Source organism: Telluria antibiotica (assembly GCF_011682055.1).
Lineage (GTDB): Bacteria > Pseudomonadota > Gammaproteobacteria > Burkholderiales > Burkholderiaceae_D > Telluria > Telluria antibiotica.
This window is the reverse complement of sequence record NZ_JAAQOM010000008.1, coordinates 113,285-228,627: the sequence shown is the minus strand read 5'-3', so window position 1 is coordinate 228,627 and position 115,343 is coordinate 113,285. Positions and strand designations below refer to the sequence as shown.

Genomic DNA, 115,343 nt, shown 5'->3' with positions numbered 1-115,343 from the left:
CGTCGTCAGCGGCCCCTTGATCGACACGACGTACTCGCGCACGACGTCCAGCGTTTCCGGCGGCAGCCATACGTCCGGGCCGTAGACCTGGGTCGACTTCTCGCCCGCGAACACTTCCATCCACGCGATCTTGCGCTGGCCACCGTAGGCCTTCGCCACGGCCGCGTCGACCACCTTGCGCATCACAGGGGTGATGTCGACGCCCGTGCCGTCACCCTCGATGAACGGGATGACGGGCTGGTCGGGGACGTTCAGGCTGAAGTCCGCGTTGACGGTAATCTTTTGACCACCGGTAGGTACTTGGATATGTTGAACCATCATGTTCTCCGAAATGGGCGCATGGCGGGACGCCAGGTCTGCGGGCTCCATTAGATTAGAATAGTGATCGGGTCGTCGGTCTTGTCTAAGACGCAACACTGGCACGACATTATGCACCAAAAACTATTCCCCATGTCTCTGATCCTGTTCAACAAACCCTACCAGGTCCTGTGCCAGTTCTCGCGCGAGGGCGAGCGCCCCACCCTCGCCGACTACCTCGACATCCCGAACATCTACCCCGCCGGCCGCCTCGATGCCGACAGCGAAGGCTTGATGCTGCTCACGGACGACGGCCGCCTGCAGCACCAGATCGCCCATCCGGACCACAAGGAAGCAAAAACTTATCTCGTGCAGCTGGAGGGCGTCGCCGACCGCGCCAGCCTCGCGCGCCTGCAGGCGCCCATCGACCTCGGCGACTTCACGACGAAGCCGTGCCGCGCTGCGCTGATCGCGGAACCGGAGTGGCTGTGGCCCCGCAATCCCCCGATCCGAACGCGCCAGGGCAAACCGACCAGCTGGATCGCGATCACGCTCGAGGAAGGCAAGAACCGCCAGGTGCGCCGGATGACGGCGGCCGTCGGGCTGCCCACGTTGCGCCTGGTGCGTTCCAGCATCGGACCGTATTCGCTGGCGACGCATCCGTTGATGCCGGGAGAATGGATGGAAGTGGACGCTGCGGACGTCGGCGCCAATCGTGCCGGAATTTAACCTGCATCAACCTTTCGAAAAGTTAATGTAGGCGCGAAGAAAACCTGTCAACCGGCAATTCTTGGCCACCGTTAAGGGAACAGATTCACCGTTGTGGATCACCATCTTCTTTAAAGGAACCCGAAATGTCCAAACTGATCGCTGGCCTGGTTGCTTCCCTGTTCGCCGTTTCCGCTTTCGCCGCCACCCAGGCCGCGGCACCGGCAGCTGCCGCTCCGGCTGCATCGACCACGGCCGAGCAGCCTGCCGCTCCCGCGAAGAAAATGAAGAAGCACCACAAGAAGGCCAAGAAGGCCGCCGCCGCCGAAGCCGCTTCGGCCGAACCGGCAGCAGCGAAGTAAGCGCTTCGCCGCACGACCAGGCAGCCTGCGGGCTGCCTTTTTTACGCCTGTCGGGTTTCATGCCGAATTCGGGGTCAGCGAATTCGGGGTCAGAGCACGTTAAATATCGAATTCGGGGTCAGAGCACTTTTGTGCGCAATGTACTAAAAGATAAAATCACTTCAGCGTCGACACGCACGACACTCAACGGCTTCACTAGGACGCGCGGCAGGATAGCCGCCGCCGCCGATGATACCCATGCGACATGTCGCGCCAATGTGCTCTGACCCCGAACTCGTGCTCTGACCCCGAATTTGACGCCGGCTCCAGGCAACAAAAAACCCGCCGGACATGCGTCGAGCGGGTTCTTCATCCACGCCGGGCGCGCGACCTCGGTCGCGCGGGCGTTGCCGTCGGATTATTAAGCCGACAGGGCCTTGATGGCGGCCGCCAGGCGGCTCTTGTGGCGAGCGGCCTTGTTCTTGTGGATGATTTTCTTGTCAGCGATGCTGTCGATGGTCGACACGGACTGCTGGAAGATTTGCGAGGCAGCGGCCTTGTCGCCAGCCTGGATGGCCTTGCGGACGGCCTTGATTGCGGTACGCAGGGTCGAGCGCTGGGCCGAGTTGTGCGCGTTTTGCTTAACTGCCTGACGAGCGCGCTTGCGCGCCTGTGCGGTATTTGCCATGGAATTTCCTAATCGGGGTCAAGTTGCGTTTGCAAACATTCAAACCGGCCCATTCCAGTGCCTGCCAAACGAGTGTCTGCCAACAGAATTCAATACAGCCCTCGATTATAGCGAAGGTTTCATCGTTGGGCAAATCCTGGTTCGTTTTTGTGCAATAGCCCAGCTATAATCGCGGGCTATGAACCTACTCAAGACCCTGGCAGCCATCTCGAGCATGACGATGCTGTCCCGTATCACCGGCCTGTTGCGCGATTCCCTGTTTGCCCGTGCCTTCGGCGCCAGCGACTATACCGACGCCTTCAACATCGCCTTCCGCCTGCCCAACCTGCTGCGCCGCCTGTTCGGCGAGGGTGCGTTCTCGCAAGCGTTCGTGCCGATCCTAGCCGAATACAAGAGCCAGAAAGGCGACGCCGCCACCCGCACCCTCGTCGACCACGTCGCGAACACCCTCGTGTGGGCCACATTGGCGACCAGCATCCTCGGAATCATCGGGGCCCCCATCGTCCTGTACGTGATCGCGAGCGGTCTCAAGGGCGCCGCATTCGACGCCGGCGTCGTCATGACCCGCCTGATGTTCCCGTACATCCTGTGCATGTCGTTCGTCGTGCTGGCGGGCGCGGTACTCAACACCTGGCGCGAATTCAAGATTCCGGCGTTCACACCCGTGCTGTGGAACCTGTCGTCGATCTTCTTTTCGCTGTTCATGGTGAAGTATTTCGACGTGCCGATCTATTCGATGGCCGTCGCGGTGATGGTCGGCGGCGTGCTGCAGGTCGGCGTCCAGATCCCGGCACTGCAGCGCATCGGCATGCTGCCCCGGCTGTCGTTCAACCCCCTCGCGGGCCTGTCCGACCCCGGCGTGCGCCGCATCCTCAAGAAGATGGGCCCCGCCGTGTTCGCCGTGTCGGCCGCCCAGATCAGCCTACTCATCAACACGAACATTGCGTCGCGCCTCGGCGCCGGCAGCGTCTCCGTGCTGCAGTACGCCGACCGGCTGATGGAATTCCCGACCGGCATGCTGGGCGTGGCGCTGGGCACCGTGCTGCTGCCCAGCCTGTCGAAGGCGAACGCGGACGGCGACCCCGTCGAATACTCCGCCCTGCTCGACTGGGGCCTGCGCCTGACGTTCCTGCTCGCGCTCCCGGCCGCCGTCGGCCTCGCCGCATTGGCCGAGCCGCTGATCGCCACCCTCTTCAACTACGGCGCCTTCAACGCGCACGCCGTGACGGCCGCCACCGCGCCGCTGATGGCGTATGCGGCAGGCCTGCTCGGCATCATCCTCGTCAAGATCCTCGCGCCCGCGTTCTATGCGCGCCAGGACATCCGCACGCCCGTGAAAATCGCCATCGGCGTGCTGATCGCCACGCAGTTGATGAACCTCGTGTTCGTGCCCGTGCTGGGCGTGGCGGGCCTTGCGCTGTCGATCGGCCTCGGCGCCTGCATCAACGCGAGTTTCCTGTTCACGGGACTGCGCCGCCGCGCGATCTACGTGCCGCATGCCGGCTGGCTGCCGTTCTTCCTGAAGGTCGTCGCGGCCGTCGCGCTGATGGGCGCCGTGGCGTGGTTCAGCCAGGCGCAGCTCGACTGGGCCGCGCTGCGCGCCCATCCGCTGCTGCGCGCCGGTGCGCTGTTCCTCATCATCGGCGCGAGCGCGGTCGTCTATTTCGCCGCGCTGCTGGCGCTGGGCTTCCGTCCGCGCCACTTCATGCGCCGCGCCAAGTGACGGGACGGGTCTAGCGGCCGGCGTCCTCGGATGGCGGCGGCGCGGGCTCGCCGGGCACGGGCGACGGCATGGCCTCGGGAGGCCTGGCCGGCGGCGGCATGGCCTCAGGCAACAAAATGGGCGCGGGCGGCTGTCCGCCGCCCGGGCGCGCCGGATCGAATGGCGTGCCGCCGGGCGCGGGAAACAGCGACGGTTGTCCCGTCGGCACACCATTCGGCAGCGCCTGCCCCGGGGTCTCCCGCGCGAACGTCGGCCCCTGCACCACAGTCATTCCCGTCGACGCGAACTTCCAGTCCGAGATGTGCTCCTTGTTCTCGAACCCGGGGAAGCGCGCGTCAAAATTTCCGATCTTCAGCGGCTTCGCCGTCGACAGGCTGTACACGGCGACGACGCCCCTGCGTTCGCCCGGGTTCGTCCACACGATGCCCCATTCGGCCTTGCCCGTCATGGGGTCGACGAAGATCTTGCGCAGGTGCCGCCGCACGCCGGGAAAGCGCGGGTCCTTCAGCAATTCCTTCAGCGTCGGCGGCTGCGCCGGCTGGCCCTTCGGCGTCGCCTCCGCATACGTGCGCAGCGCTTCGCCGAACGCGGCGCCGATGTCCAGCAGCTCCTCCTCGGCCGCGGCCCGGCGCAGCAGCGCGTCGATCTTCAGCGTGGCCGCGCCGACGAGGCCGATCACCGTCACGAGGATCACGAGGCCGAGATAGGTGAAGCCCCTGTCGCGGCGCGCCCGCATGGCGTCACCACTCGGCATACGGCTTGCCGTTGCGGCCGTTGCCCGGTGCGCCGCTGTGGATGTCGTACACGCCACCCTTGTCGTCGCCCTCGGGCGGGACGATGACCCAGGTCGCGTCGCTTTCGGCGATCGGGTCGTACGGCAGCGTCGCCAGGTAGCGCTTGTCGACGAGTTGCTGCAGCGAGTCCGGATAGCGCCCCGTGTCGCCGTGGAACTGGTCGATCACGGCGCGCGTATTGCGCAGGTTCTCGGCGAGGATCGTCTCCTTCGTGCTGTCGATCTTCGGGAAGAAGCGCGGCACCGCGAGCGTCAGCAGCAGCGCCACGATGCCCAGCACCACCAGCAGTTCGATCAGGGTGAAGCCCCGCTTGCGGGTCATGGTCGGTGTCGAAGTCATGCGCTCACCAGCGGCTGTAGGGGATGTCGTTCAGCCCGACCTTGCTTGAAGTCGAGTAGACGTCGTACACGTCGTCCCCTTCCTTCGGTTCGTCCGGCTCGCTCGCGTAGCTGCGCTTGCCCCACGTCTCGGCGTCCTTCAGGTCGGCGTTGCCGTTGAACGGGTCGCGCGGCAGGCGACGCAGAAAATAGATCTTCGCCTTCTTCGGGCTGCGCTGGTCCGGCACGCCATCGACGAGCACCTCCAGCTTCGGCGGATACCCGCTGGCGCCGGCCGCGCGCGCGACGCGGCCCTCGTCGCCGGCCTTCTTGTACGCGTCGATGGCGGCGCGGATCTCGCGCAGCGCCGTGCGCAGCTCCTGTTCGTGGCGGCGCTGCAGCGCGACCTGGGCCACCGGCACCACCAAGGTCCCGACCAGGGCCAGGATCGCGAGGGTGACGAGCAGCTCGATCAGGGTGAAGCCGCGCGGGCGCCGTGCGTTCATTGCTGGTTCGGAAAGGCCGCGCGGCCCGCGGGCACGGGAGCTTGTGTCGGCGCAGGCTGGGGCATCGGCGTCACGTCCGGCGGCGGCAGCGGCGTGATCTGGACCGGCGGCGCCACCGGCAGGTCGGACGGCGGCACGGACGGGGGCGCGGACGGCAGGGTGGCGGTGCCGCCGACGCTGGTGGCCGGCACCATCCCGCCCGGCGCGGGCGCCGGCGCAGGCGTGACCGGCAGCGGCGCGAGCGTGTTCGGTACGGGCGCGGCACTCGGCCGCACGCCCTGCCCCGGCATCTGCACCGTCCCGCGCCCACCCGAGTCGGGGCGGCGGCGGAAGCTGGCTTCCGTGCCGGCGCTGAATTCGGACGTGGACGCCGGCGGGCGCTGCACGTTGCGGATCAGGTGCGGTGTGATCGACAGCACGACCTCCGTCTTGTTGCGCGTGTCCTGCTGGCTGCCGAACAGGCGGCCGAGGATGGGGAAGTCGCCGATGCCGGGCAGCTTGGTGCTGCTCGACCGGTCCTCGTTCTTGATCAGGCCCGCCAGCACCTGGTTCTCGCCGTCCTTCAGCTGCAGCATCGTCGACGCGGAACGCGTGCCGATGCGGTACGCCGTCGTGCCGCCCTTCGTCGTGACTGTGTCCACGAGGTTGCTCACTTCGAGCGAGATGCGGATGCCGACTTCGTTGTTCAGGTAGACGGTGGGCTCGACGTCCAGCTTCAGGCCCACGTCGACGTAGTTGACGGACTCCGACGCGAAGCCGCCCACGCCCGACGAGATGGTCGTCGTGATCGTCGGCAGCTTGTCGCCGATGACGACCTTGGCCTTTTCCTTGTTGCGCACGCGGATGCGGGGCGCGGCCAGCGTGTCGGAATCGCCGTCCGTCTTGCTCGCGGTGACGGAACCGGCGACGCCCGTCACGCCGATCGTCTTGCCGTTCAGGTGGCGCAGCTGGTCCACGGTGATCGCGGCGCCGGTCGCCGTTGCCAGCGGCGTGAACGACAGGCTCGTGGGCCAGTCGATGCCCAGGTCGAGCAGCCGGTTGCGCTGCACCTCGAGCACCTCGACGTCCAGCATCACCTCGGCCTCCGGCACGTCCTGCAGCGCGACCAGCTGCGACGCCACCTTCACGGCTTCCGGCGTGTCGCGCAGGATCACGAGATTCAGCTTCTCGTCCACCACCACGTCGCGCGACTTCAGGATCGTCTTCAACGTGTTGGCGATGTTCTTGGCTTCCGCGTTGGCCAGGTAGAAGGTCTTCACCGTCATCTCCTGGTATTCCTTCTGCTTGGCCGCGATGTTCGGGTAGATCAGGATCGTGTTGCCATCCATGACCTGGCGTTCCAGCTGGTTCGTCATCAAGAGGTAATAGACGGCCGCTTCCACCGTGCTGTTCTTCAGGAAGACCGACGCGCGCTGGTCCGTCTTGACGTCCTTGTCGAACAGGAAGTTGAGGCCCGAGTGGCGCGCGATCACTTCGAAGATCTGCTTCAGCGGGGCGTCGCGGAATTCCAGGCTGATCGGCGAGCGGAACGCGGCCGTCAGCGCGGCCTCCGGCGACGCGGCCTCGATCTTTTCGTTCACGACCGCGAGCAGGTCGCGCGCCGGATCGTACGTGGGGCGCTCCGTCAGGATCGCGGACAGCTTCGCCTTCGCCGCCTCGTAGTCCTTGCGTTCGATGGCGGCGCGCGCCTCCGTCATCAAGACCCCGTGGCGGCGGTCGGCGTCGACCTGGCGCAGGCCGGCGCGCGCGCGCTCGTTCAAGGGGTCGATCGCCAGCACGCGCCGGTAGTCCTGCACGGCCAGGTCGGCCTTGCCGCCGGCCAGTTCACGGTCGGCCTGCGGCAGCAGGCGGTTCGTCGCGGTGTCGCGCGCGCGCAGGAACGCGGTCTTGTAGGCGACGTTGGCCGGGTCAACGGCCAGCGCTTCCTGGTATTTCACGAGCCCGGCCTCGACCTTGTCCTGCGCGACGAGCTCGTTCCCTTCGCGATACGCCATCTGCGCGGCGCAGCCGGACAGCAGCAAGGCCAGCGCGGCCGGGAGCAGCCGGCGGGCCAGCATGGTGGGCAGTGAAGACCGGGGCATCCGGCCTGCCGTTGGGCGAGCGATCAATCGAATACTCCAATATTGAGCTGCTGAATCTGGTTCAGCGGCAGGTAGGTCAGCGTGAGGACCGGGGGCGCGATGGACTCGACGCGGTACGTGCCGTCGATGACGGCGCCCTTCTCGCGCACGACGTACGTGCGGTCGCCCCGCGCCAGATAGACTTCCCACGCGCCGTTGCCGACGGACTTGCCGAGGAACGTGAACGGCAGCGGCGGCGCCGTGGGCGGCGGTGGCGGCGGCGCGGGTTGGGGCGGCGGCGGTGGCGGAGGCGGCGGAGTCCAGTCCTGGTGCGCGAACGGGCCGGCGCCGCCCTGGCCGAACGCGGCGTCGCCGTCGCCGATCAAGACGTCGCGCGGCACCAGGACTAGCACCGGTTGGGCGGGGGCCGCGTCGGCCGTCTTCGCGGGCGCCACCGGTGCGGCCGCCGCTGGCGCGGACGCAGGCGCGGACGCGGGCGGACGCGCGAGCACCGCGCGCGCGGCCGGCCGCTCGGCAGGTTCCGCGATGTCGCCGGCCGGCGTGCGATCGCCGAACGCGGCGAGCAAGCCCGCGCCGACGAGGGCCAGGACGAGGATCGCGTGACGCGGCTTGACGGGCTTCATGGCTGCGGCGCGCCGTCGCGCAGGTACAGGGTCAGGCGCAGGCGCGCTTCCACGGTCGCGTCGCCGATCGCGTCGCGGTGGAAGGTGATCTCGTCCAGCGACGCGAACGGAATCGCGCGCAGCGCGGCCATCGCGAATTGCCAGATCGCCTGGTACGTTCCCTTCACGGGAAGATTGACCTGGTACGTGTAGACGCGGGCATTGCGGTCGAAGCCGGCCTTGTACTCGCCCTGGCGCAGCACGAGGCCGGACTTCGACGCGAGGTCGAACAGGATGCGCACCTGCTGCTCGGCGCCGCGGCGCTCGCCCAGTGCGCCGTAGAACGCGGCGAGATTGTCGGGCGCCTGCACGGGCACGGGTTCCTGAGCCGGCGCCGGCGTCGCGGCGGCCTGCGGTTTCCGCTTCGCCTGCGCGGCGTACGCTTCCTGCGCGCGCTCCATCGCCCACACGGTGTGCAAGGTCCACGCGAGGGCCCCGGCCATGACGAGCGGTACGACGATGGCCGCCGCCATGATCGGATTCGCACGCAGCAGCATGATCCGCAGGCGCAGCATGGGCGAGGCGAACGTCGTCTTCATTGCGCTGGCCTCCACTGCGCGTCGATCTGGAAGCGGATCGGATGGTTCGGGTCCTGCTCGTTGATCTCGTGGCGCGCCAGCAGCACGGTCGTGAACCACTCGATGTGCTGCAGCGCTTCGACGTAGGCGATCATGTCGTCGCTGTTCTTCGCCTCCGCCGTGATGCGCACGCTGCTCTTCTTCGCGTCCGGCTCCAGCGCCAGCAGCGCGATGGTCGCGGGTGTCGCCGCCTGGACGGCGTCGTGCAGGCCGCGCCACGGCAGGTTCAGCTGCTGCACTGCCGTGTTGACGGCGCCTGCCTGCGCGGGCGGCACCGCGCGCGCGGGCGCCGCGACGGGCGCGCGCGCGGCCGCGCGGGCCTGCGTGCGCGCGACCTGTGCCTGGCGCTCCGCGGCCGCGCGCTGCAGGCCGCGGTATTGCACGACGGTGCTGGCGAGCGGCCCCGCCAGCCCGAGCGCGACGACCAGCAGGCTCCACGTCCCGCGCGGCGTGCGATACCACGCGCGGCGCAGGCTCGGCGGCGCGAAATCGATGTGCACTTTTCTCAAGGCGCCCTCCCCGTCAGCGCGAGCCGCGCGCAATCGGGCCACAGCGGGTCCGTCTCGTCCTCGAACAAGGTGCAGGCGAATTTCAATCGTCCGGCACTGCTCCCCCATCCCTTCGGCGCGGGGCCGCAGATCTGCAGGCGCTCCGGCCGCGACAGCCCGACGCGCAGCGCTTCGCGCGCCACATGGCCCTCGAGCCAGTCGCGGTCCGCGCCGGGCGGGATCGGCGCCGTGCGCACGGCCGCGAGCAGGTCGCCGTCGAACGCGGCGACGGACAGCACGCCACCATGCACGACGCCGAACCACGCACCGGCGCGGCGCACGCGGCGGTGCTGGTTCATCGCCGCGACGAATTGCGGCACGATCTCGACGAGCTTGAAGCGCTGGCTCGATGCCGCCGCAGTCAACTGCTCGAGCAGCGCGAGCGGCAGCGCGGCCGCGAGAAACGGGTGCGCCGCATCCCAGTCGGCGCTCAGGGTCCAGCCAGCGAGGCTGCCGCCGAACAGCGCGTGGTAGCGCAGCGCGGCCGCGCCTTCCAGGTCGGCGAGGCGCGTGGCGCCTTGCGGCGGCGTCACCTGCCACAGGCGCACGAGGTCGTCGGACAGCACCACGGTCGCCGGCAGGCCGGCCACGTCGTGCTCGCCGAGCAGCATGCCGAGCGCGGCGCCCAGCGACACGGCGTCGCCGCCCGTCGCCGCTACCTGGCCCAGCAGGCGTGCGCGCTCGTGCGGCCAGATGCTCGTGCGCACGAGCGCGAGGGCGTCCGGCGCGATACCGATGCGCAGCTGCTGGCCGAAGCCGGACGTGAACGAACTAAGCATGCAGCGTGACCCTCCGGATTTCCTCGATTGTCGTCGCGCCACGCTGCACGAGGTCCAGTGCCGCCAGGCGCAGGCTGCGCGTGCCGTTCGCCGCGGCGGCGGCCTTGATGCGGCGGATCGGCTGCTTGTCGACGATCAGTTCGCGGATCTCGTCGTTCAACGTGAGGATCTCGGCGATCGAGCGGCGGCCCTTGTAGCCGGTGCCGCGGCAATCGCCGCAACCGAGGCCGCGCATGAACCGGTAGTCGTGCACGTCGGCGCGCGTCAGGTGCGCGGACGCCAGTTCGGCATCGTCCGGCGTGTACTGGACGGCGCAGCGCGCGCAGTTCATGCGAATCAGGCGCTGCGCCCAGATGCCGTTCAGCGCCGACACGAACGCGTACGGGTCGATGCCCATGTGGGTGAAGCGGCCGAACACGTCGAACACGTTGTTGGCGTGGACCGTCGTCAGCACGAGGTGGCCCGTCAGCGCCGACTGCACCGCGATCTCCGCCGTCTCGCGGTCGCGGATCTCGCCCACCATGATCTTGTCCGGGTCGTGCCGCAGGATCGAGCGCAGGCCCTTCGCGAACGACAGGCCCTTCTTTTCGTTGACGGGAATTTGCAGGATGCCCGGCAGCTGGTATTCGACGGGATCCTCGATCGTGATGATCTTTTCGCGGCCGTTGTGGATTTCCGTCAGCGCCGCATACAACGTGGTCGTCTTGCCCGAACCGGTCGGCCCCGTCACGAGCAGCATGCCGTAGGCTTCCTGCGCGAGCATCCTAAGCGTCGCGAGCGACGGCGCGTCGAACCCGAGCGCTTCCAGGGTGAGCGAGCCATAGGCCTCGATCATCGCGCGCTTGTCGAGGATACGGATGACGGCGTCCTCGCCGTGGATGCTGGGCATGATCGACACGCGCAGGTCGATGTCGCGCCCCGCCGACTCGACGCGGAAACTGCCGTCCTGCGGGATGCGGCGCTCCGCGATGTCCAGTTCCGCCAGCACTTTCAGGCGCGAGATGATGTGCTCCGCCAGCTCGATGCCGCCGACCGACGCCGCGTGATCGAGCACGCCGTCCACGCGATACTTGACGGAGAGGCCGCCCGCCGTGCTCTCCAGGTGGATGTCGGAGGCGCCCGCTTTCAACGCGTCGTACAACGTGGAGTTCACGAGCTTGACGGCGGGGCTCGCGGCTTCCGACACGCTCGCGAACGACAGCACCGTCGCGCTCTTGCCGTCGCGCCGGCCTTCGCCACTGTCACCGACGAGCGTGTCGACGGCGCGCGCGGATTCCTCGTGCTTGCCGAGGTAGGCCTGGATGTCCGATTGCAGCGCCAGCCGCACATGCAGCGGAGCCGCCGCCGTCGCGCCGGCCTGCGTCTGCAGCCACGTCTGCAGGTCGAGGTCGAACGGGTCGGCAATGACGCCCGTGAGGTGCTTGTCGCCGTCGCGCAGCAGCACGCAGTGGCGCGCCAGCGCCTGCGCCAGCGGCAGCAGGTCGAACGCGGGCTGCTGGCCGAACATCTCGGGCGTTTCCATCACGGACAGGCCGAACGGCTCCGCCAGCAGGCCCACGATCTCGCGCGGCTCCAGTCCGCACAAGCCTTGCAGCTCTTCGACGAGCGAGCGGCGCGTCTGGCGGCTCTGCGCGCGGGCGCGGGCGAGCAGCGCGGCGTCGAGGCTGGCGAGGGGCGCGTTCACGACATGTCTCCCGCGAGGTCGAAGATGGGCATGTACAGCAGCACGACGATGGCGCCGACGACGAGGCCGATCGCGGCCATCAACAGGGGCTCGAACGTGCGCGTGAAGCGGTCTATCCAGCGTCCGATCTCGCCGTCGTAGAACGCGGCCGAACGCGTGAGCATCGTGCCCATCGCGCCCGTGCGCTCGCCCACGCGCAGCATGCGCAGCGAGATCGGCGTCGTCAGGCCGTTGGCTTCGAACGCGTCGGACAGCGGGCGTCCCGCCTCGATCGCCGCGCGCGCCGCCTTCAGGCCGCCCGCGAGGCCCGGCGACACCATGCCCTGCACGGTGTCGATGGCGTTCACCAAGGTGATGCCGCCTTCGTTCAGCATGCCCAGCGTGAGGTACAGGCGCGAGAGTTCGTAGATGCGGGCGCGTTCGCCGATGCCGGGCAGCTTCGCCAGCAGGCGCGCGGCGCCGCCCCGTTTCAACGCGCGCCGGATGGCCCACGCGGCAATCGTCACCGTGGCGACGAAGCCGACCAGCAGGCCGCCCGCGTGGCGTCCGGCGAACTGGCCCCACTCGAGCATCACGCGCGACATCCACGGCAGGTTGCGGCCCGCGCCCTGGTACACCTCGGCGAAGCGCGGCACGACGTACGACATCAGGAAGATCGACACGCCGCCGCCCACGAGCAGCAGGATCGCCGGGTAGATCGACGCGCTGACGACTTTCGCGCGCACGGTGTCGATGCGCTGCTGGTATTCGATGTAGCGTTCGAGCGCGCGCGGCAGGTCGCTCGTGCCTTCGGCCGCGCGCACGATCCCGACGTACAGCGGCGGGAACAGCGCGGGCTGCGCGGCCATCACGGCGGACAGGCGCTTGCCCTCGCGCAGGCCGGCCAGCAGCCGTTCCAGCACGCCGCGCGTGGCGGGGCTGGCCTCTTTTTCCAGCAGCGCTTCCAGCCCCTCGACGATGCCGAGGCCCGCCGTCAACAGCGCGAGCAACTCCTGGCTGAACAGCACCAGCGACAGCTTGCCGCCGCGCTGGCGGCGCAGCAGCGGCGCGTGCACGGGCTCGATGGCGCTGACGAACAGCCCGCGCGCCTCGACCTGGCGGCGCGCGTCCGCCTCGTCCTGCGCGTCGACGAGCACGCTGGCGATGCGCATGTCGGGCGCGAGGGTGCGGACCGCGAACTGCATGGGAGGCGTATCGGCTTATTGCGAGGTGATGTCGGCGTTCTCGCGTTCGCCGCCCGGCTGGCCGTCCTTGCCGAGCGAAAGGATTTCATACTCGCTCTTGGTGCCGGGCGCACGGTATTGGTACGGGTGACCCCACGGATCGAGCGGGACGCCCTTCTTCAGGTACGGGCCGTTCCACTTGGCGGTCACCGCGGGCGGGGCCGTCAGCAGCGCGTTCAAGCCTTCTTCCGTCGTCGGATAGCGGCCCACGTCGAGGCGGTAGGTGTCCAGCGATTTCTCGAAGGCCTCGATCTGCGCCTTCGCGACCGTCACCTCCGACTTGCCCAGCTGGGAGAAATACTTCGGGCCGACGTACGCCGCCAGCAAACCGATGATAACGATAACCACCAACAGCTCAAGCAGGGTGAAACCTGCCTGGCGGACCCGCGCGGCGGTGCCCTGGTTCTGCATACGATACATCCAACCGACTCCTCTATTGCTCTAGTGTAAAGCCTTGCGTGAAGGCTACCATGGCCCTGTCATGGCGACAATGCATTTATGCCACGCTCGTCGGTTGCAGCACCGCAAACGAATTTCTTCTCCGAAAATTTTAACTCGGTTGTGCCCGATTTAACAACAGCCTCGTGCCCGGCCGCTCAGTCCTCCAGCAGCCGCAAATCTATGCAGCGCGCCAGCGCGTGCGCGCGGTTGCTGACGCCCAGGGTGCGGTAGATGCGCTGCAGGTGATTCTTGACGGTGAGCGCGCTGATCCCCAGCAGCTTCCCCATCTCGTCGTTGCTCTTCCCCGCGCGCAGCCAGCCGACGATTTCCGTCTCGCGCGCGCTGAGCGGCCGCGCCGGCAGCCCGTCGCCCGCGTCGCGCGCCGCGGGCAGCCGGCACAGCGCGAGGTGCAGATGCGGCAGCAGGAGTTCGGCGAAATAACCGAGGCGCACCTCCGGCCGTGGCGGCAGGCCGAACAGCACGAACATGCTGCCGCCCGCGCTCGTCGGCCCGGTGCCGTGCACGAGCACGTTGTCGAAACCGGCCTGCGCCACCTCGGCGCGGAAGCCGGCCAGCGACTCGGCAGCGACCGCGCCGAAGTCCGCCAGCACCGGCAACCGTCCCGACCGCATGCAGTGGCGGGCGATGCGCAGCGCCAGGCCATCGTCCGCATCCGTCAGCACACGCTGCGCGGCCGTGTCGAGCACGGTACCGTGCAGGCATTCGAGGCGCGTCACGCCGCCGCCGGGGCCGAACTGCAGGCAGACGAGCACGTGGTGCGGCAGCAGCGCCTGCACCTGGCCCTGGGTCCACAGGAAGAACTGGCGCAGGCTCGCCACGCGCAAGCCCGGCTCGATGGCGCGCAGCAGGTATTCCTGCTCCTGGCGGCTGAGGATGACGACGGGTTCCACGTGGGCGTTCAGCGCTGGACGGCGCCGCCCCAGGCGGCCGCGCGCGCGCGCCAGGCGACGAAGCGGTAGCCGGTGCCGCGCACCGTCTCGATGTGTTCCTGGTGGCCGCTCGGCTGCAGCGCGTGGCGCAACCGCCCCACGTGCGCGTCCACCGTGCGCTCGTCGAGTACGGCGTGGCGCCCCCACACCTGGTCCAGCAGTTGCGAGCGCGTGTGCACGCGTTCCGGGTGGTGCATCAGGAAGTTCAGCAGGCGGAATTCGACGGGCCCCAGCGCCACGGCGCGCGTCCCGGCCACGACGCGCTGCGTGTGCGGATCGAGGCGCAGGCCCGCCATCTGCACGGCGTCGACGGACACGTGCGGCGCGCGCCGGCGCAGCACGGCCTGCATGCGCGCCAGCAGCTCGCGCGGATTGAACGGCTTCGTCAGATAGTCGTCGGCGCCCGATTCCAGCGCGAGGATCTTGTCGTGCTCCCCGGCCCGCTGCGACACCATGATGATCGTCAGGTCGCGCGTGCGGGGCTGCGCGTGCAGGCGCCGGATCAGCGCCTCGCCCGATTCGCCGGGCAAGTCCCATTCGAGCAGCAGCATGTCGGGCAGGCCGCCGTCCAGCGCGGCGAGCGCGGACTCGGCATCCGGGCACAGGTCCACGCGGTGGCCCGCGCGGGTCAGGTTCAGTTCCAGCAGCTGGCGGACGGCGGGGTCGGGATCGACCACGAGGACGTGTGCACTCATCGCGATATCCTGGGCATGTTTGTCTCGGTGACAACAGGCTCGAATATGCACGAAGCAAAGTCAGCTGAACAATATCATTTCGATTGGGAATTGATATGTTTAGCGAATAAATTGCCGCACAGCAGGATGCCCACGTGTCCGGGCGGACGCGTGGGCATCGAGGATCAGCGCAGGCGGCGGCGCTGCGTCCAGGCCAGCAGCACGAGTCCGGCCGCGACGAGCATCCAGTCGGCCGGTTCCGGCACCGGATTCACGGTGGCGAACGCGGCATCGGTCGCGACGGCGGGCGGCAGGCCGGCCACGAGGCTGATCGACGCGGCCGGGTACGCCAGATAGTCGCCGGCGGCGTTCAGCAGGTCGACGGTCAGGCTCGTGCTGCCGCCGTCGAGCGGCGTGCCGCCGAACGTCACGTCGAAGCCGAACTGGCCGCCGAGCACGATAGACTGGAAGAATTCCGAGAACGCATCGCTCTTGAACGTGTACGCGCCGCCGGACTGCACGACGTTCACGAGATCCGGCGTGCCGGTGAACGCGCCGTCGAGGCCGCTGATCGTCGCCGTCAGCACGTCGCTCGTGAGGAAGGGCAGGAAGTCGATCTGCAGGTAGCCGTCGCCGCTTGCGGCGGACGTGTCGACGGCCACGTGGTAGATCGGATTCGCTTGCGCGGCCGTCGCGCCGGCCAGCAGGGCCAGCGCCAGCAGCGCGCGGGACAACAGGTTGTTCAGGTTGGTCATGGTGTTCTCTCAGTCAATCCTCAAAAGGTGCCGGAATACAGTTTCGACGTGTACGTGATGGTCGTCTTCGACGGGTTGGTGAACGTCAGGCCCACGCTCACGGTCGCGCCCGGCGCCAGCGACGCGCCCGGCACCGTGACGTACGGCGCGCCGTTGAAGTCGCCGCTCTTGTTGTCGAGCGTGACGCCGGCCGGCAAGCCTTGCAGCACGTATTGCAGCGGACCTGCCAGCGCCGTACTGCCCGTGTTCGTGACCGCCACGCTTCCGGTGAACTTCCCGGTGACGCGGTTATAGCCCAGCACGCCCGGAGCGATCTTCACGCTGGCCGTGACGTCGGTGAACACCGGTGCCAGGTTCAAGCTGACGACGACGGGGTCGTGGTCGGAAGCGCGGAACGGATTGTTCACGTACGGATCGTCGGCCGTGTCGCCCAGGTTGTAGTCGATCGCGTCCGGCTCGTCGGCATTGTTGTGCCACTCCGCCGCACCGGCCACTTGCGGGTTCAGCGTGCTGCTGGCCAGCGCGTGATCGAGGTAGCCGCTCTGGCCGGCGAACACGAAGGAATACGGCATGCCGTTCGGGCGCACGAAGCGTTCCAGTTCGTTGACCATGCCGTTGTCCGTCAGGAAGGCGATCGGATCTTCGTGGCCGTACGAGTTGAAGTCGCCGATTGCCAGCACGTCCGGATCATTGGCGGCCGCCACGACGGTCGGGATGAAATAGTTGAACAGGCGCTTCGCCTGCTGGATGCGCGTCGCGTTCCAGCAGCCCTGGCCGTCGCCGCTGTCCGTGTCGCCCGCGCCCGCACCGCCGCAACCGCCCTTCGATTTCAGGTGGTTGACGACCAGCGAGAACCTGGCGCCGTTCGCATTCAGCTTGAACGTCTGGGCCATCGGCGCGCGGTTGTTGACGGCGTCGCCGTCCGACAGCGCACCGCCCACCGGCGTCAGTACGGCCGGCTTGTAGATCATCGCGACGCGGATCGCGTCCGTGCCCGTCGCGGCGGGCTTCGCCACGTACGCATACGTGGGCGTCGGCGCGCCGATCGCCTGGTTCAGCGCGTCGACGAGATAGCCCACCGTGAGGTCGCCGTTGTTCTGGATTTCCATCAGGCCGACGGCGTCCGCATTCATCGCCTTCAGTTCGTCGACGATCTTGTCGCGCTGGCGCACGAATTCCGTCATGTTGTCGGCGCCGCGGCAATTGCTCTTCGACGTCGTGTTGCCGATGGTGCAGCCCTGCCCCGTGCGGCCCCACGCGTCCGTGCCGTCCGTGAACGTCGTGAAGAAGTTCAGCACGTTGGCGCTGGCGACGCGCACGTTGCCGGCGACGACGACGGGCGCGTCCTCGCGCGGGTTCGTGCGGCTGATCACGGGCGCCTGCGTCGGCTGCAGCTTGTACCAGCCGCCGCCACCGCCGATCGCGCCGAAGTCCAGCACGCCGACGAGGTCCGTCACCGTGTCGCCGGCGCGCACCGTCTTGTCGGCGGCGAGGTATGGAATGTGCGCGGGCACCGTGAAGATGCCGTCGTCCAGGATCACCATGTTCTGCGCGTTCGCGGCGATCAGCGCGTTTGCTTCCGCCGTGCCGGCGCGATAGCGGTTCGTCGGGCTCTCGCGGCGGCCGCTGGCCAGCACGAGTTCACCGCGGTCGCCGAGGTAGCTGTTGCCGTTGACCGTGAGCGGGTTCGCGAAGCGCACGAGCATGCCTTCGTAGTGACTCAGTTCCGTCGGCAGGTCGATGTTGACGGGCGTGATCGCATAGCCGCTGCCCAGCACGCTGACGGCGCTGACGTCCTTCAATTCCGTGAACGAGCGCGTGGCACTGTTCGGCGTGTATTCCGTCACGGTACCCGTCACGCGCACGAGGTCGCCTTCATTCGCGGCGCCCGGCGAGCCGAACACGAAGAGCGCGTCCGACGTGTTCGGGTCACCATCGCCCTGCGGGTCCTGGATGTAGAACCCGCTGCCCAGTTTCTTCGTGATGACGCCGGACGTCGTCTGCACCGTGTTCGCGTACGGGCTCGTGAGGCCGCTGCCCTGGATCTGCGGGATGGTCAGCGAGCCGGTGACGGCCACGTTGACCGTGCAGCTGGCGCTCTGGCTCGCGTCGTTGGCGAACGTGATCTCGACGGGGTACGTGCCGGCCGGGAGATTCGAGGCGATGACGAGGTTCGCGGTCGCCGTCCGGTTGTCGGCGGTCGCCGACACGAAGCCGGTCAGGCTGATGCCGGCCACGGCGCCCTTGCTGATGACGGCGCTGTTGACGATGCTGTCGGCGTCGCTCGCCCGCAGCGGCGCCGTCGTGCCCGTGCCGACGTCGATGCCCACGCTGCCGGGGCATGCCAGCACGATCGGCTGCGGCAGCGCCACGCCGCTGCACGACACGCGGTCGCTGGCCGTGGTGCGCGGCGCGGCGGCGCCCGTCACGAAGTCGCTGCTGTTGTCGTTGCTGTCCAGGCAGCCGCTGTTCTTGCGCAGCACGGCCAGGGTGTTCGACGGCCCGGCTGTCGGGCCGGAACCCTCGTAATAGCTGGCGGTGGAACCGAAGCCGACCAAGTCGACGACGTTGTCGACGGGCTTGGCGCCGGCCAGCGCCGTCGTCGAATTCACCAGCGCGACCTTGCCCGCCGTCGCGCTCATGGCGATCGTGCCGGCCGTGTCCGGCACCAGCGCATCGGTGCCGCCGCTGCCCGCCGCTTCGTGCACGAGGTAGTACTGGCCGGCCGCCAGGGTGACGCTGGCCGGGAGCTTCGTCACCTGCCACGTGATGCCCGCGCTCGACGCGTACTGCACGCTCCAGCCATTCAAGGTGACGGCCGTGTCTCCCGTGTTCAGCAGTTCGACGAAGTCGTTCTTGTAGGTGGCGCCGGAGTTGCCGCCGCCGCCGTAGACCTGGCTGATGACGACGCCGCCGGGTGCGGCGAACACGGGTGCCGACAGGCCGGCCAGCAGGGCCGCGAGCACGGTCATGCGGCCGGGCGAGTGAAGAGCTGAGCGTTGCTTCATGGGATGTCCTAGGGTGTGATCAGTGTAATTTTGTCGATGAAACACTTAACAAATGAATATTAAATGCGTAACACGACAACATCATGACCACGGATTAGTCCGAACGAACCAATCGCTGCCGTTCGATGTGCGGCAACCACGGGACAAAGGGGGACGCGTCCGCGCTCGGGGCGCGGACGCGGAAGGCGGACGTGAGAAGCGGCGCTTACGCGCGCTTGTAGATGTCCTCGAAGCGGACGATGTCGTCCTCGCCGAGGTAGCTGCCGGATTGCACTTCGATGAGGTGCAGCGGCAGCTTGCCCGGATTTTCCAGGCGGTGGGTCATGCCGATGGGGATGTATGTGGATTCGTTCTCGGACAGCAGCATGATGTTGTCGCCGCACGTGACGCGCGCCGTGCCCGACACGACGATCCAGTGCTCGGCGCGGTGGTGGTGCATCTGCAGCGACAGCTTTTCGCCCGGCTTCACGCAGATGCGCTTGACCTGGAAGCGGTCGCCCGCGTCGATGCCCTCGTAGTAGCCCCACGGACGGTACACCTTCGTGTGGTACAGGTGTTCCGTGCGCTCGTGGCCCTTCAGGTGGTCGACGACGTTTTTCACGCGCTGGACCTGGTCCTTGTGGGCGACGAGCACGGCGTCGGGCGTTTCCACGACGACGAGGTCCTTCACGCCGACGACGGCGACGATGCGGCTCTCGGCGCGCACGAGCGAATTGCTCGTGCTGTCGAGGTAGACGTCGCCGCGCACGGCGTTGCCGCTCGCATCCTTGTCCTGCACGTCGGCCAGCGCGGACCACGAGCCGACGTCGCTCCAGCCGATGTCGGCCGCGACGACGACGCCGTCGCGGGTGTGTTCCATGACGGCATAGTCGATCGAATCGGACGGGCTCGCGCTGAACGCGGCTTCGTCCAGGCGGCAGAAGTCGAGGTCACGGTACGCGGACTGCACGGCGCTGGCGGCCGCTTGCGCGATTGCCGGCGCGTGCTGTTCGATCTCGGCCAGGAAGCGGTCGGCGCGGAACATGAACATGCCGCTGTTCCAGTAATAGCTGCCGTCGGCGACGAAGCTCGCGGCCGTGTCGCGGTCGGGCTTTTCGACGAAGCGCTCGATCTTGTAGCAGTCGTCGCAGCCCGGCAGCGGTTCGCCGCGGCGGATGTAGCCATAGCCCGTTTCCGGGGCGCTGGGCACGATGCCGAACGTGGCCAGCCCGCCTTGCGCGACCTGGGCCGCGGCGCGCTCGACGGCGAGGCGGAACGCTTCGTTCTTCTCGATCACGTGGTCGGCCGGCAGCACGAGCATCACCGCGTCCGGGTCCTGCGCGTGCAGGAAGCGCGCGGCCGCGGCCACGGCCGGGGCCGTGTTGCGGCCTGTGGGCTCGAGCAGGATGCCGTGCGGCGTGATGCCCACGTCGCGCATCTGCTCGGCGACGAGGAAGCGGTGCTCGTTGCCGCACACCACCAGGGGCGCCATCAACCCCGGCCAGCCGCGCACGCGCAGCGCGGTTTCCTGCAGCATGGTCTTCTCCGTCACGAGTGGCAGCAGCTGCTTGGGCATGACGGCCCGCGACAGCGGCCACAGGCGGGTACCGGCACCGCCGGAGAGGATGACTGGGTAAATTTTCATGCGTTGACTTTCTCGATTGCCTTGTCTGTGTCTTCGGCCTGTTCTTTGCGGCGGCTGCGGCGGCGATCGCGCGCGTTCAGCCACTCCGACGACCCGTATTCGGACGAGTGCTTCATCTCGCCCGCGCGATCGATGCTGTAGTCCTTGAACACGATCATTTCATGCAGGGCCACGTCATTCAGCACGCGAGTGTACTCGAAAAGCACGCTGCGGACGATCTCGGCTCCCTCGCAGATATGGCTGCCGTGGCCGATCCACGTTGGCCCGATGATCGTGGCGCCCGCTTCGATCTTGACGCCGGAACCGATGTAGACGGGGCCCTTGATGGTCGTGCCCCGCCAATCGATGCTCGTGTTCAAGCCCGTCCACAGGCCGGGCTCGATCTGGATGCCCGGCACGTCCATATGATTGACCTCACCCGTCAGCACGTTCTGCAGCACTTCCCAGTAATCGCTCACGCTGCCGATGTCGAGCCAGTTGAACGGGCGGCCCTGGGCATAGAACGGCATGCCCTTTTCCGCCAGCAGCGGGAACAGCTGCGAACCGATGTCGAATTCCACGCCCGACGGGATCAGGTCGATCACTTCCGGCTCGAACAGATAGATGCCCGTGCTGATGAAATTCGACAGCGCGTCTTCCTGCTTCGGCTTTTCCTGGAATTGCGTGATGCGGCCGTTCTGGTCGGTCACGACGACGCCATAACTCGACACCTTGTCCCACGGGACTTCCTTCGTGATGACGGATGCCATGGCACCCTTGCGGCGGTGCTCCGCCAGGGCTGCCTTGAGGTCGAGGTCGATCAGCGCGTCGCCGCACAGGACGATGGTCGTGTCGTCGAAGAAGCCGCCGAATTCCTGGATCTTCTTCATGCCGCCGGCCGAGCCGATCGGCACCGCGACGACTTCGCCGTCTTCCTTCGTGTAGCCCTCGAACGAATAGCCGATCTGGACGCCGTATTGCTCGCCCTCGCCGAAGTATTCCTCGATCTTTTCGTGCAGGTGGCTGACGTTCACCATGATCTCCGTCACGCCGTGCTTGCGCAGGTGCTCGATCAGGTAGGCCATCACGGGCTTGCCCAGCACGGGGATCATCGGTTTCGGCAGGTCGTAGGTGAGCGGACGTACGCGCGTACCTTTGCCTGCTGCAAGAATCATCGCTTTCATGGTTCGGTCCTCATACATTTATTTTGGGGTAGTCTGGTAGCGCCAGGAATCGGCGCACATCTGGGCGATGTCACGCTGGGCAGTCCAACCGAGTTCCTCGCGGGCTTTCGTCGGGTCGGCGTAGCACTTGGCAATGTCGCCTGGGCGACGGTCCACGATCTGGTACGGAATCGGCTTGCCGCACGCCTTCTCGAACGCGTGCACCATTTCCAGCACGCTGTTGCCGTTGCCGGTGCCGAGGTTGTACGTGCGCAGGGCCGGGCCTTGCGCCAGCTTGTCCAGTGTCTTCACGTGGCCGACGGCCAGGTCGACGACGTGGATGTAATCGCGCATGCCGGTGCCGTCCGGGGTCGGATAGTCGCCGCCGTAGACGGACAGCTTCTCGCGCTGGCCGTTGGCGACCTGGGCGATGTACGGCACGAGGTTGTTCGGGATGCCGTTCGGCTCTTCGCCGATCAGGCCGCTTTCATGGGCGCCGACCGGGTTGAAATAGCGCAGCAGCGCGATGCGCCAATCGGGCTCGGCCTTGAAGACGTCGCGCAGGATGTCTTCGATCATCAGCTTGCTGCGGCCATAGGGATTGGTAGCCGACAGCGGGAAATCCTCCTTGATCGGCACCGAGGCCGGATCGCCGTAGACGGTCGCCGACGACGAGAACACGAGCGTCTTGCAGCCGAACTTCGCCATCGTCTCGAACAGCGCGACGCTGCCGTAGACGTTGTTGTCGTAGTAGCGCAGCGGCTGCGCCACCGATTCGCCGACCGCCTTCAGGCCGGCGAAGTGGATCACGGCGTCGATCTTGTGCGCGCCGAACACGGCCTCCATGGCCGCGCGGTCGCGGATGTCGCCCTCGACGAAGACGAACGGCTTGCCGGTGATTTTTTGTACGCGGTCTTGCACGGAGCGCACCGCGTTGTACAGGTTGTCGTACACCACCACGTCATGGCCGGCGTTCTGCAGTTCCACGACCGTGTGCGATCCGATGTAACCCATGCCGCCAGTAACCAGAATCTTCATGAATGCTCTTCTTTCTCAAAAAATGTTGCTGCCGCCGTGACCCGGGTCCGGCGTGCCTCGTTTTTTAGCGGCGCAGGCATCGAGCCCGCGCCATCCCTGTCGGTGTTTTGGTGTACTGCTGCCTCGCGGACGCTATCGTGCGCCCTACGCTTTTTTGTCAATCTTGTCAGCCGCGGAGTTCCTTGGTGAGGATGTCCACGATACGTTCCGCCGCACGGCCGTCCCACAGATGCGGCCGGCGGCCCTGCTTGCCTTCGCCGCGCAGGATCTTGCGTGCCTCGGCGACGATCACGGCCGGGTCGGTGCCGGCCAATACGTTCGAACCTTCGTCCACGGTCACGGGGCGTTCCGTGTTCTCGCGGATGGTTACGCACGGCACGCCCAGCGCCGTCGTTTCTTCCTGCAGGCCGCCGCTGTCCGTCAGCACGACGGCCGCGTCCTTCCACAAATTCAGGAACGCCATGTAGGCCTGCGGGCCCGCCAGCGTGACGTTCGGGCCCAGGTCGATGCCGAATTTCTCCAGGTTCGCGCGCGTGCGCGGGTGCACGGGGAAGATCAGCGGCAGGTCCGCCGCGATGTCCTTCAGCGCGCCGGCGATGCGCGTGAACATGGCCGCGTCGTCCACGTTGCTGGGGCGGTGCAGGGTGACGACGCCGTAGCGCTGGCCGGCCTGCTGGCGCGCGGCCTTCCAGGCGCTCGTCTCGAAGCCGGACGTGTCGGTGCGCGTCAGCTTGTCGGCCTGGTACAGCACGTTGTCGACCATCACGTGGCCCACGTAGTGGATCGCCTCTTCCTTCTTGCCCTCGCGGCGCAGGTGCTCGACGGCCGCCGGTTCCGTCACGAAGAACCAGTCGGAGATGCTGTCCGTGACGAGGCGGTTGATTTCTTCCGGCATCGCCATGTCGAAGCTGCGCAGGCCCGCCTCGACGTGGGCAACGGGAATGTTGAGTTTCTTGGCGACGATCGAGCAGGCGAGCGTCGAATTCACGTCGCCGACGACGAGCACGGCATCCGGGCGCTCGCCCTGGCACAGTTCCTCGAAGCCGATCATGATCTTGGCCGTCTGCTGGGCGTGGCTGCCGCCGCCGGCGGCCATGAACACGTCCGGCTGCGGGATGCCGAGCTCCTCGAAGAACACGTCGTTCATCTCGCGGTCATAGTGCTGGCCCGTGTGGATGATCTTGAACGCCGGCGCATCCGGCCGTGCCTGCAGGGCGCGCACGATCGGCGCGATCTTCATGAAGTTGGGGCGGGCGCCGGCGACCAGATAGATGAGCATTTGAAACAATCCCTTGTTTAGTTATGGAAAAACACTGTTAGAAAAACGCTATTGTAAACTTGCACTCGACCGGGACGGCGGACGATACGGCGCTGATCTTCAGCACGTCGCACGGCTGCATGGTTTCCGCGCTCCCGGCATACCAGCCGAGCGGCGGATTTTCGTGGCCGCGCACCAGTTCCAGCTTGAGGTCCGCGCCGTGCGCCTGCATCTGCAAGGTGAAGCGTTTGCCCCGCACGTGCAGCCCGGAACTGTTCAGCCGCACGTCCAGGCCGGGCGCGAAATGCCAGAACAGTTCGAACTGGTGGTGCTTCTTTGCGGCGATCTCGTCGCGCACGGTCAACGTGGCGCTGGCCGCGTCGAAGCGGACGCTGCGCATGTGCCGTACGGGGTCCGCGAGGCGCTCGTAGCCGTCGTGCGCGCCGCGGAAATCGAATTCGTGCGGCGATTGCGGCATGCGCTCGATCGACGCGCGCGCCTTTTTCAGCCACATGGCGCGCCCACCGGACACCGACTGGTCGAGCCCGTCGATGCGCACCGTGTTGTGTGCCGACGTGCCGCGGAAATACTCGCGCCACTTCGGCTCCTGCCACGACGCATACGCGCCGGGATCGACGAGGCATTCCTCGCCGCCGACGGACAGGGTCAGCGCCAGCGCGTCCGCGTGGCCGTGCGCGGCGAAGCCGAGATAGCCGAGCGGGCCGCAATCGACCATGCCCTTGATCTCGTTCGCCTCGCCGAAGTGCGAGCCGAACAGCAGGTAGCCGCCGTCCGGGAAGGCCCAGCCCGTCTCGGACTCGTGCGGGTCCGCCTCCGGCCGCTTGCCGGGCACCGTGTGCAGCAGCCAGCGCACGCCTGGATGCGTGGGCGCGAGACGGCGCAGCACGGCGTCGCCCAGCGCCAGCAATTGCTCGATGCGGTTGGCGCCGGGCGCATCGAGGCGGAACGCGAGGCCGGCGTCGGTGTCGCCCACGCGCGGCACGTTGCCGCCCACGTCGCGCACGGAACGGAGAAAGCGCTGCGCGCGCTGCAAGGCGGTCCAGTAGGCGCGCGAGAACGGGTGATCGCACGCCTGGCCGACGAGGCCCGCGACGAACAGGCACTCCAGCGCGAACACGTGGTAGGCGAACGCCTGCTCGCGGTTCACGCCGTCGCGCGAGAACTGGACCTGGGCCTCGTGCTCCAGCTCGCGGCGCGCCTGGTCCTGCCACGCGCCCGACGCATCCCAGCACGGCCACACGGACGCCCCCACGTACAGCCCGGCCAGCTCGCCGACCAGGTGGTTGTCGGCGGACGAATGGCGCGACAGGTTGCGCGCGATGGCGCTGCAATGGGCGTGGATCGAATCGAGCCAGTCGGCGCGCAGGCGCTCGCCCTCCTCGCCCGCGAACAGGCGGCTCCCCTCGCCGCCGACCAGTTGCCACACGAGGCCCCAGTTGACGAGGCGGATCCCGAGTTCCAGCGGACTCGTCCAATTGGGCCCGACGAGCGGCGGACACTGGTCGAGCCAGCTGCGCAGCTGCGTGTGCAGCGCGTGCAGCCAGGCCGGGTCATGCAACAGCGCCCACGCCTGCGCGAGGCGCACGAGGTGCAGGTGCCGGTTCAGTTCCCACACGTGCTGGATGTCGCCGACCTGCTCGCGGTTCCCCGTCGCGATGTCGCCGCCGTAGATGCTCGGGCCGACGACGCCGCTGTCCGGATCGCGGTTCCACACGGGCGGCATGCCGACGTCGAAGCGCCGGTTGCCGAACAGGACGACGTGGCCGGCGCAGATGCTGTCGGCGTCCGCCAGCAGCGCCTCGCGCTCCGCCTGCGGCAGCGCGGGGCTGCCCTGGACGTTGAACGTGCGGGCACGGGGCAGCGGCGGCGCGGCGCGGGCGCGCACGCGCTTGGCCACGCGCGTGACGGCGGCCTGCCGGATCCGGTAGCCGACTTCGGCCACGGACATGCAGCGCAAACGGTTGACCAGCCAGACCATCCCTGTCGCTTCACTCATCATTGTGTCCCCGCCTGTTGATGGTGGAACGCGGACGGCCGCCCGCACGCCACCTCGGTTGAGTATTGTTCTTCGATGGTTGCGCGCGCACGTGCCGCCAGCCGGTCGCGCAGGGCGGAGCCGCCCGGGAGTGATGCAAGCGCGCTGGCGGGCGCCTGTTCGCGGTGCGCCCCGGCCGGACGGCCGTCGCGCAGGATGAAGGGCAAGCGATGGGCGTCCGGGCGGCGGGTGACTTTCACGCGCGCGCCTCTGGGGTCATCGTCTTGCGTCGTTGTGACAAGGTATGTGCCCTTATAAATCCAACAATATTTCGATATTACATCATGCTTTTCCGGCAGTGCGCACGGTACGGCGCGTCCGGCGTGTCTGTTAATTTCTGCAACATTGTTACGCAGAATATCACAGGTCCGCCGGGCATTACATGACGTACGGTACCTCCCGTCGCGCGCACCCGGGAACGTCGAGGGCCGGATTTAACAATTCTGCGTCAGGCGCGATAACAATCCAGGATCCGGGGAATGGCCTCGAACACGTCCAGCGGACAGGTGTCCGTCAGCGGCATCTTCACCGGAGGGCGGCCGAGGATGTCGGCCAGGCGCTGCACGAGCCGGGGCATGGTCTCCGCCAGTTGCAACTGGCCGTCGTAGTACTGGTACGCGGCCAGCTCGGGCGTGCCGCCGCGCGCGAGGGCCACGCACGGCTTGCCCAGCGCCAGGGCCTCCATCACCGTGGCGGGACACGCTTCCTCGAGCAGCGACGGCATGACCACCACGTGGCTGCGCGCAGCCATGCGGATCACGTCGTCGTGGGGCCGCCGGCCGAGGAAGCGCACCTGCGGACCGGCGTGCTGGCCTTCGAGCCCCTGGCGCAGCGGTCCATCGCCGACGATGGTCACCGTCGCGTGGCGCGGCAGCCAGCCGTGCACCTGCGCGAGGAATTCGCCGATGCCTTTGCCCGCATCGATGCGGCCGGCGATCAGGACGTCGCCCGGCGTCACGTCACCGGAGGCGGCCGCGCGCTCGCGCAAGCGCGCATACGGGACGAAGTCGTGGATCACACGCGCATGCGACAGGTCGGCATCGGGCACGGCGCGCAGGAACGCGCGGCGCAGGAAATCGGAGACGAAGATGGTCTTGTGCCGCGCGAACGCCTCCGCGGCGCCCGAGCGGTAGCGCCCGACGGCGAGGCCGGACACGGTGCGGCGCAGCGAATTCGGCGTCGGGTGCAGGCAGGCGGCGCAATCGCGCACGTCGCGCGTGTCGCACACGTGCTCGTCCTTGAAGCGCAGCCGCGTCACGCATTCGCTGCCCTGGTCATGGCGGGTCTGGACGAAGTTCACGGCGACGGGCACGTAGCGGCCCACCGTCGGCAGATGGCCGTGGTAATGCACGACGTCGTACTGGTCCGCCACGCGCATCAGCGCCTGCGCGACGCGGCGCGCGAACCAGGGCCGCTTGGCCGGATTGAACAGGCCCAGCTGGGCCTCGTTCCAGCCGGGATGCGCGAACCCGAAACCGGGCAGCACGCGCCCGCGAAAGCCCATGTCGGCGGCGGCGCCGGCGTGCATGCGCTCGCTGCGCCCCATGATGTCGACGGCATGCCCCTGGTCGAGCAGCGCGTTCGACAGCGTGACCACGTGCGCGCCGAGTCCGCTCGTCACGGCGCCCGGCAGGTCTTCCGATACCATCAGGATCTTCACACCGTATTCCTCATCGACAACAAACGGCGGGCGTGCCGACGTCCAGCCCGCCGCATTACATATACGATGAGCGGGCCAAACGGGGCGCGCGCCTGCGCGGCAGTTCGTGGATGCCGGTATCCGGGCTATTCGCCTTTTGCGCGCGCGTCGAGGCGTTCCCAGCGCTCGAGCGCGTCCAGCAGCAATTCCTCGATTTCCGCGTAACGGGCATTGATGCGGCGCGCGTCGGCCGGATTCGTCTTGTAGAAGTCGGGCGCGTTCAGCTGCGCCGTGATCGCGGACTGCTCGTCTTCCAAGGTGGCGATCAGCTGCGGTAACTCTTCCAGCTCGCGCTGTTCCTTGTAGCTCAGCTTGACCTTCTTGACCGCCGCAGCCTGCGCGGCCTGCGCGGCCTCGGCCGCCTTCGCGGGCGCCGCCTTCGGCGCGGGTGCCGGTGCCGGTGCCGGTGCCGGGGCGCTCTTCACGCGCTCCCAATCGCTGTAGCCGCCGACGAATTCGCGCCACGTGCCCTGCCCTTCGGACACGATGACTTGCGTGACGACGTTGTCGAGGAACGTGCGGTCGTGGCTGACGAGGAACACGGTGCCCGTGTAATCCGTCAGCAGCTCTTCCAGCAATTCCAGCGTGTCGATGTCGAGGTCGTTGGTCGGTTCGTCGAGCACGAGGCAGTTCGCGGGCTTGGCGAACAGGCGCGCCAGCAGCAGGCGGTTGCGCTCGCCGCCGGACAGCGATTTCACGGGCGAACGGGCGCGCTCGGGCGCGAACAGGAAGTCGCCCAGATAGCTCATCACGTGCTTGCGCTGGCCGTTGATCTCGACCCAGTCGCTGCCGGGCGCGATCGTGTCGGCGAGGGTCGCTTCTTCGTTCAGCTGCGCGCGCATCTGGTCGAAGTAGGCGACGTTCAGCCGGGTGCCGAGCTTGACGGTGCCGCTGTCCACGGTCTCTTCGCCGAGGATGATCTTCAACAGCGTCGTCTTGCCCGCACCGTTCGGGCCGATCAGGCCGACCTTGTCGCCCCGCATGATCGTGCCGGTGAAGTTCTTGACGATCGTCTTCTCGCCATACGACTTCGAGATGTTTTCCAGTTCCGCGACGATCTTGCCGGAGCGCTCGCCGGTCGCCACGTCGATGCGCACCTGGCCCTGCTGGTCGCGCCGCGCGGCGCGCTGCAGGCGCAAGTCTTCCAGGCGGCGCACGCGGCCTTCGTTGCGGGTGCGGCGCGCTTCCACGCCCTTGCGGATCCACACTTCTTCCTGCGCGAGCACCTTGTCGAACTTGGCGTTCTCGACTTCCTCGATCGCGAGCAGTTCGCGCTTGCGTTCCTGGTACTTGCTGAAATTGCCGGGGAACGACAGCAGGCGGCCGCGGTCGAGTTCGACGATGCGCGTGGCGACGTTGTCGAGGAAGCGGCGGTCGTGGGTGATGAACAGCACGGAGCCGCGGAATTCGCGCAGCAGGCCTTCCAGCCACTGGATCGACGTGAAGTCCAGGTGGTTCGTGGGCTCGTCCAGCAGCAGCACGTCCGGGCCGGACACGAGCGCGACGGCGAGCGCCACGCGCTTCTGCATGCCGCCCGACAAGGTGCCCATCGTCGCGTCGCCCGCGAGGCCCAGGCGGTCCAGCGTGGTCTCCACGCGGTTGCCGAGGTTCCACGCGTCCGTCGCGTCGAGCTTCACTTGCAGGTCGTGCATGCGCTCCATGACGGCATCGTCATTGCCTTGGCCGAACTGGCCCGTCAGCGCCTCGTACTCGGCCAACATCGCCTTCTGGTCGCCCATGCCGGCGGCAACGGCGTCGAACACGGTCATCGCGGGATCGAACACGGGCTCCTGCTCGACGTAGGCGATCTTGACGTTCTGCTGCATGACGAGGAGGCCGTCGTCCAGTTTCGAGCGGCCGGAGATGATCTTCAGCAGCGAGGACTTGCCCGTGCCGTTGCGGCCGATGAGACCGACGCGCTCGCCGGCTTCCAGCGAGAAATCGGCATGATCGAGCAGCGCCACGTGGCCGAATGCCAGTTGCGCGGAAGTGAGGGAGATGACAGCCATGGTATGAGCGGAATGAGAAAGCAGGCATTGTACCGAAGGGCACGCGCCTGATGCGGCTGGGGAAGCGGTGAAGGTGGTGTCGCCAGCAGGAATCGAACCTGCATCTAAGTCTTAGGAGGACCTTGTACTATCCATTGTACTATGGCGACACTCTGCATATTGCAGCCCGCTATTCTACCTGACTGACGTCCCTCCCACAATCGCCCGGCCGCGCTGGCGGCGCCCGCGCGGCTTGTCACGCCTTCATGCCGGACTTATCGGAAGCCCAATCCGACGTTATTCTCAGCAATAAAAATAACCGGAATAAAACCGCTTTTATGCAAATCTATTTATTGGGAAGAATTGTAACGTTTTATTGCGCTTGCTGGACCGATATGCAAAATGCGTGTTATATTTTTCGCCCATCGTTTTAACAATCTGTTTTCTGGGAATGCATCAAATCGGTGCATTGCACCGTTTTGATTCATCCAATCAAACGGTAATGAATCCGGATTCACCGGCCACGCGCCGGTGCCGAATCGATTTCGCCATGCGTCCACGCTGATTCGCCATTCGCGAAGAGCGGGCCGCATTCTGACTGACAACCATCGTTCTTCCGCGAGATTCCCATGACTACGAATACCCTCAAGTACGATTTGCCGGCCGGCATAGTAGTGTTTCTTGTCGCCTTGCCCCTGTGTCTCGGTATTGCCCTCGCATCGGGCGCCCCTCTGTTTTCCGGGATTATTTCCGGCATTATCGGCGGCATCGTCGTCGGACTCGCAAGCGGCTCGCACACGAGCGTAAGCGGCCCCGCCGCCGGGCTGGCGGCCGTCGTGCTGGCGTCGATCACGAAACTCGGCGCATTCGAGATCCTGCTCGCGGCAATCGTCATTGCCGGCGCCCTGCAATTGATCATGGGCGTCGCCCGCGCCGGCGTCATCGCGAATTACATTCCATCGAACGTCATCAAGGGATTGCTCGCGGCGATCGGGATTCTATTGATCCTGAAACAGCTGCCGCATGCGATCGGCTATGACGCCAATCGCGCCGACGAATCGTCATTCATCCAGGCCAACGGCGAAAACACGTTTTCCGCGATCCTGCACGCATTCGCGGCCATTACGCCGGGCGCGCTGATCATCGCCCTGCTGTCGATGCTGGCACTCGTGTATTGGGACAAGACGCCGCTGAAAAACGTCAAATTGCTGCCCGCCCCCTTGTTCGTCGTCGTATTGGGCGTTGCGCTGCAGTTAATGTTCGCGCGGTTTTTCCCGGCACTCGCCATCGCGCCGGCGCACCTCGTCGATATTCCGCCCGTCGATACGAATAATCTGGGCGCCTACCTGCAATTGCCCGACCTCGCCCATTTCACGAATCGCGACGTCTGGATCGTCGGCGTGACGATCGCGATCGTCGCATCGCTGGAAACGCTGCTGAACGTCGAGGCCGTCGACAAGCTCGACCCGCACAAGCGCGAGACGCCGCCGAACCGCGAGCTCGTCGCGCAGGGCCTCGGCAATATCTGCGCCGGGCTGCTGGGCGGCCTGCCCGTCACGTCCGTCATCGTGCGCAGCTCCGTCAACGTGCAGAACGACAACCGGACGAAGGCGTCGAGCGTCATCCACGGGCTGCTGCTGCTCGCCAGCGTGCTGGTGCTGGCCCCGATGCTGAACCTGATCCCGCTGGCCGCGCTGGCCGCCATCCTCATCGTGACGGGCTACAAGCTGGCCAAGGTCTCGCTGTTCCGCGACATGTACAAGAAGGGCTGGTCGCAGTTCGTGCCGTTCGTCGTCACCGTCGCCGCCATCGTCCTGACGGACTTGCTGACCGGTGTGCTGATCGGCTTGGCCGCCAGCCTGTTCTACCTGATGCGCAGCCATTTCCGCAACCCGTTCTCGATCGAGCAATATCGCCTGCACATCGGCGACGTCATCAAGATGGAGCTGCCGAACCAGGTGTCGTTCCTGAACAAGGCGACGATCAAGAGCGCGCTGTGGGACATCCCGGCCAACGCGAACGTGCTGATCGACGCGTCCGGCACGGACTACATCGACAACGACGTGCTGGAGATCATCGACGACTACCGCGTCGTGGCAGGCGAACGCAACGTGCGCCTGAACGTCATCGGCCTGCGCGACGAATACCGCATGCAGGATCCGATCCAGTTCGTCCCCGCGCTCGACCGCGACACGCAGAAGAAGCTGCGCCCCGACGACGTATTGCACCTGCTGCGCGACGGCAACGAGCGCTTCCGCACGGGCCGCACGACCAACAAGTACTACCTGCACCAGGCCGAAGCGACGGCGTCCGGCCAGCATCCGATGGCCGTCGTCGTCAACTGCATCGATTCGCGCACGTCGCCGGAAATCATCTTCGACGCGGGTCTCGGCGACTTGCTGACGGTGCGCATCGCCGGCAACGTGATCAGCCGCGAAATCATCGGCAGCCTGGAAATCGCCCACAAGCTGGGCGCCAAGCTGATCGTCGTGAAGGGCCACTCGAGCTGCGGCGCCATCGGCCTCGCGCTGCAGAACGAAAAAGGGCACAGCGTGGGCGCCATCACCGGCAAGATCCGCAAGGCGATCGACGATTGCCAGTGCGGCGCGCAGCATCCGCCTTCAGGGCAGGCCATGCTGGAGCAGGTCACGCGACGCAACATCGAGAACTCGCTGGACGAGATCATCGCGGGCAGCGCCTTCCTGCGCGAGCGCATCGCGCGCGGCGAGATGGGCCTCGTCGGCGCCTACCACGACATCGCCACGCGCACGGTGCATTTCGGCGAGCTCGTCACGCCGGACCGCATCGACGGCCCGCTGGCCGCCTGACGCCGGAGGCGCGGGGCCGCTCAGGCGGCTTCGGCGCCGGTCTCCGCCCCCGCTTCCGTGTCCGCGCCCTGGCCCTGGCACAGCAGGGCGCCGACCTTGTCCACCAGCGCGTTCATCGCGAACGGCTTGGTCAGGATTTCCATCTGCGCGGGCAGCGTCTCGTTCTTCATGACGGTGCTTTCCGCATAGCCCGTCACCATCAGCACGGGAAGCTGCGGCCATTGGGTGCGCACGTGGTCGGCCAGCTGGCGGCCGTTCATGCCGTTGGGCAGACCGACGTCCGTCACGAGCATGTCGGGCCGCGCCTCCTGCAACAGGCGCAGCGCCTGCGGGGCATCGCACGCGGCCAGCACCGTATAGCCCTGCAGTTCCAGGACTTCGCTCATCAGGGCGCGGATGTCGTCCTCGTCGTCGACGACCATCACGACGCCCTTGCGCGTGCCCGCGGCCAGCGGCGGCTCGGCATCGTGGCCGGCCGCCGGCACCGTCTCGACGAGGTGGCGCGGCAGCAGCAGCCGCACTTCCGTGCCCTGCCCCGGCAACGATTCGATGCGCACGTTGCCGCCGGACTGGTGCGCGAAGCCGTACACCATCGACAGGCCCAGGCCCGTGCCCTGCCCCATCGGCTTCGTCGTGAAGAACGGGTCGAACGCACGCGCCACGACGTCGGGCGCCATGCCGGCGCCGTTGTCGCGCACGCTCACCTGCACGTATTCGCCGGGCCGCAGGTCGCCGTGGCGGCGCGCCTGGGCGGGCGTCAGGGTGACGTTTTCCGTCTCGATGACGAGCAGGCCGCCTTCCGGCATCGCGTCGCGCGCATTGTTCGCGAGATTCAGCAGTGCGCTTTCCAACTGGTTCGGGTCGCACAACGTTGTCCACAACGCGGTGGCCGGCCGGGTGCGCACGGCGATGGCGGGGCCGGCCGCCCGCTCGATCAGGTCCGTCATCGACATCACGAGCGCATTGACGCTGGTCGGCTTCGGGTCGAGCGCCTGGCGGCGCGAGAACGCCAGCAGCCGGTGCGTGAGCGCCGCCGCGCGCTGCGTCACGCCGAGGGCGGCGTCGATGCGCGTGGGCAGGTCGCCGGTCTGGCCCATGCGCAGCCGCAGCTTCATCAGTTCCAGGTGGCCCGTGACGCCGGCCAGCATGTTGTTGAAATCGTGCGCGAGGCCGCCCGTCAGCTGGCCCACGGCTTCCATCTTCTGCGCCTGGCGCAGCGCTTCCTCGGCCTGGCGCAGCGCGTCGGCCCGGTGCTTTTCCGCCGTGATGTCGCGCGCGACGCCGTACAGCAGCTCGCCTTCCGGAGAGATGGTCCAGGAGACCCAGCGATACGACCCGTCCTTGTGCTGCACCCGCACTTCGTAGCCGACGAGCGGCGTGCCGGCGGCCAGCAAGTGCATCTTGTCCAATACGTCGTCGCGGTCTTCCGGGTACACGAGTTCCAGGAACGGGCGCGTCGTCGCCTCGTCCGCCGTCCAGCCGAACGATGCCGTGAACGCCGGGTTCACGGTGAGGAAGCGGCCCGTCGCCAGCGACGCCGCGCACATCACGTCCGGCGAGATGCGCCACAGCCGTTCGCGGTCGCTCGCGTGCGCGGCGACCTGGTGCGTCAAGGCCCCGTTCAGGCGGCGCAGCGTCTCTTCCTTCTGGCGCAGTGCCGCCAGCGCGCGCACCTTGCCCGTCGTCTCCGTCACCGTGCACAGGATGCCGCCGACGGTGCCGTCGTCGTCGCGCACGGGGCTGCACGAGAACGTGAACCAGGCCTGCTCCGGATGGCCGTGGCGCTCGATCAGCACGGGCATGTCCTCGTAATAGCTGGCCTCGCCCGCATACGCTTTCGCGGCGATGGGCCCGACCGTGTCCCATACGTCCGGCCACACCGTGTGGAATGGCAACCCCAGCGCGGCCTTGTCGCCGAGCAGCGGCGAGTACGCGTCGTTATGGAAACTGATCAGGTCCGGCCCCCACGCGAGCAGCGAGGGGAAGCGGGAATTCAACGTGAGGCCCAGCGCCGTGCGCAGCGCGGCGGGCCAGTCTTCGATGGGGCCGAGCGGCGTCGCGCGCCAGTCGCGTCCGGCAATGCGCGCAGCCATCTGGCCGCCGCCCGTGAGGAAGGTCAGGCTGGGAGTTACCGTGGTCTTCATAGTCCTCGCTCATGCAATCCCTGGTCAATGGCCGCTCCCGGCAGTCTGCGCCGCCGTGAAAAGTCGACTATTTTAATGACAAGCAGATGACGGACGGCGCGCGCTTGGCGCGGTCCGCACGGGGCAAAAAAGACGCCCGCAAGTTGCCGTTCTGCCTGGGAATGGATGCACGCCGGCCACGGCAAAGGATCAGTATGCCGTATTCCGACAACGTGTGAAGGGTAGTTTTACAACAATCTTATGACAATTTTTCGTATTTTCCGGCAGGAATTTAATTGAACGGGCGCAACCTGATGGTTGCTCCGATGGCAACAAGCTTATACACTGAGCCGTTCCGTCCACCTGCTATCGGCCAGAAGCGGACACTGCAAATCGTTAAGCTACGACTTTTCAACTACATTGGAATATTTCTACGATGAATCCGTTTAGTATGGCGATCCCTTTTGGACTCATTGGTCCAGCGCTTGCGGTAGGGGTTTTCGCATATTTGTGGCGCGGCGCCCTCCAGCATTTTTGGTGGTTCATTGGGATTGGAGGAGTAGCGTCATACGTGTTGATGGCGACGTGCCTTACGTGGGCACTTTCCGACGTTGGCATCACCGGTAATCTATCTGTAACGCCGAAGCCGGGACTTGATCCACTCGCCATTCGCTATCTCTCGTTCATGCTGGCATGGCTGGTAGGTAGTGCCATCATCCTATTTTCACGCGGCATCTTTTAGCAAAGATATAGGCTGGGAATGCTGGGAATGTATGACTGCTATGGGTCGGGAGCCGCCTGTCGTGACAGTCGGCGACTTTTCGAGCTTGACAAGCTGCTATGCTGAGGTCAATGGCTGGGTTCGGCCAGGAGCGGACGATGGTGATCGTCGCCAGCATCGGGAATAAAGGAATACAGCAAACGATGAGAATGCTCATCAAGCTGTTAATAGCGCTAGTCGCTGCTGGGAGCGGCGCTTTGTTAGGCGCGTTTATCGCATGGGCTTTTGTCAACGCTACATACTCTTGCGCACCACAACCCAGCGACCCTTGCGACGCTGGCGCTATGGCGGGATTTGGTCTGATGCTGATTCTCAGTCCTACCATGGGCTTGATTTGTGGTGGCCTTGCTTTCTGGGCATGGGGACGTCGTCGAACCACAGCATAAGTTCGCGGAGAGCCATTTAGGTAGGGCCGCTTCGGGTCGACTGTTGACTGTCGTGATAGTTAGCGACTTTTTCGTCTTGGCAACATGCTATGCTGGTCGACAGGTCGGGTTCAGCCAAAAGCGGACGTTTCGTAAGTCCGAGGCGCGGCCACACCCAAGAAAGGATTTAAATGGCTGGCGACGTAGCTTTCGTTGAAGGGCCGCTCAAGTTCCAGCTTGAGTTTGTAGATGTAGATCCGATGGCTCTAGGTGTCCAGGCCCGGCTTGAAGTCGAGTATTCAGGTCGAAGCCAGAATCTAAAATGGACGGCCGCGCACCTTTGGTTCGAGTATGACGCCCTTGTTCGATTTGAAACTGAACTCCGTGACGGCTGCGACGCTCGACTGCTTGACACGAGCGAGTACGAAGTCCTCCACTTCGAGCGGCAGTCATCTCAGGAGTATCTAACCATCAATCCTCCTTCGCAAAGGCAGTCACAAGATGGCGACTGCATAGCAATTCGTCTAACGATCAATGCAGGGTCAATGCGCGCGCTGTATGCAGCGTTCAACCAGTTCGGCAAATGGTGGTGACGCGATCACGTCTGCTTTGGTTCGGTCGCGGTCACTCAGCAAAAGCCGCTGCAGCCCACCGAGCGCCGCTGGCCCTCCTGCCCGCTCCGGATCGAACGTCGTCGCTTGCTTGCCCGCTCATCGGTTGGACGCATGTAAAACGGCTCCGTCAGGCGCGCTTCACATTGCGAATCAACCCGGGCGCGCACAACGCCGTCACATCGCAAGCTGGCGCGTGGCATCCGTCTGGCGCATGACGGCCTGGTGCGCGGCCGCCAGTTCGCGTGCGAGGCCCGCGTCATCGGGTGCAGTGCGCAGGGCGTCGAAGCCGGCCGCGGCGCCGTGCAGGCCCAGCGTGCGGCACCCTTCGCACAGGCGCGCGAGATGGGCGCGCGCGGCATCGAGCTGGCGCGCGGCCAGCAGCTGCGCGAGGTCGGTCCCGGCGCTGACCAGCTGGCGCTGCAGGCCGCCGAGGTACAGCAGCAGGCGCGTGGCGTCGATGCCGAGGCGGCGCAAAGTGGCCGCCGGTTGCTCGTCGGCCGCGCGCATCAGCGGGGCCAGGTGGGTCTCGACGCGCGCGGCGTCGAACGGCTTGACGATGTAGCCGTCGGCCCCGAGCGACAGCGCGTGCTCCATCGTCTCGGCGTCGCCGGCCGACGACACGAGGACGAACGGCAGGCCAGCCAGCCGGGCATCGGCCTTCACCCGGGCCAGCAATTCCATGCCGGACAGCCGGGGCATGCGCAGGTCGCAGAACACGATCGCCGGAGCGAGCCCGCCGTCCAGCTGGCGCCAGGCGTCTTCGCCATCCTCCGCTTCGTGCACGTCGAACACGCCGCTCGCGGTGGTGTCGATCATGTGCATCAGCATCATGCGCGACACCACGTCATCGTCGACTATCAAAACCTTCATCCCTGCCCCATGCGTCCCAATTGTTAAATGGCAATTATACAGATAAGTGACAAGCGCACGATTCAGACTGGTTGCGCTTCGAAGCGGGACAATAATGCCAGCAGGCGCGGCAGGCCGGCGCGCACGGCGTCCAGCTCGCCGGCGTCGGCCAGCGCCTCGAGTTCCGAGCACAGCGCGTGCAGCGGCGCCTCGCCCAGGTAGCCGGCACTGCCCTTGATACCATGCAGGACACGGCCGGCCGTGTCGCCGTCGCCCTCGGCCAGCGCCGTGTCCAGCTCGGCGCGCCGGCGCGGCAGGTCGGCCAGGAAGGCCTCGCGCAGCCGCTCCTTCAAATCCCCCGCACGGCGGTTGGCGTTCAGCGCCGCCACCGTGGGCGCGGCCGGGTCGCTGGGCACGTCGAACATCGCGTCCAGCTCCGCCGTCGACGGCGTGCGCGGGGACGGCGCCGGCATCGGCGCGAGGTCGATGCCGCGCTGCAGCTGGCGCTCGATGGCGCGCGTCAGGTAGAAATGCAGCTGGGCGTCGTCGATCGGCTTCGTGATGAAGGCGTCCATGCCGCACGCCAGATAGCGCGTGCGGTCTTCCTCGCTGACGTTCGCCGTGAGCGCAACGATCATCAGGTGCTGGTCGAGCACCGGGGCGTCCAGGGGGCCGCCGGCGCGGATCAGGCGGGTGGCCGTCGCGCCGTCCATCTCGGGCATGCGGCCGTCCATCAGGATCAGGTCGTAGCGCGTGCGCGCGCACGCGGCCACGGCCAGCAGGCCGTTCTCGACGACGTCGACCTGGTGGCCCAGCTCTTCCAGCATCATGCGCACGATGATCTGGTTGGTCGGATAGTCTTCCGCGCACAGCACGCGCAGGCGGTGCGTGTGCGGCTCGCGCGGCTGGTCGGCGACGACCGGCGGCTGCACGCCATCCGCCAGCGGCAGCACGAACGTGAACGTGGAGCCCACGCCGGGCGTGCTCGCGACGCCGATCGTGCCGCCCATCAGCTCGACGAGCTGGCGGCAGATCGCGAGGCCCAGGCCCGTGCCGCCGTAGCGCCGCGTCGTCGTCGCGTCGGCTTGTTCGAATTTCTGGAACAGGCGCGGCAACGCTTCCGGCGCGATGCCGATGCCCGTGTCCTCGACCGAGAAACGGATCATGTTGCGGCCCGCGCGGTCGTGCTGGTCGGCGGGACGGCGCTCGACGCGCACGGCCACCGTGCCGCTTTCCGTGAACTTGAATGCGTTGCCGACGAGGTTCACGAGCACCTGGCGCAGCCGCGTCGGATCGCCCACGACGAAGCGCGGCAGGTCCGGGTCGAGGTGCACGGCGAAGCCCACGCTGTGCGCGCCCGCCTGTTCCTCGAACAGGGTGACGACGTGCGCGATGTTCTCGTCGAGGACGAAGTCGATGTTCTCGATGGTGAGCTTGCCCGCCTCGATCTTGGAAAAGTCGAGCAGGTCGTTGATGATCGCCAGCAGCGACTGCGCGTTGGCCTGGCCGCGCATGATCTGGTCGCGCGTCGCTTCGCGCAGTGCGCCGTCGCGCAGCGCGAAGCCGAGCATGCCGATGACGCCCGCGAGCGGCGTGCGCATCTCGTGGCTCATGTTGGCGAGGAACTCGGACTTCTGGCGCGTGGCATCCTCCGCGCGCTGCTTGGCCTGGTACAGCCGCTCCTCGTTTTCCTGCAGCGCGTCGTTGGCGAGCGCCAGCTCGTTCGTGCGCCGGCGCACCTGGCGTTCCTGCTCGCGCAATTCCTCGGTCTGGCGTTCCAGCAGACGGTTCTGCTGCTCGATGCGTTCCGTACGCGCGCTGACTTGCTGTTCCAGCATGGCCTTCTGGCGCCGCAGCACGTCCACGCGGATGCGGTAGATGCCGTAGCCGCAGCCGATCACGATGAGCGCGCACAAGGTACGGAACCACCACGTCTTCCAGTACGGCGGCAGCACCGTGACTTCCAGCGTGGCGGCGGCGTCGCTCCATACGCCGTCCTTGTTCGCGGCGCGCACCTGGAACGTGTAGCTGCCCGGATCGAGGTTCGTGTAGGTGGCGAAGCGCTTGCCCGCGTCGACGCCGATCCAGTCCTGGTCGAAGCCCGCGAGGCGGTAGGCGAAGCGGTTGCGGCCCGGCGCCGCGAAGTGCAGCGCCGAGAACTCCAGCGAGAACACGGAATCCTGCGGCGTGAGCGTGATGCCGGACAGGCGCTCGATGGGCCCAGGCAGCATGCCGGGCCGCACGTCCTGCCACGGCTGCCCGAATATCTGCAGGCCCGTGATGACGGCGCGCGGCGCGATCAGGTTGTCGTGCAGCGCGCGCGGATTGAACGCCGTGATGCCGTTGTTGCCGCCGAAGTAAAGGGTACCGTCGGCCACGCGCAGCGCCGACGCGTCGAAGTACGCGCCTTCGATCGTGCCGTCCGTCGAGTTGTAGTTGCGCCAGGCGCCGCTGGCCGGATCGAGCCGGTGCAGGCCGCTCGAGCTCGAGACCCAGATGAAGCCGTCGAGATCTTCCTGCATGGCGGCCACGACGTCGTCCGCCATGCCGTCGCGCACCGTGTAGCGCTGGAAGCGCGGCGTGCCGTCGGTGCCGATCACCATGCGGTTCAAGCCCACGGCCGTGCCCACCCACAGGTCGCCCTTGCGGTCTTCCAGCAGGTAGTGCACCTCGTCGTGCGACAGGCTCGTGGGGTCTTCCGGGTCGTGGCGGAAGTGGCGGAACTTGCCCGTCGTGCGGTCGAGCAGGTCGAGGCCGTCGAACGTGCCGATCCAGAAGCGGCCGTGACGGTCTTCCAGCATCGGGCGCACGATGTTGTCGGCCAGGCTCGCGCCCACGGCCGGATCGTGCTGGTAGGTCGTCAGCCGGCCGTCCGGGTCGATGCGGTGCAGGCCGCCGCGCGACGCGGCCCAGACGGTGCCGTCGCGCGTGACGCTCACGTTGCGCACGAAGTTGGCGTCGACGTCGTCGGTGGACAGCTGGCGCCGCGTCAGCCGTCCCGTCTTCGGGTCGAGGCGTGCCAGGCCGTTACGCGTGCCGACCCACACGGCGCCGTCGCGGCCGAGCGCCACCGACGTGGCCATCGCGTCGCCCGAGGTCCCCGCCTCGACGGGCGCGAGGCGCCACGGCCGGTCCGCGCCGGTCGCCGGATCGAACAGGTGCAGGCCGCCGTTCGTCGCGAGCCACAGCTTGCCGGCACCATCGCCGACGATGCCGCGCACCTTGTTGTCTTCCAGCGAGATCGGGGTGTCGTCGCCGCGCACGATGCGCGCGAAGCCGCCGCTGCCCATGTCCGCGCGCGACACGCCGCCGTACCAGGTGCCGACCCAGAACGTGCCCACGCGGTCGCCGTACAGCGCCGTGACCTGGTTGTCGCCCAGGCTGTAGCTGTCGGTGATGCGGTGCGGATGGCGTTCGAACTTGTCCTGCGCGGGCAGCCAGCGGTACAGGCCGCGGTCGTGCGAGCCGACCCAGATCTGGCGCTCGGCATCCTCGTACAGCACGCTGATCTCGCCGGCCGGGATGCCGTCGTCCGCGCCGAACGTGCGCGGCGCGCCCTTCTGGCCAAGCGGCAGACGTTCCAGCCCGCCCAGGCTGCCGACCCACAGGCCCTGGCCCGCGTCGACCATCAGCGCCTGCACGAAGTCGTACTTGCCGCCGCGCGGGGACGGGTGATGGCGGAAATGCATGCGCTCCGGATCGAGGCTGTCGAGGCCCGACGCGGTGCCGATCCACAGGCGGCCGTCACGCGCGCGCGCGAGCGCCGTCAGCTTGTCCGACGCGAGGCTGTCCGGCACGCCCGGCACGTGGTGCCACGTGTCGAAGCGGCCGCTGGCGATGTCGAAATGCTGCAGGCCGTCCGCCGTCGCCAGCCACAGGCCGTCCTTGCCGTCGTCCAGGATCGCGCGGATGTGGCGGTTGCCGTTGCCCCGCTTGACCGGCTCGTCGGGCAGGAAGTGGCTGAACGTGCCGGTGGCCGGCTCGTAGCGATCGAGGCCGCCGTCGGTGCCGATCCACAGCCTGCCCTTGCGGTCGACGTACAGCACGCGCACCCAGTTGTTGGCGAGCGTCTTCGGGTCGCCGACGACGTTGCGGAAATTCGTGAAGCGGTAGCCGTCGTAGCGCGACAGGCCGGACTGGGTGCCGAACCACATGAAGCCGTCCGGGTCCTGCACGATGGACAGCACGGATTCCTGCGCGAGGCCGTCGTCGACGGACAGGTGCTCGAAGCGCAAGGTGGGCGTCGGCGCGGCGTGGGCGCAACCGAGCCACAGCGACATCCAGGAAAGCGCCAGCAAGGCGAGCAGCCATCGTCTCATGCTTCGAAAAACTCCAGTACGTCGCGGTGGCGCGCATAGGTGTCGCGCTGGCCCAGCGCCATCAGCTCGCGCGTGTAGCCCCGTTCGAACAGCAGGTACGACGCGAGCGCCGCGCCGCGTGCCTCGGTGGCGCCGATGCCGCCCAACAGCGTGCGCACGGGCCCGGGCAGGTCGCCCGCGTGGCGCGCCGCGATGTCGTCCAGGCGTTCCGACGGCACGATCGCGAGCAGCTCGACGCGGCGCAGCGGCGTCTTCGCCAGCAGGTCGTCGGGCAGCATGGCGAGGGTCTGGTTGACGCGCTGCAGGCGCTCGATGTCCATCGCGAGGCCGTCCAGGAAGATCGACGACAGCGCGTGACCGGCAATCTGCGCCAGGGTCGGATAGGATACACGTGCCGGCAAGTGGCGCACGGTCTCGTTCATGCGGCCCGCCCCCACGACGAGCACGCGGCGCGCGCCCAGGTGGATCGCAGGCGCGATCGGCGCCAGCTGGCGCATCGAACCGTCGCCGCAGTATTCGATGTGGCCGTCCAGGTACAGCGGCACGGCCGGGAAGATGAACGGCAGCGCGCTCGACGCGAGCAGGTGGTCGACTCCGATCTGACTCGCGAGGGCGACGCGCTGGTGCCGCTTCCACGGCACGACTTCCCGATCGGTCTGATAAAACGTCACGTGCTGGCCGCCGGTGTACGACGACGCCGTGACGGCGAGCGCATCGAGGCAGCCGCTGGCCAGCGCCTTGTCCAGGCGCGGCAGGTCGAGCATGCGGTGCAGCAGGCCGACGAGCGGCGTGTTGTCGAGCAGCGACGTGGGCGGGGCCGCACGCCACTGGCGCAGCATCCAGCCGAACGACAGCAGCGACAGCCAGCGCGCGCCCGAGCGCAGCACGCCGAGCGAATCGGCGCGGTAGACCTGCGACACGCCGATGCCCTGCCACACATCCGCCAGATGCCCGATGGCGTCGCCGAAGTCGTCGGCGCGGCAGGCCAGCGCGGCGGCATTCAGCGCGCCGGCCGACGTGCCGCAGATGATCGAAAACGGATTGCGCGCGGCCGGCCAGCCCGCATCCCCCAGGATGCGGGAGATCGCCTGCAAGACCCCAGCTTGATAGGCCGCGCGCGCGCCGCCGCCGCTGAGGATTAACCCCGTTTTACGTTCAATGTCCACAGGGCAAGGTTAGCAAAATCCGTCCAACTTGCGTTGAATAAATATCTTATTAACAAATACTTCGTTGTTTATGGGCCTCGACAAATGGTCAAACACTTCCGCGACCGTAGTGTGGGGCGTTTCAAGCCGGGGGCTTGAAATGCGTGCCCACGCGTAACGCTCGCGTCATGCCAGCTTTCGCGTGGGCGGAGGGCCGCCCACCCTACGCGCTTTAGATACGCAACGGCTCCGATGTCTGACCGTAGACCGTAGGGTGGGCACCCAGTGCCCACGCGTAACGCGCGCGTCGTGCCAGCTTTCGCGTGGGCGGAGGGCCGCCCACCCTACTCGCCTTTTGCTACGCCCTCTCGGCGCGGGTCGGCACCGCCGAACCACAGCGGCACGCCGTGGATGGTCATGCGCGCGATGCCCTGCAGGCCGGACGTCTGCTCGAACACGCGCACCGCGTGGCCGCGCGCCTTGAGCGCGTCGATTTCCGCCGCCGGGAAGCGGCCCTGCTCGAGCTCCGTCGGGCCGTTGCGGCTGCCGAAATTGGGCAGCGCGATCGCCTGCTGCATGTCGAGGCCCCAGTCGAGCGTGCCGACGAGGACCTTGGCCACGTAGTTGATGATGAGCGGCCCGCCCGGCGAACCGACGGCTTCCACGAAGCGTCCCGTCTTCTTGTCGAACACGATCGTCGGGCTCATCGCGCTGCGTGGGCGCTTGCCCGGCTCGACGCGGTTGGCGACGGGGCCGTTCGCATCGCGCGAATCGAACGAGAAGTCGGTCAGCTGGTTGTTGAGGATGAAGCCGTCGACCATCTGGCGCGAGCCGAACGCGTCCTCGACGCTCGTCGTCATCGACAGGCCGGCGCCGTACGGGTCGACGGCGACGATGTGTGACGTCGAATGCGCCTCGATCGAATTGTCCAGGCCCCAGTTCCATGCAGCCTCGACGCCGGGCGGATGCCCCGCTTCGGCCTTGCCCATCGAACGCGGCCCGATCAGGCGGGCGCGCTGCGTCAGGTAGCCCTTGTCCAGCAGCGCGGGGACGCCGCGGCCGGGCAGCGGGACGAAGTCGGTGTCCGCGGCGTAGCGGTCGCGGTCGGCGTACGCGAGGCGGCCCACTTCCGAGAACAGGTGCACGGCGTCCGTGCCCGGGATGCCGTTGGCCGGCGCCAGCGCGGCCATGTCGCGCGTCTCGAACATGCCGAGCATCTGCGCGACGGCGATCCCGCCCGACGACGGCGGCGGCATGCCGCAGACGGTGTACGCGCGGTAGTCGTTGCAGACGGGCTCGCGCAGCTTCGGCCGGTACGCGGCGATGTCGGCAGCCGTGAGCAGGCCCGGATTGGTCGGGTGGCTCTTCACTTTCGCCTCGATGTCGCGCGCGATCCGGCCCGTGTAGAACACCTCGGCGCCGCCGTCCGCCAGCTCGTGCAAGGTGCGCGCGAGCGCGGGATTCTTGAGGATGTGGCCGACGGGCCATGGGTTGCCGTCCGGGCCGTAGAAATAGGCGCGCGCCGTCGGGTCCTGGCGGATGTAGCCGTCCTCGGCAAGCAGGCTGTGCAGGCGCGGGCTGACGGCAAAGCCTTGCTCGGACAAGCGGATCGCGGGCTGGAACAGCGCCTTCCACGGCAGCTTGCCATGCTGGCGGTGCGCCAGCGCGAGCATGCGCAACACGCCGGGCGCGCCCGTCGAGCGGCCGCCGACGATGCCTTCCCGGCGCGACATCGGCGTGCCGTCCTGGTGCTGGAACAGGTGTTCGTCCGCCTTCGACGGCGCCGTCTCGCGGCCGTCGTACGCCTGCACCTTCTTGCCGTCGTAATACATGAGGAAGGCGCCGCCGCCGATGCCGGACGATTGCGGCTCGACGAGCGTGAGGACGAGTTGCGTGGCGATCGCCGCATCGATCGCGGTGCCGCCCTGCTTGAGCATCGCATAGCCCGCGTCGACGGCGAGCGGATTGGCCGCCGCCACCATGTAGTTGCGCGCCGTCCAGCCCGGCTTCTCCGTGTAGCCGCTGGCGGCTTCCGGTACCTGCTGCTGGGCGCTCGCGTCCTGGGCAAGCGCGATCGACGGATTCAGGGCGGCGGCAAGCGCGCCACCCAAGGCAAGGGCGAGCAACTTCGACTTCATGCGATTCTCCAAAAAAAGCAACGCGCGGCTCGCGCCACGCGTTCGATACCATGGAGCATCGTACCCGAAATTGCCGGACAGCTCACGCCGGCAAGTGTCGCGTCACTTCGGCTGCATGCGGATCGCGCCGTCCAGGCGGATCGTCTCGCCGTTCAGCATGACGTTTTCGATGATCGTCTTCGCCAGGTGCGCGTACTCGCGCGGCATGCCGAGGCGCGGCGGGAATGGCACCATCTTGCCCAGCGAATCGCGCACTTCCTGCGGCATGCCCATCAGCATCGGCGTCTCGAAGATGCCCGGTGCGATCGTCATCACGCGGATGCCGCTGCGCGACAGGTCGCGCGCCATCGGCAACGTCATGCCGGCGACGCCCGCCTTCGACGCGCCGTACGCGGCCTGCCCGATCTGGCCGTCGAACGCGGCGACGGACGCCGTGTTGATGATGACGCCGCGCTCGCCGTGCTCCAGCGCGTCTTCCTTGCCCATCTGGTCCGCGGCGAGGCGGCACATGTTGAACGTGCCGACGAGGTTGATGTTGATGGCGCGCTGGAACGCGTCCAGCGGATGCGGACCGTCCTTGCCCACCGTCTTGATCGCAGGCGCGACGCCGGCGCAGTTGACGAGGCCGCGCAGGCTGCCCAGCTCGCGCGCGGCCGCGACGACGGCGAGGCCATCCGCTTCGGACGTCACGTCGCACTTCACGAACCGTGCCGGGGCGCCCAGCTCGGCGGCCAGCGCCGCGCCCGCTTCCTGCTGCACGTCGGCCAGCACGACCTTGCCGCCCGCCTCCACGATGGTGCGCGCGGTGGCCGCGCCCAGGCCCGAGGCGCCGCCCGTCACGATGAACACGTTATTCTGGATTTGCATCTGTCTCCCCCTTTATTGGTGTGCTGGATATTGCTTCCGTTTACGTAAACGTCAACCAGCGGATTTTATCGGGAAATCGCAAGAAACACCATGCGGAGACGTCAAAAACACTGCACGGTGGCGCCCGTGCGCGTGCACGTGCGCCCGCCGCTGCCGACACCGGCATTGCCGCTGCCGTTGAACGCGTTGCCGGCCGCGTCCGTGCAGACGATGCCCTGGCACGCCCGGACGGCGCTGGAACTGGGCACGACGGGCTGCGGTGGCGTGAACGGCGGCGGGATGGGCACGGCGTCCGTCGTGGCGGGCGACTCCCCGGCACGCAGCGGACGCGGCGCCATCGGGCCCGTCGGCTGCCACGCCGGGTGCCGGCGGGCGGCGCGGCGGCGTTGCTCGTCGGTCGGCTTGGCGGCCTGGTCACCGCGCTGGCTGGCGGCCGTGTCGCCGTGCTTGCCATCGGCCTTGCCGCCGGCGCGATCCGCGTGCTGCCCGGCCCGCGCGGCCCCCTGCAGACCGCCGCGTCGATCACTTCGCTCGTTGTCGGTTAGTTGCGTATCTTGCGGATGTGCGCCCTGCCGCGCCAGCGTGTCCGCCTCGTCATGCACTTCGGCCGAGTCTTTGCGGACCGCGTCGGCGCCTTGCTGCCCGCGCGGCGTCAGCACGGGACCGTAGCTGAGCGTGGCCGGCGACGTGTGCGCGCCCGCGGCCGGCGCGCGCGCAGACTGCGGCTTGCTGGCTTCGTCCGCGACGGTCGCCTCGCGGTTCGCCTGCTCCGTCCGTTCCGACTGGCGCTGCGTAGCCACGTCCTGCGCCGGTACCGCGCGCGCGACGGCGAGCAGGACGCCCAGCGCGGCCAGCGGGGCGGCAGATCGATATCGTGTCTGTCCCATGGTTCACCTCGTCGCTTGTCGGCCCATTATCGGCCGCGCGCCGGCGCGCCGGCGCGCGTCAGGTGCCCGTCAGTTTCCTCCGCCACGCTGGTAATCTGCCACGGCGCACGAAGTTCAAACAAACTTCAAACAAAAACGATACAGGAGACCACCATGCAGACGATGCAGGAGATGTACCGCGCCCGGCGCGGCAGCGCCTTCGATGCCCTCGACCACGTGCGCGACGGCGACATGATCATCGTCCCGACGGGCGTCGGCGAACCGCCCGCCTTGCTGCACGCGCTATCGGACGAATGCCGCAGCTTCACGGATGTCCAGGTCGCGCAAATCCTCGCCATGCGCAAGTTCGGCTATTTCGCACCCGAATGCCGTCCGCACGTGCGCCATGCCGCGCTGTTCTTCGGCGGCGCGTCGCGCAGCGGCGGCCAGGGCGGCTGGTGCGATTTCATCCCGAATTATTTCTCCGAGATCCCCACCTTGATCGAACGGGGCCTGATGCCGTCCGACGTGCTGTTTTCGTTGGCCTCGCCGATGTGCGCGTCCGGCCATTTCGCGCTGAGCCTCGGCACCGACTACACGATGGCGGCCGTGGCGAAGGCGCGCGCCGTCGTGCTCGAAGTGAATCCGCACGTCCCGTTCACGCATGGCCAGTGCCATGTGCACATCTCGCAGGTGACGGCGCTCGTCGAAAGCGAAGACCCGATCATGGAGGTGGGCCTGCCCCGCATCGGGCCCGTGCAGGAAGCGATCGGCCGCCTCGTGGCCGAGCACATCGAGGACGGGTCCACCCTGCAGATCGGCTACGGCGGCATCCCGGACGCCGTCGTCATGCAACTGACGGACAAGCGCGACCTCGGCATCCACACGGAGATGATCGGCGACGGCATCCTGACGCTCGTGGAGTCGGGCGCCGTCACGAACCGCCGCAAGACGCTGATGCCGGGGAAGATGGTGGCGACGTTCGCGCTCGGCTCGCGCCGCCTGTACGACTTCATGCACCACAACCCGATGCTGGAGATGCATCCGTCGAACTTCACGAACGACCCGTACATCGCGGGACAGAACGACAAGCTCGTGTCGATCAACGCGAGCCTGCAAGTCGACCTGCTCGGCCAGTGCGGCAGCGAAAGCATCGGCCACCTGCCGTATTCCGGTACGGGCGGCCAGGTCGATTTCGTGCGCGCCGCGAACCGTTCGCGCGGCGGCAAGTCGTTCATCGTGTTGCCGTCGACGGCGAAGGACGGCACGGTCTCGCGCATCGTGCCGACGTTGTCTCCCGGTACGCACGCGACGACGAGCAAGAACGACGTCAACTACGTCGTCACGGAATGGGGCGTCGCCCAGTTGCGCGGCAAGTCGGCCAAGCAGCGCGCGCGGGAATTGATCGCCATCGCGCATCCGGACTTCCGGCCGTGGCTGCGAGAAGAAGCCGACCGCATGTGCGTCTTTTGAATGAAAAACGGGACCCGCAGGTCCCGTTCGTGTCGTTGACGCGATGCCGTCAGCCGCGCGGTTCGGTCACGGCGCTGCGTGCCTGCTCGGCGCCGAGTGCGCCGGCCATGCCGTACACCAGCAGGGCGCGCTGCAGTTCGGCGCGTTCGGCGCCGTCGGCCTGCTGCATACTGTCCTGGCGCGGGGCGTCGGTCGGGTCGAGGACTGGGGCGTCGGCAACGCCTTGTCTTCCGAGATTGCTCGTCATGGTTTTCTCCATTTGGTTAGTAAGCTGGCGCGTTCCGTTTCCAATCATTTCAGAAACAAATCGCTGATGGCGCTACTGTACCCTAACGGAGCCGATCGCGTCGCTAACTGTTTTGTTTTTACACCTATCTTCTTGCCGGGTGAAAATTTACTACATGATTCCACGCGCCGTGCGATCATCGCGCCCATGACCGACGAGGAGGGATCAATGCAAAGAGTTGACGAAATCGGCAACGACGAGCACGTGCGCGGCCCGGCGGACGCCGCGCTGACGGTGATCGAATACGCGGACTTCCAGTGCCCGTACAGCGCCCGTGCCCACGCCGTCCTGCGTGGCCTGGACGCGCGCTTCGGCGGCATCCGCCTGGTCTACCGCCACCTGCCCCTGGCGCACCTGCACCCGCTGGCCGAGCTGGCGTCGGAAGCGGCCGAGGCCGCCGCTGGCCAGGACCGGTTCTGGCAGATGCACGATTTGCTGTACGACCGGCAGCGCCAGATCGCGAACGAACAGGACCTGGCCCTGCTCGCGGAAAGCCTGGACCTCGACATCGACCGCTTCCGCGCCGACGTGAGCGAACGCCGCCACCACGCGCGCGTACAGGCGGACGCGGAACGTGCGCACCACGACGGCGCCAGCGGCACGCCGACCTTTTACATCAACGGCGTGCGCTACCGGGGCGACTCGGACCGCACGTCGCTCGAGCGCGCGTTCAGCGAGGCGCTCGGACGCTGACGCGCGCAGGCCGGGACGCACCGTCCCAGCCCTCAAGCCGTCAGCGCCGCACGGGCGCCTGCACGGGCACCGGTATCTTCACTTCCGCGTGCGCCGTGGCCGCCGGCTTCGCGTACAACGCTTCCGGCGCCGACACGGCGAGCCAGCCTCCGGCCGGCAGCAGCGGCACGAGCAGCAGTGCGACGATGTTGATGATCTTGATGAGCGGATTCACGGCCGGCCCCGCCGTGTCCTTGTACGGGTCGCCCACCGTGTCGCCCGTGACGGCGGCCTTGTGCGCGTCGGAACCCTTGCCACCGTAGTGATTGTCTTCGATATATTTCTTGGCGTTGTCCCAGGCGCCGCCCCCGGTGGTCATCGAGATCGCGACGAACAGCCCGGTGACGATCGTCCCCATCAGCATGCCGCCCAGCGCCGCCGGCCCCAGCAGCATGCCGACGAGGATGGGCACGATCACGGGGAGCAGCGACGGCAGCACCATCTCGCGGATGGCGGATGCGGTGAGCATGTCGACGGCCTTGTCGTATTCCGGCTTGCCGGTACCCGCCATGATGCCGACGATGTCGCGGAACTGGCGCCGGACCTCGATCACGACGGCGCCCGCGGCGCGCCCCACTGCTTCCATCGCCAGCGCCCCGAACAGATAGGGCACGAGGCCGCCGATGAACAGGCCCACGATCACCATCGGGTTCGACAGGTCGAACGCGAGGCGCGTGCCATGCGCTTCCAGCGCGTGCGTGTAGTCGGCGAACAGCACGAGGGCGGCCAGGCCCGCCGAACCGATCGCATAGCCTTTCGTGACGGCCTTCGTCGTGTTGCCGACGGCGTCCAGCGGGTCGGTGACGGCGCGCACCTGGTCGGGCATGCCGCTCATCTCGGCGATGCCGCCCGCGTTGTCGGTGATGGGGCCGTAGGCGTCGAGCGCGACGATGATGCCGGCCATCGACAGCATCGACGTCGCCGCGATGGCGATGCCGTACAGGCCGCCCAGCTGGAACGCGATGAGGATCGCGGCGCACACGACGAGCACCGGGTATGCGGTCGACTTCATCGACACGCCCAGGCCCGCGATGATGTTCGTGCCGTGCCCCGTCGTCGACGCTTCGGCGATGTGGCGCACGGGGCTGAATTCCGTCGCCGTGTAGTACTCCGTGATGTAGACCATCAGGCCCGTCAGCGCGATGCCGACCGTGGCGCAGCCCAGCATGCGCCAGCGCATGGCGGGGTCGGGCCACACGAGCCACGTGACGACGGCAAAGCCGATCAGCGACAGCGCCGCCGACCACCACAGGCCCGTGTACAGCGCGTACATGATCTTGTGGCCCGGATGGTTCTTCACGAGGGAGCAGCCGACGATGGACGCGATGATCGACACGCCCCCCAGCAGCAGCGGATACGCCGTGCCCGTGCCGCCCATCCCGGGCAGCATCAGCGCGCCCAGCAGCATCGTGGCAACGAGCGTGACGACATAGGTCTCGAACAGGTCGGCCGCCATGCCGGCGCAGTCGCCCACGTTGTCGCCCACGTTGTCGGCGATGACGGCGGGATTGCGCGGATCGTCCTCGGGAATGCCGGCCTCCACCTTGCCGACGAGGTCGGCGCCGACGTCCGCGCCTTTCGTGAAGATGCCGCCGCCCAGGCGCGCGAAGATCGAGATCAGCGACGCGCCGAACGCGAGGCCCACGAGGGGCTGGATCACGTCATGCATGGACAGCGCCGGGTCGGCGCGCAGGATGAGGAACCAGTAGAACAGTGCGACGCCCAAGAGGCCAAGGCCCACGACGAGCATGCCCGTGATGGCCCCGCCGCGGAAGGCGACGTTCAGCGCGGCGTCGAGGCTCGTCGCGGCCGCCTGCGCCGTGCGCACGTTCGCGCGCACGGAGACGTTCATGCCGATGAAGCCGCAGGCGCCGGACAGCAGCGCGCCGGCGAGGAAGCCGCACGCGGTGGCCGCGCCGAGCAGGAAGAAGATGGCGACGAGCAGCACGAGGCCGACGATGCCGATGGTGCGGTACTGGCGCGCCAGGTAGGCCGACGCCCCCTGCTGGATGGCCAGCGAGATTTCCTGCATGCGGCCGTTGCCGGGATCCTGGCTCAGGACCCAACTGCGTGACCACAAGCCGTAACATACCGCGATAACGCCGCACGCGACGGCGAAGATGAGCTGCCCGGATGCCATGTCGTCCCCCTCGTTCCTCGATCAACATCACAGAGTCGAAAAGCCGCGTGCGATACGCTGCGAACGGCCTGCCTTGCTGCATTCGCCGCACCCAATGTGCGACAAAACCTTGATCTAAAAACCTGGACGGATGGCGCTGGTCATCCGGAGCCAAAAAAAGGACGGCGCTGCCGTCCTCGAATGCTCAGCCTGCGAGCGCCGCGAACGCGGCGTCGCGTACCTGCTCGACCGGGCCGACGCCCGAGATCTTGCGGTACTTCGGCGCACCCGGCAGGCCCGATTCGGCCCACTTGTTGTAGTAGCCGAGGAGGACCTCGGTCTGGTTGTGGTACACGGCCAGGCGCTTCTTGACCGTTTCTTCCGTGTCGTCGTCGCGCTGGATGAGCGGTTCGCCCGTCACGTCGTCCTTGCCTTCGACTTTCGGCGGGTTGAACTTGACGTGGTACACGCGGCCCGAGGCCGGGTGGCTGCGGCGGCCGCTCATGCGCTCGACGATCAGTTCGTCGGGCACGTCGATTTCCAGCACGTAGTCGATCTTGACACCGCTGTCCTTCATGGCGTCGGCCTGCGCGATCGTGCGCGGGAAGCCGTCGAACAGGTAGCCGTTGGCGCAGTCAGCATCCTTCAGGCGCTCCTTCACGAGGCCGATGATGATGTCGTCCGACACCAGCTGGCCAGCATCCATCACCTTTTTCGCAGCCAGGCCCAGCTCGGTGCCGGCCTTGATGGCGGCACGCAGCATATCGCCGGTGGAGATCTGGGGGATGTTGTACTTTTCTTTGATGAAGTTTGCCTGGGTGCCTTTACCGGCGCCAGGGGCTCCTAACAGAATGAGACGCATGAAGGATTCCTAAAGGTATCTAATAATTTTTTTACGGCAGTTATTGCTGGGCACAAACAACTGCATGATGCATATCTAGCTACTCATACGAAACTTACCACAAAAGCAGCATCAAACGCCACTCGCGGCCGGCGATCTCTCAGCCGTTTGACATGGCGCAAGCAGCCTGAAGCGTAGTTTCCAACGAGATCAAGATGTATAGAAAAGTCTCACGCGCTCGAGGTCGGCTGGCGTATCGACCCCGGCGTGCGGCGCCTCCGCCGTCACGTGCACGGCGATCGGCACGCCGTGCCACAACACGCGCAATTGTTCCAGCGCTTCGATCGACTCCAGCGGCGATGCTTCCAGTTGCGGATACCGTTGCAGGAATGCGTTGCTGTATGCGTACAGGCCGATGTGGCGCAACGGGACATAGCCTGCAGGCAGTTGCCCGCGATCGGCAGCGAAGCCGTCGCGGTGCCACGGGATCGTCGCGCGCGAAAAGTACAGGGCGCGTCCAAGCTTGTCCAGCACGACCTTCACCACGTTCGGGTTGAAGGCATCGTCCACGCTCAAGAGCGGATGGGCGCACGTGGCCATCGGCACGCCGGCCGAAATGCGCGCGGCGCAAGCGGCCAGAAGCGCGGGGTCGATCAGCGGCTCGTCGCCCTGCAGGTTGACGACGACGGCATCCGGCGCCAGGCCCAGCGTGTGCGCCACTTCGGCGATGCGATCGGTGCCGGACGGGTGGTCGGCGCGCGTCATGCACGCTTCCACGCCATGCGCGGCACAGGCGGCGGCGATGTCGGCGTGGTCGGTGGCGACGATGATCCGCGCCGCGCCCGACAGCTGCGCACGCTCGGCCACCCGCACGACCATCGGCTTGCCGCCCAGGTCCGCGAGCGGCTTGTTCGGCAGCCTTGTCGACGCGAGACGCGCCGGGATGATGACGACGAAGCTCATCGGATCAGATCGTCGGCTCGACCTTGCGCGCCTCTTCGGCCCACATGATCGGGATGCCGTCGCGGATCGGATACGCGAGGCGGTCCGGGCGGCAAATCAGTTCCTGCGCTTTCTTGTCATAGTCGAGCGGTCCTTTGCACAGAGGGCAGACCAGGATATCAAGCAGTCGGGCGTCCACGACATTTCTCCACGATTTGGGCGGCCAGCGCGGCATCGATCTGCGCGCCGACGGGCACGACCCACAGCCGCGGGTCGTTGTTGATGTGTTCAAGTTGCCGACATTTTACTGCATCCTTCTCCGTAACCAGGATGACGTCGGCATCCACGGCGCGGAACGGGTCGTCGCGGAAGTCGTGGTGGTCGGGCAGCGGCAGCTCCGCGACCTCGAGGCCGGCCCCGCGCAGCATGGCGAAGAAGCGTCCAGGATTGCCGATGCCGGCCGCCGCCAGCACGCGTTTGCCGCGCAGCGCAGACAAGGGTACGCGTTCGCCCGCATCCATCAGGCGCTCCGCACAGTCGCCCGCGAGACGCATCTGCCATGGCGCCCCGCCCACGGCGGCGGCGAGCGCGGGGCCGATCCCGGGCGCGTTGACGACGGTGAAATCGCGCCGGCGCGACGGCGCCTCGCGCAGCGGGCCGGCCGGCAAGGTCCAGCCATTGCCCGTGCCGCGGCCGTCGAACAGGACGATCTCGACGTCGCGCGCGAGCGCGTAGTGCTGCAGGCCGTCGTCCGTGATCAGGACGTCGACGTCCGGATGCAGCTCGAGCAGGCGGCGCCCGGCCGCGGCGCGCTTGCGGCCGACGACGACGGGACAGCCGGCACGCGAGGCGATCAGCAGGGGCTCGTCGCCGACGTCCTGCGCGCGCGACGTCGGCACCACTTCGCGCGGCGCGTCTCCGGCGCCACCGTGGCCGCGCGAGATCACGCCGGGCCGCATGCCGGCCGCCCGCAACTGCTGCGCGAGCCAGATCGTCAGCGGCGTCTTGCCGGTGCCGCCGATGAAGATATTGCCGACGACGACGACGGGCACGGGCAGCCGTTCCGCCTTCAGGATGCCGGCGCGGTACAGCGCGACGCGCAGCGCCGCGAGCAGGCGGAACAAGAGGGACAGCGGCCACAGGGCCACGGCCAGCGGCCCGCGCTCGAGCCAGGCGCGGGTGAGGGTCGATTCGAGGGAAGATGCCACGGTCTGGGTCGGGAACGCCGTCCGCGCGCGGGCGCGGACGGCGGATGGTTACTTCTGGCCGCCCGTCTGCGCGGCGAAGGTCAGCTTGTCGTAGCCGGCCATGCGCGCCGCTTCCAGCACGTTGATCACCATCTGGTGCATCGCGAACTGGTCGGCGTTGACGATGATCACGGGTTCCTTCACGGGCGTCGCCAGCGGCTGGCCGTCCGGCCCCGTGCTGGCCGCGCGCTTGAGGTCGTCGGCAAGGCTCGCCACGCCGTGGAATGCGACGGGCACGTTGTTCACCGTGTAGTTACCCTTGGCGTCGACGGTGACGTTGATCTCGAACGGCTTCTCGACGGCCTTCTCGGCATCCGCGGTCGGCAGGGTGATCTGCAGTTCCGTGAACTTGCTGTACGTCGTCGTCACCATGAGGAAGATCAGCACGACCAGCAGCACGTCGATGAACGGGATCAGGTTGATTTCCGGATCCTCGCGTTTGCGGCCGCGGCGGAAGTCGATCATTTGCGGGCACCGTGGACGACGTCGACGAATTTCACGGCCTGCAGCTCCATGTCGATGATGAAGCTGTCGACGAGCGCGCGGAAGTGGCGGTAGAACACGAGGGCCGGCATGGCGATCGCGAGGCCGAAACCGGTGTTGTACAGCGCCACGGAAATGCCGTGCGCCAGTTGCGCGGGGTTCGTGCCGGTCGCGTTCTGCGCGCCGAAGATCTCGATCATGCCGACGACGGTGCCGAACAGGCCCATCAGCGGCGCCAGCGACGCGATCGTGCCCAAGGTCGTCAGGAAGCGCTCCAGCACGTGGGCGACACCCCTGCCCGCTTCCTCGATCGATTCCTTCATCACGTCGCGCGGCGCGTCGACGTTGCGCAGCGCGGCGGCCAGCACGGCGCCGAGCGGGGAATTCGTCTGCAGCTTGTCGATGATGTCCGGTGTGACCTTGCCGCTACGATAGACCTGGATCACTTCATCGAGCAGCTGGCGCGGGAGGATCTTTTCGCGGCGCAGGTAGATCAGGCGTTCGATGATCAGGGCCAGGGCAATGATCGAGGCGATCAGCAACAGCCAGATGGGCCAGCCGGCGGCTTGGAGAATGGCGAGCAAATGGGACTCCTGGATGGATAAGAAACGATGCACAAGTCAGTTGCGCAATGTAACGTGTTGCCCGGATTGCGGCAAGTAGAGTTCTGCACACTTTCTGTGGATAAAAGTGTGCGCAAGACGGCCTTTGGCACGTAAGTGTATTGATTCTTAAAGGATATTTTTCCGTGCGTAAAAACGCGGCACATAGGCTATCGATTTCCGGGAGGCAATTTCTTCCATCAATGACCGAAAACCGGCCGTGTAGTTGCCCACAATTTCTGTGGATAAATTTGTGCGAAATCAGGTTTCCCGTCGGTAAGTCGTTGATTTTTCTCATGGAAATTTTCAAGGTCAAAAAATAGGCAGCCTGGAGTGCGACTACAGCCGAGTTCCCGCACGTGCGTTCTGCACAATTTTTGTGGACAAAATTGTGCGCAAGCGCACGAACCGATACCTAAACAGTTGATTTATAAGATAAACATGTCACCGCCCTATTTTTAAGCAGGCGCGACTTATCCACGCGTGCGCCGGCGCCCCACGCTGATCACCGACTTTTCACACAAACTGTGGAAAACGGTGTGAGCAAGCGCACCATTTCGAGCCCAACCCGTTGATTTGACTCATGATTTGTATTCAAGCCCATTTTTTAGGCAAACAGGGCTTGTGCACAAGGTGCCGCCCGAAACGGCCGCGTGGCGCGGCGTCGGCGGGGGCTGCGGTATAGTCGCGTCTTCGGCGACGCAGCCGCTGTCTCGCAAGTGGCCTGCCAGGGCCGTATCGCCGGCCTTGGACCGATGTCGGTATTCTTCACATATTTTGTGGAAAAGATTGTGAGCAAGGGCCTTGATCGCACCCAAACCATTTGAATTTAAACGAGATTTTTTCCGTGCGGAATTTTTAGGCGGCGCGCCCGCCGGCGTGGGCGGCGAGCTGGAGGCGCCGCCGGGCCGCACCTGTTCACATAAACTGTGGAAAACAATGTGAGCAAGGCCCGAGACTCCAACGTAAGTCTTTGATTGCTTTAGAAAAACATATGCACGCTGAATTTGGAGGCAGCGGACCTTGACCACTTCCACACACATTCTGTGGATAAGATTGTGGCCAAGTAGGCGGAGATGCAGCCAAGCCATTGATCCGTAAGGAAATTAGGTTGCTGCATCGAAATCAAGCAGCAGCGTTTTACTATAAAAATCAGGTGTTTACAAAAACTACCTGTTGTTTTACAGCAGATGTGTCTTACACTGCGCGCAACCATGTTTTTGTGGACAGTTCCACCGAGCCCAACCCTATGTTCCCCACCGAAGACGCCGATCCGGCCTACGCCGCCCCGCCCGTACTGACCGTCACCGCGCTGAACCAGCAGGTCGCACGCCTGCTGGAGCGCACGTTCCCCCTCGTCTGGATCGGCGGCGAGATCTCGAATTTCACGCGCGCGGCAAGCGGCCACTGGTATTTCACGTTGAAGGACGATGCGGCCCAGGTGCGCGCGGTCATGTTCCGCGGCCGCGCCCAGTACGCGGGCTTCACCCCGCGCGAAGGCGACAAGGTCGAGGTGCGCGCCCTCGTCACCTTGTACGGCGCGCGGGGCGACTACCAGATCAACGTGGAAGCGATCCGCCGGGCCGGCGTGGGGGCGCTGTACGAGGCGTTCATGCGCCTCAAGGAAAAGCTCGGCGCCGAAGGCCTGTTCGACGAAGCCCGCAAACGTGCCCTGCCGCTGTTCGCGCGCACGGTGGGCATCGTCACGAGCCCGCAGGCGGCGGCGCTGCGCGACGTGCTCACGGCGCTGAAGCGGCGCGCGCCGCACGTGCGCATCGTGCTGTATCCGGCGCCCGTGCAGGGGCAGCTCGCGGCGCAGAAGATCGCGGAAGCCATCGCCATCGCATCGCACCGGCGCGAGGTCGACGTGCTGATCGTGTGCCGCGGCGGCGGGTCGATCGAGGACTTGTGGAGCTTCAACGAGGAAGCCGTCGCGCGCGCGCTCGCCGCGTGCTCGATGCCCGTGATCTCGGGCGTGGGCCACGAGACGGACTTCACGATCGCCGACTTCGCCGCCGACCTGCGCGCCGCCACGCCGACGGCCGCGGCCGAACTCGCCGTCACGGCGCGCGCCGACTGGCTCGGGTCGCTGCAGGCCGACGCCGGCGATCTGCGCCGGGCGATGGGGCGCGTGCTGTCCGATGCGAGCCAGGGCCTCGACAACCTGTCGCGCCGCCTGTTGAGCCCATCGAGCCAGATCGCGCACCAGCGCCTGAAACTTCTGGGCATGGCCAGCACTCTCACGCATGCCGTGCGCGCCCCCGTGAACCGCCACGGGGTGTTGCTGGCGCAGTTGCAGCAGCGCTGGGCCCGCCATCGTCCGGACTGGAGCGGCCTGCGCACACGGCTGGAATCGGACCGGCGCCACCTGACGGCCAGCGTCGCCAACGGATTGCGCGCGCGGCGCGAGGCGCTGAACGCGCTGGCGGCGCAGCTCGAACTGCTGAACCCGCAGCGCACGCTGGAGCGCGGCTATGCGATCGTCAGCAATGCGAAAGGCAAGGTGCTGCATGCGCCGGGCCAGATCAAGCCGCGCGACGTGCTGCGCATCCGCCTGGCGGAAGGCAGCGCCGAAGTCAGCGTCGCGGGCGTGCAGGACGTATTGGAATGACAAGATAGTGGTTTCGCAAAGTCATACCTGCAACGATCGGCTAACCAGTTTAGAATAAGCGCCCGAATTGCTGTACCGCAGAGACTTCGAGAAAGTCTCCCGTCAACTCACTAAGGAACAAGACATGGAACATACCCTGCCGCCACTGCCGTACGCTAAGGACGCCCTGCAGCCGCACATCTCGGCCGAGACGCTGGAATACCACTACGGCAAGCACCACCAGGCCTACGTCACGAACCTGAACAACCTGATCAAGGGCACCGAGTTCGAAAACCTGTCGCTGGAAGAGATCATCAAGAAATCGCAGGGCGGCGTGTTCAACAACTCGGCCCAGGTGTGGAACCACACGTTCTTCTGGAACTGCATGACCCCGAACGGCGGCGGCGCGCCGACCGGCCCGGTCGCCGACGCGATCAACGCCAAGTGGGGCTCGTTCGACAAGTTCAAGGAAGAGTTCCAGAAATCGGCCGTCGGCAACTTCGGTTCGGGCTGGACCTGGCTGGTCAAGAAGCCGGACGGCACCGTCGACATCGTCAACACGTCGAACGCCGCCACCCCGCTGACGACCGAGAACAAGCCGCTGCTGACCTGCGACGTCTGGGAACACGCCTACTACATCGACTACCGCAATGCCCGTCCGAAGTTCGTCGAGGCATGGTGGAACGTCGTCAACTGGGGCTTCGTGAACCAGAACTTCGCCTGAGTCCAGGCATAGGCGGAGCCCGCTCCGCCTCCCGAAAAATCCGCCGCGGCGGATTTTTTTACGTCCGTCGCCCGCGACTTTGTCGCGAAACTGTACGATTTTGTCATGCTTACCCCCCAAACATGCGCCACCGTTGCCCCGTCTTATACAATGCGGAGTCGAAGGAGATCTCATGTATCGCGTACTGTTGGTGGAAGACGATCCGCGCCTCGCGGAACTGGTGACGGAATACCTGTCCGGCTATGAATTCTCGGTCGACCTCGTCACCCGGGGCGATGCCGCGCTCGAGCACTTCAAGACGGCCGCCCCGGACATCGTCGTGCTCGACCTGATGCTGCCGGGCCTGGACGGCATGGTCGTGTGCCGCCAGATCCGCGACGTGTCCGACGTGCCGATCCTGATCCTCACGGCGCGCGAGGATACGTACGACGAAGTGTCGGGCCTCGAGCAAGGCGCGGACGACTTCGTCAACAAGCCCGTGCAGCCGCGCGTGCTGCTCGCGCGCCTGCGCGCCCTGCTGCGCCGCACGCAAACGAAGACCACGACGGATACCCGCGTGCTCGAGTTCGGCGCGTTGCGCATCATGACGAGCGACCGCAGCGTCACCTGGCGCGGCCAGCCGTGCGTGCTCAGCAATACGGAATACAAGCTGCTGCTCGTGCTGGCCGAGGCCTCGGGCCGCGTGCTCTCGCGCGACGAGCTGCTCAAGAAGATGCGCGGCATCGAGTTCGACGGCCTCGACCGCAGCATCGACAACTGCATCTCCAAGCTGCGCCGCAAGTTCGACGACGCGATGTCGGAGAAGATCAAGACCGTGTGGGGCGAGGGCTACCTGTTTTCCCCGTCCGCCTGGAACTGACCTTTACCGTCCGCCGGACACGTCGATGAACGTGCCCGTCGCATACGACGCCTCCGCCGACAGCAGCCACAGCACGGCCGCCGCCACTTCGCCCGCCGTCCCGCCGCGCGCCATCGGCACGGACGACTGCAGGCGCGCGATGCGCCCCGGTTCGCCGCCGCTCGCGTGCATCTCCGTGTCGATCAGGCCCGGCCGCACGCCGTTCACGCGGATGCCTTCCTGCGCCACTTCCTTCGCGAGGCCGATCGTCAGCGCGTCCACGGCCGCCTTCGATGCGGCATAGTCCACGTATTCGTTCGCCGAGCCGAGCACGGCCGCGCGCGACGACACATTCACGATCGCCCCGCCGGTACCGCCATGCCGGGTCGACATGCGCCGCACGGCTTCGCGCGCACATAAAAAGCTGCCCGTGACGTTGGTCGCGAGGATGCGCTGGATGCGCGCCGCATCCATCTGCTCCACGCGCGCCTGGCGCGCGAGGATGCCGGCGTTGTTGACGAGGGCGTCGAGCCGGCCGCAGCGCGCGTCGATGGCGGCGAACAGGCGCTCGACGGCCGCCTCGTCCGCCACGTCGGCCGCGACGGCGAACGCCTGGCCGCCGGCCACCTCGATGGCGCGCACGACGTCGGCCGCTGCCGCCGCGTTGTCGCGGTAGTTCACGCATACCGTGTAGCCGCGGCGCGCGGCCAGCAGCGCGCAGGCGGCGCCGATGCCGCGGCTCGCGCCCGTGACGAGGATCGTCTTGTTCATCATTGTCCTTGGTGTCCGCCCGTGCGCATGCTTATTCGAAGATGGGGACGATGGCGAGCGGTGCGTTGTAGGTGATGACCTGGGCCCGCTCGGCGGACGTGCCGAAGCGCCAGGTCACGATGGGAAAACCTTCGTCGGGGTCGCCCGAGAAGGCGGCGCCGGCCGTCACCGGCAGCGCCTGCTCGGCGCCGTCCGCGTGGCGCAGCCGGGCGCCGGCCGATTCCTTTTTCGGGAACACGAAGCGCACGCCGGCGCACTGGCGCGCGCGCTGCGACGCGTCGACGTAGCGCACGAAGCCCAGCGCCTGGGCGCAGGCCGTGCGCAGGTCGGCGGCGTCGTACTGGCCGTCGGCGCGCGGCGCGATCGTCACCTGCGGACGCAGCACGAACGGCATGCCCTTGCGGTTCAGGACCAGGGCCGCGTTCTCGTCGTATGCCGCCTTCTGCAGCGGGAACACGGTACGGCCGAGGGCGTCGAGCGGCAGGTTCAGCTGCGTCGTTTTGCCCGTCAGCGTGAGCTGGGCGCCCTCGCCCAGCCCGGCGTGGTCGCGCGACTGCACTTGCAGCTGGCTTTGCAGCAGGTTCTTCGGTCCGCCGTATTTCTCGAACTGGACCATGGCGCGGTACGCATCCCGGTAGCTCACCCATTCGCCGGCCGGCGCCTCGGCATGCACGACGGCCGGAGCGACCGCAGGCAACCAGGCGAAGGCAGCGACGAGTTGGCGGGATGCGCGCATCATCAGAACCGGTAGGCAATGGCGGTCGAGACCGTCAGGTTGGTGGACCGCTCGGCGAGCGGGCTCTTGTCGGCGCTGCCCAGCAGGCGCTTGGCCTGCACGTTCGACGTCAGCATCCACGACGGCGACCACGCCCAGTTCCAGCGCACGCCGACGTGCGCATCCTGCAGGCCGCCGCCCGCGTCGTACCGGGTAAAGCGGCTGCGCGCGGCCTCCGCTGCCGTCACGCCGAAATAGGTCTGGTTGTAGTTGCGGTTCGCGACCGCCACGCCAGCCGACAGCGACACGTGGTGCTGCCCGCCGAGGTCGACGGCCAGACGCTGCACGCCGAGGTCCAGCCGGGCGCCGTCGTGGTCGTTGCCGGCGCCGTACAACAGGCTGCTCGTCAAGCGCCATTGCGGCGTGACGTAGTAATTCGCGAAGACACCGCCCGTGAGGCGCGTGCCGATCTTGTCCATGCCGTCCAGGCGGGTTGGGCGCGCGTCGAACTTGGCGAGCGGCTCCGGCACGGGACCGATCAGCGAGGGGCCGTAGGTGCCGACGCCGTCGGCCGACCGCCCCGTCCCCGACGCGTCGCGGCCCGGCTGCACGGCGAGCAGCGGGCCGTATTCGATGACGGGGTCCGTCGACAGATGCATGCCGGCGCTCATGCCCGAAATAAAAAGGCCGTTGCTCCATTGGACTTGAAGCACCGGCAACGCTGATACCTTGCGACTTCCCGTTCCATCCCAACGCGGCGCCGATTGCACGCCGAGGCCGACGTACATATCGCGGCTGCCGTCCGGCATCGGGTTCGTCGCCGGCGTCTGCGCGCACGTCGTACCGCTGGCGGCGCAGAGTGCGATGAAGAGAAGCTTGTTCATGTTCAGGGACTGGGAGATTCAGGAAGACAACATTCTACGTCCAGTCTCGTCCCTCCCATAGCGAATAAAAAAGGCCCACCGTCTTCGCGCATCGGGCGGGCCAAACGGAAAACCCAACGAAAGGCATCGTACCGGGTGGCCGCAACAAGTTCATCCGCGGACTGTCGGCCTTTTGTCCTCAATTTGTAAATAATAGTTTTTTTGACCATTGCTCCTATACAATCCCGCCCATGCGTCACAGACTCTTTGCCACAGACAGTTGCCACGACCGGAGGATGGCGGCGTGAATCGCCTGTTCTTCCGCTTCTTCGTGCTCGTCATGCTGGCGATTACGGGTGCGACGTTCGTCATCTATTTCGTCTTCGCGCGGCTGTTCGGCGACCCGCTGGACGACATCGCGCGGCGCCAGGCCTCGGCACAAATCTTCCTGCTCGAACAATATGTCGACCGCGCGCCGGCCGACGAGTGGCTCGGACGCCTGAACAAGGTGCGCGAAGTCTCGGAAGCCCATTTCGACCTGATCCCGCTGGACCAGGCCAGGGCCGCCCTGCCCGCCCGCCAGCACGCGGCGCTGGAGCGGGGCCAGGTCGTGCTGGACCCGCAGCACAAGGCGTTCTTCCGCCGCGTCGACCTCAAGGGCGAGCGCTACATCGGCAGCAATGAGGAAGCGATCCGCGCGTACAACCTCCCCATCGACCTCGGCCAGGCGCTCGCGATGGAAGTGGTGCGCTACGTCGTCGTCGCGCTCGCGCTGCTCGTGCCGATCGCGCTGTGGTCGCGCGCGCACTGGCGGGCGCTGCAGACACTGTCGCGCGTGGCCGACGAGTTCGGCGCCGGCCAGTTGTCGGCACGCGCGCGGCTGCGGCCGGCCGACGCCGTCTATCCGCTGGCCGAACGCATCAATGCGATGGCCGAGCGCATCCAGGGTTTGATGGACGCGCAGAAGAATCTGCTGCATTCCGTGTCGCATGAACTGCGCACCCCGATCGCGCGCCTGGAGTTCGCGCTGGAACTGCTCAATGCGCGGGCGGCCGATCCTGCGCTGGCCAAGCGTATCGCCGCAATGGAGGGCGACCTGGCCGAGTTGAACGCGCTCGTCAACGAGCTGCTGTCGATGAGCAAGCTGGACAACGCGCAAGGCCCGACGCGCGCGCTGTTCGAGCTGGAGCCGCTGCTGCGCGAATGCGCGGACGGCCTGCATCCCCGTCCGCAGCGCCTGCACGTGGACCTCGGCGAACGCCTGGGCAGCCTGGACGCCGACCGCCGCCTGCTCGGCCGCGCGATCGGCAACCTGCTCAGGAACGCGCAGAAATATGCGGCGCACGAAGTGGCGCTGCGCGCGCGCCGCGATGACGGCACGCTCGAGATCGCCGTCGAGGACGACGGCCCCGGCATTCCGGACGAGGAACGGGACCGCATCTTCGAGCCGTTCTACCGCCTCGACCGCAGCCGCGACCGCGCCACCGGCGGCTTCGGCCTCGGGCTGTCGATCGCGCACAAGGCGATCGCGCTGCACGGCGGCAGCCTGCAAGTCGAGCAGTCGGCGCTGGGCGGCGCGCGCTTCGTCATTCGCGTGCCGGATGGGGTGCTGGCCGGGTGATGTGGGCCAGCGAACCGGGCGCAAGCGCTTACCACGGTCAAACACCTTCGAGCGTCGCCACCTGATCGAGAATGAACGCGACTCGCTCGTCGACCGACACCCGAGGGAGCGCACATGTTCGATAGCCAATGTCGACATAGGATGCGACCGTCGCGTCGAATGAACGCGCGGCGCGCTGGAATGATGCGCGGCGCCACTGGTCGCGGACATAAATTTCGGGCCAGGGTTCCGCTACGAACACGGTGTCGGCGTATCGACACATTGCCGACGCGGCTTCATAGGCGCCGTCCACGTCCAGGCCAAGGAGCCGCATATGCCCCAGGCATTCGGGAAGTCCCCGATCGAAAAATACCGGTGGAGGTAGCGATCTGGCGGTCTCGTAGGCGCGAATATTGCGCTCTACCACCTCGTTCATAAAGGCCTGCAAATGAATCGAAGTGCCGAGCGTTCCCCCGTCTGATTCCTTTTCGCGCAGTACGGCCAGTGCGGCTTCTTCTATCACCGACAGGCCTTTGTCGCCGAGTGCTCGCAGAAGGGTTGATTTACCTGCGCCGGACGCCCCGGTAATGACATAGAAGTGCTTGCAGACCATCATGTCAGTCCGACGCAGCACATTGCCCAACTTATCTTTGCCATACCAGGTCAAGATCGCCGTCCACGAACCCTACCGCGATGCCTTCCCGCGCCCGGAGAATTGCGCCAATGGTCTTGTCATCCAAGGCCCTCAGTACCAGCGTCTTGACGTTCGCCAGGCACGTTTGCCATGAGTTCGCGGAGAACGTTGCAGGAATCGGGAGCCAGCAAGGCGTCGCTTCCCGGACCTCTTCAAAACTCATCGTTTTTCCTCATCATTCTCGGCAGAACCCGATGGCTTCTTACTTGCCCTGCGCGACCTTGTCGACGAGCTTGGCGGCGACGTTCAAGGTCGCCTTGAACACCATGTCGCGATCGGCCCCCTGCATCTGGGCGGACTCCAGTGCCGGCGTCGTCAGGTAGCGGCCGTCCACGATGAGCGTCGGTGCGGACTCGACCTGGTACTGCGCCGCGATCCGGCCCAGTTGGCGCAAGCGCGTCGTCACGCCGAACGAATTCCACGCGTCGAGGAATTGCGCGCGGTCGATGCCGTTCTTCGTGGCCCAGTCGATGATGGCGTCGTCCTTGTTCAGGCGGATATGGTCCACGTGCACGGCCTTGAACACTTTCTCGTGCATGTCGCCGAGCCTGCCCAGCGTCTCGAGCGTCAGGTACAAATGCGCTTCCGGATCGGCCTGCCCGGTCAACGGGTAGTGAATGCGGCGCACCGTGATGCGGTCGCCCTGCTGGCGGATCCAGTCTTCGAGCAAGGGCTCCAGCGCATTGCACACCGGGCAGTGGTACATGAAGAACTCGATGACTTCGACTTTCTTGCCCGTCGATTGCACGGCTTGCGGCTGGGTGAGCGTGATGTAGTCGACGCCGTTTTGCGGCACGGCGGGCGAGGCGGATGCGAGGGAGGCCGACAGGCCAAGCAATATGACGAGGCCGGCGGTGCGCAGGAGACGCATGGACAATCCTTCAGGTCGTGGGAAACCTGCAGATTACCATTTTTTCACGGGGAAATAGCCTGGTAGAAACTGAAGGCCGGCGGCATGGCGCTCCGGCCGGCGTAGCGCAACGCTGGCGCGCGCGTCAGCGGTGGCGCCCGACCGGCGCGGGCGCTTCCGGCTTCACGTGGCGCATGCCGTACCACAGGTGCTGCCACCAGTGCTCGCGCGAATGGACGGTCAGCAGGCATTGCTGGTCGATCTCGCCCTTGAAGATCGGATCCTGGCATTGCTTCGACACCAGCGCGTTGCGCTGGTTCTCGGCATTCACCAGCGCAACGGCAAGCCAGAACGCAAGGCCCGCGAGCACGACCACGAGGCACCAGGCCAGGTGGTTCCAATTGCTCGAGTCGAACAAGTGCTCCTCGTCCGGCTTGGACTTGTCGTAGATCTTGAGGATCTTGCCTTCGGCGTTGCTCATGCGCTGTTTCCGTACCTTTCGTGTCGCGGTGTCCGCGTTATTTCGACTTCGCCACCTTCGCGACCAGGGCGTCCATTACCTGCAGAGTCGCCTGGAACAATACGGGCTCGCTGGCGGCCTTGACGGAATTGTAGACGATCGAGGGCGCGGTCTGGTACTTGCCGTCGATGATGATGGTCGGCACGCCTTCAACCTTGTAGTCGGTGGTGATCTGCGGCAGGCGGTGCAGCTTCGTCATCACGCCGAACGAGTTCCACATGTCCAGGAATTTGGCGCGGTCGATGCCGTTCTTCGCCACCCAGTCGATGATCGCGGCGTCCGTGTTCAGGCGCAGGTGATCCACGTGCCAGGCCTTGAACACCTTCGGCTGGAATTCCTCGGCCTTGCCCATCGCTTCCAACGTCAGGTACAGGTGCGCTTCCGGATCGTTGGGGCCGGTGGCCGGCAGGTGGATTCGCTTGAACTGGATGTTGCCACCCTGCTTTTTGACCCACTGCTCGAGCGATGGTTCCAGCGCGTTGCAGTGCGGGCAGTGGTACATGAAGAATTCGATCACCTCGACCTTCTTGCCCGTCGTCTGCACCGGTTGCGGCTGAGCGAGCGTCACGTACTCGACACCGCTTTTCGGGTCGGTCGGCGAAGCGAAAGCGGTGCTGGCGGCGAGCGCGGTGGCGAGCAGGGCAAAACGCAGGGAACGCATAGATTTCCTTCTGGAGTTGGTTAAGCGAACGTCCGCGAGATTACCACTTTTTCGGACGTTCGCCTTAGCCGGGGCTTATTTATTGCATTTGCTTACGCGTAGTAACGGCTGCTTACGCATGCAGGTGGGCACGGGGTGCCCACCCTACGGCAGCGTCGATTCGTAGGGTGGGCACCCCGAGCCCACCATTGCCTCAGAAATCGTAACGCGCCGACAACTTCAGCTGGCGCCCGTCGCTCGGATAGATGCCGGCCTGGCACGCGAACGCATTGCTGAAGTAATGACGATCCGCCAGGTTCAGCCCCGTCGCGGCGACTTCCCACTGGCCCACCTTGACGGCGTAGCGTGCGTCGAACGTCGTGTACGACGGGATGCGCGCCGCGCAGCCGTTTGCGAAGTCGTTGCCGTAGCGCTGGCTGTCGACCCATTGCGCGCCCACGTCCGCCGACTGGCCATTGCCCGGCACCCAGGCCAGGCGCGCCGTCACGACGTTCTTCGGCACGAGCACCAGTTCGCGGCCCGCGTTCGAGCCCGCCGTGAAGTGGGCGATCACGTGCTGCGCGTGCGCGCTTGCGCGCCAGCCGGCGGCGATGACGGCTTCCGCGTCGAGCTCGAAACCCTTGCGCTCGGTCGGGTCGAGGTTCGTGTTCGCGCCCCAGCCGCCGTTCAACGTCGGATCGTAGAAGATCTCGTTGTTCAGGCGGTGGCGGAACACGCGCGCCGTCAACGTGCCGCTGTCGTCGCCCGGGATGTGGCGCAGCGTGGTGCCGACTTCGAGGTCGTGCGACGTCTGCGCCTTCAGGATGTCCGTCACCGGGTAGCGGTAGCTGTTCTCGTCCGCGTTCGCCACGCGATAGCTCTGCCCCGCCTTGGCGTACACGTCGACCTGCGGATGCACGCGGTAGCTGGCCTGCGCTTCCCACGCGTTCAGCGATTGCGAACGGTCTTCGGGCGCGGCGAACGCGAGCGCGTCGACGTAGTCCTTGTCGAAGGTCTCGTGGCGCGCGCCGACGGCGACGCGGCCCTCGTGCGCCGGGTCGAAGCGCAGTTCGTCGCGCACGTAGACGGCGCGGCCGGTCTGGCTCGCGTCCGCGCTCGAGTACGACGACGTCGTCTTGCGCTTCCAGCGCGTGACGTCGATGCCGCCCACCAGTTCGTTGACCATGCCGCCGACGTCGGACAGCCAGCGCGCACGCGGCGAGAACTGGTTCTGGCGGCTGTCGTACGCGCCCACCGACGTGAAGCTCGTCGACAGATAGTTCGACCGTACGTTGCGCTCGCGGTGCGACGCATCCAGCGCCAGGTCGACGGGGCCCAGGCGGTATTCGGCGAAGACGCTCGCGCGGTCCGTGTCGAGCGAACCGAAGTCCTTCGGCGTGTGGGTCTGGCGCGGGTCCGCGTCGAATTCGGCGAGGTTCAGCGAACCGGGGAAACGCGACTCCTGGCGCGCGCTCTCGACGTGGATGCCGGCGCGGCCTCCGGTGAAGCGCGTCTGCAGGTTCAGCGACGCCGTCGTCTGGTCGAAGTCGCTGTTGTGGCGGTAGTTGTTGCTGCCCTGGCGCGCGACTGCGATGTCGGCGCTGACGGGGCCTGCCGTCTGCGCCAGCGACGCGCGCACGTCGTGCTCGCGGAACGAACCTGCTTCGGCGAACACGGAGCCGTGCGGGCCGCCGGCCTGCGCGCGGCGCGTCGTGATCGTGATGACGCCACCGGTGGCGCCTTCGCCATACAGCACGCTGCCGCCGCCGCGCGTGATCTCGATGCGCTCGACCGTGTCGATCGGGATCGTCGACAGCACGGTGTTCGACAGCTCGTTCTCGTTCAGGCGCACGCCATCGACCATGATCACCATGTTCTGCGCGCTGTTGGCGCCGAAGCCGCGCAGGTCGAGCGCGAAATCGGGCGACGAATCGAGGCTCTGGCGGCCGAACACGCCGCCGACCTTGCGGATCGCGCTGTTGACGTCGTTGACGCCGGCGCGGCGGATGTCGTCCTGCGTGATGACGGTGGCGCCGATCGGACGCAGGCTTTCCACGCTGGGGAAGCGCGCGCCGGTGACGACGACGGTGGACGGGATGTCGTCCTGCGCGCACGCGGCGCCGGTGGACAGGGACAGGACGATGGCACAGGCCAGCGCGAGCGGCTTCATGGCCGGCGCGCCGCGGGTGGAGGCGGCAAGATTCATTGGATGTTCAGTCTTCGAGTTGGCACCGGCAAGCGTCCCCGCACGCCGGCGTACACAAAAGCGCGGCATGAAGCCGGCTTCCCCTGTCTGGCCGGTCTCCGGGCTCCAAGACGGACCGTCCCACCTTCCTATGCAAGCACAGTGGCTGTCGGGGCGGCCTGTCGCCGTGCGGCGACGCTTGTTTACCGTTGCGGGGGCAGCACACGTTCGCGCGTCGCCGGTGGCGAAGCGCATCGTGTTTCCCGTTTAACTGCACGCGCAGACGCGCATGCGGGCACCAGAACCCGAAGATTATAACTTGCCAACGCGGGCTCCGGCATAAATGCGTGGCGATGCGGCGCGGAACTCGCATATAGTGTGAGCACAAAAACAATGGGTGCCGGAGGTCTTGCATGAATCCGCGTTTCGCTTTGCCCGGGGGCGCTGGCGCCCACCGGGTCCGCCTCGGCATCGCCGCCGTCCTGCTGCTGGCGGGCGCCGTATTCGCCGCCGACCTCCTGCCCGGCGCGGCGCCCGTGCCGGCGCGGCCGCCTGCCGTCGCTGCGGCCGTGCCGCCAGCGCCGGACGGCATCGCACTCGCCGCGCCCGATGCGGCCGCCGTGCGCGTACCCAGCAGCCCCGATGCGTGGGGCGGCGCGCGCACAGGGCAGGAAGCGACACTGTCCGACCGCGTCGTCCACTACGACATCGCGGCCACGCTCGACCCGAACAAGCACACGGTCGCGGGCCGCGAGCGCCTCACGTGGCGCAACCGCAGCAACGTCGCCGTGAAGGCCGTCTACCTGCACCTGTACATGAACGCGTTCGACAGCGCGGGCAGCACCTATTTCACGGAGCGGCGCGAGCGCGACGGCACGTTCCGCTCCGGCGTCGACATCAAGGACGCGTGGGGCCACATCGATATGCGCCGCGTCGCGCAAGGCGGTGCCGCCGTGCCGTGGCGCTTCGTCCAGCCGGACAACGGCCCGGCGACCGATCACACGGTCGTGCGCCTCGACCTGCCGCAGGCGGTGGCGCCGGGCGCCACGACGACGCTCGACATCGACTTCCTCACGCAGCTGCCGCGCGTCGTCGCGCGCACCGGATATTTCGGCACGTTCCACCTCGTTGCCCAATGGTTCCCCAAGATCGGCGTACTGGAACTGCCGGGCGAGCGCGGAGCGACGTCGCCGCGCTGGAACGTGCACGAGTTCCACCTGAACTCCGAGTTCTACGCCGACTTCGGCAGCTACGACGTCGCGCTGACCGTCCCGCGCGGCTACACGGTGGGTGCGACGGGCGAGCTGCAAGGCCAGCCCGTCGACAAGGACGGCATGCGCACGTGGCGCTTCGCGCAGGGCGACGTCCACGACTTCGCCTGGACCGCGGACAGCCAGACGGCGAAGCCCGTCGTCGCCACGTGGTCCGGCCCCGGCAGCCCGCCCGTGACGGTGACCGTGCTGTACCCGCCCGAATTCGCGGCGAGCGCGGCGCCCGCGCTGAAGGCGGCACAAGAGGCGCTGACGTATTTCTCCACGACGTTGGGCCCCTACCCGTACAAGACGCTGACCATCGTGATCCCGCCGTACAACGCGGAGGAAGCGGGCGGCATGGAATACCCGACCTTCTTCACGGCGGAAGCGTATGCCGAGGTCGAACCGCGCACGGCGAACCAGTTCGCGCTCGCCTTCGTCACGATCCACGAATTCGGCCACGGCTATTTCTACGGCCTGCTCGCATCGAACGAATTCGAGGAACCGGTCCTGGACGAAGGCCTCAACGAATACTGGGACAACCGCATGATGCGCGACCAGGGCCAGCTCGCGTACATCGCGACGCCGCTGCTGCGCCGGCTCGGCTTCGCGCCCGGCTATCCCACGTTCGATGCCGAGCGCGCCGGCACACCGCGCCTCGATCCGGCCGACCCGCCCGGCGCCAACGCGTGGCACCGCCTGCAGGACATCGGCCCCGTGTACACGCGCACGGCCACGTTGATGCGCGACCTGGAAGCGCGCATCGGCCGGGCGCCGATCGAGCGGGCGTTCAAGGAATACTACCGGCGCTGGAAGTTCCGCCACCCGAGCGTGGCCGACCTGCGCGAAACGCTGGCCGAAGTGACGGGCCAGCGCGCCGTCGTCGAGGATGCGTTCGCGCGCCAGGTGTATGCCGTCGCGCGCGTCGACGATCGCATTGGCGACTTCACGAGCACGGAGCTGACCCCGCTGCCCGGCACGCGGCTGCGCGGTGGCGTGCGCGTCGAGGACAAGCCGGCCGACGTCGACAAGTCCATCGACGCGACGCGCACCCGCTGGCGCAAGGCGCATCCGCACGCGCCGGACGGCACCGGCCCGTATCCCTACCGCACGGAAGTCACGGTCGTGCGCCGCGGCGCGCCCGTCGCGCAGACGCTCGTCGTGACCTTCGCGGACGGCAGCACGGAGGCCGCGCGCTGGGATGCGGACGAACGCTGGCACAAGTTCACGTGGACGACAACGGCGCGCGCCGTCAAGGCGGAACTCGACCCGCAGCGACTGCACTACCTCGACGTCAGCAAGCTCGATGATGCCCGCACGCTCGATCCGGATGCCAGCGCGTCGCATCGCTGGGGCCTCGAATTCGCGGGCGTCGCCGAATACCTCCTCGCCCTGATCGCCACGTTATGACGACCGAATCCACCATCGCGTCCCCGTCCCTCGCCGCGCACGACACCGCCGTGCCCCGCCCGGCCGGCCTGCGCGCGCTGCTGCCCGCTGCGCGCGGCGCGCTGCAATGGCGCCTGCTGCTGTGGTGGGCGCTGCTCCTGCTGCTGCCGGCCGTCGTTGCCACCTTGCCCGTGTGGCAGTTGCTGGCCGCCGGCCTCGATCATTCGCCGTACGCGGCCAGGCTGGCCGAACGCCTCGACATGATCGCGTTCGCCGACCTCGTGACCACCGCGAAGGACCGCTATGCGCCGGCGCTGGGTGCGGGCGGCATCGTCGCGCTGTTGCTGACGTTGCTGGTCTCGCCGCTGCTGTCCGCAATGACGATCGCCGCCGCGCGCGCGCCGCAACGGCTCGGCATGGGCGGCCTGCTCACGGCCGGCGCGCACGATTACCCGCGGCTCGCGCGCATGCTCGTGTGGTCGGCCGTGCCGCTCGGCGCGGCCGCACTGCTGGCCGCCGGCGTGCACCGGCTGGCCGGCAGGTTTGCCGAGACGGCACTGCTCGAGAGCGGCGCGAACCGCGCTGCGCACCTTGCGCTGTTCGCGACCGTCGCGCTGGTGCTGCTGGCCCACGCCACGGTCGACGTCGGGCGCGCCGTGCTGGGCGCCGACCGCCGCCGCGGCTCCGCCGTTGCCGCGTGGTGGCGCGGCTGCGGGCTGCTGGCGCGGCGGCCGCTGGCGCTGCTGGGCACTTATCTCGTCGTCACGGCGATCGGCCTCGCGCTCGCGGCGCTGCTCGCGTTCGCGCGCACGCGCGTACCGGCGCTGGGCACGGCCGGTACCGTGGGCGCCGTCGTGCTGGCCCAGCTGGTGGTGCTCGTGATCGGATGGATGCGGGCGGTGCGCCTGTTCGCGCTGGTGGCGCTGATACGGTGAGTTGGTGGGCACGGGGTGCCCACCCTACGGCTTCCCGGCATGGTTCGGGGCGCGCCGTGCCAACGCGGCGACACGCAACCGATGATCCATCGTGTACGCGTGAAACGGTAACGCGTAGGGTGGGCACCCCGTGCCCACGCGGTGATACGTGACGGATGGTCCGTCGTACCCGATCCGGCCACCGCCAACGGTCGCCGCGCGGATCGGCTACCATGAACGTCCGATCGCCGTTTCGAAGGAGCTCCCATGACCCGCTTGCCCACCTATTTCGTCTCGCACGGCGGCGGCCCGTGGCCGTGGATGAAGGACCAGTACGGCCCCGCCTACGCGGAACTGGAAGCGTCGCTGGTCGACATCAAGCGCCAGGTCGGCGTGCGTCCGAACGCGGTGCTCGTCGTGACGAGCCACTGGGAGACGGACGCGTTCACCGTGTCGTCCGGCACGGCGCCCGGCATGATCTACGACTACGGCGGCTTCCCGCCGCACACGTACCAGATCCGCTACCCGGCACCGGGCCAGCCGCAACTGGCCGAGCGCGTCGCGCAATTGCTGAACGATGCGGGCCGGCCCGCCCGGCTGGACGCGGAACGGGGCTTCGACCACGGCACGTTCTCGATGCTGGCGCCGATCTATCCCGACGCCGACATGCCCGTCGTGCAGTTGTCGATCCGCCACGGCTACGACCCGGCCATCCACCTGGCCGCGGGCCGCGCGCTGGCGCCGCTGCGCGACGAGGGCGTGCTGATCCTCGGCAGCGGGCTGTCGTTCCACAACCTGCGCCAGTTCGGCCCGAGCGGCGCGCAGGCGTCGAAGGCGTTCGATGGGTGGCTGCAGCACGTGCTGCTGGAATTGCCGCCGGCCGAGCGCGAGCAGGCGCTGCTGAACTGGAGCGCGGCGCCGTCCGCGCGCGTGGCGCACCCGCGCGAGGATCACCTCGTGCCGCTGTGGGTGGCGCTGGGCGCGGCCGAGCAGGAGCCGGCCGCGTGCGTGTATCACGAGGACAGCTTCTTCGGGGCGTTGACGGTGTCGAGTTTCCGGTTCGGTGCAGCCGCCGCGTGACGGCACGGTGGGCACGTTTCATTTGAGGCCACCGGCCTCAAATGCCCACCCTACGATTCTCGATGCCGTAGGGTGGGCGGCCCCCGCCCACCGGACACCTGCGTGATGCTGGCGTGCGCGATGACTGAAGGCGGCAACGAACCCGCGCGCGATCAGGTACCGCGCTTCCCGCGCGCCGCCTCTTCCGCCTTGCGCGCCGCCTTCTCGGCCGCGATACGCGCCTTCTCTTCCATCTCGATGCGGTGCCGCTCGAGCGCCTCGGCGCGGCTCTGCGGCGTTTCCAGGCTGATGCGGCCCAGCGCGCCCTGGCGGTAATCCTGCAGCAGCACGTGCGCGGCCTTTTCGTAGTCGTAGTCGCCGCCGCGCACGCGGAACGCGCGGCGCTGCGCGACACCTTCGATCACGCCGAAGCCGTCCAGGCCCTCGGTCTTGACGCCGTAGCGTGCCGTGAGCAGTTGCGGATAACGCTGCAGCAGCAAGGTGCCGAGGAATTCCGCGACCTCTTCCTCGATCACGGCATTCGTGCCGATCGCGTGGCTGGCCGCCAGCATCAGGCCGTCGCTTTCCATCTCGATCTTCGGCCACAGCATGCCCGGCGTGTCGACGAGCACCGTGAACTTGTCCAGGTAGAGCTTCTGCTGGGACTTCGTGACGGCCGGCTCGTCCCCGACCTTCGCCACGCGCTTTTTCAACAGCGCGTTCATCAACGTGGACTTGCCCACGTTCGGGATGCCCATGATCATGATGCGCAGCGGCTTCGTCGGCACGCCCCGGTGCGGCGCCAGCGCCTTGCACAGGTCGGGGAGGCGCGCCACGTCGGACGGCTTCTTCGTCGTCATCGGGTACGCGGTGACGCCATCCTGCGCGTCGTACCACGCGGCCCAGGCCGCGGTGGCGGCGGGGTCGGCGAGGTCGGTCTTGTTCAGCACCTTCAGGCAGGGACGCTGGCGGAACTTGCGCAACTCCTCGACCATCGGATTGCTGCTCGCCTCGGGCAGGCGGGCGTCCAGGACCTCGATGACCACGTCCGTGTTTTCCATCTGTTCCGCGGCCTGCTTGCGGGCGGCGGCCATGTGGCCCGGGAACCATTGAATCGACATGCTAAACCTTCAAATCTGCGTGCAACCCTCTATTTTACGCTAGTTCAGGCGTATTGACGGACGCTGCGGGAACGAGGGCTCAACGTGTCGCGGGGATGCACTCGCTGGGTGGTGGCGGCGCGGCCGGGTCGAACGCGGCCAGGCGGGCCCGTGCTTCGCGCACGTCCTTGCCGTATTCCGTCAGGTAGCGCGACCGTTCCTCGCTCTCCCATTCGGCGTCGGAATAGCCTTTCGACGGGTGCGCCGCGGCCGTGAGCACCTTGCCCTGCAGGCGCGGCAGCAGCGCACGGTCGGGATCCGTATTTTCCTTCAGCAGGTAGCCGTCGACGTCGCGCAACGTCAGGGGTGCCACGGGCGCCTCGTCGCGCAGCAGCTTGCCGAACATCGCCAGCCTGACGTCGTTCGGGCCCGGACCCAGCACGTCGTTGAAGGTCAGCAGCGCGACCGGACGGCCGCGCGCATCGTCGACGCGGCCGTTGACGATGTAGCGGCCCGGGATGCGCACGTCGAGCGGCAGGTGGAACACGAGCGAGCCTTCCTCGACGGCTTCGCGCGGCGGCCCCGCCCACGTGCCCGGCAGCTCCGGCGTGTAGATGACGTCGAACTGCACGACGCCATTCTTGCCGCCCGCGTTGTAGCGCACTTCGGTGCGGATGGTGCCGTTGAACGACGCGAGGCCCGTCTGCGCGGGTGCGAGCACGCCGGCGAAGGCGCCATCATTCGGGACGGGGTCGGCGCCCGTGCCGTCGTCGACGAACGGGACGGACACCTGCGGCGTCGTGCGCGCGCCGCGGTACGTGATGCCTTCCGCAAGGGCCCGCGTGATCACGAGGGGCAGCGTGTTGCCGTCGGCGTCGACGGCGCGCAGCGAGAACGCCACCGATTCGCCCGACGCCATGTAGACGCGCGATTGCGACGTCTGCAGCTGGATGCGGCCATCGGTGCCTCCACCCTCCGCGCGCATCGCGTTCGTCGACGTGACCGGGTCGTTCGGGCGGTTCTGGTCCGGGTTCTCCGTCATCGGGCGCGACCCGACCGGGTACTGGCTCGCCGTACGGTAGCTGCAATAGGTGTGGTCGGTCAGCTGCACGTTCTCGACGAGCAGCCGGCGCTGGGCCGCGCGGTCGCCCGGCGGCGGCGGGCCGCCGGTCGGCACGGGCCCAAAGAAGTGCGGCGCGCCCGGCGCGGTGGACCGCGCGGTCGCCACCACGGGCGCGGGCGCGTCTCCCTGCATGGCGCTCCAGGCGAGCAGCGCCACGACGGCGACGGCCCCCGCGCCCAGCGCCAGCCCGCGCAGCCACGGCCGCGGCGGGCGGGACGGCCGCGGCGGACGCGGCCGGTCGGGCGGACCGCTAGAGGGCACTGTTCACCATTGCGTTGCGCACGACGGACACGATGCCTTCCCAGTTGCCGTTCGTGTAGTGGTTGTACGACTCGTTATCGTCGCGGAACGAGACGGAGTGATAGCTCCACTTCAGGCTGCCACCTTCGTTGGCCGCAGTGCCGAGCGTGAGGTCGTTGCAGAACCAGTCGCTGGGATTGCAGTACGAGCCGCCGGAACTGCCGGAAACGCCGCCCGAGCTGTGGTAGGCGACGGCCTCGTCATCCTGCCCGGGCAGGATGCCGGAATACGCCGTGCCCTTCGCGCCCGCGTACATGTAGAACCAGATGCCGCGCGTGTCGTTATGGTTGTACATGGCGCGCGCCGTCGTCGTCTTGAGGTCCTGCGTCAGCGGGTCGGAGACGGCCCACGAGCCGTAGTCGGCCAGTTCGGAACCGCCGCCCGCGCCGGATGCGGCGCGCACCCACTTGATGTTCCAGCCGGTCTGCGACGTGCCGTCGCTGTTGCCGCACACGCCCGACGCATTCGGCGCCGCGTTCTTCTTCTGGCGCGCCGAGCCGCCGTAGTTGGCGAGCGTGTAGCCCAGCATCAGGTCGCCCGCGCTGTGCGTCGCGATATAGCACCAGTTGCTGCCCGTGCAGAAGCAGTCGAGGGCGTCGCGGATGTGGTAGCTCTGCGAGGCGATGCTGTTGTAGCCGTCCCAGTTGACGGCCTTCTTGTTGACACCGGCCGCCGTGGATGCGGGGCCCCAGTACGTGAAGCTGTTGTAGTCGCCGATCGTGCCGCCGCCCGTGCGGCCGTTGATCCACAGCGTGTAGTTCGTCGCCGATGCCATGCCCGTGATCCCGAGCAGGCACAGCGCCATCAGCCAGCGCATCAGTTTCATCTCTCCTCCGTTGTCGTTATGTCGTCGTGCGGTTCGATGTTGCGGCTGCGGGCCGGGCTTGTGGCCGTGGCTCTGCAGCCGATCCAATGTAGGACCGCGAGAACGGAGTGTCAATTGCGGCAGGAGCCAAGCGGGTGGCTCCTGCCGCAACGGTGCGACGCGACAGTGGAGGCACGCGTCGCAGCGGAACACAGATGGTGGGCTCGGAGAGCCCACCCTACGTATAAGCCGCTGCCGTAGGGTGGGCACCCCGTGCCCACCATGCGCATACGCGGACAGCTAGTAGGCACTGTTCACCATCGCGCCGCGCACGACGGACACGATGCCCTCCCAATTACCGTTCGTGTAGTGGTTGTAGGACTCGCCGTCGTCGCGGAACGACACCGAGTGGTAACTCCACTTGGCACTGCCTCCCTGGTTGTTGCTGGTGCCGAGCGTCAGGTCGTTGCAGAACCAGTCGCTCGGGTTGCAGTAGGCCCCACCGGAACTGCCCGACACGCCGCCCGAGCTGTGGTAGGCGACGACCTCGTCGTCCTGGCCGGGCAGGATGGCGGAATAGGCCGCGCCGCGGGCGCCCGCGTACATGTAGAACCAGATGCCGCGCGTGACGTTGTGGTTGTACATGGCGCGCGCCGTCGTCGTCTTGAGGTCCTGCGTGAGCGGGTCGGACACGGCCCACGAGCCGTAGTCGGCGAGTTCCGAGCCGCCGGCCGCGCCGGCCGCGGCGCGCACCCACTTGATGTTCCACCCGGTCTGCGACGTGCCGTCGCTGTTGCCGCATATGCCCGACGAATTCGGCGCCGCGTTCTTCTTCATGCGCGCCGAGCCGCCGTAGTTGGCCAGCACGTAGCCCAGCATCAGGTCGCCCGCGCTGTGTGTCGCGATATAGCACCAGTTATTGCCGGTACAGAAGCAGTCGAGGGCGTAACGGATGCGGTAGTTCTGCGAGGCAATGCTGTTGTAGCCGTCCCAGTTGACGGCCTTCTTGTTGACACCGGCCGCCGTCGATGCGGGGCCCCAGTACGTGAAGCTGTCGTAGTTGCCGATCGTGCCGCCGCCGTTGCGGCCGTTGATCCACAGCGTGTAGTTCGTCGCCGATGCCAGTCCCGTGATCGCGAGCAGGCACAGCGCTATCAGCCAGCGCATCAGTTTCATCTCTCCCTCCGTCTCCGCCGTATCGTTGCAAACGTCGTCTGGTTCGATGTTGCCGCTGCTTTCCGTGCTTGCGGGCAGGATGGCAGGCATGGACCTGCAGCCGATCCAATGTATGGCGGCGGGATGGAGGTGTCAATTGTCGAGCGGGCCGGAACGGTGCCGCCCGGACGACAAAACAACTCGGCCGTGCGCGCTGTGCTAGTCGAGGTCGGCGAGCGCCTTGACGTGCGCGACGACGCTGCGGCCCAGCGCCGACAGCGCATAGCCACCCTCGAGGCAGCTGACGATGCGCCCGCCCGCGTACAGGCGCGCGACGTCGGCGACCCGGTGCGTGATCCACGCATAATCCGCCTCGACGAGCGCCATGTTCCCCATGTCGTCTTCCTTGTGGGCGTCGAAGCCGGCCGAGATGAAGATCATCTGCGGACGGAAGGCATGCAGCGCCGGCAGCCATTGCTCGGCGACGATCTTGCGCACGACGTCGCCGCCGCTGTACGCGGGCACGGGCACGTTGACGCTGGTGGCCGTGATGGGCTCCGGCGCCGTGTACGGATAGAACGGGTGCTGGAAGAAGCTGGCCATCAGCACGCGCGGGTCGTCCTTGAACGACTCGGCCGTGCCGTTGCCGTGGTGGACGTCGAAGTCGATGATGGCGACCCGTTCGAGCCCGTGCACGTCGAGCGCGCGGCGGGCGGCGATGGCGACGTTGTTGAACAGGCAGAAGCCCATCGCCTCCGATGGCCGCGCATGGTGACCGGGCGGGCGCACGGCGCAGAACGCGTTATTGATCGTGCCCGCGACGACGGCATCCGTCGCGGCGACGGCGGCGCCCGCGGCGCGCAGGGCGGCGCGGTAGCTGTCCTTGCACAGCAAGGTGTCGCCGTCGAGCGGATACCGTTCGCCCGGCACTGTCGGCAGGTTGGCGCGCACGCGGTCGAGCGCTTCCTGCGTGTGGTTGCGCAGAATGTCGGCCTCGTCTGCGAGAGGCGCGCTGGCGCGCTCGACGAGACCGTCCAGGCGCGCGAGGATCAACTGGTCCTCGATGGCGCGCAGGCGCTCGGGGCATTCGGGATGCCAGCTGCCCATCTCGTGCAGGGAGCAGTCCGGGTGGCTGTAAATGGCTGTGCTCATGGTCGTGGTTGCGCGTGGCGCTCATCCGTGACACGTGCCCGCCCGTTCTCGCATAGAATCGATGGGAAAGGCAGGCGACGCAGGCATACGGATGGCTAACAGCGCTAATCTACCACGCCTGCCCGCCCTGCCGCCCGAACGACCACCGGAAGCCATCCATGTTCAACAAATTGCATGCCGCCGCGCGCCAGGTCAGCCAGATCGTGGTCGGCAAGGACCAGCAGGTCCGCCTCGCCGTCGCCTGCCTGCTGGCCGGTGGTCACCTGCTCATCGACGACGTCCCCGGCGTCGGCAAGACGACTTTGGCGCACGCGCTGGCACTGTCGCTGGGCCTGAAGTTCAACCGTGTCCAGTTCACGAGCGACCTGCTGCCGGCCGACGTCGCAGGCATCTCCGTGTACGAGCGCGAAAAGAACGGCTTCGTGTTCCACCCGGGGCCGATCTTCACCCAGGTGCTGCTCGCCGACGAGATCAACCGCGCGACCCCGAAGACGCAATCCGGCCTGCTGGAAGCGATGGAAGAACGCCAGGTCACGGCGGACGGCGTCACCCGTGCGCTGCCGGAGCCGTTCTTCGTCATCGCGACGCAGAACCCGGCGCACCAGGTCGGCACGTTCCCCCTGCCGGAATCGCAGCTGGACCGCTTCCTGATGTGCCTGTCGCTGGGCTATCCGGACCCCGCCGCCGAGCGCGCCCTGCTGATGGGCGAAGACCGGCGCGCCATGCTGAAGACGATCGAACCCGTGATGCGGCCGGAAGAACTCGTGGATGCCCAGCGCTCGCTGCGCGCGATCCACGCGTCCGCCGCGCTCGTCGACTACCTCCAGGCGCTGGCGCAGGCGTCGCGTTCGGGCAAGCTGTTCGCGGAAGGGCTGTCGCCGCGCGCCGTGCTGGCGCTGCTGCAGGCCGCGCGCGCCTGGGCCGCGCTGGAAGGCCGCGACCACGTGATCCCGGAAGACGTGCAGACGCTGCTCGTGCCCGTGTGCGCGCACCGCCTGCGGCCCCTGCGGTCGGCGCAGGGCGTGGCGATGGCGAGCCGCGACCTCGTCCTCCAACTGCAGAAATTGGTCCCCGTATGACATGGCACACGCAGCCGGCACGATGACGCGACCGCGCGGATGGCTGGACCGCAAGCGCGCCCTGTGGCGTGCGCGCGCGACGGCGCGCGACGCGGGCAGCGTGTTCCTCAGCCAGCGGCGCGTGTACATCCTGCCCACGCGCGCCGGGCTCGGCTTTGCCGCGCTGCTGCTCGTGCTGCTGGTCGGCTCCGTCAACTACAGCCTCGGCCTCGGCTTCGGCCTCACGTTCGTCGCCGGCGCCTGCGCCGTCATCGACATGGTGCAGACGACACGCAACCTGGCCGGCCTCGTGTTGAGCCCCGGCCGCGCGCCAGCCGTGTTCGCGGGCGAGGACGCGCCGTTCGAGCTGCGCGTCGACAATCCCACACGCCTCGCCCGCTACGCCGTCTGGATCGATTTCGAACACGTCGCCGAACCGCGCCAGGCCGTCGACGTCGCGGACGGCGCCAGCACGGCGCTCGTGCTGCGCGCGCCCACGCGGGCGCGCGGGTGGATGCGGGCGCCGCGCGTGCGCCTGTCCACGCAATTCCCGCTGGGCCTGTTCCGCGCGTGGAGCTGGTGGCAGCCGGACAGCCGCGCCCTCGTCTACCCCTTCCCCGAACAGGACGCCCCGCCGTTGCCGATGCTGGGCCGGCCCAGTCCGGACGGCGCGGGCAGCACGGGCAGCGACGATTTCGCGGGCGTGCGCGCCTACCAGCCGGGCGACGCGCTGCGCCACCTCGCTTGGCGCCAGATCGCGCGGCTCGACCCGGCGCTGGGCGGGCCGCTCGTCACCAAGCATTTCGAGGGCGGCACCGTCGACGACCTCGAGCTCGACTTCGATGCACTGCCGCCGCACCTCGACGTCGAACTGCGGCTCGCGCGCATGACCCGCTGGGTGCTGGAAGCGGAGCAGCGCGCGCTGCCGTACGCGTTCCGCCTCGGCCGCATCCGCTACGACACGAGCCTCGGCACGGCGCACGAAGCCGCGTGCCTGCGCGCGCTGGCGCTGTACGGCATCGCGGAGGACGCGCCATGAGGCTCGCGTTGCCGGCGCCGCTGTCGCGCGACAAGCAGGACACGCTCCTGCTCGTCGCCGCGAGCCTGCTCGTGCTGGTGCCGCATGCGGCCCACCTGCCCGCGTGGGTCAGCGCGCTGTGTGGCGCGACGCTGTCCTGGCGCGCCGGCGTCACCTTGCTGGGCCGGCGGCTGCCGTCGAACCTCGTCCTCGTGCCGCTGGCGGCGGCCGCGATGGCGGGCGTGCTGCGCGAGTACCACACGCTGCTGGGGCGCGACGCGGGGGTCGCCATGCTCGTGCTGCTCGTCGCGTTCAAGATGCTGGAGATGCATGCGCGGCGCGACCTGTTCGTCGTCGTGTTCCTCTGCTATTTCCTCGTGCTGACGAATTTCTTTTATTCGCAGTCGATCCCGACCGCGATGCTGATGCTCGCGTCCATCGTCGCGCTGCTGGCCACGCAGCTGTCGTTCCAGCTGACGGGCGCCGTCCCGCCGCTGCGCACGCGCCTGTGGATGGGTGCGAAGGTGCTTGCGCTCGCCCTGCCGCTGGCCGGCGCCGCGTTCGTGCTGTTTCCCCGCATCGAAGGCCCGCTGTGGGGCATGCCGGACGATGCGCACGCGGCCAGGACCGGCCTGTCCGACAACATGGCGCCCGGCCAGATGTCGGACCTGGCGCAGTCGGAAGACGTCGCGTTCCGCGTGAAATTCGACGGTCCGGTGCCGCCGCAACCGCAGCTGTACTGGCGCGGTCCCGTGCTGGGCGACTACGACGGCCGCACCTGGACGCGCGTGAGGCCGGCGCGGCACGCGCAGCCGCTGTCGCTGTCCGTGGGCGGCAAGCCGGTCGGTTACGAAGTCACGCTGGAGCCGTCGAACACGCGCTGGCTGTTCGCACTCGAGATGCCGCGCGCGCTGCCCGAACTGCCCGGCCGCGGCGTCGCCCTGTCGGACGAGCTAGAATTCCAGGCGCTCGCGCCGGTCTCGGACCGCGTGCGCTACCGCCTCGCGTCCTACGTCCACTACAGCCTGCAGCCGGACACGGCGACCGTCGACGGACAGTGGCTGAGCCTGCCCTACGGCGTCGATCCGCGCGCCCGCGCGGCCGGCCAGGCGCTGGCGGCCGAGCCCGATCCGGCGCGCCGCGTGGCGGCCGTACTGCGCCAGTTTGCGCGCGACGGCTTCGTCTACACCTTGCGGCCGCCGCTGCTGCCGGGCCCCGACTCCATCGACGATTTCCTGTACGGCACGCGGGCCGGCTTTTGCGAGCACTACGCGGGCGCGTTCGTGTTCCTGATGCGTGCGGCCGGCGTGCCGGCGCGCGTCGTGACGGGCTACCAGGGCGGCGACCTGAATCCCATCGACGGCTACCTGACCGTGCGCCAGTCGGATGCCCACGCCTGGGCCGAAGTGTGGCTGCCGCGCCGCGGCTGGGTGCGGATCGACCCGACGGCCGCCGTGGCGCCGGGACGCGTACAGCACAGCCTGGCGCGCGCGCTGCCGCCGATGGCGCCGTTCGGCCTCGACGGCCTGGCCGGGCTGCTGCAGCCCGATCCCGGCTCGCTGCTGGGCCGCATCCGCTACGCGATCGGCGCCGTCAACAATGGCTGGAACCAGTGGGTGCTGAATTACACGCCGCAGCGCCAGCAGCGCCTCGTCGACCGCTTGCAGGAAGGATTGTCCCATTGGCAAAGCCTGGCGCTGATCGCCATGCTCTGTGCGCTGTTGTTCCTGGTAAAAAAATTCTCGCAGCGGCGAAAAGCCGACCCGGTCGATGCGCTATACTCGGTGCTGTGCCAGCGCCTCGGCCAGCTGGGCCTGCCGCGCGCGCCGGACGAAGGTCCGACCGCGTACGCAGACCGCCTCGATGGCGCCGGCCTGGCGCCGGAACCGAGCGCGGCGGCGACAGAATTCCTGCGCCGGTACAGCGCTTACCGCTACGGACCGCAGAGTCCAGGCACCGGCCTCGTTCCCATCCTGAGAGATTTGCTGTCCCGAGTTCGATGAAATCCTTCGTTCCACTGCTGCTAGCCCTGGCCATCGGCGCCGGGGGAGCGGCGGATGCGGTCGCCGCGTCCTCGTTGCACCATGCCCATGCCGCCAAGGCGAAATCCACCAAGGCCGGCAAGACTGGCAAGACCGCCAAGACAAGGACGTCGCGCAAAGCCGCCAAGGCCGTCGCCGCGCCGCCCCGCCCGGCCATCGACTACGACGGCGAGGCCGTCAACTTCGGCGAGTGGCAGGCCGTGCGCGAGTTCGAGGACGAGATGGTGACGCGCAACGGCTTCGACCGCGCGTACATCGAGGACGTCGTCAAACGCGCGCGCTTCCTCGATTCGGCCGTCCAACTCGTGAAACCGGCCCCGCCGGGCAAGCCGAAGAACTGGCGCGCGTACAGCGACCGCTTCATCGAACCGATCCGCGTCAATGCGGGCGTGCGCTTCTGGAACGAGAACGCGGACACCCTCGCGCGCGCGGAGGCCACGTATGGCGTGCCGGCCGAGATCATCGTCGGCATCCTCGGCGTCGAAACGATCTACGGGCGCGACACGGGGCGCTTCCGCATCGTCGACGTGCTGACCACCCTCGCCTTCGCGTATCCGGAAGCGCCAAACCGGCAAGACCGCATGGCGTTCTTCCGCGGCGAGCTGGAAAGCACCCTGCTATTGGCCCGCAAGGAACACATCGATCCGTTTTCTCTGCTGGGCTCGTTTGCGGGCGCCGTCGGCATGCCGCAGTTCATGCCGAGCAGTATCCTGAAGTACGGCGTGGACTTCGATGGCGACGGGCTCGTCGACTTGCGCGGCTCCGCGCAGGATGCAATCGGCAGCGTCGCGAACTTCCTCGTCCAGCACGGCTGGGATCGCAACAGCACGGGCCCGGCCGTCTTCCCGGCCGACGTGGCACCCAGCCTCGCGTGGCAAGGGCTCGTGGGCGGCTTGGAAGCGCGCTACCGTCCGGCCGACCTGGACAGCGCCGGCGTTGCCACGCGCACGACGTTGCCGGACGGACGGCTGTACGGTCTCGTCGATTTACAAAACGGCGGCGACCCGACGGAGTATTGGGTAGTGAATGCTAACTTTTTTGCTATCACTAAATACAACCGCAGTTATTTCTATGCCATGTCCGTCGTCGAACTGGGCCGCGCGGTCCGTTTGGCGCGCGCAATGTAGTGCTCAGAGCAACAACTTTGTATCAGTTTGTAACAGCATTGTCATAAATACGGTCGAGTTCATGACGCCGTGACAATGCTATACTCCCCCGGGGTATCGCCGTTTCCGCTTAACAGTTCTTCTAGGAAACAGCCGCTTGCCCCGATACCCCCTCACAAGTTGTCATTCCACCACTCAATTCCTAATCGTGCGTCGACGCATCGATAATTGCTTTACACTTAAGTTTAAATAAAAAACAATTATCTACGCCGTGAGTTTGTGAGAGAATTGCATTGAGGCTATTGTTGTGATTGAACAACGGACCCAACAAAAGCCCCGGATTTTATTGCTCTTAAGTACTAAATTTGAAATTAGTTGTATAATTTAGTAGACACTTTCACATCCCGACGGATCTGGACGTGCGCCGTGAGCCCCTGACGAACCCTCATAGGAATTGAATCATGACGAACCAAGTCGGTATCGATATGAACAGCGATTCGGAAAACGACGAACTGCTGCAATACAACCCGAATCGCCTGCTCGACACGCTGATCGAGAACCTGCGCCTGAAGAACGACGCAGCGCTGTCGCGCGCACTGGAAGTCGCGCCGCCGGTGATCTCGAAGATCCGCCACCACCGCCTGCCCGTCGGCGCCTCGCTGCTGATCCGCATGCACGAAGTGTCGGACCTGTCGATCCGCGACCTGCGCTACCTGATGGGCGACCGCCGTGCCAAGTTCCGCATCAGCGACAAGCAGTTCAAGCCGAAAGACAAAGACAGCGCAGGTGGCGCCGGCGCCGAGCAATGATCTGCGCCAACCCGGACGGCGGCCATTGACGCCGCCGCACCGGAGCGAGATGTACCCGCATTAATGCGGCTAGAAAAACCCAGCGCCACACCCCGCGCCGGGCACACGATCAGGCGGGGAACACGCCGGTCGACAAATAACGATCGCCGCGGTCGCAGACGATGAACACGATCGTCGCATTCTCGACCGTCTGCGAAATACGCAACGCGATTTCGCAGGCGCCGGCCGCGGAAATACCGCAGAAAATGCCCTCTTCGGCCGCCAGGCGGCGCGCCATCTGTTCGGCCGCGGCTTGCGTCACGCTTTCCACCTGGTCGATGCGCGACTTGTCGAAGATCTTCGGCAGGTAGGCTTCCGGCCACTTGCGGATGCCGGGGATCGACGAGCCCTCTTCCGGCTGCGCGCCGATGATGCGGATGCCCTCGTTCTGTTCCTTCAGGTAGCGCGACACGCCCATGATGGTACCGGTCGTCCCCATCGCGCTGACGAAGTGCGTGACGCGGCCTTCCGTGTCACGCCAGATTTCCGGCCCCGTCGTCGCGTAGTGGGCGCGCGGATTGTCCTGGTTGCCGAACTGGTCGAGGATGATGCCCTGGCCGTCGCGCTGCATCTGCTCGGCCAGGTCGCGCGCGTATTCCATGCCGCCCGTCTTCGGCGTGAGGATGATCTGGGCGCCGTACGCGGCCATGCTCTGGCGGCGCTCGACCGACAGGTTGTCCGGCATCAGCAGCACCATCTTGTAGCCGCGGATCGCGGCCGCCATCGCCAGCGCGATGCCCGTGTTGCCGCTCGTCGCTTCGATCAGCGTGTCGCCGGGCTTGATCTGGCCGCGCGCCTCGGCGCCACGCAGCATCGACATCGCCGCGCGGTCCTTCACGGAGCCCGCCGGGTTATTGCCTTCGAGCTTGCCGAGGATGACGTTGTTGCGGGCCGCCGCTTCCGGCCCGGGGATGCGTACCAGTTGCACCAGCGGGGTATTGCCGATCGTGTCTTCGATGGTCTTGTATGCCATTGCCTACTCTTTTGCGAACGCGAAAGCGCCATTCTAATCCGACTTGGATCGGCGCGTACGGGACGGGGTCGGGGTGCGCCGGCCCGGCAAAGAAAAACCCCGCGCATGGCGGGGTTCGGAGCGTGCAGGGAGCCGGTCAGCTGGCCGACTTGCCGGCCTCCGGCTTCGCCTTGGTGTCGGCCGGCTTGGTGCCCATCTTGGCCGGCTTGGCGGCCTTCATGTCGGCTTTCTCGGCCTTCATGTCGGCCTTCTCGGCTTTCATGTCGGCCTTGGCGGCCTTCATATCGGCCTTGGCGGCCTTGGGTGCCGTCGCCGTCATCGGCGCGCCTTCCTTCGACTGGCCGTTCACCTGCAGGCCGGCTTTCGACAGCTGGGTCGCGCGCTTGTCGGCGACGCCTTTCACGCGTTTCTGGAAATCGGCCCAGTCCTTGAACGGACCGGCCTTCGTGCGCTCGTCGATGATCGTCTTCGACATGGCCGGGCCGACGCCCTTGACCGAGTCCAGCGCGGCGGCATCGGCCTTGTTGACGTCGACCTGGGCGAACGCAAAGCCCATCGAGGCCACCAGCGTGGCGACTGCAAGCAACAGCTTCTTGATCATCTCGTTTCTCCGTTATCGTGGAATGGCGGCCTGGAATGGCTGCCTGGTGCCATAACGGATGGGAGCGTCGGTAGGTTGACGAGAAAATGTGGGGCTCATCAAGTAGGGTGGGCACCCCGTGCCCACGCGCTACGCCAGCATATCGCGAACGTCACGCGTGGGCACAGGGGTGCCCACCCTACGGCGCTACGGCGCCGGCAAAATCAATCGTTCTTGCGCCGATGTGCGAACAACTCGTCGCGGGTGACCGTGGCCGTGCCCAGCTTGCCGACGACGATGCCGCCCGCGCGGTTCGCCGTCGCCAGTGCTTCCGGCAGCGGCGCTCCGGCGCCCAGCATGGCGGCCATCGTCGCGATGACGGTGTCGCCGGCGCCCGACACGTCGAACACCTCGCGCGCGTCCGCGTGGACGTGCAGTACTTCGTTCGCCGTGTACAGGCTCATGCCCTCTTCCGAGCGCGTGAGCAGCAGCGCTTCCAGGCCGAGGTCCTCGCGGAGCTTCTGGGCCTTTTCCGTCAGCTGCTCTTCGGTCTTCCAGCTGCCGACGATGCGCTTGAGTTCCGACTTGTTCGGCGTGAGCATCGTCGCGCCGGCATACGGCGTGAAATCGTCGCCCTTCGGATCGACCATGACGGTCTTGCCGGCCGCGCGCGCGGCGCGGATCATCTCGGCCACGTTCACGAGGCTGCCCTTGTTGTAGTCGGACAGAATGATGACGTCGTAGTCGGGCAGCAGCGCCTTGAATTGCGTGAGCTTGTCGCGCAAGATCGTTTCCGTGGGCGCCTCTTCGAAGTCGATGCGTACCATCTGCTGCTGACGTCCGATCACGCGCAGCTTGATGATGGTGGAGATCGCCTCGTCGCGCTTCAGGTAGCTGTGGATGCTGGATTCGCGCAGGATCTTCTCGACCTGGTCGCCGGCTTCGTCGGCACCGACGACGCCCAGCAGGCCGCAATGCGTGCCGAGGGCCGCGGCGTTGCGCGCCACGTTGGCGGCGCCGCCCAGGCGTTCCTCGCGGCGCTCGATGCGCACGACGGGCACCGGCGCTTCCGGAGAGATGCGCGACACGTCGCCGAACCAGTAGCGGTCGAGCATGACGTCGCCCACGACGAGCAGGCGCACGCCGTCCAGCTTCGGGGCTTCGGCGTGGCGGTAGCTGTCGGTCGGCAGCAGGCGGCTTGAAATGGTACCGGTCATGCGCGCCTCACTTGCCCGTCAGGACCGAACGGCCGATGCCGTGGTACTCGATGCCCAGGCCCGTCATCAGCGGCGGCTCGAACAGGTTGCGGCCGTCGATGATCACGGGTTGCTTCAGGCGCGCCTTGATCTGCTCGAAGTCGGGGCTGCGGAATGCCTTCCACTCGGTCACGATCACGAGGGCTTCCGCACCGTCCAGTGCGTCCATCGGCGTCGCCTTGAAGGCGATGCGTGCCAGCTGGTCTGCGGAGAGGTCGAGCGCCAGCACGCGCTGCGCTTCTTCCATCGCGACGGGGTCGTGCACGGCGACCGTGGCACCCCGCTCGATCAATTCCTTCAGCAGCACGCGCGACGGCGCCTCGCGCATGTCGTCAGTGTTCGGCTTGAATGCGAGGCCCCAGACGGCGAATTTCATGCCGGTCAGGTTTGCGCCGAAGCGCTGCACGACCTTGCGGCCCAGCACCTGCTTCTGACGGTCGTTGACGGCTTCCACGGCGCGCAGGATCAGCAGTTCCTGGTCGTACTGGCGCGCCGTGCGCTCGAGCGCCTGCACGTCCTTCGGGAAGCACGAGCCGCCGTAGCCGGCGCCTGCGTACAGGAAGCTGTGGCCGATGCGCGGGTCGGAACCGATGCCGTGGCGGACGGCTTCGATGTCGGCGCCGACCTGGTCGGCCAGGTTCGCCAGTTCGTTCATGAACGAGATGCGCGTCGCGAGCATCGCGTTGGCCGCGTACTTCGTGAACTCGGCCGAACGCACGTCCATCCAGTACACGCGCTCGTGGTTGCGGTTGAACGGCGCGTACAGCAACTTCATGAGGTCGCGCGCGCGCAGGCCCGCGGGGGTGTCGTCCGTGCCGATGACGATGCGGTCCGGACGCATGAAGTCCTCGACGGCGGCGCCCTCTTTCAGGAATTCCGGGTTCGACACGACGGCGAATTCCAACTCGTCCAGCGCGCCTTTGCTTTCCGCCCCCCGGGCGGAAAGCTCTTCACGGAGCGCCGCGGCGACGCGGTCGGCCGTGCCGACGGGCACCGTGGACTTGTCGACGATGACCTTGTAGCCATTCATGTGGCGACCGATGTTGCGGGCCGCGGCGAGCACGTATTGCAGGTCGGCGGAGCCGTCTTCGTCCGGCGGCGTGCCGACGGCGATGAACTGCAGCTGGCCGTGCGCGACGCTGGCCGCGACGTCCGTCGAGAACTGCAGGCGCCCGGCCGCGCGGTTGCGCGCGACGACTTCTTCCAGGCCCGGTTCGTGGATGGGGATGCCGCCGTTGTTCAGCAGGTCGATCTTGCGTTGGTCGACGTCGAGGCAAAAGACGTCGTTGCCGAGTTCCGCCAGGCAGGCGCCGGTGACGAGGCCGACATAGCCGGTGCCGATAATCGTAATCTTCATGGTCAGTTTCTAAGCTTAGTTCATCACATTCAGTTCTTCGGTGCGGCGCGGCGGGTAGGTCTCCCATTTGCTGCACCCCGGGCATTGCCAGTAATACTGCCGTGCCTTGAAGCCGCAGTGGCTGCACTGGTAGCGTGCCAGCTTCTGTGTGTAGCCGTGCACCAGGTTCTTCACCATCGACAGCTCTTCCCACACGTTCGCCGGCGCGTCCATCAGGCGCGCTTCCAGCAGCTTGTCGAGGCCCAGCAACGTCGGGTTGCGACGCAGTTCTTCGACCACCAACTGTTTGGCAGCGTCCACGCCGTTGAGTTCAATGACGGCCTTGAAGACGACCTCGATCAGATCAATCGACGACGCTTCTTCGAGATAGGAGCGCAGCAGGTTCACGCCTTCCTGCGGGCGGCCGACCTTGCGGTAGCCGTCCATCAGGCGCGTCGCGACCAAGGCCGCGTGCGGCACGCTCTGCTGCTCGACGCGGCGCCATGCCTTCAGCGCGCCTTCGGTGTCGCCTTCGGCCACGAGTGCGTCGCCGTACAACATCGTCGCGCGCACGCTCTTGCGGTCGGTCTGCAGGGCCTTGTCCAGCAGCGCCTTAGCTTCGTCCGACTGCATGTGCACGAGGGCGTCCTGCGCCAGCTCGCAATAGAATTGCGCGATTTCCTTGTGGTACGCGCCCGCACCCGATTCCATCAGGCCTTCTGCGGCGGCGATCGCGCGGCGCCATTCCTTTTCGCGCTGGAAGATCTCCAGCAGCGCGCGCCGGGCCTGCACGCCGTACGGCGTATCGACGAGCAGGTTGAACGTTTCCTCGGCGCGGTCCAGCAGGCCCGCCTTCAGGTAGTCCATGCCGAGTTCGTACTGCGCGTGCACCTGCTGCTCGATCGGCAGGTCCGGACGCGACAACAGGTTCTGGTGGACGCGGATTGCGCGCTCCGTCTCGCCGCGGCGGCGAAACAGATTACCCAGCGCGAAGTGCATGTCGGCCGTCTCCGGGTCGAGCTTGACGATTTCGATGAACGCGTCGATGGCCTTGTCCGGCTGCTCGTTGAGGAGGAAGTTCAGGCCCTTGAAATAGCCGCGCGGGAGACTGCGCGATTCGGAGACGAGTTGCTTGATGTCGACGCGGGCGGCGATCCAGCCGAGGGAAAAAAAGACGGGGATGCCGAGCAGCCACCAGATTTCAAATTCCATATGTTGTTCTTATTGATGATCTTGTATTACGTTCAGCGCGGCGTGACGCCATCCGGCTGCGGCGCGTTGGCGGCGGTGCCGGCCGCGCTCTGCAGGGCCTGGATCGTGTGCTTGTGCTGCGAGCTTTCGCGCCGGTGGCGGAACACGGTCGGCGTCACGGCAAGGATGCCGAGGAAGGCGCCGGCGATGAAGAACGCCAGCAGCATCAGCACCAGCGGCCCCCGCACCTCGTAGTTCAGGAAGAAGTGCAGGTCGACCTGGTGCGTGTTCTTCAAGGCGAAGCTGAAAAACAGGACGAACAGCAGGCAACCGACGATGGTGGAGACGAGTTTCATCAGCAGGTCCCGAGTGGAAAGACGGCAAAGGCGCAGTGTCGCATATTTGAAACGATATTCATAGGACGGCCGGCCCGGCCGTTGTGCGCATGCGGCGTGATTATACGTGGGTTGCCGGCACGACATCGGCAATGCAATGCCCGGTTACAACTTCAAATTCGGGGTCAGCGCATTTTTTGCCGGAATTCGGGGTCAGAGCACTTTTTGTTGCATGATCTTCGAAACAAGGTGCCGCATCGGTCGATGTGAATCTTCTCGCTCGGGAATGCGATCCGATGGGGCGGCCCGGACGAAAAATGTTTCTCGGTCCATTGTTCGAAAATGTGCTCTGACCCCGGACGTGTGCTCTGACCCCGAATTCCGCCCCCAAAAAAAACGGCGCCCTCGCGGGCGCCGTTTTGAATCTGTCGCAGACGAATCAGTCTTCGATGATCGGCTGCCCGACCATCGCATCCACCCGCTCGCGCAACTGCTTGCCCGGCTTGAAGTGGGGCACCCGTTTTTCGGGCACCATCACCTTGTCGCCGGACTTCGGGTTGCGGCCGATGCGGGGCGGCCGGCTGTTCAGGGCAAAGCTGCCGAAACCGCGGATCTCGATGCGCTGGCCGCTCGAAAGAGCATTGGTCATCGCGTCGAGAATGGTCTTGACGGCAAACTCGGCATCTTTTGCCACCAGCTGAGAATAGCGCTCGGCCAGGCGGTTGATCAGCTCGGACTTGGTCATCTGCTTAGCTTCCGAAAAGGATTAACCCTTGCTTAGTTCTTGTTATCGAACTTGGCCTTCAGCAGAGCGCCCAGCGACGTGGTGCCGGTTGCTGCGCTGTTGTCCGAAGCCAGCTTCTGCATGGCTTCCTGGGTCTCGGCGTTGTCCTTGGCCTTGATCGACAGCTGGATGCTGCGTGCCTTGCGATCGATGTTGATGACCAGGGCTTCGACCTTGTCGCCCACTTTCAGGTGGGTGCCGGCATCTTCCACGCGGTCACGAGCGATTTCCGAAGCGCGCAGGTAGCCTTCGACTTCGTCGTTCAGCGCGATCACGGCGCCTTTCGGCTCAACCGATTTCACCGTGCCGGTGACCAGCGTGCCCTTGTCGTTCAGCGATGCGAAGTTGTTGAACGGGTCGCCTTCCAGCTGCTTCACGCCCAGCGAGACGCGCTCGCGCTCGACGTCGATTGCCAGCACGACGGCTTCCAGCTCATCGCCCTTCTTGAACTTGCGCACGGCTTCTTCGCCAGCTTCCGTCCACGACAGGTCGGACAGGTGCACCAGACCGTCGATGTTGCCCGGCAGGCCGATGAACACGCCGAAGTCGGTGATCGACTTGATCAGACCTTTGACCTTGTCGCCCTTCTTGTGGGTCATGCCGAAGTCGTCCCACGGGTTCGCCTTGCACTGCTTCATGCCCAGCGAGATACGGCGACGCTCTTCGTCGATTTCCAGGACCATGACTTCGACTTCGTCGCCCAGCTGGACAACCTTGTTCGGCGCCACGTTCTTGTTGGTCCAGTCCATTTCCGAGACGTGCACCAGACCTTCGATGCCCTGTTCGACTTCCACGAACGCACCGTAGTCGGTCAGGTTCGTGACCTTGCCGAACAGGCGGGTGCCTTGCGGGTAGCGACGCGACAGGCCGGTCCACGGATCGTCGCCCAGTTGCTTGACGCCCAGCGAGACGCGGTTCTTTTCCTGATCGTACTTGAGGACCTTGGCGGTGATCTCTTGACCAACCGACAGGACTTCCGACGGGTGACGCACACGACGCCATGCCAGGTCGGTGATGTGCAGCAGGCCGTCGATGCCGCCCAGGTCGACGAACGCACCGTAGTCGGTGATGTTCTTGACGACGCCGGTGACCACGGTGCCTTCTTTCAGCGTTTCCATCAGCTTCGCACGCTCTTCGCCCATCGATGCCTCGATGACGGCGCGACGCGACAGCACGACGTTGTTACGCTTGCGGTCCAGCTTGATGACCTTGAATTCCAGGGTCTTGCCTTCGAACGGGGTCGTGTCCTTGACCGGACGGGTGTCGACCAGCGAACCCGGCAGGAATGCGCGGATGCCGTTGGTCAGGACGGTCAGGCCGCCTTTGACTTTACCGTTCACGGTACCGGTGACGATCTCGCCCGATTCCATTGCTTTTTCCAGAGCCAGCCACGATGCCAGGCGCTTGGCCTTGTCGCGCGACAGGATGGTATCGCCGAAACCGTTTTCCAGCGATTCGATGGCCACGGAAACGAAGTCACCCACGTTGACTTCCAGTTCGCCCTGGTCATTCTTGAATTCTTCGATGGGGATGAAAGCTTCCGATTTCAGGCCGGCGTTGACGATCACGAAGTTGTGATCCAGACGCACGACTTCGGCGGAGATGACTTCGCCCGAACGCATGTCTTGACGCGCCAGCGACTCTTCGAAGAGTGCTGCGAAGCTTTCCATACCGGTATCTTGATTTGCTGCAGTAGCCATAAGTTTTGAGATGTTAGCCAGCAGATCGGCCATATGCGATCTGAACTGGGTCAAGTTGAACCACACCCGCGGCAACACGCCCCGGGCACCAAAAACACGCCGCTGTCACGGCGCGTGCTGCATCCCCTCGACGACAGGGACTTATTCTTGTTCAGGGGTGTGCGTACCAGGCCAGCACCTGTTCGACGGCTTCGTCCGCCGTCATCTGCGAGGTATCGAGGATGTGCGCCCCTTCGGCCGGCATCAGCGGGGCCACGGCGCGCTGGGTATCGCGCGCATCGCGGGACTGCAAATCCGCCAGCAGATCGTCCATATTAGCAGAAAATCCTTTGTCAATCAATTGCTTATACCGGCGTTGCGCACGTGCCTCAACACTTGCCGTCAGGAACACCTTCAGCTGTGCGCCGGGAAAGATGACGGTTCCCATGTCGCGCCCGTCGGCCACGAGACCCGGCGTCTGGCGGAAGCTGAGTTGCAAGCCGTACAACGCCTGGCGCACGCCGGGCAGCGCGGCGATCTTCGACGCCGTGTTGCCGACTTCTTCCTCGCGAATGGCGTTGCTCACCTCTTCCGTGCCGAGGTAGACGTGGCCGCCGTGGAAGCGGATGGTCAGGTGTTCGGCGACCTTGGCGAGCGCATGCTCGTCGCGCAGGTCGGTGCCGCGGCGCAGCGCGGACAAGGCGGTCAGGCGGTACAGGGCGCCGGAATCCAGCAGATGGAAGCCCAGGCGGTCGGCAACCTTGTGGGCCACCGTGCCTTTGCCCGAGGCGGTCGGGCCGTCAATCGTAATGACGGGAATGTTCGTGTTCGGCATTATTCAAATTTTCAGCAATAACACGTAGGGTGGGCGTTTGAGGCCGGGGGCCTCAAACGAGACGTGCCCACGCGTAACGCCGGCGAAACGCAAACGTCACGCGTGGGCACAGCGGTGCCCACCCTACGCAAAACATCAGGATAAATCGTTCTGAGCAATCCCGGAAAACGTTTCGAAATAATCCGGGAACGTCTTGGCCACGCACTTGGGATCGTTGATGCGCATCGCGTTGCCGCGCCGCGCCGCGCCATCGAGCGACGCGAGCGAGAAGCACATCGCCATCCGGTGGTCGTCGTAGGTGTCGATGGTGGCCGGCGACAGCGTCTCCGGCGGCGTCACGCGGATGTAATCCGGGCCCTCCTCCACCGTCGCACCGACCTTGCGCAGCTCGGTCGCCATCGCGGCCAGGCGGTCCGTCTCCTTCACGCGCCAGCTGGCGATGTTGCGGAGGATACTGGTGCCGTCCGCGTACAACGCGGCGACGGCGATCGTCATCGCGGCATCGGGGATGTGGTTGAAGTCCGCGTCGATCGCTTTCAACACGCCGTTCGACTTCGCTTCGATCCAGTTGTCGCCCTTCGTGATCGTCGCGCCCATCAGCTCGAGCGCGTCGGCGAAGCGCACGTCGCCCTGGATGGATTCCTTGCCGACGCCTTCCACGCGGACGGGGCCGCCCGCGATGGCGCCCGCGGCCAGGAAGTACGACGCGGACGACGCATCGCCCTCGACGTGGATACTGCCCGGGCTGCGATACGTCTGGCCCGGCTGCACGGTGAACGACGCCCAGCCGTCCTGGCCGACCGTCACACCGAAGCGGCGCATCAGGTTCAAGGTGATTTCGATGTAGGGCTTGGAAATCAGCTCGCCGACGACCTCGATCGTCACAGGGTGCGCGACGGCCATCAGCGGCGCGGCCATCAACAGCGCGGTGAGAAACTGGCTCGACACGTTGCCGCGCACGGCAATGCGGTCCGGTTGCACGTGCCCCTTGCGGATGTGCAGCGGCGGATAGCCCGGATTGCCCGTGTATTCGATGCTGGCGCCGACGGCGTTCAGCGCGTCGACGAGGTCGCCGATCGGACGCTCGTGCATGCGCTCGACGCCGTGCAGCGTGTAATCGCCGCCGATCACGGCCAGTGCCGCCGTCAGCGGGCGGATCGCCGTCCCAGCATTCCCCATGAACAGGTCGGCCTGCGCAACGGGCAGCTTGCCGCCGGCGCCATGCACGACGTGTGTGCGCTCGTCCTTCTGCTCCCATTGGATGCCGAGTTTGCGCAGCGCGTCCAGCATCACGTTGGTGTCGTCCGACGCGAGCAGGTCGTGGATCGTGGTCGTCCCCTCGGACAGCGCCGCGAGCAGCAAGGTGCGGTTCGAGATGCTCTTCGAGCCCGGCAGGCGCACGGTGCCCTGTACGCGCATCACGGGTTCGAGGTCGATATGCTGCGGATAGATTTTAGCTTGTGTCATTTTCCAGATTCCTGATCGGGCGCCAGCGGTTTTTCCGCGGCTTCGATCGCTTCGTTCCACGCGCGGCGGGCGCGCTGGGCGTTGGCATACGTCGCCTCCAGCGCGGCCCCGTCGCCGGCGGCGAGCCGCGCGCGAAGGTGTGTCAATTGAGCGAGATAGGCGTCCAGTTCGCCGAGCAGCGCGTCGCGGTTCGCGAGGCTGATGTCGCGCCACATTTCCGGCGAGCTGCCGGCAATGCGCGTGAAGTCGCGGAAGCCGCTGGCGGCGTACTGGAACAGCAGGTCGGCGTGCGGCTTGTTGGCGATATCGTCGACGAGCGCGTACGCGAGGAGGTGCGGCAAGTGGCTGACGGCCGCGAACACCTTGTCGTGTTCCTCCGCCGTGAGCCGGTGGATCACGGCGCCGCACGTGCGCCACGCGGCGGCCACCTTGTCGATGGCCTCCGGTGTATTTTCCGGCAGCGGCGCCAGCACCGTCTTCTTGCCGCGGTACAGGTCGGGAATTGCCGCGTCCGGACCGTTCGATTCGCGGCCGGCGATCGGGTGGCCCGGCACGAACTGGTTCACGCGGTCACCGAGCGCCGCGCGCGCGGCCGCCACGACGTCGGACTTGGTGCTGCCCGCGTCCGTGACGATCGTCTGCGGCTCCAGGTAAGGCAGCAGCGACGCGAGAATCGGCCCTGTCTGCGCGACCGGCGCCGCCAGCAGCACGAGGTCGGCGCCGCGCATGGCGTCCTGCGGCGACGCGGCCGCTTCGTCGATGATCCCGAGCTCGCGCGCACGCGCCAGCGCCTGCGCGGAGCGCCCGAGGCCCACGACGTGGCCGACGGCGCCTGCAGCCTTCAGCCCCAGCGCAAACGAGCCGCCGATCAGGCCTACGCCGACGATGACAATTTTAGTAAGCATCAGCTTGGCGCGCTCGCGCTCGTCGTGTCGAGCGCTCGCTTCAAAGCTTCCACGAAGCGCGCATTCTCTTCCGGCAGGCCGATCGAGATGCGCAGCCATTGCGGCAGGCCGTACGCGCCGACCGGGCGCACGATCACGCCCTGCTTCAGCAGCGCGACGTTCACGCGCGCGCCGGCGTCGTCGTCGTCGCCCACTTTCACGAGCACGAAGTTGCCGTACGACGGGACGTATTCGAGGCCGAGTTCTTCGAACGCTTGGGTCAGCTGCTGGTACCCGGCGCGGTTGTTTTCAAAACCCTTCTGCAGGAATGCCTTGTCGTTCAGTGCCGCGATGGCGGCGGCCTGCGCGAGCGAATTGACGTTGAACGGCTGGCGGATGCGGTTCATCAGGTCCGTCACGGCCGGCTGCGCGATGGCGAAACCGACGCGCAGGCCCGCGAGTCCATAGGCCTTCGAGAACGTGCGCGACACGATCAGGTTCGGAAATTTGCGCACCCACTGCGTCGATTCGAACTGGTCCTTCGGTTCCAGGTATTCGTTGTACGCCTCGTCCAGCACGACGACGACGGACGCCGGGACTTTCGCCAGGAACGCTTCGATCTCGGCCGCGGAGATGAACGTGCCGGTCGGGTTGTTCGGGTTGGCGATGTAGACGAGACGCGTGTCCGCGTCGATGGCATCGGCCATCGCGTCGAGGTCGTGGCCGTAGTTCTTCGCCGGCACGACGATGCCGCGCGCGCCCACACCCTGCGTCGCCAGCGCGTACACGGCGAACGAGTACTGCGAGTAGACGACGGCCTGGCCCTTCTGCACGAACGCGTGGGCGGCGATCTCGAGGATGTCGTTGGAGCCGTTGCCGAGCGTGATCCAGTCTGCCGGCACGTCGTAGCGCTTGGCCAGCGCGGCCTTCAGCTCGAAGCCGTTGGCGTCCGGGTAGCGTCCGAGTTCCGCCGCGGCGGCGGCCATCGCGGCCTTCGCCGATTCGGGGACGCCGAACGGGTTTTCGTTGGACGCCAGTTTCACGATATTGGCTTCGTCGAGGCCGAACTCGCGGGCGACTTCGGAAATGGGTTTGCCGGCCTGGTAAGGGGCGATGGCGCGGACGTAATCGGGACCGAATTGCGACATGGGATTCTCTTGGCTGAACGTGTGGATGGATTCGTGACTCACAGGCCGACGGGGTACGACCCCAGCACCTTGAAGAAGGCGGCGTTGTCCTTGAGTTCTTCGAGCGCGCGGCCGACGGCGGCATCGGCGATATGGCCCTCGACGTCGACGTAGAAGTAATACTCCCACGTGCCGATGCGCGCGGGGCGCGATTCGAAGCGCGTCATCGACACGTCGTGCTTCGCGAGCGGCGCGAGCAGGCTGTAGACGGCGCCGGCCTTGTTCGGCACCGCGAGCACGATCGACGTGCGATCCTTGCCGGACGGACCCGTGGCCTGGCTGCCGATGATCAGGAAGCGCGTGCGGTTGTGCGGGTCGTCCTGGATGTGCGCCTGCACGACACCCAGCTTGTACTGTTCGCCCGCCATCTCGCTGGCGATCGCGGCGACGGTCGGATCCTGGCTCGCCAGCACCGCGGCTTCCGCGTTCGACGCGACGGCGCGCCGCTCGATGCCCGGATGATGCAGGTTGAGCCACACCTGGCATTGCGCGAGCGCCTGCGAATGGGCACACACGACCTTCACGCCGTCCATCGAACCGGTCTTCGTCATGAGGCTGTGGTGCACGGGGATCGACACTTCGCCGCTGATGATGGTCGTCGTCGCGAGCATCAGGTCGAGCGTGCGGTTGATGGCGCCCTCGGACGAGTTCTCGACGGGGACGACGCCGTAGTCGGCGGTACCGGCCTCGGTGGCGCGGAACACTTCGTCGATCGACACGCACGGCAGGCCTTCGACGGCGCTGCCGAACTGCTGGAACACGGCCTGCTCGCTGAACGTGCCGGTGGGGCCGAGGAAGGCGACCGTCACGCGCTTTTCCAGCGCGCGGCACGACGACATGATCTCGCGGAAGATGGCCTGCACGTCCTGGTTCTTCAGCGGGCCGGGATTGCGTTCGGCCACGCCGCGCAGCACTTGCGCTTCGCGCTCGGGGCGGAACACGGGGGCGTTCGTCTCGGCCTTCACGTGGCCGACTTCCTGCGCGACCTTGCCGCGGCGGGAAAGGAGTTCGAGGATTTGCGCGTCGATCGCATCGATCTGTTCGCGCAGGGGTTTGAGTTTGTCTGTCATTGTCTGCTCATGATTTTCGGTTCGCGAAAACCGGAATGGCCGCCGTAGGGTGGGCACCCCGTGCCCACCTTTGCGTGTCCACATGGTGGGCACGGGGTGCCCACCCTACGGGCCGATCGGCACACCGGTCGGCAAATCCGTATCAACGGCCCGCGAACTCGTTCAAATAATCGACCAGGGCTTGCACACCCTCGATCGGCATCGCGTTGTAGATCGATGCCCGCATACCGCCGACGGACTTGTGGCCCTTCAGTTGCAGCAAGCCGCGCGCTTTGGCGCCGGCCAGGAATTGTTCGTTCAACGACTCGTCGCGCAGGTAGAACGGTACGTTCATGCGCGAGCGATATTCGGGCGCCACACGATTCCGGTAGAAGTCGTCGGCGTCGAGCGCCGCGTACAGCAGGCGCGCTTTTTCGATGTTGCGGCGCTCCATCTCGGCCACGCCGCCATGTTTTTTCAGGTGCGCGAACACGAGGCCCGCGATATAGATACCGTACGTCGGCGGCGTGTTCAGCATCGATTCCGCCTCGGCCACGGCGCTCCAGTTGAACACGCCCGGGCAGATCGGCAACGCGTGGCCGAGCAGGTCCTCGCGCACGATCGTGATCGTCAGGCCCGCCGGGCCGATGTTCTTTTGCGCGCCGGCGAAGATCACGCCGTATTTCGACACGTCGATCTTGCGCGACAGGATGTGCGACGACATGTCCACGACCAGCGGCGTATCGCCTTGTACCGTCGGGACGTAACCGATCTCGACGCCGTCGATGGTCTCGTTCGTGCACAGGTGCAGGTAGGCGGCGTCTTCGCTCAGCCTCCACGTCTCCTGCGGCGGAACCGTCGTGAAGCGGCTCGCCTCGCCCGACGCCGCGACGTTCACGTTCGCGTAGCGCTTCGCTTCCTTGATCGACTTGCCGGACCACGAACCCGTGTGAACGAAGTCGATGGTGGCCGGCTGCGGCTTGCTGCCCACCATGTTCAGCGGGATGATGGCGTTCTGGCCGAGGCCACCGCCCTGCAGGAACAGGACCTTGTAGTTGTCCGGGATGGCCAGCAGCTCGCGCAGGTCGGCTTCGGCCTGCTTCGCGATCGAAATGAATTCGGGGCCGCGATGGCTCATCTCCATCACCGACATGCCGCTGCCGTGCCAGTCGAGCATTTCCTCGGCCGCCTGGCGCAGGACTTCCTTCGGCAGGACGGCAGGGCCGGCGGAGAAGTTGTACACCTGGGTCATCGCCTGCTCCTTACTTGCCCGTGTTGCCCGTGTTGCCCGTGATGCTTTGCGCGGTCTGCGCCATCATCTTCTGGATGCGCGGCATCATGATGCGGTTGCTGATCTCCATGCTGCGGCTCATCAGCGTGGGCATATTCGCCAGCATCTTCTGGCCGAGCGGCGACGCGTAGAACGCGGACAACTGGTGGATCTCGTCCAGCGTATAGGTTTCGGCGTACAGCGGCACCATCTCGGCCAGCATCTCGTCGACGAGGCTCGGGTCGGTCAGCATGGTGTGCACCTGCGCAGTCACCGTCGGCAGCACCTGCTCCAGCTTCTTGCGCATCTCGGCCTTCTTGGCGGCGTTCAAGGTCGCATCGCCGTCCACCATCGCGTTCAACGACGCGGCGATCTGCGCCGGCATGGTCTGGTCCGCCTGCTTCAGCGACGCCAGCATCACGTCACGCAGCTTCATCGACGCCATCATCTCCTTGGTGGCGGCGACGACGGCCGGATCGGCGGATGGCATCGACGTCGCGGCGAACGCGGCGGGAGAGCAGATGACGACGAGGGCGGAGGCGATGGCGGCGAGTGATTTCTTCACGAATATCCTTGATTGATGGCTGGTGCGGGAGCTTGCAATCCCGGCATGGCAATGCGGGTTCCTCGATTTTCGCACGAAACTTGCAAAAAATCCTCTACCGCTGCCGTTTGCCCGGATGACGGCGCGGGACAGAAACTGAACCCCGAATCCATTTCCACAGAAAAATTGTTCGAAAAAGTGCTCTGACCCCGAATTTTCTGACCCCGACTTCGATAAAAAAAACCGCCGGCGTCGGAACGCGCGGCGGTTTCGTGGGGCGGACCCGGCTTATTCCGGCGCCGGTTCCAGTTCCGTTTCCTCGAGGTCCGTCTCGACGACGCGCTGCAGGCCCGACAACCGCGTGCCGTCCTCCACCGCGATCAGCGTGACGCCTTGCGTGGCGCGGCCCATCTCGCGGATCTCCGCGACGCGGGTGCGGATCAGCACGCCGCCGGTCGTGATCAGCATGATCTCGTCCGTCTGGTCGACCAGCGTGGCGGCGACGACCTTGCCGTTGCGTTCGGACGTCTGGATCGCGATCATGCCCTTCGTACCGCGGCCGTGGCGCGTGTACTCCGTGATCGGGGTGCGCTTGCCGAAGCCGTTCTCGGTTGCCGTCAGCACGGACTGCTGCTCGTTTTCCGCGACCAGCAGCGCGATCACGTTCTGGCCCTCTTCCAGGTTCATGCCGCGCACGCCGCGTGCCGTACGGCCCATCGGGCGCACGTCGTTCTCGTCGAAGCGCACGGCCTTGCCGGCGTCGGAGAACAGCATCACGTCGTGCTTGCCGTCCGTGAGGGCGGCGCCGATCAGGAAGTCGCCCTCGTCCAGGTCGACGGCGATGATGCCGGCCTTGCGCGGGTTCGAGAAGTCGCGCAGCGGCGTCTTCTTGACGGTACCGAGGCTCGTCGACATGAACACGTAATGGTCTTCCGGGAACGTCGAGTTCTCGCCCGACAGCGGCAGGATCACCGTGATCTTCTCGCCGTCCTGCAGCGGGAACATGTTGACGATCGGCTTGCCGCGCGAGTTGCGCGAACCCTGCGGCACTTCCCACACCTTCAGCCAGTACATCCGGCCGCGGTTGCTGAAGCACAGCATGTAGTCGTGCGTGTTGGCGATGAACAGCTGGTCGATCCAGTCCTCGTCCTTCGTCGCCATCGCCTGCTTGCCGCGGCCGCCGCGCTTCTGCGCACGGTATTCGGAAATCGGCTGCGACTTCATGTAACCCGTGTGCGACAGGGTGACGACCATGTCCTGCGGCGTGATCAGGTCTTCCGTTTCCAGGTCGGACGCGTTGTGCTCGATGGCGGAACGGCGCTGGTCCTTGCCGTTGTCGGCGTAGTCGGATTTGATCTGCGCCATCTCGTCGACGATGATGCTCGTGACGCGCTCGGGCTTGGCCAGGATGTCGAGCAGGTCGGCGATGTGCAGCATCACGTCCTTGTACTCGTTGACGATCTTATCCTGCTCGAGACCCGTCAGGCGCTGCAGGCGCATCTGCAGGATTTCCTGGGCCTGCTCGTCCGACAGTTTATACAAGCCGTCCTGCTGCATGCCGTAGTGCTTCGGCAGGTGCTCCGGACGGAACGCCTCGATGCCACCGGAGGCGCCCAGTTCGGTGCGGGTCAGCATCTCGCGCACGAGCGACGAATCCCATGCGCGCGACATCAGCTCCGTCTTCGCGACGGGCGGCGTCGGCGCGGCCTTGATGATCGCGATGAAGTCGTCGATGTTCGCCAGCGCGACGGCGAGGCCTTCCAGCATGTGGCCACGTTCGCGTGCCTTGCGCAGCTCGAACACGGTGCGGCGCGTGACCACTTCGCGGCGGTGCGACAGGAAGCACTCCAGCATCTGCTTCAGGTTCAGCAGCTTCGGCTGGCCGTTGACGAGCGCGACCATGTTCATGCCGAACGTGTCCTGCAGCTGGGTCTGCTTGTACAGGTTGTTCAGCACGACTTCCGGCACTTCGCCGCGCTTCAGCTCGATGACGACGCGCATGCCCGACTTGTCGGACTCGTCGCGGATGTCGGAAATGCCTTCCAGCTTCTTGTCGCGCACGTTCTCGGCGATGCGCTCCAGCAACGATTTCTTGTTGACCTGGTACGGCAGCTCGTCGACGATGATCGCGATGCGGCCGCCGTCCTTACCGTATTCCTCGAAGTGCGTCTTGGCGCGCATCACGACGCGGCCGCGGCCCGTGCGATAGCCGTCGCGCACGCCGGAGACGCCGTAGATGATGCCGGCCGTCGGGAAGTCCGGCGCCGGAATCAGTTCGATCAGCTCGTCGATCGTGCAGTCCGGATTCCTCAGCACGTGCATCGCGCCGCTGATCACTTCGGACAGGTTGTGCGGCGGGATGTTCGTCGCCATGCCGACCGCGATGCCGGACGAGCCGTTGATCAAGAGGTTCGGGATCTTCGTCGGGAGGACGGTCGGTTCTTTTTCCTTGCCGTCATAGTTCGGCTGGAAGTCGACGGTGTCCTTGTCGATGTCGGCCAGCAGTTCGTTCGAAATCTTGTCGAGGCGGCACTCGGTGTAACGCATCGCCGCGGCGGAGTCGCCATCGATCGAGCCGAAGTTGCCCTGCCCGTCCACCAGCGTGTAGCGCAGCGAGAAGTCCTGGGCCATGCGCACGAGGGTGTCGTAGATCGACGCGTCGCCGTGCGGGTGGTACTTACCCATCGTGTCGCCGACCACGCGCGCGCACTTGAGGTAAGGACGGTTCCACACGTTGTTCATCTCGTGCATCGCGTAGAGCACGCGGCGGTGCACGGGCTTCAAGCCGTCGCGCACGTCCGGCAGAGCACGGCCCACGATCACGCTCATGGCGTAATCGAGGTAGCTCTTGCGCATCTCTTCTTCCAGGGAAATTGGAACTGTTTCTTTTGCGAATTGATCCATTGTGCGGGTCGACGCCTTCAAGCTAAAAATTGGAATTCCAAGCCCATGATTTTACCACGCCGGCCCTAGCAGCAGAGCATTTTGGCCGCAAGCAAGGTTGATAGCAAAGTGGCACAATTGCCCCGATGACACATGCCTGTCATAAACCTTCGTCAAGCTTGCATGCGCTTGCCGACACCTTGTTGCGCAGAAACAACGCAGCAAATACCATGCACTGCAATTGGTCGACCACCGGTCGTGCGGATGTGGCGTATGTGGCAAAATGGCCGAGACGTTAATTGCTTGTTTCACAATGCGAAACTGACGTGCTGTCTCGAGTGTTAATATTATGCTCACGTCGTATTGCCTCTAGGCAGTTTCGCTGCTAGAAGATTTTACCGAAAGGAAGAAATAATATGAATAAATTGGCAACCCTCGTATTCGCAGCTACGGCCGCGATGGCGGGCAGCGCATCCGCGCAAAGCGCACCTCCGTATGCGCCCCTGACCACCGATATCAAGGCGCCGACGCCGTACAGCGCTTACGTGCAGGATGCCCGTGGCGTCATCGCTCGCAACCCGTTCGGCCTGTGCTGGCGTACCGGCTACTGGACCCCGGCCGACGCGGTCCCGGGCTGCGACGCCCCGCTGTGCGTGGAACCCGAGCACCTGGAGAACGGCAAGTGCGTCGCACCGCCGCCTCCGCCGCCTGCCGCTCCGGCACCTGCCCCGGCTCCGGCCCCGGCACCGGCTCCGGTCCCGACCTCGGAAAAAGTGAGCTACTCGGCTGACGCCTTCTTCGACTTCGACAAGGCCGTGCTGAAGCCGGCCGGCAAGGCATCGCTGGACGACCTGGTCGGCAAGCTGAAAGACATCAACCTGGAAGTCATCATCGCCGTCGGCCACACCGACTCGGTCGGTACCGATGCGTACAACCAGAAGCTGTCCGTCCGCCGCGCCGAAGCCGTCAAGGCTTATCTGCAGAGCAAGGGCGTCGAAGCAAGCCGCGTCTACACCGAAGGCAAGGGTGAGAAGCAGCCGGTCGCCGACAACAAGACTGCCGCCGGCCGTGCGAAGAACCGCCGCGTGGAAATCGAAGTCGTCGGTACCCGCAGCAACAAGCAATAATCGGCGGATTAACGCCTGACCAACCCCGCTTCGGCGGGGTTTTTTTATGCCTGTCGGAAGTGTTTCCTCGGGGGCGCTTTTTTTCGCAAACCCATCCGTACCGGCCACCCATTTCCGCTATCATTCCGTCCTATGACTACGACGACCAACGCCGATCCCTTAGAGATCCAGAAGTTCAGTGAACTGGCCCACCGCTGGTGGGACCCGACGTCCGAATTCCGCCCGCTGCACGACATCAACCCGTTGCGCCTGGAATGGATCAACGCGCGCGTGCCGCTGGCAGGCAAGAACGTCATCGACATCGGCTGCGGCGGCGGCATCCTGGCCGAGTCCATGGCGCGCAAGGGCGCGAAGGTCACGGGCATCGACTTGTCGAAAAAAGCGTTGAAAGTGGCCGACCTGCACAGCCTGGAATCGGGCGTCGAGGTCCGATACAAGCTCATCGCCGCCGAGGACATGGCCGCGGAAGAACCGGGCCAGTTCGACGTCGTCACGTGCATGGAAATGCTGGAACACGTGCCGGACCCGGCCGCCATCGTGCGCGCCGCGGCGACCCTCGTCAAACCGGGCGGCCGCGTGTTCTTCTCGACGTTGAACCGCAACGTCAAATCGTATCTGTTCGCCGTCGTGGGCGCAGAATACGTGTTGCGCATGCTGCCGCGCGGCACCCACGACTACGCCAAATTCATCACGCCGGCCGAATTGTCGAATTTCGTGCGCGATGCCGGCCTCATCGTCGACGGGCTGAAGGGCCTGACGTACAACCCGCTGACCAAGATCTACTCGCTGAACCAGGACACCGACGTGAACTACATGGTCGCCTGCAGCAAACCGCTTTGACTATTCGCCCCATGACTTTTCCTTCTGTCCTGCCGGCGCCGCGCGCCGTCCTGTTCGACCTCGACGGCACGCTGGCCGACACCGCGCCCGACCTCGCTGCCGCCGTCAACTGGATGCGCACGGAGCGCGGCCTGGAGCCCACGCCGTACGCGCTGCTGCGTCCGACCGCCTCGGCCGGCGCGCGCGGCATGATCGGCGCCGCCTTCGGCCTCGCCCCGGGCGACGAGGGTTACGAAGACCTGCGCGTGCAATGGTTCGAGCGCTACCAGTCGGCAATGGCCGTGCACACCACGCTGTTCGACGGCATCGCCGACCTGCTGGACGGCATTGTGGACGCCGGCATGACCTGGGGCATCGTCACGAACAAGCCGGCGCGCTTCACCGACCCGCTCGTGCCCCAGATCGGCCTGGCGCGTGCCGGCTGCGTGATCTCGGGCGACACGACGCCGCATGCGAAACCGCACCCTGCTCCGCTGCTGGAAGCGGCGCGCCGCCTCGAGCTCGACCCGGCGCACTGCTGGTACGTGGGCGACGACTTGCGCGACATCGAAGCGGGCCGTGCGGCGGGCATGATCACCGTCGCGTGCGCCTGGGGCTATTGCGGCTCGATCGATCCCGTCACCTGGGGTGCCGATTATCTGCTCGAGACGCCGCGCGACTTGCTGCAGTTGTTGCGGGAACTGGCGGACGCTGCGCGCGCGGCCGCCTGAAGCGGCCACGGTCCGCGCATCGCGCGCTCAGGCGCGGTGACGCTCTCTTTCCCTCCTGTTGACTGGCTGCCGGTCCGGTTCAGATGCCGGCAGCAATGACATCGTACCGACCTCTCTGCTGAGCTGACTGGCGCGCAGCAGATCGTGGCGGCCTTGCCGTAGCTACATGCACCGTCGGTCGGTTAGTTGCATATTATCAGCCTCAGCGATGTGCCTGGCGGTCGGACCGCCACGCGGACTCGTCATCGCTGCGGTAAGCCAGCAACTTTCCCGCTTACATATCTTTACGATTGATACAGTGCACTGTCTATCTCTCCGTGATGCCACTGGGTAATCTACAGCCATACGACAACAACGTCTCAGGAGCAAACAAATGGAAACGACCAAGACCACTTCCCGCATCCACCCGCTGACGGCAGCTGCCGCAGTGTCCGTCATCGTCGTCAGCCTGGCCGGCACGGCCGCGATCACCGGCCTCCTGCCGAGCTCGCACAGCGCACCTGAGGCTGGCGCCAACACGGCCCAGGTGAACCCGGCCTACTCGGCCGCACCGACCGCCGCACCGGCACTGCCGATGGCCGCGGAAGCGCCGCAAGGCACCCAGCCGCAGCAAGCCGCGTACGCCCAGTCGGCCGTCGCCAGCGCCCAGCCGGCCCCGGTCGTGATCAAGGAAACCGTGATCAAGGAAGTGCCTGCGAAACCGGTGCATCACACCGTGCACCATGCGAACACGAGCTATGCACAGAACGACTCGCCGTCGTATCGTGAACCGGCCTATCGCGAACCGGCTCCGCGTCCGGCACCGCAGCAGCCGAACTACGTCGCGATCGGCACGGGCGCCGTCGTGGGCGGGCTGCTCGGCAACCAGGTCGGCAGCGGCAACGGCCGCAAGCTGGCGACGGTGGCCGGCATGATCGGCGGCGGCATGCTGGGCAACCAAATCGCCAACCAGAACCAGAACCAAGGCCGTTGATCGACAAGGCTTGATTTTCCGCACCTCGCATCCACATCGGATGCGAGGGCGCATCCAGGCTCTCCGTTCATGGATCGATTGCGGTACAATGAACGTCTCTATCTGGGGGCGACCTGGTTTCGACGTGGGTTGCAAAGCAGAACAGGGCATACCGAGGACTGGTTACCTCGTAAATACATCCAGAAATCAATAACTGCAAACGATAACTCGTACGCACTCGCAGCCTAATCGCTGCTAGCTCTACACCACCTCGCCTCTGGGGTGTGCCGCAAGGCAAGTAGAGTCATTTACAGAGGCTAGGACCCAACCGGGTTACTTGGTTGCTTCCGAAATTTTAGGTAACTCGCTTGGTCGAAGGGTGCACGTCCCCGTCGGCTAAGTTAAATTAATTGACAGTGCTAAGTATGTAGAACTGTCTGTAGAGTGCTTGCGGACGAGGGTTCGATTCCCTCCGCCTCCACCAGTATTCCGATAACCCGCTGATTCTTCAGCGGGTTTTCTTTTTTCTGCCGTCCCGGTTGTGGCTTTCACCCCAAGTCAGCACCCCAAACGAGACCGGCATGGCAATCAGGCTTCCATCACATCTTCACCGGGCGCGGTCGGGCATCCTGCACTTTCGCATCGCGATCCCGCCCGACCTCCTCCAACACTTCACAGTCCGAGAAATTTATCGTAGCCTTCGCACGGCTAGTGTTCGCGATGCAACCCCCACCGCGCAGACGCTCGCACAGGCCATCAAACGCGCTTTTCAGCAACTCCGCAGTCGAACTATGTCCGATCAGAAAAAACCGCTTCCAGACCCCTTTGACGCCTCGGAATGGGGGCTAACGATGGAATGGCGGCTTCCCGACAATTCCACATTGAAACTCACGACAAACGAGACTGATACACCGGAGCAGGTTTCTGCCGCCGTTTCAGCCGTCATGGACAGGATTGGTGACAGCGGCGCCGCTAGCGGTAGTGGTCGAGTTGGCGTTGGCGCTCTAGCGCCGAAGAAGGCTATACCTCTGTTTTCGGAACTAATCGAGGACTACAAGCGCGACCGACTTGCAGCTAACAAGTGGACACCCAAGACCCAGGACGAGAACCTGGCGGTCTACAAGCTGTGCATCGACATCATCGGCAACCTACCACTCAACGAAATAGGCGAGGATCATGCACTGACCTACGTCGAAACCTTGAAAAAACTGCCGGCCAACATGAACAAGATGCCGGCCTACAGAGGGAAGACTATCAGCGAGATCATCGCGCTCAACCCGCCGCCAATGGCAACGCGAACGATCAACAAGAGTCTTGAGAGGATCAGCAGTCTGTTCAAGTTTGCTATCTCGAAACCGAAGTACGGCTTGCAGTACAACCCGTTCAGCGGACGCAGCTTGGACGAAAGCGACGCACAGCCGCGCCTACCGTTCACTGTCGACGAACTGATCAGACTTTTCGGCGCGGCCGAACATGCTAAGCGCCGATATAGGACCGCCTATAGCTACTGGCTGCCTCTTATGGGCCTCTTGACCGGCGCACGGCTGAACGAGCTTTGCCAGCTTCACTTATCAGACTTCGAGATCGTGGGTGGTATTTATTGCATCAACATCCGGGATGACGAAGAGGGGCAGCGGGTCAAGAACAAGAACGCGCGTCGCCTGGTTCCCATCCACGACAAGCTAATCGAAGCCGGTCTCGTACGGTACGTTGAGCGTTTACGGGCGCAGGGTTATGACCGGCTTTTCCCAACTCTAGAACTGACCGAAGACGGCTACGGCAAGCTACCCTCAAGATGGTTCGGCAGGTTCAAAGAACGTTGCGGCATTATGGAAAAGCACACAAAGGTTTTCCATTCATTCCGGCATACTTTCATATCGACCCTGCTAAACAACGACGTACCGGAAACGGCGATCGCGCCGATTGTGGGTCACGAAGGAATGCTGGTCACATCACAGGTCTACTGGAACGTCAGAGACCCCGCAAAGCGTAAACCGACAGTCGAGAGGTTCCAGCCGCCCCCGGAAGTCTGGCAACTTGTTCCAAAAGTTGAAGACATAGAAATCACGGAAGGTTGGTAAATTTCTGACGTTATTCTACGCGGGCACAGCGATGACATAAATCGCGCACCTGCTGCTCCCAGGTGCGCTATATCAATTATCTATAAATACAGAAGCTCTTTATCATCGAGAAAACGTGGGCGCCAGCATGCTAGGAACTCCGCTCGTTGCACATGGCGCCACGGCCCGCATGATCATAACATTTCGATCGAAATAACCCTTTGAAGCGCAAGAGGAGATTATTGTTCGCCTTCGAGTGTCGCAGTCATCTTTCTCACGATAGAGCTTCTCAAAATTTTAGCGAATTTCTCATCATCTCTAAAATGCTCTAATCCATAGTTAAGGCTAGTCTTGAATGCTTTAACTGCGGCCGTATTGTTCGGGTCCAGTTGGATGATCTTCCCTAACTGACGGCATAACGTCGTTGTCGGATATGGGTCAATTGGCCCACGTCGCACACGCTCTTGCTCTAAGATTTTTAGACCTTCATCATATAGGCTGTGATCTTGGACGCCCTCAATTATATATTTCTCTAGCAGGGTACTGCCGAGAGAGTGTTGGGTTTGGAACGAGTCAAAATGGGATATGCCAGTTCTAAAGCAGTCGATAGCATTATCGAGTTGACCGACCTCCTTATAGTAGAGTCCAAACTGCAACCAGAAAATTCCGTCTCTACCATAGAAGCGTTGCGCCTCATGATAAGTCGCTTCAGTATCAGCAACCCGAGTTTCGTATGGAAAAAATTTTCCATATAAGAACGTGAAAGAAATAATATTCTTATACATCTCATACGCTAACGGGTGAAAGCGAATATCTTCAATTTCAAACTGCCGAGAAAGAAATTCTAATATTCCTATCACAGCGTCCAACCTTCCCCCGTGCGCTATGCACGATTTAAAGTAGAAGTCAGCGACTACTCGATGCCTACATGCCACGTGCTGTCGAGGTGGCAATGGGACTGCCAAATCAGAGAGGTCTGAGTTCAGATACTGTGTAACCAGTTTCTGATCCATATCCAAAAAGCCGGACAAGTAATTTATGGGAACTGAGAAGCCAAGCGTATTCATTATTGCTACGACATCCAAGACGGAGCGGGCTTGTTCGTCGCCGATCGAATGGTATTCTTTGAATAGCTTATTCTCAAAGTTTTCATGCGTGGTAAGTGAAAACAGCGTAGAAAGCAAGTCGCCTCGATATCCTCGCTCTGAGTCAAGAATCCTTCCAGCTTGCTTATCGAGCGACAGCTCTGAAAAACCTTCAAAGACTAAGCCATGTGCTTGCAATCGTTGAGCAATCGCTTTTGCATCGCCAATTGACACTTTTCCAAATTCAAACTCCTGAGCTTTTTCGGCGCTGTCTGCTAGATGATGGCGGTTCTTTCGATAGACGTTGGTTCTTTCCTCTAAGATAAATAGCAAGAACGGATTTTCAATATCACCCTCATCCATTGCAGCTGCAAGGGCATTAATCGAGTAATAGAATGAAGCGGCATTGTAAAAAACAATGATTGCCTTCTCGGTGAAATTCCGAGTTATCCGAATTAAGTAATCTACGTTAAGACCATTTTCTGAGTCGTATTCGTAGATATACGGATAATTGTTCACCAGATTCCGGAGCGCGGCGCGTATCCCTGTCGTTTTCCCCGACCCGCTAGGTCCTATTACATTCAGTATGCCATACCCATCTTTACCTTCCTTCATCATTGCGGAGATATGGTATGTCAAATTGCGAATCTTCGGCGTCTCGGCATGTGCCTCATGTTCTATAAAGAACCAGCGTGGATGGGTTCCAGTAATGAAGTGTTTGAAAATGCCTTTCTCAGCCTTGGCTTTTGCCAACTCATCAACAACTGGGTTGAAAGCTTCTTTGAACCAAATCATTGACTGCTGGCTGCGAAGAAACCTAGACGAAGTTGGAACCTTTTCAGCAAGGTGTTCCCCAATAGTCTTCGGCTTCACGTTTGCATAGACCAGCTCGAAAAACTCTTTCGCTGTAGCATCGATTACCGTATAGCCTGCGGCAATATAGTTGTCCATCTTGATTGGATCGGGATCTGGCATAACGATCCAGTTGCGCGCCAAGCTTGTCGCCTCGCCATACTCAGATATGCGAGCGGCCAAGTGGGTATCAAAGTCACTCTCGTCAAGTTGGTTGCCAATCACGATAAGTCCACCCGCGATCATTCGTGCGGCCAGGTCATTATGCCAGTCTAAAATTTTTCTACTAGAAGCTGCGCCATACTCTGTGTTCGAAAAGATAAACCCTTGCTCGTGCTTTAGGATTGTTCCGTGTATCGTTATTACAGGAATACTGCCGAGCGTTTGGCTTACTAGGCCTTTGTCCTGGTAGTTTAGGATCGTGAAGTCAGCAGCGTTCTTGCCTGCCTTACGCGTTCTCTCATAACCGACGTTGAGAACATTATCAATGTTCGTGGTGTATATACGTGTCCACACATATTGAAAAATCCTCTCTTGCCACGGTTCAACCCTATCAACCGTGAAAACGTTTGTCAGGTATTCACTGAGATTCGGGAGGTGGCGCCCAGCATATGCATATGCATCCCTAAGTGTCGTTGACGGTCGTGGCACTTGACTACAAGCAGCAAGCAACATATTCCGCAGACCTTCACCAGTGGGAAGTTCACCCGTAGGTGTTTTGTTCTTGTAGCTAAACCCAGCCCCAAGCAACAACGACGCTTCGCCAGAAGCAATCAGTGGGCATATTTTCTCTATTACAAGCGCGGCATGCTCGGGCGACACAGGGATACCTCTACGGTTGATTAAGGGCAATAGACATTCTGCCTGCTATTAAGTTTTTACTCAACACTAGACGCACAGATTGCCTGTTGTCGCACTTCGACCGCCGCACCTCTGGCTAATTTTTTTAATTTCTTTTAGGAAACAAAAATATAACGGCCCAGTTTGGGCCGGTTAATGTCAGCTGGAAGCGTAGATAGGTACTCGACTGCTAACTGTTTGGGTAACTGACCATGTTCCGATGCCTATCCTACGATGTTCAGGATGCTGGCGCGGCTGACCGCGTATTCCCGCGCCAGCGCGCTCACCGACGCCCCGGCACCGTGCGCGGCCTTGATCGCCTGGCGCTGCTCATCGCTGGTTTTTGGGGGACGCCCAAGCACCTTGCCTTCCGCCTTCGCGCGCTCCAGGCCCGATTGGGTGCGCTCCACCAGCAAATCGCGCTCCATCTCAGCGACGGCGGCTAGCATGGTCAACATGAGCTTGCCGGCGGCGCTGGTCAGGTCGAGCTTGCCGAGCTGGAGAACGATGACCTCGATGCGGCGCGCGGCCAGCATCTTGATCGTGGCGCCAACGTCCTGTGCATCGCGGCCCAGGCGGTCAAGCTTCGTTACCACCAGCACCTCACCATCACGGATCTGGCTGAGCATCTTGGCGAACTGTGGGCGCTGCATCGCCGAGACCTTGCCCGACACGCCTTCATCCGCGAACCAGTAGTCGACCTGATAGCCAGCAGCCTCGATTTCGCGGCGCTGGTTTTCGGTGGTCTGTTCTTTCGTGCTGACGCGGCTGTATCCAAAGGTCGCCATTTTTGCCCCTCTTGAGATTCTGAGATGTTAGAAAACGGTGTCAGAATATAGCCACCTGTTAGAAATAACAACCCCTATTTTTCTAACAGAGCACAAAATGCCCACTCCAGACTGTTGGAAAACGGTCGTTTTTTAACAGTTGTTGCCTGCATTCTATTGACTACCTGCGTTACCTATGGAATGCTAACGCCTTCACTTACTGCGGAGTAAAAATTGCCATCCATCGTGCAACGAACCCTTACCATCACGACCGGCAAGCGGGCGTCGATCAAGCTGGACCAGCCGACCTGGCAAGCGGTCGAGTTCCTGGCCCGCGAGCGAGGCCAGACGTGGCAAGAGTGGTGCAAACAAGTCCTGGTCGGCGTGAGCGGTGACGACAACATGACCGCCTCTGTGCGCGAGGCTGCAATGGCTGGCCTGCTCGGCGCGACGATCATGCCGGACCTGCAGGACCGGGCCGAACAGCTGGCGCTCCAGGAAAACCACGCCCTGATGCGCAACGCCGCGCCGATCGACGACAAGCTGCTCAACTCGACCTTGAAGCACGCAAAGGTCCAGGGCGGCTCCGACTTCGGCGGCTTTGAGGTTCTGTTCGGCTTCGACGAGCACGGCACCGACTGCATCTGGATCAAGAACCGGATCGCCGGCGGCCTGCATTTCGCCATCCAGGCACCGCTCAACTGACCACCGGAGACCCCCTATGAAACTCAAAGTGCTCTCGGCGCCGGAAGTGGCCTACCTGCTGCGCAGGGAACTCGGCCCCACGCGCAACTGGGACGACACCCTGGCCGACATGCGACGCGGCAAAGTCGAGGTGCATGGCTGCATCCTCCTGCCGAACTGCATGGGCAAGCACGCCCACGCTTGGCGCCCAATGTACGCGGCTCCCGACATCCTGGCCTTCATCGCAGCGGTGCGCGCGGCCGATCCCTGCGCCACGCGTAATGTGCCCTACCAGGTCAAGACGGTGCACGCGGACCCAACCGACACCCGGCCCTGGTACACGCGCAAGCTGCTGGTTGCTCGATCGACCTTCGCGCCGATGATGGGGGGCAGCGCACGCACGCCGGGCCATATGCCTGTCTGAACAATGGTAACCGCATCACGTTCCGTGCGGTCGGCGTACCGCACGACAGCTGTAGTCGACTGGCTGGCGCTCGAGATTGAAGTCGCGCGCCCTACCCAGTTCCACTGGCTCCAGAACCTCTTGGCTGATCACTTCGGCGACGACACGCTGGAGTACATCAGGGCGGTCGATGCTGGCGCTGGCAACGAGGCGACCAGGTTCCTGATCAAGCTGAACGACGCCCACTGCAAGGACGTCGACACGATCCGCGCGGCCCTGGCGGCGCTTGGTCAACGACACACTCTGGTCGGCCCGGTGCTCATCAAGGAACTGGAAGTGTCGCTCGACTTCTACCCGAACGACGACCAGGCGCGCGCGGACCTCCTACCGCTAGTTGCACGTTTGCAAATGTCTATAGCGGCGTACGGTCGGCATCACCGCCAGGTCGGCCCGAGCAAGTGGCCAGACTTCCTGGACAGCACCCGCACGCCTGACCCGCAACAGACCTTCTACGTCAACAACAACAAGCGCGACCCGGTGAGCTGGCGCGTCTATCACAAGATCACCGACCAGAAGCTTGACCTGCCACGCGACCAGCACCGCGCGCGCGTCGAATTCACGCTACGGGGCGCCGGGCTGCACAAATACGGCATCAACAGCCTGGACGACCTGGTCGAGCGTGGCTTCGTCGGCTTCGGCGACCTGCTGCACTTCCGCCAGTTCATCCCGATGCCCGAACTGATCGCCGGGATGAAACCGGAACTGGCCCAGCTGGTGCAGCACGCTACCCGACGTGATCGCATCATGATTTCGCTCTACCTTTTCGGTCGACACGCCTATCACCGGGACAGCCGCACCGGGAAGCCGCGCAACGGTGGCCGTCCGAAGCTGCTCGACCACTCACGCCATACCGAGAGGGACGACGAACTTAACCATCTGGTTCGCGACAGGCTGCGCGACCTTACGCGGCGTTTTTCCACACAAAATTAGAAGCAAAAAACCAGGCCGCGGCCTCGTTTCTCATAGAGCAGGCGGGGAAAAAACCTATTAACTTCTATACGAAGATAATCACCCTACAAACGCACCTTGCTAAAAAACGCTGACCCAACGCTGAGCTGTTGAAGTAAAAATCTCCGCACTGGTGCACCGGCTCGCGGACCAGGACTGGCTGCCTTCCTCAAAAGTGAAAGTCCTAGAAAAAAAGCAACATCGCGGAGGGGCACCTTTTATCAACTTTGGCCGTTTTGGCACCGAACCTTATAGTTTGCAAAACACTACAAGGTTTCCGATCCGGAGAATCGACCAACTGTTCCACGAGACAGCTGGCGCTGCTAGAATCCCAAGTTCGCACCCCAAGTGGGGTGCGTTTTATGCGTCACGCCGGGGCCGACACTTAGTGGAATCAAAGAGTTATGGAACAGATGGTGGAGGTTGGAGACTCCCTCCGCCTCCACCAGTATTCAAAACAAAAGCCCTGCCGGCGCAAGCCGGTGGGGCTTTTGTTTTGAATACCTCTCGTGCAGACCGTGGAATCGAATCCTCGTCCGGCACGGACGAGGGGCGAGCCGGGGTTTCGAGCTGCGCAGCAGCGAGCCGGCGAGCGGCCTTGCGCATGCAGGCGCAAGGCCGCTCCGATTCGTCCATTCAAGGAAATCGCGCAGCGATTTTTGCCGTGGCCTCCACCAGTATTCAAAAACAAAGCCCGGCCGGGGCAATCCGGCGGGGCCTCGTACGATTATGCATGCGGACAGACGCGATACCGACCGTTCACATCTCCGCAGTTTCCGCATTGCGCATCAACCAGTGATAACGGAATGCGTCGGCGATACTCGCGCATAACGCCTCGTCGTCCCAAGGTTTCGCGTGGAACCGGAATACGGCGCCGCTATTGGTCGCCTCGATGATCGCGTCGACCGCCGTGTAGCCCGATAACATGATCCGGATAATCTGCGGGTGGATCTGTTTGACGCGCGACAGGAATTCGATGCCCATCATGCCGGGCATGCGCTGGTCGGAGATGACAACCTGGACGTCGTTCAAGGCAAGCAAGCTCAAACCTTCCTCCCCGCTCTCCGCATGCAATACCCGATACCCCTGGCGACGCAGAAGCCGGCGCAATGCCGCGCTGACGCTTGGGTCGTCGTCAACGAGCAGCAGGGTCCGCACCTGTTCGTCAGGACACACCACAGGCAGCACCCGCTCGTCGGTCAGCAACTGCTCGAATGCCGCTGCGGGTACCGGACGGCTGAAATAATAGCCCTGGATCTGGTCACAAC

Annotated in this window: 102 protein-coding genes, 1 tRNA gene, 1 other RNA gene and 1 riboswitch (2 of these 105 running past the window's edge); of the genes, 30 read left to right on the top strand and 74 right to left on the bottom strand. The window is 65.6% G+C overall.

Annotated elements, in window-relative coordinates; translation table 11 throughout:
* On the bottom strand, positions 1-318 hold the 5' portion of the coding sequence (gene icd, locus HAV22_RS15045; protein WP_166859890.1) for an NADP-dependent isocitrate dehydrogenase. It extends 936 nt beyond the left edge of the window; 318 of the gene's 1,254 nt are visible here — the first part of the coding sequence; it begins with the start codon at positions 316-318; its stop codon lies off the left edge, out of view.
* Between the two features lie 132 nt (positions 319-450).
* Between icd and HAV22_RS15040 the strand changes: the two genes are divergently transcribed.
* Entirely contained in the window at positions 451-1,026 is a 576-nt protein-coding gene (locus tag HAV22_RS15040; protein ID WP_166859889.1) for a pseudouridine synthase, read from the top strand.
* A gap of 125 nt (positions 1,027-1,151) precedes the next feature.
* Positions 1,152-1,367, top strand: a complete 216-nt coding sequence (locus HAV22_RS15035; RefSeq protein ID WP_166859888.1) for a hypothetical protein — start codon at positions 1,152-1,154, stop codon at positions 1,365-1,367.
* Between the two features lie 400 nt (positions 1,368-1,767).
* On the opposite strand, the gene rpsT is transcribed toward HAV22_RS15035, so the two are convergent.
* A complete protein-coding gene (gene rpsT, locus HAV22_RS15030; RefSeq protein ID WP_075795330.1) occupies positions 1,768-2,034 on the bottom strand; it encodes a 30S ribosomal protein S20 in 267 nt (88 codons plus the stop codon).
* A 178-nt stretch (positions 2,035-2,212) separates the two neighbouring features.
* Between rpsT and murJ the strand changes: the two genes are divergently transcribed.
* Positions 2,213-3,757 carry a murein biosynthesis integral membrane protein MurJ gene (murJ, locus tag HAV22_RS15025; RefSeq protein WP_166859887.1) on the top strand — a complete coding sequence of 515 codons (1,545 nt, stop codon included), beginning with the start codon at positions 2,213-2,215 and terminating at the stop codon, positions 3,755-3,757.
* A gap of 10 nt (positions 3,758-3,767) precedes the next feature.
* On the opposite strand, the gene HAV22_RS15020 is transcribed toward murJ, so the two are convergent.
* The 24 genes from HAV22_RS15020 to HAV22_RS14905 form a co-directional block, all read right to left on the bottom strand.
* Entirely contained in the window at positions 3,768-4,511 is a 744-nt protein-coding gene (locus HAV22_RS15020) for a type II secretion system protein (RefSeq protein ID WP_229421248.1), read from the bottom strand.
* On the bottom strand, positions 4,498-4,890 hold the full coding sequence (locus HAV22_RS15015; protein WP_229421247.1) for a type II secretion system protein: 393 nt from the start codon (positions 4,888-4,890) through the stop codon (positions 4,498-4,500). The genes HAV22_RS15020 and HAV22_RS15015 overlap by 14 nt, the downstream gene beginning before the upstream one ends.
* A gap of 4 nt (positions 4,891-4,894) precedes the next feature.
* Positions 4,895-5,374, bottom strand: coding sequence for a type II secretion system protein (locus HAV22_RS15010; protein ID WP_166859886.1), 480 nt, complete (start codon positions 5,372-5,374; stop codon positions 4,895-4,897).
* A complete protein-coding gene (locus HAV22_RS15005; protein WP_229421246.1) occupies positions 5,371-7,455 on the bottom strand; it encodes a secretin GspD/PilQ domain-containing protein in 2,085 nt (694 codons plus the stop codon). Before HAV22_RS15005 ends, HAV22_RS15010 begins: the two co-directional genes overlap by 4 nt.
* A 23-nt stretch (positions 7,456-7,478) precedes the next feature.
* The gene (locus tag HAV22_RS15000; protein ID WP_166859885.1) at positions 7,479-8,078 is read right to left on the bottom strand and encodes a hypothetical protein; all 600 of its coding nucleotides are present in this window, start codon (positions 8,076-8,078) and stop codon (positions 7,479-7,481) included.
* Positions 8,075-8,656, bottom strand: coding sequence for a hypothetical protein (locus tag HAV22_RS14995; RefSeq protein ID WP_166859884.1), 582 nt, complete (start codon positions 8,654-8,656; stop codon positions 8,075-8,077). The genes HAV22_RS15000 and HAV22_RS14995 overlap by 4 nt, the downstream gene beginning before the upstream one ends.
* The gene (locus HAV22_RS14990; protein WP_371869659.1) at positions 8,653-9,195 is read right to left on the bottom strand and encodes a PilN domain-containing protein; all 543 of its coding nucleotides are present in this window, start codon (positions 9,193-9,195) and stop codon (positions 8,653-8,655) included. Before HAV22_RS14990 ends, HAV22_RS14995 begins: the two co-directional genes overlap by 4 nt.
* A 5-nt stretch (positions 9,196-9,200) precedes the next feature.
* Entirely contained in the window at positions 9,201-10,022 is an 822-nt protein-coding gene (locus HAV22_RS14985; RefSeq protein WP_166859882.1) for a hypothetical protein, read from the bottom strand.
* Positions 10,015-11,706, bottom strand: a complete 1,692-nt coding sequence (locus HAV22_RS14980) for a GspE/PulE family protein (protein ID WP_166859881.1) — start codon at positions 11,704-11,706, stop codon at positions 10,015-10,017. Before HAV22_RS14980 ends, HAV22_RS14985 begins: the two co-directional genes overlap by 8 nt.
* Complete coding sequence (locus HAV22_RS14975) at positions 11,703-12,890, bottom strand: type II secretion system F family protein (RefSeq protein WP_166859880.1); 1,188 nt, start codon at positions 12,888-12,890, stop codon at positions 11,703-11,705. Before HAV22_RS14975 ends, HAV22_RS14980 begins: the two co-directional genes overlap by 4 nt.
* 15 nt (positions 12,891-12,905) lie before the next feature.
* On the bottom strand, positions 12,906-13,349 hold the full coding sequence (gene gspG / locus HAV22_RS14970) for a type II secretion system major pseudopilin GspG (protein ID WP_166859879.1): 444 nt from the start codon (positions 13,347-13,349) through the stop codon (positions 12,906-12,908).
* Positions 13,350-13,525: 176 nt separating this feature from the next.
* The gene (locus tag HAV22_RS14965) at positions 13,526-14,281 is read right to left on the bottom strand and encodes a LuxR C-terminal-related transcriptional regulator (RefSeq protein ID WP_166859878.1); all 756 of its coding nucleotides are present in this window, start codon (positions 14,279-14,281) and stop codon (positions 13,526-13,528) included.
* 8 nt (positions 14,282-14,289) lie between these two features.
* On the bottom strand, positions 14,290-15,015 hold the full coding sequence (locus HAV22_RS14960) for a winged helix-turn-helix domain-containing protein (protein WP_166859877.1): 726 nt from the start codon (positions 15,013-15,015) through the stop codon (positions 14,290-14,292).
* Positions 15,016-15,179: 164 nt separating this feature from the next.
* The gene (locus HAV22_RS14955; protein ID WP_166859876.1) at positions 15,180-15,749 is read right to left on the bottom strand and encodes an NF038129 family PEP-CTERM protein; all 570 of its coding nucleotides are present in this window, start codon (positions 15,747-15,749) and stop codon (positions 15,180-15,182) included.
* Positions 15,750-15,769: 20 nt separating this feature from the next.
* Entirely contained in the window at positions 15,770-18,757 is a 2,988-nt protein-coding gene (locus HAV22_RS14950) for an ExeM/NucH family extracellular endonuclease (RefSeq protein ID WP_166859875.1), read from the bottom strand.
* Positions 18,758-18,962: 205 nt separating this feature from the next.
* The gene (locus HAV22_RS14945) at positions 18,963-20,381 is read right to left on the bottom strand and encodes a mannose-1-phosphate guanylyltransferase/mannose-6-phosphate isomerase (RefSeq protein WP_166859874.1); all 1,419 of its coding nucleotides are present in this window, start codon (positions 20,379-20,381) and stop codon (positions 18,963-18,965) included.
* Positions 20,378-21,544, bottom strand: coding sequence for a nucleotidyltransferase family protein (locus HAV22_RS14940; protein WP_166859873.1), 1,167 nt, complete (start codon positions 21,542-21,544; stop codon positions 20,378-20,380). Before HAV22_RS14940 ends, HAV22_RS14945 begins: the two co-directional genes overlap by 4 nt.
* Positions 21,545-21,562: 18 nt before the next feature.
* On the bottom strand, positions 21,563-22,561 hold the full coding sequence (gene galE, locus HAV22_RS14935) for a UDP-glucose 4-epimerase GalE (protein WP_166859872.1): 999 nt from the start codon (positions 22,559-22,561) through the stop codon (positions 21,563-21,565).
* Between the two features lie 166 nt (positions 22,562-22,727).
* On the bottom strand, positions 22,728-23,840 hold the full coding sequence (gene wecB / locus HAV22_RS14930; protein WP_166859871.1) for a non-hydrolyzing UDP-N-acetylglucosamine 2-epimerase: 1,113 nt from the start codon (positions 23,838-23,840) through the stop codon (positions 22,728-22,730).
* A gap of 37 nt (positions 23,841-23,877) precedes the next feature.
* Complete coding sequence (locus HAV22_RS14925; protein WP_229421245.1) at positions 23,878-25,836, bottom strand: heparinase II/III family protein; 1,959 nt, start codon at positions 25,834-25,836, stop codon at positions 23,878-23,880.
* Positions 25,836-26,075, bottom strand: a complete 240-nt coding sequence (locus HAV22_RS14920) for a hypothetical protein (RefSeq protein ID WP_166859870.1) — start codon at positions 26,073-26,075, stop codon at positions 25,836-25,838. Before HAV22_RS14920 ends, HAV22_RS14925 begins: the two co-directional genes overlap by 1 nt.
* Positions 26,076-26,323: 248 nt before the next feature.
* A complete protein-coding gene (locus HAV22_RS14915) occupies positions 26,324-27,535 on the bottom strand; it encodes a glycosyltransferase family 4 protein (RefSeq protein WP_166859869.1) in 1,212 nt (403 codons plus the stop codon).
* A 125-nt stretch (positions 27,536-27,660) separates the two neighbouring features.
* Positions 27,661-29,583: an ATP-binding cassette domain-containing protein gene (locus HAV22_RS14910; RefSeq protein ID WP_166859868.1), complete on the bottom strand. Its 1,923-nt coding sequence runs from the start codon at positions 29,581-29,583 to the stop codon at positions 27,661-27,663.
* Positions 29,584-29,657: 74 nt separating this feature from the next.
* Positions 29,658-29,732, bottom strand: a tRNA-Arg gene (locus HAV22_RS14905).
* A 459-nt stretch (positions 29,733-30,191) separates the two neighbouring features.
* Here HAV22_RS14905 and HAV22_RS14900 point away from each other — a divergent pair.
* Positions 30,192-32,390 (top strand): bifunctional SulP family inorganic anion transporter/carbonic anhydrase, encoded by a 2,199-nt coding sequence (locus tag HAV22_RS14900; protein WP_166859867.1) that lies wholly within the window; start codon positions 30,192-30,194, stop codon positions 32,388-32,390.
* A gap of 20 nt (positions 32,391-32,410) precedes the next feature.
* On the opposite strand, the gene HAV22_RS14895 is transcribed toward HAV22_RS14900, so the two are convergent.
* Positions 32,411-34,534, bottom strand: coding sequence for a hybrid sensor histidine kinase/response regulator (locus HAV22_RS14895; protein ID WP_166859866.1), 2,124 nt, complete (start codon positions 34,532-34,534; stop codon positions 32,411-32,413).
* 858 nt (positions 34,535-35,392) lie between these two features.
* Between HAV22_RS14895 and HAV22_RS14890 the strand changes: the two genes are divergently transcribed.
* On the top strand, positions 35,393-35,680 hold the full coding sequence (locus HAV22_RS14890) for a hypothetical protein (RefSeq protein ID WP_166859865.1): 288 nt from the start codon (positions 35,393-35,395) through the stop codon (positions 35,678-35,680).
* Between the two features lie 170 nt (positions 35,681-35,850).
* A complete protein-coding gene (locus HAV22_RS14885; protein ID WP_166859864.1) occupies positions 35,851-36,252 on the top strand; it encodes a hypothetical protein in 402 nt (133 codons plus the stop codon).
* Positions 36,253-36,447: 195 nt separating this feature from the next.
* Here HAV22_RS14885 and HAV22_RS14880 read toward each other — a convergent pair whose 3' ends face one another.
* The 6 genes from HAV22_RS14880 to HAV22_RS14855 form a co-directional block, all read right to left on the bottom strand.
* Complete coding sequence (locus HAV22_RS14880) at positions 36,448-37,143, bottom strand: response regulator transcription factor (RefSeq protein ID WP_166859863.1); 696 nt, start codon at positions 37,141-37,143, stop codon at positions 36,448-36,450.
* Positions 37,144-37,205: 62 nt separating this feature from the next.
* Positions 37,206-41,441: a hybrid sensor histidine kinase/response regulator gene (locus tag HAV22_RS14875; RefSeq protein WP_166859862.1), complete on the bottom strand. Its 4,236-nt coding sequence runs from the start codon at positions 41,439-41,441 to the stop codon at positions 37,206-37,208.
* Positions 41,438-42,607, bottom strand: coding sequence for a patatin-like phospholipase family protein (locus HAV22_RS14870; protein ID WP_166859861.1), 1,170 nt, complete (start codon positions 42,605-42,607; stop codon positions 41,438-41,440). Before HAV22_RS14870 ends, HAV22_RS14875 begins: the two co-directional genes overlap by 4 nt.
* 323 nt (positions 42,608-42,930) lie before the next feature.
* Entirely contained in the window at positions 42,931-44,724 is a 1,794-nt protein-coding gene (gene ggt, locus HAV22_RS14865; RefSeq protein ID WP_166859860.1) for a gamma-glutamyltransferase, read from the bottom strand.
* 102 nt (positions 44,725-44,826) lie between these two features.
* The gene (locus tag HAV22_RS14860) at positions 44,827-45,591 is read right to left on the bottom strand and encodes a 3-hydroxyacyl-CoA dehydrogenase (protein WP_166859859.1); all 765 of its coding nucleotides are present in this window, start codon (positions 45,589-45,591) and stop codon (positions 44,827-44,829) included.
* A gap of 101 nt (positions 45,592-45,692) precedes the next feature.
* On the bottom strand, positions 45,693-46,478 hold the full coding sequence (locus tag HAV22_RS14855) for a hypothetical protein (RefSeq protein ID WP_166859858.1): 786 nt from the start codon (positions 46,476-46,478) through the stop codon (positions 45,693-45,695).
* A 153-nt stretch (positions 46,479-46,631) separates the two neighbouring features.
* On the opposite strand from HAV22_RS14855, the gene HAV22_RS14850 reads away from it, so the two are divergent.
* Positions 46,632-47,930: an acetyl-CoA hydrolase/transferase family protein gene (locus HAV22_RS14850; RefSeq protein WP_166859857.1), complete on the top strand. Its 1,299-nt coding sequence runs from the start codon at positions 46,632-46,634 to the stop codon at positions 47,928-47,930.
* Positions 47,931-47,979: 49 nt separating this feature from the next.
* Here HAV22_RS14850 and HAV22_RS14845 read toward each other — a convergent pair whose 3' ends face one another.
* Positions 47,980-48,177 carry a hypothetical protein gene (locus tag HAV22_RS14845; RefSeq protein WP_166859856.1) on the bottom strand — a complete coding sequence of 66 codons (198 nt, stop codon included), beginning with the start codon at positions 48,175-48,177 and terminating at the stop codon, positions 47,980-47,982.
* Positions 48,178-48,384: 207 nt separating this feature from the next.
* On the opposite strand from HAV22_RS14845, the gene HAV22_RS14840 reads away from it, so the two are divergent.
* The gene (locus HAV22_RS14840; protein ID WP_166859855.1) at positions 48,385-48,909 is read left to right on the top strand and encodes a DsbA family protein; all 525 of its coding nucleotides are present in this window, start codon (positions 48,385-48,387) and stop codon (positions 48,907-48,909) included.
* Positions 48,910-48,949: 40 nt separating this feature from the next.
* Here HAV22_RS14840 and HAV22_RS14835 read toward each other — a convergent pair whose 3' ends face one another.
* The 7 genes from HAV22_RS14835 to HAV22_RS14805 form a co-directional block, all read right to left on the bottom strand.
* A complete protein-coding gene (locus HAV22_RS14835; RefSeq protein ID WP_166859854.1) occupies positions 48,950-51,088 on the bottom strand; it encodes a sodium-translocating pyrophosphatase in 2,139 nt (712 codons plus the stop codon).
* Between the two features lie 184 nt (positions 51,089-51,272).
* Positions 51,273-51,929 carry an adenylate kinase gene (gene adk / locus HAV22_RS14830; protein ID WP_166859853.1) on the bottom strand — a complete coding sequence of 219 codons (657 nt, stop codon included), beginning with the start codon at positions 51,927-51,929 and terminating at the stop codon, positions 51,273-51,275.
* Between the two features lie 189 nt (positions 51,930-52,118).
* Entirely contained in the window at positions 52,119-52,871 is a 753-nt protein-coding gene (gene kdsB, locus HAV22_RS14825) for a 3-deoxy-manno-octulosonate cytidylyltransferase (protein ID WP_166859852.1), read from the bottom strand.
* Positions 52,872-52,875: 4 nt separating this feature from the next.
* A complete protein-coding gene (locus HAV22_RS14820; RefSeq protein ID WP_166859851.1) occupies positions 52,876-53,049 on the bottom strand; it encodes a Trm112 family protein in 174 nt (57 codons plus the stop codon).
* Entirely contained in the window at positions 53,030-54,058 is a 1,029-nt protein-coding gene (gene lpxK / locus HAV22_RS14815; RefSeq protein WP_166859850.1) for a tetraacyldisaccharide 4'-kinase, read from the bottom strand. Before lpxK ends, HAV22_RS14820 begins: the two co-directional genes overlap by 20 nt.
* 48 nt (positions 54,059-54,106) lie before the next feature.
* Positions 54,107-54,559, bottom strand: coding sequence for an ExbD/TolR family protein (locus HAV22_RS14810; RefSeq protein ID WP_166860022.1), 453 nt, complete (start codon positions 54,557-54,559; stop codon positions 54,107-54,109).
* Positions 54,559-55,164 (bottom strand): MotA/TolQ/ExbB proton channel family protein, encoded by a 606-nt coding sequence (locus HAV22_RS14805; protein WP_166859849.1) that lies wholly within the window; start codon positions 55,162-55,164, stop codon positions 54,559-54,561. Before HAV22_RS14805 ends, HAV22_RS14810 begins: the two co-directional genes overlap by 1 nt.
* A gap of 822 nt (positions 55,165-55,986) precedes the next feature.
* On the opposite strand from HAV22_RS14805, the gene HAV22_RS14800 reads away from it, so the two are divergent.
* From HAV22_RS14800 to HAV22_RS14785, 4 genes are all read left to right on the top strand, one after another.
* Positions 55,987-56,127 (top strand): hypothetical protein, encoded by a 141-nt coding sequence (locus tag HAV22_RS14800; RefSeq protein WP_166859848.1) that lies wholly within the window; start codon positions 55,987-55,989, stop codon positions 56,125-56,127.
* 304 nt (positions 56,128-56,431) lie between these two features.
* Positions 56,432-57,793: an exodeoxyribonuclease VII large subunit gene (xseA, locus tag HAV22_RS14795; RefSeq protein WP_166859847.1), complete on the top strand. Its 1,362-nt coding sequence runs from the start codon at positions 56,432-56,434 to the stop codon at positions 57,791-57,793.
* A gap of 124 nt (positions 57,794-57,917) precedes the next feature.
* Entirely contained in the window at positions 57,918-58,496 is a 579-nt protein-coding gene (locus HAV22_RS14790; RefSeq protein ID WP_166859846.1) for a superoxide dismutase, read from the top strand.
* A gap of 172 nt (positions 58,497-58,668) precedes the next feature.
* Positions 58,669-59,355: a response regulator gene (locus HAV22_RS14785; protein ID WP_166859845.1), complete on the top strand. Its 687-nt coding sequence runs from the start codon at positions 58,669-58,671 to the stop codon at positions 59,353-59,355.
* A gap of 3 nt (positions 59,356-59,358) precedes the next feature.
* On the opposite strand, the gene HAV22_RS14780 is transcribed toward HAV22_RS14785, so the two are convergent.
* From HAV22_RS14780 to HAV22_RS14770, 3 genes are read right to left on the bottom strand one after another with little or no spacing between them, the layout of a single operon-like run.
* Positions 59,359-60,108, bottom strand: a complete 750-nt coding sequence (locus HAV22_RS14780) for an SDR family oxidoreductase (protein ID WP_208296200.1) — start codon at positions 60,106-60,108, stop codon at positions 59,359-59,361.
* A gap of 28 nt (positions 60,109-60,136) precedes the next feature.
* Positions 60,137-60,844 (bottom strand): hypothetical protein, encoded by a 708-nt coding sequence (locus HAV22_RS14775; RefSeq protein ID WP_229421243.1) that lies wholly within the window; start codon positions 60,842-60,844, stop codon positions 60,137-60,139.
* Entirely contained in the window at positions 60,844-61,704 is an 861-nt protein-coding gene (locus HAV22_RS14770; protein WP_166859843.1) for a MipA/OmpV family protein, read from the bottom strand. Before HAV22_RS14770 ends, HAV22_RS14775 begins: the two co-directional genes overlap by 1 nt.
* 283 nt (positions 61,705-61,987) lie before the next feature.
* Here HAV22_RS14770 and HAV22_RS14765 point away from each other — a divergent pair, with 283 nt between their 5' ends.
* The gene (locus HAV22_RS14765; protein ID WP_166859842.1) at positions 61,988-63,304 is read left to right on the top strand and encodes an ATP-binding protein; all 1,317 of its coding nucleotides are present in this window, start codon (positions 61,988-61,990) and stop codon (positions 63,302-63,304) included.
* Positions 63,305-63,341: 37 nt separating this feature from the next.
* Here the strand turns inward: HAV22_RS14765 and HAV22_RS14760 are convergent, their stop codons facing one another.
* From HAV22_RS14760 to HAV22_RS14735, 6 genes are all read right to left on the bottom strand, one after another.
* Positions 63,342-63,950, bottom strand: coding sequence for an AAA family ATPase (locus tag HAV22_RS14760; protein ID WP_229421242.1), 609 nt, complete (start codon positions 63,948-63,950; stop codon positions 63,342-63,344).
* Entirely contained in the window at positions 63,928-64,140 is a 213-nt protein-coding gene (locus tag HAV22_RS14755) for a hypothetical protein (RefSeq protein WP_166859841.1), read from the bottom strand. The genes HAV22_RS14760 and HAV22_RS14755 overlap by 23 nt, the downstream gene beginning before the upstream one ends.
* Before the next feature lie 39 nt (positions 64,141-64,179).
* Positions 64,180-64,848, bottom strand: coding sequence for a thiol:disulfide interchange protein DsbA/DsbL (locus tag HAV22_RS14750; RefSeq protein ID WP_166859840.1), 669 nt, complete (start codon positions 64,846-64,848; stop codon positions 64,180-64,182).
* Positions 64,849-64,972: 124 nt separating this feature from the next.
* Positions 64,973-65,308 (bottom strand): hypothetical protein, encoded by a 336-nt coding sequence (locus HAV22_RS14745; protein WP_166859839.1) that lies wholly within the window; start codon positions 65,306-65,308, stop codon positions 64,973-64,975.
* 37 nt (positions 65,309-65,345) lie between these two features.
* Entirely contained in the window at positions 65,346-66,008 is a 663-nt protein-coding gene (locus HAV22_RS14740) for a thiol:disulfide interchange protein DsbA/DsbL (RefSeq protein ID WP_166859838.1), read from the bottom strand.
* Between the two features lie 193 nt (positions 66,009-66,201).
* Positions 66,202-68,193, bottom strand: coding sequence for a TonB-dependent receptor family protein (locus tag HAV22_RS14735; protein WP_166859837.1), 1,992 nt, complete (start codon positions 68,191-68,193; stop codon positions 66,202-66,204).
* Positions 68,194-68,265: 72 nt separating this feature from the next.
* Positions 68,266-68,490, bottom strand: a riboswitch (cobalamin riboswitch).
* Between the two features lie 95 nt (positions 68,491-68,585).
* On the opposite strand from HAV22_RS14735, the gene HAV22_RS14730 reads away from it, so the two are divergent.
* From HAV22_RS14730 to HAV22_RS14720, 3 genes are all read left to right on the top strand, one after another.
* Positions 68,586-70,835: a M1 family metallopeptidase gene (locus tag HAV22_RS14730; protein WP_166859836.1), complete on the top strand. Its 2,250-nt coding sequence runs from the start codon at positions 68,586-68,588 to the stop codon at positions 70,833-70,835.
* Positions 70,832-71,749: a hypothetical protein gene (locus tag HAV22_RS14725; RefSeq protein ID WP_166859835.1), complete on the top strand. Its 918-nt coding sequence runs from the start codon at positions 70,832-70,834 to the stop codon at positions 71,747-71,749. The genes HAV22_RS14730 and HAV22_RS14725 overlap by 4 nt, the downstream gene beginning before the upstream one ends.
* 246 nt (positions 71,750-71,995) lie before the next feature.
* Entirely contained in the window at positions 71,996-72,808 is an 813-nt protein-coding gene (locus HAV22_RS14720) for a DODA-type extradiol aromatic ring-opening family dioxygenase (RefSeq protein WP_166859834.1), read from the top strand.
* A gap of 152 nt (positions 72,809-72,960) precedes the next feature.
* On the opposite strand, the gene ylqF is transcribed toward HAV22_RS14720, so the two are convergent.
* The 5 genes from ylqF to HAV22_RS14695 form a co-directional block, all read right to left on the bottom strand.
* Positions 72,961-73,908 (bottom strand): ribosome biogenesis GTPase YlqF, encoded by a 948-nt coding sequence (gene ylqF, locus HAV22_RS14715; RefSeq protein WP_166859833.1) that lies wholly within the window; start codon positions 73,906-73,908, stop codon positions 72,961-72,963.
* Positions 73,909-73,987: 79 nt separating this feature from the next.
* Positions 73,988-75,271 carry a choice-of-anchor X domain-containing protein gene (locus HAV22_RS14710; protein WP_166859832.1) on the bottom strand — a complete coding sequence of 428 codons (1,284 nt, stop codon included), beginning with the start codon at positions 75,269-75,271 and terminating at the stop codon, positions 73,988-73,990.
* A complete protein-coding gene (locus HAV22_RS14705) occupies positions 75,261-76,136 on the bottom strand; it encodes a hypothetical protein (RefSeq protein WP_208296199.1) in 876 nt (291 codons plus the stop codon). Before HAV22_RS14705 ends, HAV22_RS14710 begins: the two co-directional genes overlap by 11 nt.
* 279 nt (positions 76,137-76,415) lie before the next feature.
* Entirely contained in the window at positions 76,416-77,291 is an 876-nt protein-coding gene (locus HAV22_RS14700) for a hypothetical protein (RefSeq protein ID WP_208296198.1), read from the bottom strand.
* A gap of 198 nt (positions 77,292-77,489) precedes the next feature.
* A complete protein-coding gene (locus tag HAV22_RS14695) occupies positions 77,490-78,422 on the bottom strand; it encodes a histone deacetylase family protein (RefSeq protein ID WP_166859831.1) in 933 nt (310 codons plus the stop codon).
* Positions 78,423-78,580: 158 nt separating this feature from the next.
* Here HAV22_RS14695 and HAV22_RS14690 point away from each other — a divergent pair, with 158 nt between their 5' ends.
* From HAV22_RS14690 to HAV22_RS14670, 5 genes are all read left to right on the top strand, one after another.
* Entirely contained in the window at positions 78,581-79,501 is a 921-nt protein-coding gene (locus tag HAV22_RS14690) for an AAA family ATPase (RefSeq protein ID WP_166859830.1), read from the top strand.
* A gap of 22 nt (positions 79,502-79,523) precedes the next feature.
* Positions 79,524-80,519, top strand: coding sequence for a DUF58 domain-containing protein (locus HAV22_RS14685; protein WP_229421241.1), 996 nt, complete (start codon positions 79,524-79,526; stop codon positions 80,517-80,519).
* The gene (locus HAV22_RS14680) at positions 80,516-82,501 is read left to right on the top strand and encodes a transglutaminase TgpA family protein (RefSeq protein WP_166859828.1); all 1,986 of its coding nucleotides are present in this window, start codon (positions 80,516-80,518) and stop codon (positions 82,499-82,501) included. Before HAV22_RS14685 ends, HAV22_RS14680 begins: the two co-directional genes overlap by 4 nt.
* Entirely contained in the window at positions 82,498-83,667 is a 1,170-nt protein-coding gene (gene mltB, locus HAV22_RS14675; protein ID WP_166859827.1) for a lytic murein transglycosylase B, read from the top strand. The genes HAV22_RS14680 and mltB overlap by 4 nt, the downstream gene beginning before the upstream one ends.
* 440 nt (positions 83,668-84,107) lie before the next feature.
* Entirely contained in the window at positions 84,108-84,455 is a 348-nt protein-coding gene (locus HAV22_RS14670) for a hypothetical protein (RefSeq protein ID WP_166859826.1), read from the top strand.
* Between the two features lie 109 nt (positions 84,456-84,564).
* Here HAV22_RS14670 and cysM read toward each other — a convergent pair whose 3' ends face one another.
* The 16 genes from cysM to gyrA form a co-directional block, all read right to left on the bottom strand.
* Positions 84,565-85,467, bottom strand: coding sequence for a cysteine synthase CysM (cysM, locus tag HAV22_RS14665; protein ID WP_166859825.1), 903 nt, complete (start codon positions 85,465-85,467; stop codon positions 84,565-84,567).
* 136 nt (positions 85,468-85,603) lie between these two features.
* Positions 85,604-86,068 (bottom strand): ComEA family DNA-binding protein, encoded by a 465-nt coding sequence (locus HAV22_RS14660; protein ID WP_166859824.1) that lies wholly within the window; start codon positions 86,066-86,068, stop codon positions 85,604-85,606.
* A gap of 203 nt (positions 86,069-86,271) precedes the next feature.
* Positions 86,272-87,264 carry a D-glycero-beta-D-manno-heptose-7-phosphate kinase gene (gene rfaE1, locus HAV22_RS14655; RefSeq protein ID WP_166859823.1) on the bottom strand — a complete coding sequence of 331 codons (993 nt, stop codon included), beginning with the start codon at positions 87,262-87,264 and terminating at the stop codon, positions 86,272-86,274.
* A gap of 7 nt (positions 87,265-87,271) precedes the next feature.
* Positions 87,272-88,660, bottom strand: coding sequence for a UDP-glucose dehydrogenase family protein (locus HAV22_RS14650; protein WP_166859822.1), 1,389 nt, complete (start codon positions 88,658-88,660; stop codon positions 87,272-87,274).
* A gap of 15 nt (positions 88,661-88,675) precedes the next feature.
* Positions 88,676-89,851, bottom strand: coding sequence for a lipopolysaccharide assembly protein LapB (lapB, locus tag HAV22_RS14645; protein WP_166859821.1), 1,176 nt, complete (start codon positions 89,849-89,851; stop codon positions 88,676-88,678).
* A 32-nt stretch (positions 89,852-89,883) separates the two neighbouring features.
* The gene (locus HAV22_RS14640; RefSeq protein ID WP_166859820.1) at positions 89,884-90,186 is read right to left on the bottom strand and encodes a LapA family protein; all 303 of its coding nucleotides are present in this window, start codon (positions 90,184-90,186) and stop codon (positions 89,884-89,886) included.
* A gap of 418 nt (positions 90,187-90,604) precedes the next feature.
* Complete coding sequence (locus tag HAV22_RS14635) at positions 90,605-90,910, bottom strand: integration host factor subunit beta (RefSeq protein ID WP_075795246.1); 306 nt, start codon at positions 90,908-90,910, stop codon at positions 90,605-90,607.
* 32 nt (positions 90,911-90,942) lie between these two features.
* Positions 90,943-92,649, bottom strand: a complete 1,707-nt coding sequence (gene rpsA, locus HAV22_RS14630) for a 30S ribosomal protein S1 (RefSeq protein ID WP_166859819.1) — start codon at positions 92,647-92,649, stop codon at positions 90,943-90,945.
* Between the two features lie 151 nt (positions 92,650-92,800).
* A complete protein-coding gene (gene cmk / locus HAV22_RS14625) occupies positions 92,801-93,463 on the bottom strand; it encodes a (d)CMP kinase (RefSeq protein ID WP_166859818.1) in 663 nt (220 codons plus the stop codon).
* A 135-nt stretch (positions 93,464-93,598) separates the two neighbouring features.
* The gene (gene aroA, locus HAV22_RS14620) at positions 93,599-94,930 is read right to left on the bottom strand and encodes a 3-phosphoshikimate 1-carboxyvinyltransferase (protein ID WP_166859817.1); all 1,332 of its coding nucleotides are present in this window, start codon (positions 94,928-94,930) and stop codon (positions 93,599-93,601) included.
* Positions 94,927-95,835 (bottom strand): prephenate dehydrogenase, encoded by a 909-nt coding sequence (locus tag HAV22_RS14615; protein WP_166859816.1) that lies wholly within the window; start codon positions 95,833-95,835, stop codon positions 94,927-94,929. Before HAV22_RS14615 ends, aroA begins: the two co-directional genes overlap by 4 nt.
* Positions 95,835-96,962, bottom strand: a complete 1,128-nt coding sequence (hisC, locus tag HAV22_RS14610) for a histidinol-phosphate transaminase (RefSeq protein WP_166859815.1) — start codon at positions 96,960-96,962, stop codon at positions 95,835-95,837. Before hisC ends, HAV22_RS14615 begins: the two co-directional genes overlap by 1 nt.
* A gap of 38 nt (positions 96,963-97,000) precedes the next feature.
* Positions 97,001-98,071: a prephenate dehydratase gene (pheA, locus tag HAV22_RS14605; protein ID WP_166859814.1), complete on the bottom strand. Its 1,071-nt coding sequence runs from the start codon at positions 98,069-98,071 to the stop codon at positions 97,001-97,003.
* A gap of 142 nt (positions 98,072-98,213) precedes the next feature.
* Positions 98,214-99,302, bottom strand: coding sequence for a 3-phosphoserine/phosphohydroxythreonine transaminase (gene serC, locus HAV22_RS14600; protein ID WP_166859813.1), 1,089 nt, complete (start codon positions 99,300-99,302; stop codon positions 98,214-98,216).
* 10 nt (positions 99,303-99,312) lie between these two features.
* Positions 99,313-99,885 (bottom strand): DUF2059 domain-containing protein, encoded by a 573-nt coding sequence (locus HAV22_RS31830; RefSeq protein WP_166859812.1) that lies wholly within the window; start codon positions 99,883-99,885, stop codon positions 99,313-99,315.
* A gap of 267 nt (positions 99,886-100,152) precedes the next feature.
* A complete protein-coding gene (gene gyrA, locus HAV22_RS14590; protein WP_166859811.1) occupies positions 100,153-102,768 on the bottom strand; it encodes a DNA gyrase subunit A in 2,616 nt (871 codons plus the stop codon).
* A 395-nt stretch (positions 102,769-103,163) separates the two neighbouring features.
* Here gyrA and ompA point away from each other — a divergent pair, with 395 nt between their 5' ends.
* The 6 genes from ompA to HAV22_RS14560 all read left to right on the top strand — a co-directional run bounded on the left by ompA (position 103,164) and on the right by HAV22_RS14560 (position 108,457).
* On the top strand, positions 103,164-103,874 hold the full coding sequence (ompA, locus tag HAV22_RS14585) for an outer membrane protein OmpA (protein WP_166859810.1): 711 nt from the start codon (positions 103,164-103,166) through the stop codon (positions 103,872-103,874).
* A 132-nt stretch (positions 103,875-104,006) separates the two neighbouring features.
* Positions 104,007-104,714 carry a bifunctional 2-polyprenyl-6-hydroxyphenol methylase/3-demethylubiquinol 3-O-methyltransferase UbiG gene (gene ubiG, locus HAV22_RS14580; RefSeq protein ID WP_166859809.1) on the top strand — a complete coding sequence of 236 codons (708 nt, stop codon included), beginning with the start codon at positions 104,007-104,009 and terminating at the stop codon, positions 104,712-104,714.
* Between the two features lie 11 nt (positions 104,715-104,725).
* Positions 104,726-105,424, top strand: coding sequence for an HAD family hydrolase (locus tag HAV22_RS14575; RefSeq protein ID WP_166859808.1), 699 nt, complete (start codon positions 104,726-104,728; stop codon positions 105,422-105,424).
* A gap of 373 nt (positions 105,425-105,797) precedes the next feature.
* Positions 105,798-106,397, top strand: a complete 600-nt coding sequence (locus HAV22_RS14570; RefSeq protein WP_166859807.1) for a glycine zipper 2TM domain-containing protein — start codon at positions 105,798-105,800, stop codon at positions 106,395-106,397.
* A gap of 104 nt (positions 106,398-106,501) precedes the next feature.
* Positions 106,502-106,860, top strand: a transfer-messenger RNA (tmRNA) gene (gene ssrA, locus HAV22_RS14565).
* A gap of 97 nt (positions 106,861-106,957) precedes the next feature.
* Positions 106,958-108,457, top strand: a complete 1,500-nt coding sequence (locus tag HAV22_RS14560) for a site-specific integrase (protein ID WP_166859806.1) — start codon at positions 106,958-106,960, stop codon at positions 108,455-108,457.
* Between the two features lie 218 nt (positions 108,458-108,675).
* Here the strand turns inward: HAV22_RS14560 and HAV22_RS14555 are convergent, their stop codons facing one another.
* A complete protein-coding gene (locus HAV22_RS14555) occupies positions 108,676-111,195 on the bottom strand; it encodes a P-loop NTPase (RefSeq protein WP_166859805.1) in 2,520 nt (839 codons plus the stop codon).
* A gap of 242 nt (positions 111,196-111,437) precedes the next feature.
* Positions 111,438-112,001 carry a recombinase family protein gene (locus tag HAV22_RS14550; protein ID WP_166859804.1) on the bottom strand — a complete coding sequence of 188 codons (564 nt, stop codon included), beginning with the start codon at positions 111,999-112,001 and terminating at the stop codon, positions 111,438-111,440.
* A 213-nt stretch (positions 112,002-112,214) separates the two neighbouring features.
* On the opposite strand from HAV22_RS14550, the gene HAV22_RS14545 reads away from it, so the two are divergent.
* From HAV22_RS14545 to HAV22_RS14535, 3 genes are read left to right on the top strand one after another with little or no spacing between them, the layout of a single operon-like run.
* Positions 112,215-112,685 carry a ribbon-helix-helix domain-containing protein gene (locus HAV22_RS14545; protein WP_166859803.1) on the top strand — a complete coding sequence of 157 codons (471 nt, stop codon included), beginning with the start codon at positions 112,215-112,217 and terminating at the stop codon, positions 112,683-112,685.
* Positions 112,686-112,701: 16 nt separating this feature from the next.
* Positions 112,702-113,088 carry a hypothetical protein gene (locus HAV22_RS14540; RefSeq protein WP_166859802.1) on the top strand — a complete coding sequence of 129 codons (387 nt, stop codon included), beginning with the start codon at positions 112,702-112,704 and terminating at the stop codon, positions 113,086-113,088.
* 24 nt (positions 113,089-113,112) lie between these two features.
* Positions 113,113-114,057: a hypothetical protein gene (locus tag HAV22_RS14535; RefSeq protein WP_166859801.1), complete on the top strand. Its 945-nt coding sequence runs from the start codon at positions 113,113-113,115 to the stop codon at positions 114,055-114,057.
* A gap of 777 nt (positions 114,058-114,834) precedes the next feature.
* Here the strand turns inward: HAV22_RS14535 and HAV22_RS14530 are convergent.
* Positions 114,835-115,343, bottom strand: the final stretch of a protein-coding gene (locus HAV22_RS14530; protein WP_166859800.1) for an EAL domain-containing protein. 3,853 nt of this gene lie beyond the right edge of the window; the window shows 509 of its 4,362 coding nt (coding positions 3,854-4,362); the start codon falls outside the window, past its right edge; it ends in the stop codon at positions 114,835-114,837.

What these genes read in the sequence shown, in the direction of transcription:
- HAV22_RS15020 (WP_229421248.1), bottom strand. Translation starts at nt 4,511, where the DNA reads ATGCCGAGTGGTGACGCCATGCGGGCGCGCCGCGACAGGGGCTTCACC.
- HAV22_RS14835 (WP_166859854.1), bottom strand. Translation starts at nt 51,088, where the DNA reads ATGGCATCCGGGCAGCTCATCTTCGCCGTCGCGTGCGGCGTTATCGCG.
- HAV22_RS14885 (WP_166859864.1), top strand. Translation starts at nt 35,851, where the DNA reads ATGGCTGGCGACGTAGCTTTCGTTGAAGGGCCGCTCAAGTTCCAGCTT.
- HAV22_RS15035 (WP_166859888.1), top strand. Translation starts at nt 1,152, where the DNA reads ATGTCCAAACTGATCGCTGGCCTGGTTGCTTCCCTGTTCGCCGTTTCC.
- HAV22_RS14875 (WP_166859862.1), bottom strand. Translation starts at nt 41,441, where the DNA reads ATGAGACGATGGCTGCTCGCCTTGCTGGCGCTTTCCTGGATGTCGCTG.
- HAV22_RS15015 (WP_229421247.1), bottom strand. Translation starts at nt 4,890, where the DNA reads ATGACTTCGACACCGACCATGACCCGCAAGCGGGGCTTCACCCTGATC.
- HAV22_RS14785 (WP_166859845.1), top strand. Translation starts at nt 58,669, where the DNA reads ATGTATCGCGTACTGTTGGTGGAAGACGATCCGCGCCTCGCGGAACTG.
- HAV22_RS14900 (WP_166859867.1), top strand. Translation starts at nt 30,192, where the DNA reads ATGACTACGAATACCCTCAAGTACGATTTGCCGGCCGGCATAGTAGTG.
- HAV22_RS14540 (WP_166859802.1), top strand. Translation starts at nt 112,702, where the DNA reads ATGAAACTCAAAGTGCTCTCGGCGCCGGAAGTGGCCTACCTGCTGCGC.
- HAV22_RS14745 (WP_166859839.1), bottom strand. Translation starts at nt 65,308, where the DNA reads ATGAGCAACGCCGAAGGCAAGATCCTCAAGATCTACGACAAGTCCAAG.
- HAV22_RS14700 (WP_208296198.1), bottom strand. Translation starts at nt 77,291, where the DNA reads ATGAAACTGATGCGCTGGCTGATAGCGCTGTGCCTGCTCGCGATCACG.
- HAV22_RS14940 (WP_166859873.1), bottom strand. Translation starts at nt 21,544, where the DNA reads ATGAAAGCGATGATTCTTGCAGCAGGCAAAGGTACGCGCGTACGTCCG.
- HAV22_RS14680 (WP_166859828.1), top strand. Translation starts at nt 80,516, where the DNA reads ATGAGGCTCGCGTTGCCGGCGCCGCTGTCGCGCGACAAGCAGGACACG.
- ompA (WP_166859810.1), top strand. Translation starts at nt 103,164, where the DNA reads ATGAATAAATTGGCAACCCTCGTATTCGCAGCTACGGCCGCGATGGCG.
- HAV22_RS14670 (WP_166859826.1), top strand. Translation starts at nt 84,108, where the DNA reads ATGACGAACCAAGTCGGTATCGATATGAACAGCGATTCGGAAAACGAC.
- ubiG (WP_166859809.1), top strand. Translation starts at nt 104,007, where the DNA reads ATGACTACGACGACCAACGCCGATCCCTTAGAGATCCAGAAGTTCAGT.
- HAV22_RS14950 (WP_166859875.1), bottom strand. Translation starts at nt 18,757, where the DNA reads ATGAAGCAACGCTCAGCTCTTCACTCGCCCGGCCGCATGACCGTGCTC.
- HAV22_RS14895 (WP_166859866.1), bottom strand. Translation starts at nt 34,534, where the DNA reads ATGAAGACCACGGTAACTCCCAGCCTGACCTTCCTCACGGGCGGCGGC.
- HAV22_RS14720 (WP_166859834.1), top strand. Translation starts at nt 71,996, where the DNA reads ATGACCCGCTTGCCCACCTATTTCGTCTCGCACGGCGGCGGCCCGTGG.
- HAV22_RS14925 (WP_229421245.1), bottom strand. Translation starts at nt 25,836, where the DNA reads ATGAGTGAAGCGACAGGGATGGTCTGGCTGGTCAACCGTTTGCGCTGC.
- HAV22_RS14780 (WP_208296200.1), bottom strand. Translation starts at nt 60,108, where the DNA reads ATGATGAACAAGACGATCCTCGTCACGGGCGCGAGCCGCGGCATCGGC.
- HAV22_RS14860 (WP_166859859.1), bottom strand. Translation starts at nt 45,591, where the DNA reads ATGCAAATCCAGAATAACGTGTTCATCGTGACGGGCGGCGCCTCGGGC.
- HAV22_RS14550 (WP_166859804.1), bottom strand. Translation starts at nt 112,001, where the DNA reads ATGGCGACCTTTGGATACAGCCGCGTCAGCACGAAAGAACAGACCACC.
- HAV22_RS14945 (WP_166859874.1), bottom strand. Translation starts at nt 20,381, where the DNA reads ATGAAAATTTACCCAGTCATCCTCTCCGGCGGTGCCGGTACCCGCCTG.
- ggt (WP_166859860.1), bottom strand. Translation starts at nt 44,724, where the DNA reads ATGAAGTCGAAGTTGCTCGCCCTTGCCTTGGGTGGCGCGCTTGCCGCC.
- HAV22_RS14960 (WP_166859877.1), bottom strand. Translation starts at nt 15,015, where the DNA reads ATGAGTGCACACGTCCTCGTGGTCGATCCCGACCCCGCCGTCCGCCAG.
- hisC (WP_166859815.1), bottom strand. Translation starts at nt 96,962, where the DNA reads ATGTCGCAATTCGGTCCCGATTACGTCCGCGCCATCGCCCCTTACCAG.
- mltB (WP_166859827.1), top strand. Translation starts at nt 82,498, where the DNA reads ATGAAATCCTTCGTTCCACTGCTGCTAGCCCTGGCCATCGGCGCCGGG.
- wecB (WP_166859871.1), bottom strand. Translation starts at nt 23,840, where the DNA reads ATGCTCATCTATCTGGTCGCCGGCGCCCGCCCCAACTTCATGAAGATC.
- HAV22_RS14985 (WP_166859882.1), bottom strand. Translation starts at nt 10,022, where the DNA reads ATGCTTAGTTCGTTCACGTCCGGCTTCGGCCAGCAGCTGCGCATCGGT.
- cmk (WP_166859818.1), bottom strand. Translation starts at nt 93,463, where the DNA reads ATGCCGAACACGAACATTCCCGTCATTACGATTGACGGCCCGACCGCC.
- HAV22_RS14660 (WP_166859824.1), bottom strand. Translation starts at nt 86,068, where the DNA reads ATGATCAAGAAGCTGTTGCTTGCAGTCGCCACGCTGGTGGCCTCGATG.
- serC (WP_166859813.1), bottom strand. Translation starts at nt 99,302, where the DNA reads ATGACCCAGGTGTACAACTTCTCCGCCGGCCCTGCCGTCCTGCCGAAG.
- HAV22_RS14975 (WP_166859880.1), bottom strand. Translation starts at nt 12,890, where the DNA reads ATGCAGTTCGCGGTCCGCACCCTCGCGCCCGACATGCGCATCGCCAGC.
- HAV22_RS14770 (WP_166859843.1), bottom strand. Translation starts at nt 61,704, where the DNA reads ATGAACAAGCTTCTCTTCATCGCACTCTGCGCCGCCAGCGGTACGACG.
- HAV22_RS14775 (WP_229421243.1), bottom strand. Translation starts at nt 60,844, where the DNA reads ATGATGCGCGCATCCCGCCAACTCGTCGCTGCCTTCGCCTGGTTGCCT.
- HAV22_RS14995 (WP_166859884.1), bottom strand. Translation starts at nt 8,656, where the DNA reads ATGAAGACGACGTTCGCCTCGCCCATGCTGCGCCTGCGGATCATGCTG.
- HAV22_RS14695 (WP_166859831.1), bottom strand. Translation starts at nt 78,422, where the DNA reads ATGAGCACAGCCATTTACAGCCACCCGGACTGCTCCCTGCACGAGATG.
- HAV22_RS14735 (WP_166859837.1), bottom strand. Translation starts at nt 68,193, where the DNA reads ATGAATCTTGCCGCCTCCACCCGCGGCGCGCCGGCCATGAAGCCGCTC.
- aroA (WP_166859817.1), bottom strand. Translation starts at nt 94,930, where the DNA reads ATGACACAAGCTAAAATCTATCCGCAGCATATCGACCTCGAACCCGTG.
- HAV22_RS14635 (WP_075795246.1), bottom strand. Translation starts at nt 90,910, where the DNA reads ATGACCAAGTCCGAGCTGATCAACCGCCTGGCCGAGCGCTATTCTCAG.
- HAV22_RS14575 (WP_166859808.1), top strand. Translation starts at nt 104,726, where the DNA reads ATGACTTTTCCTTCTGTCCTGCCGGCGCCGCGCGCCGTCCTGTTCGAC.
- HAV22_RS14855 (WP_166859858.1), bottom strand. Translation starts at nt 46,478, where the DNA reads ATGGGACAGACACGATATCGATCTGCCGCCCCGCTGGCCGCGCTGGGC.
- rpsA (WP_166859819.1), bottom strand. Translation starts at nt 92,649, where the DNA reads ATGGCTACTGCAGCAAATCAAGATACCGGTATGGAAAGCTTCGCAGCA.
- HAV22_RS14910 (WP_166859868.1), bottom strand. Translation starts at nt 29,583, where the DNA reads ATGGCTGTCATCTCCCTCACTTCCGCGCAACTGGCATTCGGCCACGTG.
- HAV22_RS14650 (WP_166859822.1), bottom strand. Translation starts at nt 88,660, where the DNA reads ATGAAGATTACGATTATCGGCACCGGCTATGTCGGCCTCGTCACCGGC.
- HAV22_RS14570 (WP_166859807.1), top strand. Translation starts at nt 105,798, where the DNA reads ATGGAAACGACCAAGACCACTTCCCGCATCCACCCGCTGACGGCAGCT.
- HAV22_RS14845 (WP_166859856.1), bottom strand. Translation starts at nt 48,177, where the DNA reads ATGACGAGCAATCTCGGAAGACAAGGCGTTGCCGACGCCCCAGTCCTC.
- cysM (WP_166859825.1), bottom strand. Translation starts at nt 85,467, where the DNA reads ATGGCATACAAGACCATCGAAGACACGATCGGCAATACCCCGCTGGTG.
- HAV22_RS14880 (WP_166859863.1), bottom strand. Translation starts at nt 37,143, where the DNA reads ATGAAGGTTTTGATAGTCGACGATGACGTGGTGTCGCGCATGATGCTG.
- HAV22_RS14615 (WP_166859816.1), bottom strand. Translation starts at nt 95,835, where the DNA reads ATGCTTACTAAAATTGTCATCGTCGGCGTAGGCCTGATCGGCGGCTCG.
- kdsB (WP_166859852.1), bottom strand. Translation starts at nt 52,871, where the DNA reads ATGAGCTTCGTCGTCATCATCCCGGCGCGTCTCGCGTCGACAAGGCTG.
- HAV22_RS14790 (WP_166859846.1), top strand. Translation starts at nt 57,918, where the DNA reads ATGGAACATACCCTGCCGCCACTGCCGTACGCTAAGGACGCCCTGCAG.
- HAV22_RS14955 (WP_166859876.1), bottom strand. Translation starts at nt 15,749, where the DNA reads ATGACCAACCTGAACAACCTGTTGTCCCGCGCGCTGCTGGCGCTGGCC.
- adk (WP_166859853.1), bottom strand. Translation starts at nt 51,929, where the DNA reads ATGCGTCTCATTCTGTTAGGAGCCCCTGGCGCCGGTAAAGGCACCCAG.
- murJ (WP_166859887.1), top strand. Translation starts at nt 2,213, where the DNA reads ATGAACCTACTCAAGACCCTGGCAGCCATCTCGAGCATGACGATGCTG.
- HAV22_RS14840 (WP_166859855.1), top strand. Translation starts at nt 48,385, where the DNA reads ATGCAAAGAGTTGACGAAATCGGCAACGACGAGCACGTGCGCGGCCCG.
- HAV22_RS14685 (WP_229421241.1), top strand. Translation starts at nt 79,524, where the DNA reads ATGACGCGACCGCGCGGATGGCTGGACCGCAAGCGCGCCCTGTGGCGT.
- ylqF (WP_166859833.1), bottom strand. Translation starts at nt 73,908, where the DNA reads ATGTCGATTCAATGGTTCCCGGGCCACATGGCCGCCGCCCGCAAGCAG.
- HAV22_RS15005 (WP_229421246.1), bottom strand. Translation starts at nt 7,455, where the DNA reads ATGCCCCGGTCTTCACTGCCCACCATGCTGGCCCGCCGGCTGCTCCCG.
- gspG (WP_166859879.1), bottom strand. Translation starts at nt 13,349, where the DNA reads ATGTATCGTATGCAGAACCAGGGCACCGCCGCGCGGGTCCGCCAGGCA.
- HAV22_RS14640 (WP_166859820.1), bottom strand. Translation starts at nt 90,186, where the DNA reads ATGAAACTCGTCTCCACCATCGTCGGTTGCCTGCTGTTCGTCCTGTTT.
- HAV22_RS14740 (WP_166859838.1), bottom strand. Translation starts at nt 66,008, where the DNA reads ATGCGTTCCCTGCGTTTTGCCCTGCTCGCCACCGCGCTCGCCGCCAGC.
- HAV22_RS14560 (WP_166859806.1), top strand. Translation starts at nt 106,958, where the DNA reads ATGGCAATCAGGCTTCCATCACATCTTCACCGGGCGCGGTCGGGCATC.
- HAV22_RS14725 (WP_166859835.1), top strand. Translation starts at nt 70,832, where the DNA reads ATGACGACCGAATCCACCATCGCGTCCCCGTCCCTCGCCGCGCACGAC.
- pheA (WP_166859814.1), bottom strand. Translation starts at nt 98,071, where the DNA reads ATGACAGACAAACTCAAACCCCTGCGCGAACAGATCGATGCGATCGAC.
- HAV22_RS15000 (WP_166859885.1), bottom strand. Translation starts at nt 8,078, where the DNA reads ATGAAGCCCGTCAAGCCGCGTCACGCGATCCTCGTCCTGGCCCTCGTC.
- xseA (WP_166859847.1), top strand. Translation starts at nt 56,432, where the DNA reads ATGTTCCCCACCGAAGACGCCGATCCGGCCTACGCCGCCCCGCCCGTA.
- HAV22_RS14850 (WP_166859857.1), top strand. Translation starts at nt 46,632, where the DNA reads ATGCAGACGATGCAGGAGATGTACCGCGCCCGGCGCGGCAGCGCCTTC.
- rpsT (WP_075795330.1), bottom strand. Translation starts at nt 2,034, where the DNA reads ATGGCAAATACCGCACAGGCGCGCAAGCGCGCTCGTCAGGCAGTTAAG.
- HAV22_RS14705 (WP_208296199.1), bottom strand. Translation starts at nt 76,136, where the DNA reads ATGAAACTGATGCGCTGGCTGATGGCGCTGTGCCTGCTCGGGATCACG.
- HAV22_RS14755 (WP_166859841.1), bottom strand. Translation starts at nt 64,140, where the DNA reads ATGAGTTTTGAAGAGGTCCGGGAAGCGACGCCTTGCTGGCTCCCGATT.
- HAV22_RS14890 (WP_166859865.1), top strand. Translation starts at nt 35,393, where the DNA reads ATGGTGATCGTCGCCAGCATCGGGAATAAAGGAATACAGCAAACGATG.
- HAV22_RS14750 (WP_166859840.1), bottom strand. Translation starts at nt 64,848, where the DNA reads ATGCGTCTCCTGCGCACCGCCGGCCTCGTCATATTGCTTGGCCTGTCG.
- galE (WP_166859872.1), bottom strand. Translation starts at nt 22,561, where the DNA reads ATGAAGATTCTGGTTACTGGCGGCATGGGTTACATCGGATCGCACACG.
- HAV22_RS15040 (WP_166859889.1), top strand. Translation starts at nt 451, where the DNA reads ATGTCTCTGATCCTGTTCAACAAACCCTACCAGGTCCTGTGCCAGTTC.
- HAV22_RS15010 (WP_166859886.1), bottom strand. Translation starts at nt 5,374, where the DNA reads ATGAACGCACGGCGCCCGCGCGGCTTCACCCTGATCGAGCTGCTCGTC.
- lapB (WP_166859821.1), bottom strand. Translation starts at nt 89,851, where the DNA reads ATGGAATTTGAAATCTGGTGGCTGCTCGGCATCCCCGTCTTTTTTTCC.
- HAV22_RS14730 (WP_166859836.1), top strand. Translation starts at nt 68,586, where the DNA reads ATGAATCCGCGTTTCGCTTTGCCCGGGGGCGCTGGCGCCCACCGGGTC.
- rfaE1 (WP_166859823.1), bottom strand. Translation starts at nt 87,264, where the DNA reads ATGACCGGTACCATTTCAAGCCGCCTGCTGCCGACCGACAGCTACCGC.
- HAV22_RS14690 (WP_166859830.1), top strand. Translation starts at nt 78,581, where the DNA reads ATGTTCAACAAATTGCATGCCGCCGCGCGCCAGGTCAGCCAGATCGTG.
- gyrA (WP_166859811.1), bottom strand. Translation starts at nt 102,768, where the DNA reads ATGGATCAATTCGCAAAAGAAACAGTTCCAATTTCCCTGGAAGAAGAG.